Here is an 82,281-nt window from a genome sequence, read left to right as displayed (position 1 = left end):
TGATCAGATCGTAGGTTCTTGATTTAGTTCCATTGAATTACGCAACAAAGCCCTTTGTAATATTTAGTTTTTTTGGGTTAGAGTACTCGCATATTTTTTGCGTATATAACGTTTACGCATATAGCTTCGTCGTATAGTTTCAACAAATTGACAAGGCATTAGGTGATCGAGAGAATTATGAGTGACTACCAACTGACTGTGATTAGCCAAGTTTGGGTTTTATTAGCCTTCTACCCCATGGTTTCTTATCTCTACTACTTAAATTCCAGGTCGATTGCTCAATCTGCTCACGGCCTATTATCCTTAGTTGGATTTTTTTATGCTGTTGTTGCATGCGAATTTACTCAGTTTGACCCCCTGTATTATTGGTATTGGCCTATTGGTCTGTTTTTTGTCCTATCTTTGCTTTCAACAATCTACTCATTTAAAGCCTTTAAAGGGAAGAAATTAGTGCATCTCATTCATGTGGTTACCATCCTCTCGAATGTACTGACCAGTTTTGTTTCGTTAATGGCGGTAGCCCATGATTGGATATAAGCGCCAAACAAATATTTAAGATTTCGAAGGTCTTGCCACGCGACTGCTTGCCAACCCACTAGTGATATGAAAAAGCCATCACGAGGATGGCTATTTACGATTATAGATTGCAGAGGCACACCTTCATAACGCTCGTCTAAACGCTATTTAGTCAAATCGGCTTTGATCTGATCAACTTGATTCGCCAAAGAAGTATCTTGGAAATATTCACTGTGTGTTTTTCCTAAGTACAACTTCTTATTTGCTACTCGTTGATCCAACTTGTCTTTAACAATAGTGCCTTGTGCCAACTTATTGTTTAACTCAAGCGCAATTGCGGAGCTGTCTGAGACTATACTTCCTTTCGTATCGTAGTAACGAACTTGGCTGATATTCGCATCAAATGGGTCACAGTAAGCCGCTCCCAAATCACCATTTTCAATAATGCTGCTGTATTGTGCTTCGCTGATAGGCGTCTCTTTGTTTAGTACGAACTGGCTCCCTCGTACACACCAATTAATTCTTGTTCCAACACCTGGGAAGTATGCCGAGATCAAGTTAACTGCATAGTATGTATCTGGGGCTGACTGGTTTAATTTTGCATATCTATCAATCACCTTACCGCCAACAACTTGGAACTCAACTTTGCCATTGTCATAAGACTCAAAGAAATAGCTATTTCTAAACATCTTGCTGAAATTGACGTTATCAACAAAGCGCCCACTGTCGGATGTGAAGCTTTTCAGTTGCTGCTTGTGTTGAATACTACCTGTTGTAATGTTCGTCACTAAACCAACCACTGTGTTTTTCGCAGCGTCACTTTGCCAAGCCGTATAGTTACTTATATTTTGTTGAGGTGTGCTTGTCTTAGCATCGGCATCTACACTGTACTTGTAACTAAGCTCGGTAATGTCCTGGCCTACTTTATTGACCTTGGCATATGACTTGTAACGACGCGCTTCGCAATCTTGAAAATTTGCATCATAGTAGAAATAACTGATCCAATCTTTAGCTTCGATAGCTTCGGTGGTGTGAGCAGAGTAATCGACAATTCCGTTTGCGCCATAAACACCATAGAAACCTTTGAGATCTTTTTGCTGCTTAGATGATAGCTCTTCATTAAATTCATCGTCCCAACCAATACTGTAAATATTAAACAGGTTTAGAGACTTGATACACTCTTTGATATCAGTACTACCTATAGCATTAGCTGTATACATGACGGGACTACTATAAGAGTTTTTTGCAACGTCATCTTTTGGATCTGCAACACTTCCTGATGCCGGGGTTATGGACATTTGAGGAACTACGGTTTTAGTCTTTTTAGGTGGTGGCGCAGCGCTATCGCTACCACCACCGCATGCAGAAAGTGTTACAGCTAATACTGATATCGTTCGGATAATAAACTTCAAATTTTTTCCTCGGCATTTTGAGCAAGTGATTATATAAATGATCACTCAAATACGATCAAAAAACTAAATGCTTATATAACCAAATTCAAACCATTGACGAAACATACGTGTACGCCCGCTATCAAGACCAAATTTAATCTTTTAATAACAAAAAGTTAAATATAAAAATGGAAAGTAAGCGATTATTGACACGCTTGACAAAAGAAACCAATCACAACAAACGGTTCTTATACTGTTCTGGCGTTTGGTTCGCGTAACGTTTAAACATAGTGATAAATGGGCTTGCTTGGTTATAGCCCAATGTAAGAGCGACCTCTTTGACCGATTGGCCGTTTCTTAACAAGTCCATTGAGTACAGGTAGCGCACTCGTAGTCGCCACTCTGTAAAGCTCATTCCAAGCTCCGTCTGGCAGTGGCGAGAAAGGGTTCTTTCCGTAGTGTGGACACGTTCAGCCCAATCTTTCAGCGTCACTTCATCGGTTGGGTTCTCTTCAACAGAAGCTAATATAGGCGCTAGATACTTATTGTCAGTTGAAGGCAAGAAGTGGTGTTCAACCTCACGCTGCGCAAGTTGGTCAAGCAGTACCTGAACGAGCCTTTGATCTTGCTCTGTTTCCGCAACATTGATTCCACGCTCGCGAAAGTCATCGATAATAGAAGACACAATCGGCGTGATCTTTATAAGGCTGGTTTTATCTGGCAGATGTTGCGTGAGTTCTGGGGCAATATTTAGCGAGCAGTAGTCCAAAGGCTTACGGTTATAACTGCAATGCATCACCCCGGCTGGTACCCAAATCGCTAAATGTGGCGGCGCTAGAAATCGGGTGCTTTCCGCTTCCATCTCTAATATACCGCCACTGATCAATTGAACCTGTCCCCATGAGTGGCTATGAACTCGGGTTTCAGTGTTCGAAAGAAACGCTTCAAAATTCATAAATACGTTGGATGGTGCCTTATCAATTGATAAGGATGGATGAAGGTTTCTGGAGTGTTTTTTCAAACTTGTCTTCCTATCGCGCCTGATGTCTTTCTAAAGATACTTGTAAGTATAACGACCTGTCAAACTAGCCGCATCAACTCATTTGCGACGGAATTCACATGCATTATCTCTTACCATTTTTTACAGTCTGTATCTGGGCCGCCAATGCAATCGTCAACAAGCTTGCTGCAAGCACCATAGAACCTAGCGCGATGAGTTTTTACCGCTGGTTTTTTGCGATGTTAATTCTCACGCCTTTCTGCATTCGCCCAGTGATGAAACAGTGGGCTGTCATTAAGCCAAACTTATCTAAATTAGCGTTCCTCGGCTTTTTAGGCATGGTGTTGAACCAATCTCTAGGTTACTACGCAGGCTTAACCACAACCGCTTCTAACATGGCATTGATCACGTCTTTAGTCCCGTTAATCAGTGTGTTTCTAAGCGTTCCTTTATTGCACAAGTCGATTTCTAGTTTGAGTATTGTGGGTGGTGTATTGTCACTGTCAGGCTTAGCTCTGATGTTAGGTAAAGGCGACCCGTTATTCTTCATGCATCAAGAATTGACTCAAGGCGATGGCTATATGTTAATTGCGGCCTTTGTTTATGCTTCTTACTGTGTGTTATTGAAACGCTGGAAAATGCCAATCAGTAGCTGGGTGGTGATTTACATTCAGGGTCTGTTTGCTGTCGCGATGCTTACGCCACTTTGGCTTACCAGCGAACAGCTTTTACCACCGCAACAAGCGCTCCCATTGATAGCTTACGCCGCGGTGGCCGCTTCGATTTTAGCGCCTTGGATGTGGGTGAAAGCGATTGACACGATTGGCGCGGATTCAAGCGCGATGTTTATGAATCTGATGCCAGTTATCGCGATTGTATTGGCTTCCACCTGGCTGGGTGAAAAGATTAGCCAGTTCCACATCATTGGTGGTGTGATGGTGATTTCAGGCGTCATCCTCACGCAAATCAAAAGAAAGCCAAGGCTTGAGGCTCCCTTACCTCAGCAAAACTAACCCCGCTTAACCTGCGACAATGCCCATTCCATTTTCCACTCAGTACCTGCCTCGTTAGCAGGTACTTTTGCTTATTTTCAATTTCTCGATTCATGCTCTCTGATTTTATTTTTCGTTCATGAAGCTTTTAAGTACGCTTAATAATGGTGTTTGCTATTGCAATATCTCGCCAACTTCCATTTAATGCACTAAGTACGGTTTAAGTGTTCAAAGCGTTAGAATAACTCTCCAGAAAGCAGGTAACTGTTGCTCTAATCGCTCTCCTATGTTCACACGGCTCATGTAACCCAGGTCGCCATGAGCCATTTAGAAAGATTATGGCAACGAAAGAACCGTCTAGTCACTTTGGTTTATACAAAAGTGAATACTTTAAAATCGATATAAATTTAGCTTTAATACCTTAATTTACCGACAAATACAGATTATTATTGCAAAATGTATTAAACGAGTTTTCTAGCAATAATACGAAAGGAAATATCTACGCGAAGGTTCTATACTTTTCAGAACAGAAAGTAAGCTGATAAGAAAACAAACCTAACTATCGTTTTGGGATTAATTAAGATACCATCACTTTAACTAAACCAGATAAGCGACGGTTAGTTGGCTAACTCAAAAAGGTACCGATATGAGTACCACACGGCTTAGAAACACCTAGCATTCCGCTAGGTGTTTTTTTTGCAACCCACCCTTCCGCCAACTTGCTCGATAGAGTACTCCTCTGTTGGAGAGTCACGTCCACCTCCTTTAAACATCAATAGTCATCAACTCGCCATCTGTTTGAAAAAATAGTCTTGTTCGTGAGATTATCCGCTTTAATTTATGTCATCTTAAGTATATTGTTATTAGCAAGTAACGAGCATGTTATTCAGAACAATAATAATGAAGGAAGATAGATGAGCAGTCACAATAGCCGACAAGATGGTAAACGAGACGTTACTCTGCGTTTTTTAGCTGAACCCGGGGATGTGAACTTTGGTGGTAAAGTTCATGGTGGTGCCGTAATGAAATGGGTCGATTTAGCGGCTTACGCTTGTTCTGCTGGATGGAGTGGTAAGTACTGTATTACCGCTTACGCTGGTGGTATTCGATTCGTTGCTCCAATCCATGTGGGTAACCTTGTTGAAGTAAGTGCGAAGGTCATTTATACAGGGTCATCTTCTATGCACATCGCTATCGATGTTCAAGCCAGCGACCCAAAAGAACTCAACAACCGCCTAACGACTCACTGTATCGTTATTATGGTCGCTGTTGATGAAAATGGTAACCCGACTAAAGTGCCAGAATGGGTACCAGAAACATCAGAAGACATCGAATTAAGAGATTCTGCTATTCGTCTAATGAACATGCGAAAACAGATCGGTGAAGAGATGGAAGCACACGTAAAGTATCTTAAATAGGCGCCACTAACAGATCTACCCTACAAAACCTTATTACGATGCCAGGCAGTACTTGCTTGGCATTTTCAATTCCCTCTCTATACCCAAGTAAATCCGTTACACACCTAATGCTGACTATAAAGCGTGATACCCAGTCAAAAGTTAAAATGATCCGATACTTGTTCACGGATTTATTTTGACTGTAATAAAGTCGTCATTTTGCTCTGTTTAAATACCGCCAATCATAATGGATGTATTTAAATTTCTTGGAGCCACTTTTGAGCACAACATTTCCCACCCTTTGCGAATCTACACTGACGAACTTGAAGGCAGTTGAGTATCAATGGGTTAGAAGTTTGTACGTCGAAGGCTACGACACGAATGAAATTAACCACTATATCCAAGCTTGTTTTGGCGGTGATCAGACGTTTGCGGATCTGTTTCGTCGCGTAGCTCTTTATCAAGACAGCATCTATGTTTTACTTCAGCATTTAGGTTGCGCACCTTCTAGCAAAGAGTTCTAGTCTCACATCACCTCTTCCTTTTCCCCTTCCCTTTTTGAAATATTTACCACTAAATCAATAACTACCGAGAATACCCACCACAAAAAATTAACACGAGCCTGCCTTTATAGGCACTTTCTGTGTAATAGACCGATCCGTTGCATGCAAATTATTGAAGTATCACGCATGGAAATATTACACATATATCAATAGAGCTGTGGCCCCCTATACTGAGTGTCTGATTTGTGAGACTCGTTGATGTCTTCAATTAGAGAGATGAAACCGGAAAAATCCAGGAAAGAGGTACTTCAGTATTTAATGACTGAAAGAAACCAAAAAGACTGAGATAGAGATAGAGATAGAGATAAAAGTAGCGGGCATAAAAAAACCCAAGTAAGTACCTGGGTTAGAGTTACAAAAACCACTAATCATTAATAGCGTAAGGAACCTGATTAGTAGCCAGCTATGCGTAACCTGAGGGTTATTTTTATTACTGATCGGCGGCCAAACCAAATGATGTAATAAAAATGCCAATATAGAGCGACCTAACGGTCGCTCTTTTGTCTTTCTTATAAGGACAGCTTATCCTTTTACACCACCCGACGTCAAACCGCCAACTAACCAACGCTGAGCCAGTAAGAACACGATAGTAATCGGAAGTGCGGAAAGTACCGCTGCTGCCGCAAAGTCGCCCCATAAGTAGTTCTGAGGATATAGGTACTGCTGCATACCTACCGCTAGCGTGTAAGAGTTCACGTCCGATAATAGGATGGAAGCAACTGGTACCTCACCAACAACACCAATGAAAGATAAAATGAATACAACCGCTAGGATGGGTACTGACAGTGGTAATAGAACCAATCTGAACGCTTGCCAAGGTGTTGCGCCATCTAATGCTGCAGCTTCTTCCAAAGAGTTATCAATCGTCTCAAAGTAGCCCTTAATCGTCCAAACGTGTAATGCAATACCGCCCAAGTACGAGAAGATCAGACCGCCATGCGTATTCAAGCCTAAGAATGGGATGTATTGCCCTAATTTGTCGAACAGTGCGTAGATAGCCACTAGAGCCAATACCGCAGGGAACATTTGAAAAATCATCATCGCTTTCAGGATAGTTTCTTTACCTTTAAAGCGCATACGAGCAAATGCGTAAGCCGATGTTGTCGACAGTGTAACAATAAGAATTGACGTAATACCCGCTACTTTTATTGAGTTCCACAGCCAAGTCAGTACTGGGAATGGAGGCGGAGTAACTGAGCCATCAGCATTCGTCACTGACATACCCAGAGCCAATTTCCAGTGTTCCAAAGATGGGTTGTCTGGAATCAAGCTACCGGTTGCAAAGTTACCTTCGCGGAATGAGATAGCAATAATCATCAGTAGTGGGAAAATAATTAGCGCTAAGAAGCACCACAGCGCAATATGCGTTGCCCATACTCGGTATTTAAGGCTCTTACCTTGTACCATAGCCATTGTCGTGCTCCTTAATCTTGAGTCAATTTAGTGAAACGAAGGTTTAGTAACGCTAGTGCACCAACCAATAGGAAGATAAGCGTTGCGATTGCACTTGCTAGACCAAAATCTTGACCGCCGCCGCCTTCGAATGCAATTCGGTACGTGTAGCTTACAAGCAAGTCTGTGTAACCCGCTGGCTCAGAAGTACCAATCATGTTCGGGCCACCGTTCGTCAATAGTTGAATCATTACAAAGTTATTGAAGTTAAAGGCAAACGCTGCAATCAATAGCGGTGTCAACGGTTTTATCATCAATGGAAAAGTGATTCGCTTGAAGTTATCAAGGAAGTTAGCACCATCGATTGCTGACGCTTCGTATAAATCTTCAGGAATCGCTTTTAGTAGACCCATACATAGAATCATCATGTAAGGGAAGCCTAGCCAAGTGTTAACAATCAACACCATGGTTTTCGCTAAGATCGGGTCGGAGAACCAGTTTGGGCTTAAACCAAAGATACTCTCAAGCACCATGTTAATCTCACCAAAGCTCTGGTTGAATAGGCCCTTAAAGATAAGAATCGAGATAAATGCTGGTACGGCGTAAGGCAAAATTAGTAAGACACGATACACAGCACGGCCTTTCAGCTCTTCCCACTGCACAACGTTTGCCAGAACCAAACCAATTGCAAGTGTGAAGGCTACCGTACAAATGGAGAACACAACCGTCCAAATAAAGATGCTGATAAACGGTTCTTTGATGCCGTCATCTTTCCAAACACGTTCAAAGTTAGCCGTACCAATGTCTACAACAAACCCTGGAGAAATGGTGTTACCGATAAACTCACCTTTCTCGTCAACCGGTTGGTAGAAACCCACTTCCATGTTTGGTTTCAATATTTCGCCAGATTCATTGTTGTATAACGTTTCCCCGTCATCTTGAAGCGTGTAAAGCGGTGCAACGGCAGCAAATTTACGTAAGCCGCTCATGCGGATGTCATCACCATTTGGCAGATGGAAATCGACACCACTGATCACAGAGCGATTTTGGATGATCGCTTTGATCTTCTCTTTTTCACCTTGTACAGAGTCAATTGCAGATAGGTCCATCTCTGTTGATGTCATGCCTTCCAGAGAAAATACATCAGTTGCTAACAGCTGGTCGCCATCTTTCACAACGATCTGGTGACCGTTATCTGTTTTGTACAAAGTGAATGGGTAGCTTTCACCGCTTTGGAATGAACGGTCTAAAAGAACGGTTTGAGTACGCTCTAGAGAGAGCTGGTTTTTTGCGCTGTAGTTAGTAAACGCAAGCCCTACGGTATATGCCAGTGGGAAAAGAATGAATAAGATCATTCCGGCAATACCGGGGTAAATATAACGGTGGGCGTAAGTTTTCTTACTACCAAAAATGTAAAGAGCCAAAGCCGTTAAAATCACAGTAAGCAGCGCAAATGCGAGCTCACCGCGAGAATACATTAAAATTGTAGCGTAGCCATTAATTAAGCCAACACTACCAAGCAACCCCCATTTGATGAAGACGCTTTTACTGCCTGGAAGGCTTGATGGTGCCGGGATCGCATCTGAACCTTGAACTGACTGCATAGAGGAACCTGCTAACGAGATATAAAAATAGAAAAGTAAGGAGAGGTTGCCCCCTCCTTAAAAGGTAGTGCTTGGTTGTTACTTAGTCATTCGAGCTTCAGCACCTTTTAGTGCTTGCTCTACTGATTGACGGCTATCAACTACGTTGCCAATAGCTTCTTCCATGCTGTACCAGAATGTTGTGAACTGAGGGATGTTAGGCATGATTTCGCCGTTCATCGCGTTATCCATTGTTGCTGCAATACGAGTGTCGCTGTCTAGTTGACGTTGGAAAGAGTTAAGAGCAACAGCGCCTAGTGGCTTGTCGTCGTTCAAGCTCTTCATACCTTCATCAGTTAGTAGGTAGTTTTCCATAAACTCAACGGCTAGATCACGGTTTGGAGAAGCGGTGCTGATACCACCAGCCCATACACCAACGAATGGCTTAGACGCTTTACCGTTGAACTTAGGCAATGTTGCTACGCCGTAATCTACGCCAGCTTTCTCGATGTTTGCCCAGCCCCAAGGACCGTTAATTGTCATTGCAACGTTACCTGCTACGAATTCAGATTCAGCAACTGAGTAATCCATATCCGCAGAAATAACTTTGTCTTTTACCATCTTCTCAATGAAACCTAGAGACTTCTGAACACCGTCAGTCGCTACGCCTGCATCTTTAATGTCGTAACCTTCCGCTGTTTGCTTGAACGCGTAACCGCCGTCAGCTGCAAGTAGAGGCCATGTGAAGTAAGCGCCACCACGTAAAGGCCACATGATTGCTTTCTTGCCATCTTTTTGAAGCTTAGCGTTTAGTGCAGGGATCTCTTCCCAAGACTTAGGTGGGTTAGGGACAAGTGCTTTGTTGTAGATAAGAGAAACTGACTCAACTGCAACTGGGTAAGCGATTGTTTTACCGTCGTAAGAAACAGCATCCCATGCGAAGTCTACGATACCTTCTTTAGTTTCCTTAGAAGGTTTGATATCAACAAGAAGACCTGCTTCTGCAAAACCACCAAAACGGTCGTGTGCGTAGAAAATCATGTCTGGGCCATCGCCAGCTGCTGCAACCTGAGAGAATTTCTCTTCTAGTTTGTCAGGGAAAGCGACGGTTACTTTAACACCAGTATCTTCTTCAAAGCGTTTACCTACTTCAGCCATTCCTTCATAAGCTTTGTCGCCACCAACCCAAATAGTTAGTTGACCTTCTTCGATAGCAGCGTTTGCACCAAAAGAACCCAGAGCAACGATTGTGCCTAGAGCTACAGCGCTTAGAGCGTTTTTCATGTCAATATCCTTTTTATATTTATACGTAGGGCGCATTCAATTAAGACGAGCCAGTTTTCGGAGGCTATGATCTGAGAAAATCAATGACAGCTCATCATCCTAGCCACTACGCCCTAGCTATTATGGCCTAATTTCGTGATCGTCATCCGGTAAGATTGGCGAGCGAAGTCACAAAGTAGATACTCATCGTGATCCACATCACCGTTATGCGGTGGATTTATTTGAACTGGATCGCCAGTTATAGATAACCCCCTTTATCTACTCCTCCCCTCCTACTCCCCCTAGTTAATTTTCTATTGGGAGGATGTACCATTACGCGAATTCACCGAAACTGCATTCATCCAAGAGTGGATAGTAAGAACCCTTTACCAGCGAATGTTATGCGTTGACGCATTCTTCATTTAGTTGGCTTCACTGCCCGCTGTTGTCTTTATTAAGCATCGAGCTAAATCTGTGATTGAATCACGGGGGAGATTTAGCTGGATGTGGGGGAAATAGGCACCAGTTTGGCTATGACGGGTGGGCTTGGTTAAAGAATTCAAGTCCCACCCACTTTTTTCTTACTCACTCAATACTTACCAATTCCTACAGTTACTGCTGACCCAAAAATTCCTTATAATGATCAGCAGTAAAACTTAAAATTTGATCGATCGAGGACAAGCTAGATGGCGAGTGTCACGTTAAAAAACGTTTATAAATCATATGGTGATGTACAGATTTCTAAGGACGTAACCTTAGACATCAACGAAGGTGAGTTCGTAGTATTCGTTGGACCATCAGGTTGTGGTAAATCGACGCTATTACGCTGTATCGCAGGTCTAGAAGATATTACGTCTGGTGATTTGTACATTGGTGAACAACGCATGAACGATGTTGAGCCATCAAAGCGTGGTGTAGGTATGGTATTCCAATCTTACGCGCTCTACCCTCACCTAAATCTCTACGACAACATGTCTTTTGGTCTTAAACTGGCAAACGCCGATAAAGCTGAAATTGACAAGCGTGTAGAACATGCTGCAGAAATCCTTCAGCTTGGTCACCTTCTTGAACGTCAACCTAAAGCATTGTCTGGTGGTCAACGTCAACGTGTTGCGATTGGTCGTACTTTGGTTTCTCAACCAAACGTATTCCTACTTGATGAGCCTCTATCTAACCTGGATGCAGCACTTCGTGTTCAAATGCGTTCACAAATCACCAAGCTACAGCGTCAACTGGGCTGTACCATGATTTATGTAACACACGACCAAGTTGAAGCGATGACAATGGCGGATAAAATCGTTGTGCTTGATGGTGGTTTTGTTTCTCAAGTGGGTAAACCTCTTGATCTTTACCACTATCCTCAAAACCGTTTCGTTGCTGGCTTTATTGGCTCACCAAAAATGAACTTTATGTCGGTTCACATCGAACAAGCTGAAGCTGAACGCGTATTGGTACAACTTTCAAACGGCATGACTTTCTGGATCCCAGTTGATGGCACGACTGTCAACGCTGGTGACCGTATGTCTCTAGGTGTTCGTCCTGAGCACTTATTGTCTGCTGAAACAGGTGATGCGACGATTGAAGCTGATGTGTTGATGGTCGAGAAGCTCGGTAACGAAACACAAGTTTACCTAAACCTCGACAGTGCCGATGCTGACGTTATCTATCGCCAGCCAGACACGTTGACGATTGAGTCTGGTGACAAGCTAGCGATTGGTATTCCTGCACACCGTTGTCACTTGTTCCATAGCGATGGTCGAGCATGTCGTCGCTTGTACAAAGAGTACGGCACCGACTAATCGGTTCGTCTTTTTAGGATATAACTTGCCCATATCGAATCCCTCTTACCTTATAAGGGGGATTTTCCGTTTAAGACAACCAGTTTTACCTTCACTAAATAGATCGCGCTTTGTCTGTTGTCTGTTGTCTGTTGTCTGTTCAGTATAAAAACAAAAAAGGCCTAGCGAATGCTAGACCTTTATCTGTTGGAGCTAAAAGCCACCCTATCTAAACGATAAAGATATAGGCTTGCTCAACTTTAATACCAATCGTAGTAAATAACTTAGTGAATTGGCGTATCACTTGTTTTATTGAACTGGCCAAAATGCTGTTCTAACACTTCAGGTGTCAGTTTGCCTTCCGCTTCTAGTCGCTTAAATTCAGCAACGATCGCTTTTTGCTCTTCAAGTGATGGAAGTTTCACTTCAGGCTCATCGCCCATCTCTTGAGTCATCTGCTCTAGTTCTTTTTCAAAATCGCTCATGATACTTACCTAAATATTAAACCTAGCGAGATTTTACTCATTTACGCTCTATGATGCTAGGGCGATTAGGTGCAAAGCCCGAAACCAGATCAAGTGAACATCAGCTTAAATGCAGAACTGCGGTCTGAATGGCGACGTTCAACGTAAAAAGCGATACCAAACGTAACAAGCTATACCAAACGTAAAAAGCAGTATCAGACGTAAAAGCCACACCAAACATAAAAAGCAGTATCAGACGTAAAAGCCATATCAACGAACAAACATGTTAGACGTAAAAAAGCCGGATTCACATGAAGTGAATCCGGCTCCAATTATAGTTCTGTATGTTTATTGGCTGTTAAAGCTTAAACGAGCCAACCATCTTATCTAGACGAGAAGAAAGCTGTTGAAGTTCTTGGCTCGCTTCAGCAAGCTGCTCTGCGGTTCCAGTCGTCACTTCGTTAATCGCGTTGATTTCTTCAATATTCTGGTTGATGGTATGAACTACGGTTGATTGCTCTTCCGTTGCCGTTGCCACTTGAGTGTTACGATCAGTGATATCAACGATACGGTCTGAAATACCACCCAGTACGTCCACCGCTTCATCCGACGCCGATACGCCTTCAAGTGTAATCACTTTGCCTGCACTCATCGCCGTTACGGCATCTTTAGCATCACTTTGCAGTTGGTTGATCATCTTCTGAATCTCTTCAGTAGAATCTGCGGTACGGCTTGCTAGGTTACGAACCTCATCGGCTACAACGGCAAAGCCGCGACCTTGTTCACCCGCACGCGCAGCTTCAATAGCAGCGTTCAGAGCTAGTAGGTTGGTTTGTTCAGAGATGTCACGAATTACACCCAAAATAGAGCCAATGTCTTGAGTCGTTGAAGCTAACTGCTCTACCACTTGACCTGTACTTTCGATGTCTTGCGCTAAACGGCTGATCGCGTCTTTTGCTTTGTTTACCACAGATCGGCCTACTTCAGTATTGCCTGAAGCCTGTGTTGCCGTTTCCGCAGCCGTTGCCGCATTCGATGCAATCTCGCTGATTGTCATGCCCATCTGGTTAATGGCTGCAACTACCTGAAGAGTTTGATCTCGTTGTTCTTGGCTATTGTCGTGGGTGATGTGTGCTTTATTAGAAACACTCTCAGCGGCGACTTGAAGTGCTTGGCTTGTAGAAAACACCTCTTTCATCGACTCGTGAATCTTTTCGATGAATCCATTAAAGCCCTTTGAAAGCTGTGCAATTTCATCGTTGCCTTTCACTTCGATACGCTGAGCAAGGTCACCGTCACCTTCGCCAAGGTCACCGAATCGCTTAGCCAAAAGTTTAATCGGTTGAGTAATACTGTTTGCTAGCACTACGCCCATCAGAATAAAGATTAACGCTACAACAGCGGTCATGATCAGCATCTGTTTAGCCGTTGCATCAAGCTCAGCAAAAACTTCGCTCGTCGGAACTTCACCAACAACGAACCAATCCATTGACGGCACATACAAACTCGCGACAAACAACTCTTGTCCTTTATGTTCCGTTGTAATCAGGTTAAATCCTGACTTGCTTAACAACTGACTAGATTGAGGACCGTAAAGTTGTTGAAGTGATGAATCACTAAGCGAACGTTCGCGATGAATTTGAACATCACCTTGGCTATTCGTTAAGAAAACAAAACCGGTATCTTCGATCTTAAAACTATTGAGTAGACTTACCATGTCACCCATCGATTTCGATAAGCCAGACATCGCTAAACCAGAAGGTTGTTGGTAGTTAGCGAACATTTTCACTTCACCTGTCGCTTCTTGGAACATACTGACCATTGTCTGCTGGCCAGATTGCGTAAAGCCAAAGAACCAACCATCTTGCTGTTGATTGAGTTGACGCAAGAAGCCATCTTGGTTCCAGTAGTAGGCCGTTTGACGGTTTGCTACCGAGGCATCATTTAGCTGGTATTGGTTACGAACATTGTTCAATTGCTTTACTAGCTTGTTCTCTAAGACGGCATCACGATCGGTCGATTCGATAGCGTCAGAAATGAATTCATTCGAAGCAATTTGTTCTGCAGCTAACAATAGCTGAGAGACTTCACGGTCAATTTCACCATTAATTCGCTCTAACATTCCCGGAAGCTCAATATCGACTAATCGATGACTCAAAACATCTCTTGCTTGCTTTTGTGCCATCGCACCGACAATCACCGTTGATGCAAGAACTGCGAAGGTAATTCCAAGTACAACTTTTTGTTTAATACTCAGAGAGTTAGTTTTCAACATATTTGGACCTTTAAAAAGAATCGCTCATTATTTATATATCCTGAACAGGATTTTTTTGGTGCACTTAAACCAGTAGTGCACTCTCTCCACCATATATCGGCTAAACCCCATCAAACTAGAGAGGTATTTCGCAAAAATTTGTAAGCATGGTGAAACAAAGCAATCATTCTTCTATAGAAAAAACTATCAGCAAGACTAATGCAGTAAAACGTAACCATTCATTTTAATTATCTGGATAATAAGGTTCCACGAAGCTCACTTAACGACAGACCTCTGAAGCTTTGATATATAAAAAACAATTGATATGGTACAAACCATGGCTCAGTGGTTTTTTCTCGTTAACCGCTTGTAAATAATTCCAATTTTGAAAAAATAAATTCCACAAACGTACTGGAACTTTTTCCTAGTAATCAGTGACCAATACTCAAAATAAAAATCAAATGGATACCCAGAGAGTCCAAAATGCACAAAACAAATTTCGAAGTCCTTCAAAACTATTTAGAGTCTCAAATCATTGGTCAAAAAGAGCTTGTTAAGCAGCTGATGATAGCCCTTTTGGCCGATGGTCATATCCTCGTTGAAGGGCCTCCCGGGCTAGCAAAAACTCGCGCAGTAAAATCATTGGCTGACTGTGTCGAGGGAGACTTCCACCGCATTCAATTCACGCCAGATTTGTTACCTGCTGATTTAACGGGTACCGATATATTTCGTCCAGAAACGGGAGAATTCACCTTCCAATCGGGCCCGATTTTCAACTCGCTTATTCTGGCGGATGAGATCAACCGTGCTCCGGCGAAAGTGCAAGCCGCAATGCTAGAAGCGATGGCTGAGAAGCAGGTGACGGCGGGACGAAAAACCTATGCCTTACCCGATTTGTTTTTGGTAATGGCAACGCAAAACCCAATTGAGCAAGAAGGCACTTACCCGCTACCAGAAGCTCAATTAGACCGTTTCTTGCTGCATTTAGAAGTGGCTTATCCAGACATGGAAAGTGAGCTGGAGATTTTGCGCCTAAACAGAGGCGAAGCTCAAGGCAATCAACCAGTTCAACCAGAGCCTATTTCTCAACAAACTATCTTCGAAGCTCGCCAAGAAGTGCTCAACATTCACATGGCAGACACCATTGAGCAGTACATCATCAGATTGGTAATGGCGACGCGCCAACCTAAGCAATACAGCGACCAGCTTGATCAATGGTTAGACATGGGTGTTAGCCCGCGTGCAACCATCGCGTTAGACCGTTGTGCCCGCGCTCACGCTTGGCTTGCAGGACGAGATTACGTCACTCCACAAGATGTTCAAGCGATGGCATTCCCTGTACTGCGTCACCGCCTGCTTCGTAGCTACCACGCACAAGCCGAAGGGGTCACAGCAAACCAAGTGATCGCACACCTTCTCTCGTTGGTTGGTAGCGCATAGGGATACGCGCATGAAGAATCAATTACCCAACCATAGTGACGGCGTCACGTTAAACCTGGACGAACTGCTGCAATACAAAGCGCAGTCTGTTCGCTGGTTGCCTCCAGCCAAGAGCCTGTGGTCGCAACTTAACGGCCAGCACGAAAGCAATCGTAAAGGTCGCGGGATGAATTTCTCTGAGGTTCGTCAATATCAGGCGGGCGACGATATCCGCAGCATTGATTGGCGCGTCACGGCGAGAACAGGCAAGGCGCACACCAAACTGTTTTCTGAAGAAAGAGAACAGCCTGTGATTTTGTTCTTAGATCTGTCGAGCAGTATGATTTTCGGCTCAACCTTGTTGCTTAAATCGGTTCAACTCGCACACTTTGCCAGCCAACTTTGCTGGTTAACCGTCGCTCAAAAAGACCGTATTGGTGCAGTGATCGATACTGGCCAAGAGATCATTGAGATTAAACCCAGTGCTAGCAACCACGCTCCGCTGCGTATTTTACAAAAAGTCATAGAAATCAATAACGCAGCGCTGACTAACCCAAACAATCACAGCAACACAACCTTAGAGCATGGGCTGAAGTCTCTTCATCAGCTTTGCCCGAAAGGCAGCGATATCATTATGCTCAGTGATTTTGTTCGTTATAGCGAAAGTAATTACTCACTTATCAATCAAATACGTCGACATAATCGGGTTCGCTTGGTGCATTTTTACGATCCATTAGAGCAAGGTGTCACTGCTTTCAAAGGTTCAAAACAGATCACCGACGGCAATAAAACGCAATGGTTTAACTTTTCATCAAGCAAGGAAAAGGAAAAGCTCAGTCACGCATTTGATCAGAAGCAACAACAGCTTATGCAAATGAGCCTTTCTTTGGCGATCCCATACAGTTCATTGTCTTGTGCGCAATCGTTAATGAGCCAAGTATCAGGAGTTCAGTCATGAATCAACCTCTCGACTTGAGCCCTATTATTACGCCAAGCGCACCGTCATGGTGGCCTTTGGCATGGGGTTGGTGGTTAATCATTATCACGGCCATTGTTCTGATCGCCTTAGTATTTTTCATTGCAAACAAAAGACAAAAGAACCAATACGCGAAGAACGAAGCACTTGCTTGCTTTCGTGATAGTCAGCCTTCAAATACCTTGTCTCCGAGTGCAGCTCAAGACATCGTTCGTCAGGCAGCACTAAGCTATTTCCCACGCGAAAAAGTGGCAGGCTTATCTGGTGATGATTGGTTGACGTTCTTAGATGCGCAATTGGCAAAACCTTTGTTCGCCGCAAAACAATCGCAATGGCAACAAGCGCTCTACCAAGATGCAACCTTAATGACCGACGAACAGAAAAAGGCTCAACAGCAATTGGTTAACGACTGCGAAATCTGGCTTCGTAAAGCCCTTCCTCCAAAGCGAGGTCGTTATGACTGATCTTTTAAACACGAGCTTACTAAATATCGAGTTTGTTTGGTGGTGGATGTTTTTCCTAGCGCCATTGCCAATCCTTGTTTACTTGCTCTCGCCTAAGGCGGAATCGAACAACGCCCTAAGGCTTCCGTTTTTGCCCGAGGACAGCAATACCAAAACACCGAGCAGTCGCTTACCCAAGGCGTTATCGGTCATCACCTGGCTTTTATTAGTGACTGCGATGGCACGTCCAGTTTGGTACGGCGAACCGGTTGAGTTTCAGCCGAAACACCGTGATTTGATGTTGGTTGTCGACCTCTCCGGCTCGATGAGCCAAGAAGACATGCAGTTCAATGGCGAATACATCGATCGCTTATCTGCGGTGAAACATGTATTGAGTGACTTTATTGAGCGACGAAAAGGCGACCGAGTCGGATTGGTGCTATTTGCTGATCACGCCTACTTACAGACGCCACTGACGTTAGATAGAGACACGCTTTCACAACAGCTGAATCAGGCAGTGCTAAAGCTGATTGGTACTCAAACTGCGATCGGTGATGGTATCGGCCTTGCCACCAAAACCTTTGTCGACAGCGACGCTCCTCAGCGTGTAATGATTCTACTCAGTGACGGCAGTAATACCGCGGGCGTATTAGATCCACTTGAAGCGGCGGATATTGCAAAGAAATACAACGCCACAATTTACACCGTGGGTGTCGGTGCGGGTGAAATGATGGTCAAAGAGTTCTTCATGACTCGTAAGGTCAATACTGCTCAAGACTTGGATGAACGTACTCTAATGGAAATCGCCAAACGTACTGGCGGTCAGTACTTCCGAGCGCGAGACAGCAAAGAGCTGGCAACGATTTACGACACCATCAACCAGTTAGAGCCCGTGACGAATGCCACTAAGATCTGGCGACCACAACAAGAGTGGTTTGTCTGGCCTCTGTCTGCGGCCATGTTCTTTGCATTTATGCTGTTAGCCATTAGGAGAAACAATGTCTAACTTTACTTTTATCGACCCATATTGGTTCTTGGCTCTTGCCGTGCTGCCCGCAATTTGGTGGCTTAGCAAGAGACAATCCAAGCAAGGGTTATTAGCGTCACACATCGCCCGTTATTTGGCTCCTGAATCGAACAAACCCTCGAAAAACCTCAGCACTTATTTCGGTGTTTGGTGGTTGGTCGGTGTCATCGCATTGGCCGGTCCAAGCTTTGAAAAAAATGAACAACCAAGCTTTGAAAAAACACAGGCGCGAGTTGTGATCATGGATATGTCGATGTCTATGTATGCCACTGATATTAAGCCGAACCGTTTAACACAGGCGCGATACAAGGCTTTGGATCTACTATCACTCTGGAAAGAAGGCCTAACGGGAATGGTGGCATACGCCGGAGATGCTTACACCATCAGTCCGCTAACGTCTGACATCAACACCATCAAGAACCTCGTACCCAACCTATCACCAGATATCATGCCCTTCCAAGGCGGCAATGCAGCATCGGCAGTTAAGCTTGCGATTGAGATGATGACTCATGCTCATATCTACCAAGGCGATCTAGTACTGATTGCTGATGATATTGATGGTCAAGAGAAGAAAGATATCGACTCGCTACTCTCTGGTAGTCATTGGACGTTATCAGTCTTGGCTGTAGGTACGGAAAGCGGCGCGCCGATCTCGTTACCTACAGGTTCGATGTTACAGACCGACTCAGGACAAACCGTGGTTGCGAAAACCAACGTAGACAATATGCGCGACCTGACTCGTCGCTCTGGCGGCACATTCACTGAATTGCAATTGGATAACTCAGACGTTGAACACATCGCAAGTTACCTCGACCGAGTTGCGACAACATCAGAAGTGACTAAAACCAATAACTCACTCAACACCAGAGTGAACAACGGTTTCTGGTTATTGCCGTTTCTGTTACTTCCTGCACTTGGGCTATTTCGAAAAGGGGTCATTTGGTGTGGTCTAGCTGTATTTGTCTCGTTCAGCCAACCGAATACTGCGTTTGCAAATCCTTGGAAAACCGATGACCAAGTGGGTTATCAGTTGTATCAAGATGAGGACTTTCAACAAGCCGCAGAACAGTTCGAACAACAAGAATGGAAAGGCATCGCGCAATACAAAGCCGGTGATTTCGAAGCGGCCGAACAGACGCTACAAGGTCTTTCTGGCGAAGATGCTCGCTACAACCTCGCCAATGCACAAGCAAAGCAAGGTAAGTACGACCAAGCGATAAAAGAGTATCAACGTATTCTCGAAAGTAACCCAGAACATGCTTACGCGAAGAAGAATCTAGAGATTGTCGAACAGGCTCGGAAGCAACAGCAACAGCAACAGCAACAGCAACAGCAACAGCAAGACGATTCTGAGTCCAAAGACCAAAACGAACAAGACCAGCAAGGTCAGCAAGGTCAGCAAGGTCAGCAAGGTCAGCAAGGTCAGCAAGGTCAGCAAGACGATTCTTCGCAAAGCTCGCAGGATCAACAACAAAGCTCAGCTGACAATGGGAAGTCGCAAAGTCAAAGTGGTAGCCAAGATCAAAGCAACAAACAAGATCAAAGTGAAAACCAAGATCAGAATACTGACCAAAGCCAAGCTGATGATAGCCGCTCTGATTCCAAGACGGATGAAGAAAGCGACAAGCAAGCTGTGCAACAAAACAAAGCGGATCAAGCAGATAAACACTCACAGGACAAAGGTGACTCAGCATCTCAAACTGCCCAAGCACAAGAGGCTGCTAAGGAAGACAGTGATAACAACACTCAACCAGCTGCAGCACAAGCATCAGGTCAACCTATGTCGAGCGATCCGGATATGCGAAAGCTTGAGCAAGTAGAAAGCGCCCGTGACCCGAGCCAACTGCTTAAAGCGCAAATGATTCTACAAGCACGCCAAAAAAGTGCTCCTAACAACCAAAACAAAAAGTGGTAACCATGCGATCTTTAAACAAGCCATTTTTCTCAATACTCCTGACTTTGTTGCTGGGAGCTTTCTCTTCCTTCTCTGCATTGGCAGCAACGGCCGTAGCGAGCGTTTCACAAAACAGCGTAACTAAAGATGAAGTCTTCCTACTTAGAGTGGCGACCGATGAAAAAGTATCGTCTGGTGCTTTAGACCTAACCTCCCTTCAGAAGAATTTCTACGTCGGCACCCCAAGCTTTGGGTCATCGATGCGAATCGTCAATGGTAGCCGCACTGTTTCTAGCGAGTGGAATATTACTCTTGCCCCACTTCGATTAGGCCGATTAGATATTCCTAGCTTTGATATTGAAGGCACCAAAACCCAACCTATCACCATCAACGTTTCGATTAATAAAGCCGCTCCAAAGCAGAGTGATATGGCCGAGTTTCAACTTAATCTGAGTAAAGACTCGCTATACCCTCAAGAGGTCGCGGAGCTTGATGTAAAGCTCATCATCAAAGCGGATCCAAGAAGATTACAAGATCCCCAAATCTCTCTACCAAACTCATCAAATTTGGACGTGGAACCCATCGGTGAGTCGAAACAGTTCCAAGATGTTATCAACGGACAAGAAGTCACAGTTGTTCAGCAATCTTTCCATATATCCTCACAGCAAGCAGGACAATTTCAGCTTCAAGGGCCAAAGTTAACCGGTGCTGTTGTTTACTCAACCAACAACTCAAGCAAAACTCGCCTTTTCCAGCTCGATACTCCTGTTGAAAGTCTAAATGTCACCGTCAAGCCTGTACCAAAAGGCTATCAAGGTAAGTGGTTACCAACCTCCGACTTTAAGTTGCTACAGAAATGGTCAGACAGCCAAGGTAATGAGCTAACAGATAGCGATGGTTTCGATAGTAATAAGCAAGGTTTTGAATTGGAAGCGGGCGATTCTCTAACTCGAACTATCACTATGACGGCTAGCAACTTAACACAACACCAACTGCCGAAACTGAACGTCACCTACCCTAAATCGATACGTGTTTATGAAGAGAAACCGCAATTTGGCACCACTCAATCCGGTGATGCTGTCGTTGTTTACAAGCAAGTCTTGATTCCGAAAGAGGCTGGAAAGATCTCTCTTCCTGATGTTTCTCAAGCTTGGTTCAACACCGATACGCAATCGGAACAAACCACTAAAGCGCTTGGTCTTGAGTTGTCGGTACAAGCTAGCGAGCAAGCTGCATCAAGTACGCCTCCTCCAACGATTGAAGCGCCGACACAACAAGCCAGCCCGACGATTGTTACCGTTGAAAACCCAGGAATGTGGCCTTATCTAACAGCGCTGTTTGCTGTGTTGTGGTTAACCAGTTCTGCGATTGCTTTCTACTTCTGGTCACGCCGCGGCGCAGCAGTAAAACCAAAGCAAAAAGGTGAACGTCAATCCGATACGGCAGAAGCGCTTATTGCCGCTCTGAAAATGAAAGACGGTGTGAAGACGAGAACTTTGTTCGAACAGTGGAAAACAGAAAACCCAGACTTGAGTGATGAGACGTTAGAAACAATCGAAGCTGAGCTCACCAGGCTAAATCAGAGCCTCTATGCTGAAGCTGGCTCACCAAGTCAGTCATGGGATCCTTCTGAGGTAATCAAAGCGGTTAAGAAACCAAAACGCATCTCGAATAAAGAACACAAGAGCACATTAGAAAGGCTGTAATTAACCAGCGCTCTAAGTAAGCAGAAAGCTAATTAAGCAGAAAATCTAAGTCAAAAAAAGAACGAAGCCGTGATGACCACCTTGTGAGCATCACGGCTTCAGTCGTTTTTAAGAACAGGAAAAACAGATACCACACTAAGTCAGTGTAGCCGCAACCTTTCTTCGCTTTAGAGCAGAGACAATTCTATTTCGCCCTGAATCTTTCGCCTTATACAAAGCCTTATCAGCCTTGCCATACAACAAATCAAAATCGAACTGGCGCTGATCCGAAGTTATCGATGCATAACCCACAGACGCGGTTAAATATTGGCTAGTGCTACTTTTACAATGGAGAATTTTTGCATCTTCAATACTTTGTCGAATCGACTCTGCACGCTGCTTTGTTGTTGTGTGATTGGTGCCGATCATCAACAACATAAACTCCTCACCGCCGATACGACAGAAGGTTTCTTGATCACCGTAAACATGAGAGCTCAGTATCTTGCCAATGGCACGTAAAGCGACATCCCCCTCAGTATGGCCATAGACACTGTTGTACAAACCAAAATGGTCAAGATCGACAAGAATTAACCCAAAGGTGACCTCATTCCGCGTAGCAAATGCACCTTGTTCCTCACAATTGAGATCATCTAAAACTTGTGACAGCATACGGCGGTTACCAAGGCGAGTCAGCGGGTCGAGTTTAGAAATCACATCAAGCTGTTCATTGGCATTTTCAAGCTCTTGAGTTCGCTTGCTAACCTCTTGTTCTAGGGTTTCATTGAGCTTTTTGATCTCCTCTTGCGCCATGGTTCTTTGTAAGACTTCAGCAAGGCTAGAGGCGAAGATACGTATCACTTCACGCAGTTGTGAAGTTAAAGGGCTTCGTGTTAGCAAATTATCCGCAGCGATAAATGCAATCGGAACGCCTGTATTTGTGGTGAGCATTGTCATTGCCGTCCAGCCAACTCCGACAATATTATAATCATGATAAATTGGGACCGATTCTTCAAAAGCAACTTGATTAGGGCAAGCGCGGGCCGCAGATACAATGTCGCGCTCTACCAGCTCTGATCGATAATAAGACTCATCGACAATATCGCCTTTTATATCGGTACCCCAAGTACCTTGCATGTAACTGCAATTTTTATCGGTAAGGAAAACGGCTAATCGATCAATGCCTAAATGCTGAATAGCAAAACTGACGGCAGACTTACATACAGCACTGACGCTATCGCAGCGAGACAACTCAACCATACTCGAATGCAGCATTCGGATGTTCAGTTCTTGGCGTTTACGAATGTATATCTGAGACAGCAGAGAGCCGAACGATTCAAGCATCTGCTTTTGGTAATTGGTAATTGGCGAGCGGTGAATGTAGTTGTCCATGGCAATCCAACCTACGGGTTTATCCCCTTCACGCAAAATAAGCATGCCATTCCACCCTTGCCCTACAACCTTACCTTCAGTGTAGAGTGGAGCCTGTTCAATAACGACCAAGTTAGTGTGGTTGTCAGACAATGCCTCAATATATTCCGATTCAAGCTGATGCAGGTCATATTGAGTGTGATGTTCGCTGTTGGTTTTTCCTAGTTCATCGGTGCCATAGGTGCCACTAAAGCAACGCTTTTTCATATCAAGCAACATAAATATGGCGCGATCAAAACCAAGTCTATCGCGTACCGCCTCTACCGATGCTTTGTAGAGTGCGTCCAATGATTCAGGGTTCGAGAGTTCTAACGCCACCTGATGAACCAATTTCATATTCTCGACAAACAACTCTCGAAGCTTAATTTCATCAAGATATTGCGCTTCACGTGTATCCCTATGCTTAATCTCGATAGCTGCATTTTTTTCTGCGCGAATACACTGCCAGCGAGCTGCCGCTAATTGAAGGCCATCCAGCCCTTGGTCAAAGGTTTGATTAACTTTTTCTGCGATGCAATTTTGAATAATTAAATAAGTTCTACAGGCTGGTGCGTTGTCGAGCATCATGATGAACGACTCTCCACCAAGCGCTTTACTGTGCTCCCACTTGCACGTATTGAGCGACATCGGTAACACACCGTCTGCAGTGTCGAACTGTGAAACCCATGGCCAAAATGTTGAAGGGTAATGATCAAGAGAAGTTAATTCACCGCAGGAAAACAACGGTAACGAGTCGCTTTCTGGTATTGGCTCTGCAAATATTCCGACCCCTTGGGGGCCAAGCATTTTAATCAAGTAGTCAAACAGAGACTCAGCCAATAAACGGTGATCACGCGTAGCAGATATTTGTTTTGCAAAGGCTTTAACATGCACGGCGTTGGTCCATTGGCTAATAAGAATAACGCAAAAATACAGAAGCCTTGATATGCAATCAATGTAACTAAAAATGAGATGTTAAGTGGGTCGCAATTTAACCTTTTGCATTATCACAAGCATGAGAAGGACTACAAAAATGGGATTTCCTGCCCAAAATTTCGTCGACATGTGATGCTTTTTAACAGCATAAAAAAGCCCCACCTAAAGTGGGGCAAAACTTCCATCGCTTATAGTTATAGTGATAATTCTGTAAATCGAATCGATTATCTAACCTGCGTTTCAGTTAGTGGTATTGACCACGTTATCGATTAAGCAATTAACCAAAGTCACCGTTTACATAACCTTTAGTGCGATCATCTTTTGGTTCGCTGAAGATGACGCTGGTTTCGTTGTGCTCTACAAGCTCTCCCATTAGGAAGAAAGCCGTACGGTCGGAGATACGACGAGCTTGCTGCATTGAGTGCGTTACGATAACGATAGTGAAGTCTTTCTTCAGATCTTCCATCAATTCTTCAATCTTGTGTGTCGCAATCGGATCAAGTGCTGAAGTAGGTTCATCCATCAAAATTACGTCTGGTTGCATTGCGATGGTGCGAGCAATACACAGGCGTTGCTGCTGACCACCAGACAAACCGAATGCGTGTGCTTTCAAACGATCTTTCACTTCATCCCAAAGCGCCGCGCCGCGAAGTGAACTTTCAACCACTTCATCAATGTGCTTTTTGTCTTTGATACCTTGAGCACGTAGTCCGTATGCCACGTTTTCATAGATGCTCATTGGAAATGGGTTTGGCTTTTGAAAAACCATGCCGACTTTGATACGTAGATCAGCCACATCGATATTGCCGTAGATGTTGTCGCCATCCATCTCAAGAAGGCCGGTAATTTTTACACCTTCAATAAGATCGTTCATTCGGTTCAAGCAACGTAATAGCGTTGATTTACCACAACCCGACGGGCCAATCAAAGCGGTCACCTGGCGCTCTGGCACGGGTAGGTTGATTGATTTAAGCGCTTGGTTTTCGCCGTAAAAAAGGTCTAGGTTTTTAATATTAAATTTGTTCATATTCGTAATCTCGTAATTCGTCAAAGTCTGTACTGTTTTTGTTTTAGGAGCTCATTTGGCTCTAGAAAACCCTGCTTAGTAAGTTGCAGTATTAAAACGTCTTGCGATCAACTTCGTGAGTGTGTTGATCAGCAGTACAAGAACAATCAGTACTGTTGCTGTGCCGTATGCTTGATTCCATTCTTCAATGGTAAATAGCTCAGTCGTTAACTTATATAAGTGAACGGTTAATGTACGGCCAGAATCCAATAGTGAATCTGGGATACGAGCAACCATACCTGCGGTCAAGAATACTGGCGCTGATTCACCAATAACACGACCAATACTCAGAATAACTGAAGTGATAATACCCGGCATTGCACTTGGTAGAATCAAACGCCAGATTGTGTAGATTTTAGAAGCACCTAAACCATACGATCCTTCGCGATAAGTTTGAGATACCGCCATCAATGCTTCTTCAGTAGTACGAATAATCACTGGAAGAATCAAGATACTCAGTGTCAACGCGCCCGATAGGATAGAGAAACCTAAACCTAAAATAGCCACGAAAAATGTCATACCAAACAAACCGAAGATGATTGACGGAATACCTGCTAATGACTCGGTACAAAATCGAATGATCTTAACTAAGCGACTGCCTACTTTTGCGTATTCAGTCAGGTAGATTGCCGTCATGATACCCAATGGCGCCGCAACCGCAATCGAAGCAATAACCATGTAGATGGTCGAGATGATCATCGGGAAAATACCGTGCTCATCGCCCGTTCGCGTGTAGTCATCCGTGATGAAATTCCAATCAACGTGCTGTAAGCCGTTTGAGAGGATGTACCACATAATCCAGAACAAGAAGCCCACCGTTAACGCGGCAGCAGCCCATATAAAACCACTCAGAACGGCGTCTTTACGTGCGCGGGCTTTCTTTAACGCGATTTTATTCATCGTCTTACCTTGCGGGTTCGTAGGATTAGTTTGAGGTGCTACGTTATTTTCTAAAGACATAATGTTACCTCGCCTTCTCACGGTTCAAGTAAAGGAGAATTGCATTCAGAGACATGATGAAAACAAGGAGAACAACACCCGTCGCATAGAGCGCACTTGCGTGAATACCACTCGCGTAAGACATTTCAATCGCAATGTTCGCGGTTAGTGTACGAGCTGAATCCAAGATACCTTCAGGCATTGCCGGCGCATTACCCATCACCATAATGATTGCCATCGTTTCACCAAGAGCACGGCCTATACCCAAAATTACGCCCGTCATAATGCCTGAGCGAGCAGCCGGAACGAGCAACTTAAAGATGGTAAAGATCTTTGAAGCACCTAACGCTAAAGAGCCTTCTTTGTACGTTCTTGGTACAGCACGGATTGAGGTTTCAGAAACCGTAATTACCGTCGGAAGGATCATCACTCCCAATACAATAATACCCGCCAAAATCGTGTTACCCGCAGGCACTTGAAATACGTTTTGAATCAGGGGAACGATAATAACGAGACCGAAGAAGCCGTAAACTACCGAAGGTATACCCGCTAGCAATTCGACAGCAGGACGAATGATGTCCGCCAGACGCTTTGGCGCGATTTCAGCAATAAAGATTGCCGTTAGCACACCAATCGGCACACCGACCACTACTGCACCTAATGTCGATACGACAGATGCCACAATCATGGTAGCAACACCGTAAAGTGCTGGTGGTAGCCAGTTCTGTCCTAGCACGATGCCCGATAGGCCCGCTTCCTGGAACGCAGGGATACTTTCTCTAACGATGAAAAAAGCAATAACAGCAAGGGATACGATGCCGATGATTGCGCTAGTAAGGAATAAGCCGTGAAAAATACGCTCTTTCCAATCTACACGCTTCTTTTTACGTAAGCCGCGTTTCAGTTGAGTCGCTTCGCTATTCATAAGCTGTTCACTATTCGTTGCGATGGTCATAACAAGTCTCACATATCGAAATCCTTAACACGCTGTATAAGCGTACGGATTAACTCGAAGTGGGATAGAAAAGGCTCAGCCTGAAAAGGTAGGCTGAGCAATATTTAATTAATTGAGATATAGATTAGTTAACTGAGATGTAGCCTTTGTTCTCAACAAGAGATTGAGCTTCGTCAGTTAGCATCCAATCTAGGAACTTTTGAGTTTCAGAAGAAGGCTTACCTTCTTTGTAAAGTACTAGGAAAGGACGAGCTACTTTGTAAGAACCGTTCTTAACGTTGTCTACAGATGCTTCAGTACCGTCAATTGCAAGCGCGTTTACTGAGTTATCTACTGTACCTAAAGAGATATAGCCGATTGCGTAAGGGTTAGATGCAACCATTGTTTTTAGTGCACCGTTACCGTTAGCAACTTGAGCACGTTGAGAGATTGCTGATACTTTCGTGCCAGAAATCTTCATTTTAAGAGACATGATGTCTTCGAATGCACCGCGAGTACCAGATGCTGTATCACGAGTGATTGCTACGATTGGCTTGTCCGCACCACCAACGTCTTTCCAGTTTGTTACTTCACCTTTGTAGATAGCCGTTACTTGCTCAGCCGTTAGACCGTCAAGACCATTCTTAGGGTTAACCACGACTGCGATGCCGTCACGAGCAACCACTTCTTCAACTAGTGTTGTTTCTTTCTCGCTATCTTTAAGGTTACGAGAAGACATACCTAAATCTGCACTGCCGTTCTTCGCCGCTTTAACACCAGCAGACGAACCAGGGCCTTGTACTTCGATAAATACGTTTGAATTCGTTTTCATGTATGTTTCAGAGAAAACTTCCATCAGTGGCGTCACGCTGCTTGAACCAACTGCTGAAATAGTTTCTTTAGCTGAAGCTGGAGTCACTGTTAGTGCACCTAAAAGAGCGATTGCACCGATAACTGTCTTTTTCATCACAAATTTCCTTAAGTGGCGTTATTGCCGTTGTGTTTAACTTGAACGGTGCCCACTTTAGAATCTGAATGTGACAGTTGTGTTTCATTAAATTGAAGCCTATATGACAGCTGACATTTATTTTCGTCTTTTTTCGTGTCAAATAACCTTGAAGCAATAAGTTTAAATAACTCATAAACGTTAAACACTTATTTCAATCTATTTAACCCAAATCGTTCAACATTCCACCAATACCGAATATTACCAATTACCACACACCAAACCATAACGGGAAAACCATAGAGAAATAAAGAAAAACGCTCATTTTGCACAATAAATAACCGTAATTTATCAATTACCTATCGCATATATCTAAATCGAATGCATTACTGATTGAATTGTCATTCTCAGTAGTTAGAATCACAGGATAATTATAATAAAAGCAATTGCATCGGCTCATTTACTTATTTATAGAGGGACAATTCATGCGCCAACTTCTCAGTGGCTTATCAATTAAAATACAAATTCTTATTCCAGTACTCTTTTCCGTCGTATTACTTTTGACGGGTGTCATCATCGGTGGTGACAAGCTGGAAAACGCATTTAAAGATGTATCAACAGCAACAGATCAACTCATTCTACATAAAGAAGAACTCAGCGAAATCGTCGACAATAGTTACGGCATGCGCATCAAAGCAATCTATAGCTTGTTCAACCCTGATGATGTAAACACACTCGTTGAAACGCTTAATCAAAAACGCGATCAAAACTCACGCCTACTGAGCTCATTAGACACAGTGCCAGGTATGCAAGATGAAGTCGCAGCAATGAGCAAAGCGATGGACCATTACGTTAACTTTTCACGTAATACCATGCTTCCCCTGTTAAAAGCAAAACACGGTAATTCAGTGCTAACTTCTGACTTTGATACTCGTTACCAAACGGCAATTGACCAATACCGCCATGCAGGTAACGAAATGGTAAAAGCAATCGACAGTCTTTCTAAAAAGCTAAACTTGCTTGCTACTCAACAAGTCCATACCAATGGTCAGCAACACACTAGCACCCTAAATACTGCGACTATTGGGCTTTTAGTGATTCTTTCTATTGCTCTTGTTATTAGCTGGACACTGGCTGGCATCATTGTTAAACCAATCAACAATATTCAGGCAACCATGCGCGAAGTAGCAAAAGGTAACCTGCTAGTAAAAGCCGAAGAACATGGAGACAATGAGATCTCACGTCTTGCGCAAGACGTAAACAAATCCGTTGAGCAATTGCGTGACACGGTAAGTTCACTGTCTCGAATCAGCATCGAAGTTGCGTCAGCATCGACTGAACTAGCTGCTGTAATGACACAATCAAGTGCGAACTCAGACCAAGAGAAGCAAGAAGTGGAACAAGTTGCTTCTGCCGTGAATCAACTTGAGAGCACAGCAGCAAACGTCAACGAAAATGCAGTACAAGCCGACTCCGCGTCTAAGCAAGCTGACGAAATGGCGACACACAGCATGAGCTTGTTTAATGAAAGTAACCAAGCAAACGAGCAAATGGCGATTCAGCTTAGCGAAGCTGCGAACGTTGTTGGCACGCTAAAAGAGCACTCAGAGAAGATTGGTAATGTCATTGAGGTTATTCAAAGCATCTCAGAGCAGACTAACCTTCTTGCGCTTAACGCTGCCATTGAAGCCGCTCGTGCAGGTGAAAGCGGACGTGGTTTTGCGGTTGTAGCTGATGAAGTGAGAATGCTAGCAGCACGTACACAAGATTCGACCAAGGAAATCCAAACCATCATTGAAGGCTTGCAGGTTCAATCTGGAAACGCGAATGAGAGTATGAGCAGTTCGCTGTCTATGCTGGAGCATAACCAGACGCTTTCGGGTGAGGTAAGCTCTGCACTTTCCGGCATTGCGAACTCAGTAACGGATATCACGGAAATCAACACTCAGGTCGCCGCTGCTGCAGAAGAGCAAAGCCAAGTGACTTCAGACATTAACCGTAATATCTCAAATATCTACAGCTTAGTAAGCCAAAACGTAACCGGCATTACCCAAGCAGCAGCAGCAAGCCACGAGTTATCAAACCTCGCTGAACAACAAAAGCAGCAGTTGGGCTTCTTTAAGGTTTAAGGGGTAAGGGTTAAGGGTTAAGGGCGAATAATCTTTAAGGTTCAGCTGTAACGGCTTATGGCATAGGCTCTAAGATACAAACTTTAAGCCTTAAAATGTAAGCACTTACTTAGCATGTATAGATTGCAGTAACCCACCTTCATTATTAAGCCAACTATTGAGTCATCAGTAGTTGGCTTTTTTAATTGCTGGAGATTACTGATCGCTCTCAGCAGCTCTGATTCTTTCAATCGCTTCGACTCTTCGAAGTTGTTCTGACTGAAAATGCGTAGTCCGAAGCTGTGCGATAGTCTCTTGTTGCTCAATTTTAGAGAGTGCAGGGTCATTCAAAATGTCATTTCGTTCAACAAAGTAAATTTCTAAAGCTCCATCAAAGTCCGCCCTTTGTTGATCAAGCGCTTCGAGCCTCTGTGTCGCTTCTTCGCCAACCAGTTCGTTTCTCTTCAAGTACAGGCCTTGTTCATCTAAGCCCTTAGAGCTGGATAATTGCTGCAATGACACCTGATTTTGATGACTGGCTTGAACGTAATCTGGCTGTTCAGATAGATAAGACTCAAGCCTTTGCTGATATTCTGACTCGTCTAGCCCTTCTTGTTTCAGAAGTAACTTTTCTAAAGCGATTTCCCTCATTCTGTTGTCATGGGTAAACAAAATACTTATCTCGCTCTCACTGAAAAACTGTGCTTGAAGATCGAGGAGAGCTTGATTCAGTGCGCGTAAGTCCTCAGCGGATATAGAGGTGTTGTCGAATTGCACGTCTAATGCTGTCAGTGCCGCCTTGTACTCAAGATACTTGGCAAACAGTGCTTCATCGACAATCGTAGCTTGTGATTGCTCGTGGTGTTTTGCCACATTGTCGCGAATATCTTCGAGGGTTAATTCTGTATTGCCTGACACGAAATATTCCATCATGTCTTTAGCTGACGCACTATCGATTTCGGTATCTTGTTGAGAGCTAACCTTCAATGAAGAAGCGCTTTGTTCGCTGTTATTATATGAACTTGTATCTTCCTTCTTTAGATATAAAAAGACCGCCGCTGTACTCATCAGGGCTATCGTGGTTATCGACAAAATGGCGATCTTTTTCATCATACTTTCCTTATTCTCTTAATAAACGGTTAGTGCTACCTAAAGGCCGGCCAACTTCAATCGATTGGCGTGCTGACGATATAAGGTCACTGGATCTGTCTCAAAAAGATGGTGGATACCCAATAGTCCATTGATCTCGTCTAGGTGATTCATTTTGTAGTCATCACCAATCACTTTGCCCAAATGCGCGCTACATGCTCCCACTAACCCGTCATTAGGTTCATTAAAAGCTAAACCAAGGATTGTCATCGCTCCGTCGGTAGGATCAAGAAGGTTGGTAAAAGTGGAAGATCCTGTCCATGAATAGTAATAAACACCGTTGTTTGCTTGCCATTCACCATCACCACACGCAGACGTTGGCACGCCTTCAGGGTAAAACTGATTGAATGCAAGCGAACCTTCAGTGGTCAACGCTTCAAGAGACGCAAGGCCATCTTGATCAAGATCCGTTCCACCAGATAATAGGTTGATAAGCGCCGTCAATCCACCAGCCAATTTAACCGCGATACCTTCTGAAACTGACCCTTCAGATACCGTCCCGCGAACAAGGTCTGCCACTTTAGATCCTTTATGAACACCACCAATGCTCGTCACCGAAGCAACAAGATCAGGTCGAACCGATGCGACATAGCGCGCAGTAGGACCACCGTGACTATGACCAACTAGATTCACTTTACTTGCGCCTGTCGCGGCTAACAGAGTCTCGACTTGAGCGAGTAACTGTTCACCACGAACTTCAGAACTGTTGGTAGCAGAAACCTGAGCAACGTATACGCTCGCACCATCTTTAGTTAGAGACTCCGGTACGCCATAGAAGTAATCCACGCCTGCTAATGTATCGAAACCAAACAAGCCGTGTACCAACATAATAGGGTATTTCGTTGCAGTGTATCCGCTGGTTTCTAATGCTGATGCGCTTGTTCCGGCATATACGCCAAAACTGGATAGGCAGGCTATCGTCCAAATTAATATCTTTTTCAATGCTCTTTCCTTAAACAGATTAGACCTCTGATGAGTAAAGAAACCGTAGATGATGATTTTATAAAACAAAAAGTAACAACTTGATATTTGTGATATTGAACTTGAATTAAACAATTGTGATGAACATAGAAAATGCAACGTCGCTTGATACTACCAACAGATAAACCACTGATTAAATTAAAATTTACCTCCCACCCTTCTGATAACATTTTCATTTAAGCGTTCAATAGACAAATCATCCCGTACCGGTCAATGACGACGTGTTTGCCTGCGATAGTTCGTTAAAATCAAATGTTAGATATTAGCTATCTCATTTCGAAGCCATTGTTTTTCAATCAAAAAGTGGTTGGAACTTTGACACTGATGCCAGTTATGAGCCGCTAACAAACTGAATGTATTGACGAGAGTTATTGGTTTTAGATATAGGTCATACCAGTTATTAGCAATTCAGTTATTAAATCAGTCACAAGCAACAACGTTTTGTTTGGCTCACTAAATATAAAAGAGAATACAGTGATGAAAAATACGGCTTTTATACTCGCGTTAACCCTGCCTTTTGGTGCTTATGCAGCTGAAGATTCAATACCGACACCTGAATCGATTACATCCGCACAAGTACTTAGTACACAAGGTTCAGAGACCTATTCTTATGTTCGATGTTGGTATCGAACCGATGCCTCACATGACTCCCCAGCCACCGACTGGAAATGGGCGAAAAAGGAAAATGGTGATTACTACACAATCAATGGATACTGGTGGTCTTCTGTTTCTTTCAAAAACATGTTCTACAGTGATGCTCCGCAATCTGAAATCAAGCAACGTTGTGAACAGACGCTCGACATCCAACATGACGCCGCAGACATCACTTACTTTGCAGCAGACAATCGCTTCTCTTATAACCACTCGATTTGGACAAATGACAACGTTGTCCAAGCGAACACCATCAACCGTATCGTCACCTTCGGTGATAGTCTTTCTGACACCGGTAACCTATTTAACGGTTCTCAATGGGTTTTCCCGAACGCTAACTCATGGTTTTTAGGGCACTTTTCAAACGGTTTAGTCTGGACAGAGTATTTAGCCAAGGCGAAAGATGTGCCTCTTTATAACTGGGCGGTAGGTGGGGCTGCTGGCACCAATCAATACGTCGCATTAACCGGAGTATATGACCAAGTCACCTCTTACTTAACCTATATGAAAATCGCCAAAAACTACCGCCCAGAAAACTCGTTGTTTACTTTAGAGTTTGGCCTCAATGACTTTATGAACTACAACCGAGAAGTGGCTGATGTAAAGGCCGATTTCAGCAGCGCTTTGATCCGCTTAACGGAATCTGGTGCAAACAATATCCTGCTGTTCACCTTGCCCGATGCAACCAAAGCCCCTCAATTCAAATACTCAACTGAACAAGAGATCATTAAAGTTCGTGGCAAGATTTTAGAGTTCAATCAATTCATCAAGACGCAGGCCAAGTATTACCAAAGCATGGGTAAAAACGTGGTGTTGTTCGATGCGAGTGCGTTGTTCGCCAGCATTACCGATAATCCAGAGCAACATGGCTTTCGAAACGCGAGTGATGCCTGCCTTAATATAAATAGAAGCTCAGCAGCCGACTACCTAAAAAGCCACAGCTTAACCAATGATTGCGCAGCGTACGGATCAGACAGCTATGTCTTCTGGGGAGTAACACACCCAACGACCGCCACCCACAAATACATTGCCGACCATATTTTGGCGTATTCATTCTCAACCTTTGATTTCTAATGCTTTTCGAATGACTCTGAGTCCTGAGACAACACCTCTCAGGTGCAGAAACCAGATACAAAAAAACCGCCCTTCATCGGCGGTTTTTATTTACGCTAGCTTGTATAAAGATCTGTTTTTATAAACATCATCTTTTAGCTCACACGAGTTGATTACTCGTCGTCAGTTTTTGGCGCAACTTTCTTCTTAGGGATAAATACTGTATCACCCACTGCCACATTCTTGTGGAAGCTCTTATCGCGCTTAACCGGTTTCTTCGGCGTCTTCTTAGCTTGAGTATTGGTTTTCTTCTTCGCAGGCCCGCCTTTAGCAAAAGCAGGTTTACGCGGCTTAATACCTTTGAACTTACCTTTTAGTCCTTCAAGTACAGAGAAGGTAAGATCTTGTTGAAGGTAAAGCTCAACACGCTTGAAGCTATCCCAATCCTTTGGACCAACCAAAGAGATTGCATCACCTTTGTTACCCGCACGACCAGTACGACCAACGCGGTGCACGTACTCTTCTGTATGCTTAGGCATGTCAAAGTTAATAACATGGCTTACGTTTGGAATATCGATACCACGTGAAGCAACGTCTGTTGTTACCAAGATCTTGTAAACCGCACGCTCGAACTGGCTCATGATTGCATTACGTTGCGTTTGGTTTAGGTTACCGCTCAATGCCACCGCTTTAAGCTTCTTCTCGTTTAACTTCTCGGTTAGGCGATCAGTATCAGCACGAGTTGCCGTGAAGATCATCACCTGACGGTATTCAGCTTCTTCAATAACACGATCCAGAATTGCTTCTTTATGATCTAGATGGTCACATAGGTAAAACTTCTGAGTGATATCAAGGTGCTGTTCGTTAGAAACACCCACTGAGATGCGTTTAGGCGAATCTAGCATTTCATTTGCAATGTCGTTCACTTCCGCGTGATCAAGTGTCGCAGAGAACATCAACGTTTGACGGCGACGGTGTTTAGCTGCGTTCGCGATACGACGCAATTCAGGTGCGAAACCTAAATCTAGCATACGGTCAGCTTCATCAAGGATCAGCGTTTCAACACCATCTAAAAACAGTGAGCGGTGCTCAAGGTGATCCGCAAGACGGCCTGGAGTCGCAACAATAAAACGAGGGTACTTACGCAGGGCTTTAACTTGGTCGTTAAAGTTTTCGCCACCCAAGATAAGTGTGGCTTCGTAAGACAGACCACCAAGCATGCTACGCAGCTCGCCGTAAACTTGTTTTGCTAGCTCACGAGTAGGAGCCAAAATTACACCACGAGGATCTTTAGCAGAAAACGCTTTTGTTTTTAATGCTTTATGTATCATCGGCAACACAAACGCCAATGTTTTACCTGATCCCGTTTTTGATGAAGCCAATAGATCCTTACCAGCAATAGCAACAGGGATCGCTTTTGATTGGATCTCTGTCGCCTTCTTGAAGTCGTAATGTTTTAAGTTCTTCAGTAAGCGGTTATCTAAGCCTAAATCTTTAAAGTGCAAAGGACTCTCCAGTCATGATGGTATTGAATAAAATTAATTTAACGTGACATGATACCGCGAAAGTACTTTATAAGGATAGAGATCACAGAAAATTTATCCCTTTATCTCTCGTTTGCTAGCACATTGTATGCATTGTTCGTAAAGAAATAACTCTCCAAAACACATCAAAACCGGCTCTCACCCCTCCATCTCATAAACGAGACATAACGTGACGCTCAGCTAATTACCTCAAAAATTTAGTAATTTCTCTAGTTATTGTTTTTGCAGTTAAAAAATTAGTCGCTACAATCATTAATGAAGCGACTATATGATAAAGAATGTATAGCGCATCTTTTGATGATAAATAAGCAAGGAGTTCTTATGAATAAGACGTTAATCGCAGCTGCAGCCTCAGTTTTCATTTTAGCTGGTTGTTCTTCTGAGCCAGAAGAAGCTGCAATGTCACAAATGGATCAATTGACTAACCAAGTTGCTGAGCTAACCAGTGAAGTTGAAGCACTTAAAGGCGATAAAGCGGCAGCTGAAATGAAAGCTCAAGAAGCAGCTGCAGCCGCTATGGCAGCAAAAGAAGAAGCGGATCGTGCTAACGACCGTATCGACAACATCGCAGAGTCTTACACTAAATAGTTTGAGAGCTCAGTGCGATTAAGCTGTAGATTAAATCAGTCGCAAAATGCAGTAAATAGACAGCACCACCTCTTAACGGATGTGGTGCTTTTTTTCGGCGTTACTAATTCGAGTAGAAGGTACTAATTCGAGTAAACAAAGATAAACGCCCCTTATTACAGAAGAGGCAATCAAATTAGAACTCAATCACAGGTGGTGCTATCTCAACAGGCACGCCATTTTGAGCAAATATCACCGCTTTCGCTTTTGAATTTGGTAGATCTGCATCTTCAAGCCACCATTTTAATTCAACGGGGATTTGCAATAATTTCTTAGAGCCGTCGCTTCGCGTCAATGGTTCGTGAGCTTCAACAAACACGCTTCTATCTGGCTCTAAAGACACTTTGATAGGCTCATCGATTATTGTGACTTGCTCACCACGACTAACCTGTTCAAAAAGCCACTCAATATCTTTAGGTTCCATACGGATACAGCCGGAGCTGACTCGCAAGCCTATCCCAAAGTCTTTATTGGTGCCGTGTATCAGATAATCACCTGCACCATAAGCAAGTCGTAATGCATACTCGCCCAGAGGGTTTTCCGGCCCAGCAGGAACCACTTTTGGTAGCTCAATCCCTTTCTCTAGATACTCTTTACGAATTGAGTTTGGAGGCGTCCAAGTCGGATTGGGTCTTTTTTGGCTTATCTTAGTGATCATCTCTGGGGTATCTCGCCCCACTCGACCGATGCCAACAGGAAATACGTGCACCTGATTTTTCTCAGGTTCAAAGAAGTACAACCTTAACTCGGCAAGGTTAATCACAATGCCTTTTCTCGGCGTATCCGGCAGAATCAGACGACTAGGAATACTTAACACATAACCTTCAGCAGGAAGAAAAGGATCAACGCCTTTGTTTGCCGCCATTAAAGAGAGAAAACCAATATCGTATTGCTTAGCAATGATGGCCAACGTTTCGCCCGCTGCCACTTCATGCTGCTGTATTCTTCCGACAATACGACTTTCAGTTGGCGGCAACTCAAAAGTTGCAGCAGACACACACGACGAAGCCATCGCTGCCACAAACAAGGTGACCCTCACTAGAGGTAAAGCTACCTTACGTATCTGTGTTCTCATTGAGTGCAAAGGCGTCGAGTTAGCGCAATACGACATACAATTCCTTGGTTTGTCTTTTTATCAAAGTTTAGATTATCGCTGATCAAACGTCGCGACAACGTATTGTTGCTCCAAGCTGATATGCAACAGGCCTTTATTTGTCGTTTTTCGTCTGGACATAGCGTAATTTAACCACACAAAATCGATTGCCTCTAAACTTTCAACATATTTGGTTATCTATATGAATAATACTTTAAAGGTAGAGCAAATTTGTGACAAACATCTCACGGAGCCTCGTTTTAACTCGCTAATATTGCCTCAACAAAACGAATTCAATTCAACAGAATCGGTAATTAATAAAACCCTGTTCCTATAATTACCGTTAAAACTTTGGAGAACGACCATGGCTACACCTCATATTAATGCTCAAGCTGGTGATTTCTCAGAAACTGTACTTATGCCAGGCGACCCGCTTCGCGCAAAATACATTGCAGAAACATTCCTTGATGACGTGAAGCAAGTTTGTGACGTTCGCAACATGTTTGGTTACACAGGCACTTACAAAGGTAAGAAAGTTTCTGTAATGGGCCACGGTATGGGTATTCCATCGTGCTGCATCTATGTACATGAGCTAATTGCTGAGTACGGCGTAAAGAACGTTATTCGCGTAGGTAGCTGTGGTGCGGTACGTGATGACGTTAAACTAATGGACGTTGTTATCGGTATGGGTGCATCGACTGACTCAAAAGTAAACCGCATTCGTTTCAACAACCATGACTTCGCGGCAATCGCTGATTTCGGTCTTCTAGAAGAAGCCGTAAACCAAGCACGTGCACAAGAAGTTCCAGTTAAAGTTGGTAACGTATTCTCTGCAGACCTTTTCTACACTCCAGAAGCTGACCTTTTCGAAAAAATGGAAAAGCTAGGCATCCTTGGTGTTGATATGGAAGCAGCTGGTATCTACGGTGTTGCTGCGGATCTTGGTGCTAAAGCTCTAACTATCCTAACAGTATCTGACCACATCATCCGTGGTGAGAAACTAAGCTCTGAAGATCGTCAAAAATCTTTCAACGACATGATGAAAGTTGCTCTAGAGACTGCAATCAACATCTAACGAATTGATAAGATACATTGAAAAGCGTTACCCCGCAGCCAAGCTCACTTGGCTGCTCAAATAATCCCGAGGGGGAGATCGTGTCTAACGACAAGCTGCCAAAAGATGCGGATGGTTTGCAACTCAACTTTTGTAAAACATTGGCGTGTGACAACTTTGGCTTGAGCGATGCAAAACGGTATGTTTTGCAACACGCAAACCCTAAGCGTCCAGCGATGGTTTGTCGTGAATGTGGAGCTTTCCCCCCCTTACTTAACAATCGTGAAGTGTTAAGCGAACTTCATCGCCTAAGACAACTTCACAGCGACGGGCTCCCTGCTTGTCGTAATGATGATTGCGATAACTTTGGCTTATCGGTTCATACCCACAAACATCTTTATCATGCCTTCGGCTACAGTGGCGATAGGCAGCGTTACAGATGCAAAGACTGCCAATCAACCTTCGTTGATAAGTGGTCAGGATCCAACAAAAAACTTCAGTTTCAAGAGAACCTCATGGGCTTATTGTTCATGGGATATTCAGTACGTGAAATTTGTAGAAAGTTAGAGATCAATCCAAAGACTTTCTATGATCATGTTGACCATATCGCCAGTCGCTGTCGTCGCAAGTTAGCGATGATCGATGCTCGTTGGGTCAACCATGCTAAAGATTACGAATTCGCTTCTCACTACCAACGCCTGCAACCGAAAAGCAACAATGGTGTGGTATGGATAGCGACTGGCGAGGCACACTCTGGCTACATCCTTTGCCAACACGTCAATTACTCTCAAAATGAAGAACCATCTGGAAGTGCTGATCACAACCCTTATGATGACGTTGCACGCTTTGTGTCTAAAGAGCACTCTTCAGAAGCGAATCTCGAACTTCCTCAGCCGTCTGACAAACTGAAAGAGCGCATTGAGCAGCAATACCAAGTGATTCTTGCGAGAGGTAATGTCGAGGATCCAATGGGGAACCTCACGACATTCAGTTACCCTTCGAAGGGCGCGCTAATTCGACCGCCTTATACTTCCTATGCTCACTTCCTACACGTGCTTGATATGTGTGATGAGAATAAGCATGTCACGATCTATATGCCACAAGACCCATTACTAAGATCTGCCGCTCTAAGCGTTTGCTTGCCGCGTATTCAGAGTCAAAATGTTGACCTTATGTATGTAGAGGAAGACTCAGGTTGGCAAGATGACCAAAATTTTGAAAAGATCGACATCGTTCATATGAGTTGGTGGCGCGATCGTTGGGCTATCGCGAGTCAAGGTGACAGTCAAAAAGGTATCTGCTACCTAACCGGTAACAATCCAGAACCAAAACAGTGGTTTAATACAGCTTCAATTCAGCAAACAAAGTTCTATCAACAACGTTTTCAGTTGTTATTTGATAGCTTCATCAATGAGCCAAGACGTAAACTTCGTCCTGGGGGCATTCTTCCATTACTCGACATATTTAGATCTTGGCACAATCTGTGCTACCAAGATAAGCAAGGGTTGACGGCAGCACAACGCTTAGGTGTGACAGAGCAGCCATTAACTCTTAAGCAATTGCTTTCATAGAGATTTACCATCTAGACAAGCGCTCTAGAACTCATTGATTTCAAAGCAAAAGCATGAGATAACACCCAGAATTGGAAAAGATACGTGTCCCCTTTATGCTCAGCGAGAGATAATTGATGCTTATCATCAATCACACTCCTATAATGATTGTGTTATCAATATGTTCGATAATTATGGATCTAAGCCTTGGACAAAAATCAGTACCTTCTTGAAACCGAACTAGAACAACTCAAAACTCGCGTTGATTCTGAGCCATTGGTGATCCTAGAGATTGCACAACAATGCCTAGTCAGATCAGAGCAAGTTCTGTTTGAAGAGGGCGCTATCCAGTCATTCATGTTAATGGCGAGATGTTGTTGGAACCTTATGGATTACCAGAAAGGTTTAAAATACATCAAGGAAGCCTACAAACGCCAAAGCCGATTAGATACCGATCATTTTCTCCCTGAAATTCTCCACTTACACGCTCTCCAATTCTGGGGACAAGCCAAGTATTACTCCGCCCAACAGTTCTGGATCAATGCATTAGAACAATCTGCACTGGTTGATGAAGTGGAGATTCAAATTGAATGCCTCATTGGCCTTGGCAACATTTGGCGAATGACTCACGAATATAAACTTGCACGCTCTACCCACCAGCTCGCTGTAAAAGTAGCGAATAACAGTCGCATTGGTTGGTTAGAAGGCAAAGCAAGAATACTTCTCGCATGGGATTACTACCTGCTCAACAACTATGTTGAAATGCTGTCGGTGCTCGACGGTGCAGAAGAAGCATTAAAAGAATATAAAGATAATACTTGGCACGCTGAAGTATGGGATTTTCGAGGCCTTGCCCTACTTGGCCTTGAACGTTTGGATGATGCAGAACGAGCCACAGCCAAAGCGCACAAGCTAGCAGTAGAGCACAACCTTGTATGGATGAAAGCGCATTCCTACATCAGTCGAGCTAGACTGGAGCTCTTAAGAAAGAGGCCAGAACAAGCCGCCGAGTTGCTAAGGCTGGCAGAAGAGTCAGCAAACGAATTCGATAATGGCGAACTGCTTAGCCAAATTTGTTATCAACAGTCTTTAGTCGCAGAAGAAAATCAAGATTTTGAAGCCGCATTGACCGCTTTTAAGAAGTATCGTCAATATTCTACCGGCATGCTTAAAGAACAAACAAATCGTGTCGGTTTAGACAAAGCGCGCAGTTCAAAACGCCAGCTTGAACAGAGAGCTCGTAAGCTAATTAACCGCATTCGAGGTCAACACGAACACGACCCGGAAAAGCACCTCTCTTATGTCGTTTCCGAAACCTTCTGGTGGGAAAAACTGGTACTATTTAAGACGGAGCTTAAACGCTCTAATCACTGCATCATCATGTTCCATCACATCGATACCGATTACTTAGATGTCTGTACCGAGATAGCACATACCTTGTGTAATCAGAACGACTTCATTGCAAGGCTAAGTTCGGAACGTGTGGCTCTTATGCTTTCCGAAAAAGACGAAGCTGCTGACCAGATCTTCAAAACTCTGACCACCATGCTAGATATCTATCCATGGCACAGAAAAGGATTAAAAGGTTCGAGACCGACCGTCAGCCTCAACGATATTTTGACGTTCCCGTTCACTCTTGAACAACTAGAAGAAGACGATGCTGAGGTAACAGAATGATGGAAACCCTATTAAGCAAGATTACAGATGCAGGTCTAGATCCTTCATCGGTATCGGGTGAAGAGGCGATCATATTCTGGAATCATATTCGCCAACACGTTTCGACGACACAAACAGAACAAGCACACTGTTACATCATCAGCTCTGAGTACCGCGCCGAGTTACAACAAAATCAAACCAGTATTGATGAATTAAAACTGGCACTCGACCTACTCCACCTTCCTACAGATATAGAAGATATTCTTACTGTAAAGACCAGCTTAAGTAATCGCTTGGTTGAAATTGGTGATTACACGTCGGCACTGAATGAATTCGTCAGCTCATCGACAATCGCCGTTGAGCACGGACATATCGATGAATATGTAATGGCTATCTTAGGTATGGGGAACCTGTGTGACGCTTACGGAGACCACAGCAGAGCTCTTCGCTACTACCAAAAAATCAATAGCATAGATCACGCGATAAGCAGTCGATCACTTCGTCTGAAATTCAAGCTTTATATGGTAGCAAGTCTGCTACTGCTCAACCGAATAACGGCGGCCAGCGACTTACTGAACGAATGCGAAGAACTGAGCATTTTAGTGAGTGATAAGCTACTCACAGCTCAGATACTGTTGTATCAAGCAAAAGTGCTCCGTGCTAAGAAAAAGCACCATGAAGCGCTTCGTTGTCTGTCAAAAATTCAATATCCAGCCAACAGTACTCAAGCAAGTTGGCTCGCGACCATGACTCGTCTAGAGTTAGCACATTGCTTGAGTGCGACCGGAAAGCAAGACTATGCAAGTATGATCTTGTCGAGCACCCACAAACGTGTGAAGCCCGGCTCGTCACCTGTGCTTGCGAAGCGCTTCTATGATTCTCTAAGTGATGTGTGTTTGAATCAAGGTCGTTTTGAAGAAGCGCTGAGCTACGAGAAGAAAGGCTACCGAATTGAAACGGATCTGATGAAGCAGATCCCGATCAGCGAACTCGGTGCAAGCCAACTGCGCCGTCTATCTCGGTTTGAATTACAACTTAAACTCATTCTCTCCGAACAAGAGAACAAAGAGCTTAAAGAGACAACAGAGCAACATAAAAATACAGTTGCTCAGCTACAACAAGATGTTTTCACCGATCCACTGACCGGGTTAAACAACCGTCGCTGGTTAGATGTGAAACTGAAAGATCTACTGCTACACGAAACGCCTTTCGCATTAATGGTTATCGATATCGACCACTTTAAGTCAATCAATGATGAACTGAGCCACTTAGTGGGTGATAAAGCGATCGTCAGCGTTTCTCAAGAACTGCGTTCATACTTTAAGTTTAGAGGCGCGTCATGTGTCAGGTTTGGCGGAGAAGAGTTCCTCGTCATCCTTGAGAATACTGACCTTGCGAAAGCAGAAATGCACTCTGAAAATTATCGAGAGCGTATCTTCCAATTTGGGTGGCATGAAATACTCGGCGAGCGCGGTTTAACCGTTAGTATCGGTATCACTTTGCATCGCGATAGAGAAAATACTCAGCGTACCTTCTATCGTGCAGACAAAGCCCTATACCGAGCTAAAGCCAACGGCCGTAATCAAGTGTGTACAGAGTAGTAACACGTCTGTCTGTGGGTCTTTAGTTCTGTAGGTCTGTAGCTCTGTAGCTCTGTAGCTCTGTAGCTAAGCCCGCCTCTTATTGATAAAAGAACAAAGAAATTCCACCTAATGCGGCAAGTGTCCCGATGATACTTTGCTTTGACACCTTCTCTCCTCTAATCGCATAAATCACCAAAATAAAGACCGGGCTGGTCGCTATTAATGTTTGAGCAATCGCAGGGTTAGCATTTTTCAACGCCACTTGCTGAAGCCATAGAGCGAGAAACGTCCCGACAAAGATTGCCCCTAATAACCAAAGTTTATCGAGCTTGGTCATTGCCCATAAATCTCTTTTTATCGACGAGTACGGCTTCTTTTCAACGAAAGGGATAATCAGCATTACGGCAAACACGCCAATCGTCAGGCGAATCAAAGCACCTAACAATGGTGGAATGTCACCCGCCACCAATGCGTAGTGGGAAATCACCACACCCGACGCCTGACAAACACTTGCCATAAGCCCATATCCAATGCCACCCCACTGTGCTTTGTCATTAGAAATATCATTACCGTTCGCTGATTTCGACGGCTGAAAGACCACAAAGGTCACCGCTAAGGTTGTTATCACAACACCGAGCCAACTTTGCAAAGTGAGTGCCGCGCCAAGAAACATTAATGCCAAAACACCAGAAAGAGGTGGAGCCAGAGATTCCAGCAACAAGGTCTTATTGGCACCAATTCTTTTTAATGCCGCAAAATAAGCACTGTCACCAACTGCGATACCAATGACTCCCGAGATCGCCAAGATCCCAAAATGGTTAGCACTCAGTTCGAATTCAGGCATTGGTATTAACGGCATGACCAACAGCATCATGCCAGAGGCTACAACCCCCTTAACAATGTTCAACTGCATCGCAGAGAAGCGATGCCCAAACTGCCCATAAATCCATGTCGCACACGCCCACACCATCGCAGCGCCAATGGCCGCTAATTCACCTATATACATCCGCATTTATCCTTTATTTTTTGTTGTTATGATTATGGCTATGCGCATCGTTTGAATCAGAACTGTCATCTTGTCAGCAAGAAATACGAAACAACCTATTCAAGTTCAATTGGATTTTATAAGATCCATCAGTGATTTTATTCTCATTATTAGCAGCAACATATTATTTTCAGATTGGTAAATCATTTTTATAACAATTACTTGGATGATAGCGTAGTATATTTGTAACTAACATCTAACATTACAAGGATCTGTTATGTTTTTAGACTACTTTGCACTCGGTCTACTGATTTTCGTAGCATTAGTTATCTTTTACGGCATCATCGTTATTCACGATATTCCCTATGAAATTGCGAAAGAACGCAATCACCCTCATCAAGATGCTATTCATGTCTCAGGCTGGGTTAGCCTATTCACTTTACACACTATTTGGCCATTCCTTTGGATTTGGGCTACGTTGTGGCGCAAAGATCGTGGCTGGGGCTTCGCTAAGCTTGAAGAAGAACAACATGATATTCATCACCGAGTCGACACTCTCATCGACCAAGTGAGTGCACTTCAGAGCGAAATCGCACAGCTAAAGCAAGCGGGCACTGAGCAAAACAGCACAGAGAAACAGACAAACAACGTTCAAGATCAGGAGGCTAAGTAATGGATTTACTGCTGATAATGACCTACGCGGCGCTTTGTATTACGATTTTCAAAGTATTCAAAATCCCACTAAACAAATGGACCGTCCCAACAGCCGTACTGGGTGGTGTTGTCCTCATCGGTACTTTGATTCTATTAATGAACTACAACCACCCTTTCACACAAATCGGTAATCAAGTTTACTCAACGACACCGATTGTTTCAGGGGTTCGAGGCAAAGTCATCGAGGTTCCGGTTGAAGCAAATAAGCCTCTCAAGCAAGGGGATATCCTTTTCAAAATAGACCCGATTCCTTTTGAAGCTGAAGTTGCTAAGCTGCAAGCCAAAGTAAAAGAAGCGAGTCAAGGTGCCTTAGGTCTAGAGTCGCAAGTTGGAGAAGCCGAAGCAGCCAAAATAAAAGCCATTGCAGAAAGAGATAAAGCACAACGTGAATTCTCTCGATACAAGCGAGGCTTCGAAAGTGGCGCATTTACAGAGCAACAGCTCGATACTCGTCGACAGGCATACAAAGCCACAGAAGCAGCAGTGAAAGTAGCCGAAGCAAACCAACAACAAGCTCAGATCGCACTTAACTCTGAGATTGGCGGTGAGAATACAGCGGTTGCAGGCTTACTTGCTGATTTACGTAAAGCTGAATTCAATCTTGACCAAACGGTAGTAAGAGCACCAACCGATGGCTACGTAACTCAACTCGCTCTTCGTCCTGGTGTAATGGCTGTACCACTACCATTAGCGCCGGTGATGACCTTTGTTCACACTGAGGCGCAATTCTATACCGCAGCCTTTAGACAAAACTCACTACAACGACTGCAACCTGGCTACGAAGCTGAGTTTCTATTTAGAGCACTACCAGGAAAAGTGTTTAAAGGACGCATTGATGAAGTGATCCCAGCCATTGGTGAAAGTCAATTTCAAGCTCGAGGCACACTTCTAGGTACTGACGCACTGCGCACTAGCGGCCGTGTATTTGTTAAGCTGACCATCACTGATGATCTGTCTGAGTACCATTTGCCTATGGGTACTGCCGTCGAAGTGGCCGTTTATTCTGACAGCTTCACTCACGTATCTATCATGCGTAAAGTGCTTATTCGCATGAAGAGTTGGCAAAATTATTTGTATCTAGACCACTAACCGTATCTAGACCACTAACTAGAGCTAGACCACTAAACGGTCGTAGATATACGACGACCCCGCTTAACACATTGTTAATATGAATCAAAAAGCCAGACTCGTTCTGGCTTTTTTGTTGCTTGATTAACCGTAAAATTGCGCTTTTTACATGATATTAATGCGTCTAGATGGAATTTTAGACATCTAGACACTTACCTTCCCTTATGGAAGGGTTCTACTGTATAATGCGCGCCTTATTTTTTATATTTGCCCAAAAAACGTTCTCATTGAGACGCATATTAATAATGGCGAATATTATGCTTTATTTTCAGTATTCGAGGTTATCTATGAACTTTTCAGCTAAAACAGTCGTCGTTATTGCTATTGGCGCGGCACTGTACGGCATTGGTGGTTTACCTATGTTTGGTGTCCCAGTGTTTGCTAACACGACATTGAAACCAGCAATGGCAGTCCTAGCACTGTTTTCTGTTTTGTTTGGCCCTATTGTTGGCTTCTTGGTTGGCTTTATCGGTCACTGGGTAACGGATTTGTTCGCAGGTTGGGGGGTATGGTTAACTTGGGTATTAGGCTCAGGTATTGTCGGTATGGTTATCGGCTTATTCCCAATGATGACTAAGAATCGCCTTCAACAAGGTGAACTGCCAATGAAAGATTTTGCACTGTTCGTGGTACTTGCCCTTGCGGGTAACGTTGTGGGTTATGGTAGCTCCGCGTTCCTAGACACCATCCTATACGCAGAACCGTTTACTAAAGTCTTCACTCAACTGTCTATCATCGCTGCGGGCAACACTATTCTTATCGCAGTGGTTGGCTTCCTGATCCTAAAATCAGTCGCTAAACGTAACAAACAAAGCCGTAACCTGACCGAGGCATAAACGCTAATGACTATAGCATTTTCGAACTTCTCTTTTAGATATGAGTCGCTGGATAAACCGACGCTAAAAAATATCAATCTAAGGATAGAGAAAGGAGAGAAAATCGTCATTATTGGACCAAGTGGTAGTGGTAAATCTACGCTAGGTCAGTGTCTCAATGGTCTGATACCTCATGCAATTAAAGGTGAGGTATCTGGTTCTTTAGAGATCAACGGCAAGAATGTGTCTGAGTTTTCAATGCACGACTATACCGAGCAAGTCGGCACAGTATTGCAAGATACTGACAGCCAATTTGTGGGGTTAAGTATCGGTGAAGATATCGCGTTCGCATTAGAAAACCAGTTGATGTCGAACATTGATATGTACCCGTTAGTTAAATCGACAGCAAAAATGGTCGACCTAGCGGATATGCTTGAGCGCTCTCCTCATGACCTTTCAGGTGGTCAAAAACAGCGAGTATCGTTAGCGGGTATTTTAGTCGATGATGTCGATATCTTGCTGTTTGATGAGCCTTTAGCAAGCCTTGATCCTAAAACGGGCAAAGCAACGATTGAGATCATCGACCAACTTCATAAAGAAACCAACAAGACTATCGTGATTATCGAGCATCGCCTTGAGGATGTTCTACATCGAGATATCGATCGTGTAATCTTAATGGAGCGCGGTGAAATAGTCGCGGATATGACTCCGGATGACATCTTAGCGTCCAAGTTACTTGAGACGCACGGTATTCGTGAACCTCTCTACTTATCTGCACTTAAAGCAGCGAAAGCCCCTCTGACTAACGAAGATAAACTTTCAAACCTCAAAGCTTTGGATTACAAAAGATTCCGCCCAGCAGTTCAAGCTTGGTTTGCTGAGCGCCCGGCACCGGTAGCAGAGAAACAGTACCAGCCTTTACTCGAAGTTCATGGCTTAACTTATTCTTACGACGGCGAAAAAAATGCACTCGAAGATGTGAGTTTCAAAATTGGTAAGGGTGAGTTTGTCTCGATTTTGGGCAAGAACGGTTCGGGTAAATCCACTATCACCAAACTCATCATGGGTGTGATAGATGCTGATTCAGGTTCTTCCTATCTAAATGGTCAAGACTTATCTGAACTTTCCATCTTTGAAAGAAGCCAGAAAGTCGGTGTGGTGATGCAGAACCCGAATCATATGATCTCACATCATATGATTTTTGATGAGATTGCTTTTGGTCTTCGTAACCGAGGTATTGCAGAACAACTGATCACAGAAAAAGTAGAGAACGTTCTTGAGCTTTGCGGGTTAAGTAAGTTCCGCCACTGGCCCATTGAAGCTCTGAGCTATGGTCAGAAAAAGCGTGTAACGATCGCGTCTATCTTAGTGTTGGAGCCTGAACTCCTCATCTTAGATGAGCCAACAGCAGGCCAAGACTACCGTAACTACACATCGATGCTGGCATTCATCCAAAAGCTTAACCGAGATTTGGGCATTACTGTTGTGATCATCTCACACGACATGCACTTGGTTCTAGAATACACCACACGTTCGATCGTAATCGCAGACAGTAAGTTAATTGCTAATGCAGCCATGACGGAAGTGTTTAGTCAGCCATCGCTTTTAGAACGTGCGAACCTTTGTACTACCAGCATTTATGAACTTGCGACTATAATGAAAATCGACGACACCAACGCTTTTATGCAGTACTTCATCGACGACGAGAGAAGCTCGCTATGAATGCATCAAAAGTAAAATTTGGCATCAATTACATTGATACCAAATCACCGTTACACGCACTGAACGGCATCACTAAATTTGTACTTTTTCTCGCTTGGGTCACTGTGGTTTTAACTACGTTCGACCTGAGATTGATCGCGTTGCTTATTGTGACTGGTTTATTCCTGCTAAAGCTCACCAATGTGCCTGTGCGCGTTTATAAGCCTTTGTTATTGGGAACGGTGAGTGTATTAAGCCTAAATGCTTTGTTCATGTATCTGCTTGCTCCACAGCAAGGTACAGAGCTCATCGGCAGCGAGACTCTATTGCTGACACTGCCGAGTAACTACTCGTTGAGCCAAGAGACTCTGTTTTATTTAATCACTGTCACGCTCAAATACATGAGCATGTTCCCGATAGCGTTAATATTCGTCTTTACCACGCACCCGACCGAGTTTGCCGCAAGCCTCAACCGTATTGGCGTTCCATACAAAATCGCCTACGCGGTCAGCTTAACACTGCGTTATTTACCTGAAGTTAAAAAAGACTTCATCAATATCATGCACGCGCAACAGGCTCGTGGCGTTGAACTATCGAAGAAAGCACCTTTACTCACTCGCATCAAAAACGTTGCTAAGGTTCTAGGTCCGCTCATTTTTTCTAGCTTAGACCGTGCAGACGAGATTTCAAACGCAATGACGTTACGAGGTTTTGGCAGACATAAGTCACGGACTTGGTATAGCTATGCGCCTTTGAAACGTATCGATTATGTTTGGCTAATGGTTATCGCCTTTATCGTTGTGTTAGCGATCGTAAAGCGTGTTTTAGAACCACAATTATTCTGGTATCCATTTTAGGTTTTTCATTGAAAGCATCGCTTAAATAACGTGCTGTATAATGTTCTACTTAACGAAATTCAAGCCGTTTTAGAGTGAAAATCGAAACAAAAAAAGGGAGCCTCAGGGCTAATGCCGATCAGTTAAAGCCAAAGTGATCGGTTGAAGGATCCTTCCGAGCTGTCAAAATCCAAGTGTATTTAATGCACTTGGATTTTTTATGGATGTTTCTCAAGCTCTAAACATAATTAATGATTGGAAACCTAGCAGCGTTGAGACTTTGTCTGACTTGCTTCCAATTGAACTCATCGACGAAGCCTATTCTCTTACTGATACTGTCACGATGAGAAAGAGGAAATTAACTTTAGAATCCATGGTGTGGCTGCTTGTTGGAATGGCTATCTACAACAGTAAATCCATGAAAGATTTAGTGAACCAACTTGATATTGTCGACCGTACAGGTAAAGCTTTTGTCGCACCGAGTGCGTTAACTCAACGTCGAAAGACGTTGGGTGAAGACGCAATTAAAGCGGTCTTTGAGCGAATGACTACGTCATGGTTAAAAAGTGCAAAGTTACCCCAGTGGAATGGATTAACGCTTCTTGGCGTCGATGGCGTTGTTTGGCGAACGCCCGATAACCCGCAAAATGAAAAGGCATTTTCTCGACAAAAAGGGACGCAATATCCGCAAGTGAGAATGGTCTGCCAAATGGAACTAAGCAGTCACATTATTACGGCCAGTGCATTTGATAATTACAATACAAACGAAATGATATTAGCTGAAAAACTGATAGAAACAACACCAAACCATAGCGTGACAATGTTCGATAAGGGGTTCTATTCTTTAGGCTTATTACATAAATGGCAAGACTCTGGCTCGGAGCGTCATTGGCTTATCCCCCTCAAGAAAAATACACAATATGACATTGTTCAATCTTTAGGGCGAAATGACAAACTGGTTCAATTACACAGTAACCCAAGGGCTAGAAAGCTATGGCCTGATTTACCAAAGTCGATAACCGCTCGACTTGTCACTCGTAAAATTAAAGGAAAAGACTACCAAGTATTAACCTCAATGACGGACTCCCTGCGTTACCCATCAAAAGATATTGCAGGCCTTTATGAACATCGTTGGGAAATTGAGCTAGGCTACCGAGAGCAAAAACAATACATGCTTGGAAATCGTCTCACGCTGCGAAGTCGTTTACCAGAACTGGTAAAGCAGGAGTTATGGGGCATCTTGCTTACTTACAATTTAATCCGATACCAGATGGTCGAGCTCTGCTTCAATTTAAAGGGAAATTACCTTCCTTATCAACTGAGTTTTAACGGCACATTAGCTCATGTATCTGCGTTACTTGTAGGCTTACCTTACTCAACACCAGGCGCAATACCTCGTCAGCTAAAAGGGTTCCACAACATGGCTGAAAGCTTAATACTTGAAGGGCGAAGGGAAAGGACATTCCCTAGAACAGTTAAACCCAGACCACAACGGTATGCTAAGAACAAAAATGCCGTTCACTCTTAAGTGAACGGCATTAGAGCCTCAGGGCTCCCTTTGTCGTCTTTGTGATCACTTACTTACTGTGATTGTTATTAGTTTAATTTGTAAAACACCGTTGATAGTGGTGGCAAACGCAGCTCAATCGACGTATCCAAACCTTCGCTTGCTATTGATTCAACCTGAGCAACCTGCTTCACTTCAAAACCGCTGCCTGCGTAATCAGCCGAGTCAGTATTCAGCAATAGCGAGTACTGGCCTTGGGCTGGAACACCTAAGCGGAAACGCTCATGAGGAACGGGCGTAAAGTTAGAAACAACCAATACTCGTTCACCCAACTCACTAATACGTTCATGAGCTAAGATACTTGCTTCAGCAGAATCTTGTAGACGCCATTCAAAACCTTTCGGGTCGAAATCAAGATCGTGCATTGCCGCCTCAGAGCGGTATAGATTGTTCAAATCTTTCGTTAAGCGTTGAACACCTTGATGGCGTTCATATTCCAACAAGAACCACTGCAGTTGATCATCATGATTCCATTCAGCCGTTTGACCGAATTCAGCGCCCATGAAGTTCAGCTTTTTACCCGGTTGTGCATACATGTAACCCATGTAAGCGCGTAGGTTAGCCGTTTGCTGCCACTCATCACCCGGCATCTTGTTGTGGATAGAGCCTTTACCGTAAACCACCTCATCGTGAGACAGAGACAATACGTAGTTTTCGCTGTGAGCATAAACCAACGGGAAGGTAATCGTATCGTGGTGATATTTACGGTTGATTGGATCTTCTTGAATGTAAGACAAGCTATCGTGCATCCAACCCATGTTCCACTTAAAACCGAAGCCTAAACCGCCCATAAAGGTTGGTGCTGAAACACCCGGGAAAGCCGTCGATTCTTCAGCAATTGTCATCGCATTCGGGAAGTGTTTGTACACTTCTTCGTTCATCCACTTAAGGGTCGCGATGGCGTCGTAATTTTCATTGCCGCCGTCTACATTCGGAATCCATTGATCATGGCTACGCGAGTAATCGAGGTACAACATCGAAGCAACAGCATCAACACGAATGCCATCGATATGGAATTGTTCGAACCAGTACAATGCATTTGCTACTAAGAAGCGACGAACATGCTCTTTACCTAAGTCGTAAATGTACGAGTTCCAATCTTGGTGCCAACCACGGCGTGGATCTGGATCATGGAACAAAGGCGTTCCATCAAAGTTAGCTAAGCCGTGATCATCACTTGGAAAGTGTGCAGGAACCCAGTCCAGAACAACACCTAAACCGGCTTGGTGACATTGGTCGACGAAGAATTTGAAATCATCTGGAGAACCAAAACGACTTGTTGGCGCAAACAAGCCTATTGGCTGATAACCCCAAGAGCCGTAAAACGGGTGCTCTGAAACCGGCATCAACTCTACGTGTGTGTAACCGAGATCCGTTAGATATGGGATTAGCTCTGCCGCTAGCTCACGGTAGTTTAGGAATTCACCTTCAGCATTGCGCTTCCAAGAGCCGGCATGCAATTCATAGAATGAAAGGGCTTCTTTGCGCTTTTGCGTCACTGGGCGATTCTGCCATTGAGAATCTTGCCACTGGTAGCGAGCGTGATCGTAAGTCACAGATGAAAATGATGGGTACTGCTCAGAGTAGAAACCCCATGGGTCAGCTTTATGTGGCAAGCCTTCGCCATCAGGCCCTTTTAATTCAAACTTGTATTGTGCGCCTTCTTCCAGATCAGGAATAAATAAGCCCCACATACCATAATCTAGACGCTGCATTGGGTGGCGACGACCATCCCAAGCGTTGAAGTTACCCACCAAGCTAGCCGCTGTTGCATGCGGTGCGTACACCAAGAAACGCGTGCCTGAAATCGTCTGTCCATCACGCTCTAGCGTAATAAACTGAGCTCCCATGTGATGATACATATCTTTAGGTGTATGAAGATCCTCATAACTCGCGTACAGATCATGGTATTGGTATGGATCATCGATGATCTGCTCTACTCCATTCCAATCAACCGCAAGCTTGTAGTGAGTAAAACGTAAGTCTCTTTCTTGCTTAAGAATGAAACCACTTTCACCCTCTCGCGCTAACTTAATACGAGGTTCCTTTCCAACAATCAACTCGACTTTATCTGCCCCAGGAATCCACACTCGTAATGAACCTTGTTCAGAAGGTAAGTATGGCCCTAAAAACGCAAATGGATCTGTGAAGCAAGCCTGTGATAGTTGGGTATATATTTGTTTTTGCTTTGAAATCGAACTTAGTTCCAAAACGCTTCTCCCTAACCAAACATCCAAAAAACATAATACAAAAATGCCCGCTATTAGTGCGGGCAATATAACGACGGTTTATTCTACCAGATGAGCATTCAATATTGAGTGACCGAGGTTGTAGTTTCGTACGGCGTAAGCAAAAAACCACCTCTTTTCAAGCCACTCGACTCCATTACTTAGCTGCTTTTTCTCGTACATCAGTTAGCTTAGATGCGATACGATTCACGCCTTCATGAGCGAAGATTTCGTCCAAGTTCATTGATAGTTTACGACGCCAGTTAGGGTACTCATCGACCGTACCAGGGATGTTAACGGGCTTATCCATCTCTAGCCAATCTTCCAACTGAACACTCAGGAGTGTTGAGCCACCAGCCGCAACGTGCAACTGAAGCGCTTCAGCAAGATAAGAATCCATCGGCACTTGACTTGCATCACGCCCAACACCTTCAGGTAGGAAGCCGTGCCATGCCACTGAGTCTAAGATACCTTGCTTGCACTCCAAGCGGTTATCGAACAAAGTTTCTAGCTGTTGTGCGTCTGGGTATAAACCAATCTCTTGACCCATTTTCAAGTCATCACAGTGCCAGAAGCCGCGAAGCGTTGGCATATCGTGAGTACACAGTGCTGCCATCGATTGTGACGCGTAGTGCTTCGGAGAAATAAAACCACCGTCATTTTCTGATGTTTCGAAGAAGAAGACTTTGTAAGAATGCACGCCAGCATCAGCAAGGATGTCTACGATTTCATCCGGTACCGTGCCTAAGTCTTCACCGATAACGCTGCATTGGTAACGGTGAGATTCAAGCGCCAGAATAGACAGCATGTCTTGCACTGGGTAGTAGATGTACGCACCTTTCGTTGCGTTCTCACCCTTTGGAATCCACCACAAACGCAGCAGACCTAAAACATGGTCAATACGCAATGCACCACAGTGCTTCATGTTGGCACGAAGTAGTTTGATGTAAGCGTCGTAGCCGGTTTCTTGAAGTACTTCTGGGTTTAGTGGCGGTAAGCCCCAGTTTTGGCCTAGAGGACCAAGAATATCCGGTGGAGCACCAATGCTCGCATCCATCACTAGGTTGCCTTCATCAGCCCATGTCTCGCTGCCTGAATCTGCAACGCCTACCGCTAAGTCACGGTACAGTCCAACCGCCATGCCTTTCTCTTCAGCAAGAGACTGTGCATCGTTGATTTGGCAATCGGCTAACCATTGTAGGTACATATAGAGATGCACTTGATCTAGGTTATCTTTGATGTATTTCTGGGTCGCAGGGCTTTCAAATGTACGGAATTTCTCTGGGAATACAGGCCAGCCCCACATACCTGAATCTTCAGCATGCAGTTCACCGTGCAGAGCATCAAACGCGGCTTGATGCATCAGGCTTTCACCGCCCTCTTCAACGAACGCTAAGAACGCTTGTGCGCGGTCGCTGTTTTTGTCTAGATGACGAGTCTTAAATTCTGCGAATAGCAGAGGTAAGATGCTCATCTTCAGCTCAGACACTTCAGTGTAATTCACCCAGTGCGCTTCACGAGCTTTCTGTAGGCGCTGCTGGAACTCGGCGCTGCCTACCGTTTGTTGCGCTTCCGCGCTTAATGCGAACTCAGGAACTGAACTCACATCAATGTATAAGACGTTCAACCAACGACGTGAAGACGGGCTGTATGGGCTAGCACCTTCCGGGTTCGCAGGGAACAGTGAGTGAATTGGGTTTAGACCAACAAAGTCACCACCGCGAGACGCGATATCCGAAACAAGCTGTTTTAGGTCACCGAAATCACCAATACCCCAGTTGTGCTGAGTTCTTAGCGTGTACAGTTGAACACTTGGTCCCCAAAGCTTTTTGCCTTGCTCAATGGGTGACTGCTTGAAGCACGCTTTTGGCGTAATAATCAACGTCATCTCGTAAGGTTTCTTACGGCGCTTACGACTCACAATGAGCTTGTGATAACCCCATGCCAAATCACTTGGCAATGCAAACACTAAAGGGCCACCCTCGGCACGCTCGTCACGAACGACTTGAGATTGAAGATAGCCTTCAAGTACCTCTCCTTGCTCGGTTTCTAAGCGCCAGCTGAACTCACTTTCACGAGCACTCACACCCAGATTGAGTGTCACTTCTACTGGCTCACCGTCACGCAAGACAAGAACCGGGTCTAGTACATCTTTTCTGTGCTTTCTTTCTGCAGATTTAAGCAGTGCATCATCGCTGCTTGTATCGTAGCCCAATGAAGCCAATAGAGACGTAATCGTCTCTTCTGATACTTGTGCTTCATCGCCCCACGCACTAACGTAACTATCGGCAATATTTGCCATTTCTGCGACTTGTTTTAATACGGTCTGTTCTTTCATCGCTCTCTCCGAAAACGTTCTGACGCTTTCAATTTTTGTAGGGTTGTCTATTTAATTTTTACTAATCAATTAGCTTGTGACAATCAGTTTGTAAGCATTGCTATCTGAATAAGCCGTCTATTTGCTCACAAGCTAATTGAGCCAAGGCAGAAACTGCCTTGGCTACTTTGCAACTATTAACGGTTAACCGCTTCAAGTTTCCAGATGTTGTTCACGTAGTCGCGAATTGAGCGGTCTGATGTGAACTTACCAACCAATGCCGTGTTAAGAATCGCTTTCTTAGCCCAGCCTGCTTGGTCTTTGTATTGCGTACCCATGTCTTCGTGCGCTTTCACATAAGATGCGAAGTCAGCAAGACATAGGTAAGGGTCACCACCGTCTAGTAGGCTATCAAACGTTGCACGTAGAAGACCTGGTTGACCTGGAGTGAACTCATCGCCAGTCAGTAGATCTAGAGATGCTTTCAATAGTGGGTCTGCATTGTAGTAATCGTATGGGTTGTAACCCTGAGCTTTCAGTGCAACAACACCGTCAACTTCTAGGCCGAAGATGTAGATGTTTTCATCACCAACTTCTTCACGAATCTCAACGTTTGCACCATCCATCGTACCGATAGTTAGAGCGCCGTTTAGAGCCATCTTCATGTTGCCCGTACCTGAAGCTTCTTTACCAGCTAATGAGATTTGCTGAGAAACGTCTGCTGCAGGGATGATGATTTCAGCCATGCTTACACGGTAGTCAGGGATGAATACCACTTTAAGCTTGTTACCGATGCGAGGATCGTTGTTGATCTTCTCTGCAATCTTGTTAACCGCGAAGATGATTTCTTTTGCTAGGTGGTAACCCGGTGCTGCTTTCGCTGCGAAGAAACATACGCGTGGCTCACACTCGAAACCAGGTTCGTTAAGAATACGGTGGTACAGAGACAGAATGTGTAGCAAATCTAGGTGCTGACGCTTGTATTCGTGCAGACGCTTAATTTGAACGTCGAAGATAGCGTTAGTATCTAGCTCGATACCCATATTCTCTTGAACCCAATCCGCAAGACGCTGTTTGTTTTCTTTCTTAACAGCCATAAATTCTTTTTGGAATTTCGCGTCTGTTGCAAACTTAGCGATGCCTTCTAGCTGCTCAAGTTTTGCTGGCCACTCAGAGCCAATCTTACCTGTGATTAGATTAGATAGACCTGGGTTACAGAACTTCAACCAACGACGTGGCGTGATGCCGTTCGTTACGTTAGTCAGTTTACCTGGGAAGATTTCGTTGAACTCTGGGAACAAGTCTTTCTTAACAAGTTGAGAGTGAAGTGCCGCTACACCATTTACTTTGTAAGAACCAATCACACATAGGTTTGCCATGCGAACCATGCGGTGGAAACCTTCTTGGATGATAGAAAGCTTCGCTTGTTTCTCACCGTCACCAGGCCACATCTTGCGAACTTCTTGCATGAAGCGGTGGTTGATTTCAAAAATGATTTCCATGTGACGTGGAAGAAGACGGTTGATCAGCGATTCAGACCAAGTCTCTAGCGCTTCTGGAAGTAGTGTGTGGTTCGTGTAAGCGAACGTATGTGCACTGATTTCCCATGCTTGATCCCAAGATAGACCTTTCTCGTCGATTAGGATGCGCATTAGCTCAGGAATCGCAATCGTTGGGTGCGTATCGTTCAGCTGAATCGTTTCTTGCTTAGGCAGATCTTCTAGAGAGAAACCTGCGGCTTCGTGGCGGCGTAGAATATCGCGAACTGACGCTGCTGAGTGGAAGTACTGCTGCATTAGACGCAGTGTCTTACCTTTCTCGTGGTTGTCGTTCGGGTAAAGTACTTTAGTGATGTTACCTGCATCGATTAGCGAGTGTTGCGCTTCGAAGTAATCACCGTTGTTAAAGCTTGCTAGTGAGAATGGTGCAATTGCCTGACATTCCCAAAGACGCAATGGATAAACCGTGTTTGACTCGTAACCTACGATAGGTAGATCCCAAGGCATTGCTTTTACTTCCATACCTGGAACCCAAGTACGAACTTCTTTACCGTCGATGAATTCAACTTCTACATGACCGTAAAAACCAATGTGTTGTGCTAGCTCTGGACGAGCGACTTCCCATGGGTAACCTTCAACACCACGCCATGCGTCTGGTGCTTCTTGTTGACGACCATCTTGGAAAGACTGTTTGAATAGGCCGTATTCGTAGTGAAGACCGTAGCCTACTGTTGGGTACTCTTGTGCAGCACAAGAATCCATAAAACAAGCAGCAAGACGACCAAGACCACCATTACCTAGCGATGGGTCGCGTTCTTCTTCTAGAAGGTCAGTTAGGTTTTGGCCTAGCTCTTCCATTGCATGAGTAATCTGTTCGTACAGCCCCATGCTGATCAGGTTGTTACCTGTTAGACGACCAATCAAAAACTCTAATGAAAGGTAGTTAACGCTCTTCGCGTTTTTGATTTTTTCATCATTTTCAGTTTCTAGCAGGTCAAATGTTGTCAATTCTGCTAGCGCACGCCCCATCGCTAGGTACCATGCGCGGCTATCTGCGTTTTCAATCGTTGTTGCGTAAGTTGCAGATAAATGCTTTTTAACGCTTTCTTGGAACGACACTTTATCGAAAGTTTTTTGCTGAGTTGGTTTCATTTCAGAAATCTCGCTTTTAATAGTTCTAATTCATCTGTGACATATCGTGCATGGTCACCATTAACTAAACATCCTCCCGTTAATACGACTAACTAGGAGTAGATGAGAGGGCGTAGGGGGCGTACCGATGTAAGGTTAGTGATCTGACTCTCATGTTCTAACTTCGAACAAAAAGTTGGAGTGACTAAGATCACAAGCTCCCGTTCGATAACTTAACGTTAATTGATGTGAGTTTTATTTAACCGGAATAAACTGATTAGCAAATCTGAGTTTGAGATCACGAAATTATTTTCCATATCTCATCTTTTGCATAAATCTCAGTGTAAGACCGAACAAAGTCACATTCACAAACCACCACGCAACGTGAGCAAAGTCTCAAATTAAGGGCGTAGAAAGCCAAAAACATGCAAGACCGCAAGGTTTCTGAGGAGAATCATAGTCGGTGCCATTTTTCTTCACGTAACATAAGCACAGACTTAAGTAATTAGGCAGATGTGATTGGGCAACTCTTTTACGGTTTTAGAATCCCCAAAACATACGCCACGGAATAGGTGAAAAACTTCGACATGTGGATCCCTTCGAAACTGACTCGTCCCGGCCGCTTACATAATGCAATCCTACGACCTAGGGTTCTCGATCTGCTCCAGAACGCAGATTGCTATAAGCTTGTATTGTTCCGTTCTCCTGCGGGCTATGGCAAGACCACCATGGCTGCACAGTGGCTGTTAGATAAGCCGAATGTGGGTTGGTACAGCATCGATGATAGTGACAACGATGCCTTCCGTTTTATCAACTACCTACTCCAATCACTCAATAAAGCGACTCAAAATTCCTGTCCCAATGCCCAAAAACTGGCAGAGAAACGACAGTTTTCATCGCTGCATTCTTTATTGAGCGAAGTATTCGCCGAGATGTCGGACTATCATCATGAATGTTTTCTTGTTTTAGACGACTACCATTTAGTCAACAATGATGACATTCAAGAAGCAATGCGCTTTTTCCTCAAACACATGCCCGACAATCTTACGCTGGTTGTAACCAGTCGTGGTACCCCCCCCCTAGGTACGGCAAACCTTCGCGTTCGAGACTTAATGATCGAATTAGGTAATGACTCGCTGGCTTTTGATACCGAAGAGACGACGCGCTTTTTTAATCAGCGTGTTGCCGATGGTATTGATGACACAACGGCAGACAGTATTTGTACCTATGTAGAGGGTTGGCCTTCTGCACTTCAACTTATTGCGCTGCAAGCCCAACATCAAAAACGCACGCTGGCGCAGTCTGCTGAGTCCTTCTCCCACTTTAATCAAGCCCATCTTTGGGACTACTTGGTTGAAGAGGTTTTCGACCTGTTAGACAAAGAAACTCGACAGTTCTTGATGCAGTGTTCAGTGCTTGACCACTTCAACGACGAACTGGTTTGTGCGCTAACACAGCGTGAAGACGCACTGGGTATGATCGAATCATTAAATCGATTCGGTTTATTCATCTACCCGCTTGAAGGCGAAAAGAACTGGTATCGTTTCCATAACCTGTTTGGTGAATTTTTGGCACATGAGCGTCAAGCTCGAATCCCTCAACAAGAAGCAGAGTTGCACCGAAGTGCCGCGAAGGCGTGGATTAAACAAGACACACCACACCAAGCACTACGCCATGCACAGCGCGCTGAAGACCCAGAACTGATCATTCAAATACTGACAGACCACGGTTGGCCGATGTTCAACCAAGGCGAGCTTTCCTCGTTAGAGATGGCGATCAAGCAACTGACTACGGATCAACTTTACAGCGACCCTAAACTGTCCATGTTACGAGCTTGGCTAGCACAAAGTCAGCACCGCTACGAACAAGTAGGGACATTATTGGAAGAGGCTGAAACACAATATCAAGCTCGAAATATTGAACTCGATACTCAACAACAAGGGCAATACAACGCCCTGCGCGCGCAAGTTGCTATTAACAGCAATGAACCTGAAAAAGCCTTGGAATTGGCAGAGCTTTCGCTAAGTCAGCTGAACACCACCGTTTATCGTAGCCGAATTGTCGCCACGTCTGTTGTTGGTGAAGTCAATCACGTAATGGGCAACTTGAGCCGTGCACTGCCGATGATGCAGCAAACAGAAAAACTTGCACGCCAGTATCAAGTTTACCACCAAGCGCTTTGGGCAATTCTACAACAGAGCGAGATCTTAATTGCACAGGGTTACGTTCAAGCGGCATTCGAGCTGCAAGACAGTGCGTTCAAATTGATCGAAGAACACCAGCTAAAATACGTGCCTCTGCATGAATTCTTACTGCGTGTTAGAGCTCAAATATTCTGGTGTTGGAACCGATTAGATGAAGCGGAAGAGTGCTGTTACAAAGGCTTGGATATCCTTGGTCACCATTCACCAAGTAAGCACCTTCACAGCTATTCAATGCTGGCTCGTATTTCACTGAGTCGCGGTGAAATTGATAAAGCATCTAAGTTTATCGACCAAATTCAGCACCTATTGCGTCAATCGACTTACCACGTGGACTGGACGGCGAACGCTTCTCTTTCTTTGATTCTTTTTTGGCAAGTAAAAGGCAATAAAGAGGCGATACGTGATTGGTTGAATGTGGCTGTTCGACCTGAATCGGCAAGCAACCACTTCTGCCAACTGCAATGGAGAAACATCGTTCGCGCTCACATCATTCTTGAGCAGTATGAAGAAGCGGAAGAAGCGCTGACTTTCCTTAAGAGTGAAGCTCAGCGTTCACATCTGATTACAGACACCAACCGAAACTTGATCGTTGAAGCCGTGTTACGTACACAAATTAACGATGAAGACAGCGCACGCGTGCTACTTGAAGAAGCGCTTCATATGACTAACCAAACCGGTATGGTCGGCAACTTCTTAGTAGACGGCGGGACTATCGGACATATCTTGGATAAGTTGAGTAACAAGCCTGGCTTAGGTGACTTAGAACGCCATCGCGCTCAACAGATCATGAAAGATATCTCGACCACCCAACGCAGCCGCTCGGTTCACTTTGATGAAGACTTTGTCGAAAACTTAGTCAATCACCCAAACATTCCTGAACTTGTGCGCACAAGCCCACTCACCCAGCGTGAATGGCAAGTACTTGGTTTGATCTATTCAGGGTTCAGTAACGAGCAGATCGCTCAAGAACTCGATGTCGCAGGTACCACCATCAAGACTCACATCCGTAACCTTTACCAAAAACTAAACATTGCTAACCGTAAAGAAGCGATCAGCACAGCGGAGAATTTACTGCAGTTGATGGGGTACTAAACGATTCGAGATTGATTCGAGATTGATTCGAGATTGATTCGAGAAAAGCTTAAGCTAGTTGCCTATGGTGACTGGCTTTTTTTTCGTTTGGAGCATGGGGTTAATAGCAGATAGCTGATCATAAAGAGCCAAACGACAGACAAAAAAATAGCCAACCGCAATAATCGCGATTGGCTCTATATATTTGTGAACAAATCATAAGTTCACTAACAACGTCAGTTGGCTAGGTGACCCTCGGCTTAAGAAGGGTCAATGTATATAATGCAGTTAGCGTGCCAACTTTAATTCAGCCATTTTATAAGCCCTGCATCGCATAAAAACCTCTAATTCATGATGCGAATTGCAAAGTGCATTTGCATAATGCAACCAAGATGCAATATCGATAGAAAACAGGTTTCACTGCCGCCGATAATAATAAGACACCAAGCAGTTGTATTTTAAATGTAAGGCAGATGTTCACATCAACGTATTGCCTTACAATTAAAGAGGTAATAAAGCACCTCGCCAAAGGCATATTCATACTTTTTTTACACTAAAGTTTGTATACTGCACAAAATCATCCTCAACTCTATGAAGCAATGAACTACTTAAGTACTTTTTTCAAAGGCATGGCAATGGGCTCAGCAGACGTTGTTCCTGGCGTGTCGGGCGGAACCATCGCATTCATCACTGGTATCTACGATACGCTGCTAGAAAGCATTCGCAGAATTAACCCTAGCGTACTTGGCTTATGGAAACGCGAAGGCTTCAAAGCCGCGTTTAATCACATCAATGGTTTCTTCCTAATTTCACTGTTCGCGGGCGTATTCACGAGCATTACGACATTCGCAAAATTGATTTCTTGGTTATTAGTCACCCACCCTGTTCCACTGTGGTCTTTCTTCTTCGGCCTGATCTTGGTGTCGGTTTTCCATATTCTTAAGCAAGTAGAGAAACGCGATATGATTCGCTTCGTGTTTTTGCTGCTTGGCGTTGCTTTCGCTTATAGCATTACCGTGCTTAAACCGCTGCAAATGGAGCCAACCAGCATCAACGTATTGATTGCGGGTGCGATTGCTATCTGCGCGATGATTTTACCCGGTATCTCAGGAAGCTTCATTCTGCTATTAATTGGTATGTACGGCCCGGTACTTGGTGCCGTTAAAGAGTTTCAGGTCGATGTACTTGCGCTATTCCTTGCGGGCTGTGTGATCGGACTGCTGACTTTCTCACATGTACTGTCTTGGCTATTGCGCTCATTCCGCGACTTCACATTAGTATTCTTGACTGGTTTGATGATCGGTACACTGCCGAAGATTTGGCCGTGGAAAGAAACGATCAGCTGGCGTACAAACTCTAAAGGTGAGCAAGTTCCTCTGATTCAAGAAAACTTGTCACCGTTTGATTTTGAAGCCGTCACTTCTCAACCTTCACAGCTAGTAATGGCTATTGTGATGATGCTTGTAGCGATTGCTCTGGTCCTTGGGTTAGAGAAATTTGCAGAGCGCAACGCTGACTGATCATTCTATCCATTCTCAAGCGTATTCAGAACGGATAGAACTTAGAAAGACTAAGCTCATGAACCTATGACACAGACAAAAGCGAAGCCAATGGCTTCGCTTTTTTAGTTCTACCATACGCACAAAATTACTTTTTGATACAAGCACATATTGAGGGATATGATAACATCGCCGCTCTTATAAAATTAGATGAGAACACGACATGCACTCTGCATTAAAGGTTGCTGCTCTTGGGATCGCTCTCGTGGCAGGCTTTTATGGGCCGCAAGCAATTCAGCAATTTGAATCAGCGATGGAGCGAGCCTCTGCTGAGGTTAACTTAGATGATTACTGCATGCTTTCCACCACATCGTGTGAGCAAAATACAGTTACGATGACACTTGATCGCGAGACGGCTCAACCTCTGGCTCCCACCAAAATCAAAGTAGTGTGGGAAGGCGCAGCCTCTGACACATTAATGCTGTCGCTTACAGGTTTAGAGATGGAAATGGGCTCGGCACGTTTTCAATTAAAAAACATTGGCAATAATACCTATGAAGGTGATGTGATTTTACCTGTATGTACTTTAGACAAGATGACATGGATCGGTGAGCTCACTGATGGTGTCGATACTGTAAATCCGGCAATAAGGATGGCAAGATGAGTAGAAATTGGTCGTTAGCATTGGTTGTCGCTTTTGTCCTTGGCTTTGGCGTTAAAAGTTATCTTGATGGGCAAAACGAAGCTCAAAAACAACACGCGGCAAAACAACAATTCTCCGCAACAACCCTTTTCGGCAAAGATAACCAGCCAACTGAAATCTTTGACCAAACCGATGACAGAATTCGTATCGTTTATTTTGGTTTCACACGTTGCCCAGATGTGTGCCCTACTTCTCTAGCAATGTTAGCCGGAGCACTTAACCAGATTTCTGATGAAGCAAAAGCCAAGATTCGCCCGATGTTTGTTTCTCTCGATCCGGAACGTGATGCCGCTGAAGCCTCATACGAATACGCACAATACTTCCACCCAATGATGGAAGGATTAAGTGGCCCGTTAGATGTGACAACAACGCTTGCACACAACTACGGTGTTATTTTTAGAAAGACCAAGCTTGAAGGTTCAGAGTTGGAATACACCCTAGACCACAGCTCATATTTCTATTTTTTAAAACCCGATGGCACGCTGATTACCAAAGTGCCGCATACGTTAACGCCAGCGCCAATTGTTGAAGCTATTAACACATTAACGCGCTAACGTACCAAGTCATCAGCGACGAGAAACAACGTGTACAAAAATAAAGAACTTAACGAATAAAGTTCGAACAAAAAGTCAGGTCCCAGACCCAAACAAAAAATTAAGGACAACAACATGAAGTTAAAAGCACTTGCTCTAGCAGGCTTATTGCTCACTCCTCTTGCTCAAGCGAATAACGACATTATGGTTCATGACGCGTACGCGCGCGCAACCCCGCCTTCAGCAGTGAACAGCGCGGTATTCACGACTCTGATGAACCATAGCGATAAAGATCGCGCTATTGTTTCTGCAACAACACCAGCAGCAGGAAAGGTTGAACTTCATGATGTTATCGTTGATGGCGACGTAATGAAGATGCGTCAAGTTAAAGCGATCACCATCCCTGCAAATGGTAAAGCTGTACTTAAACCAGGTAGCTTACACATCATGTTGTTTGACTTAAAAAGTAGCCTAAAAGAAGGTGAACAAATCAAAATGACACTGACCTTCGCAAACGGTGAAACACTGACCTTTGATGCGCCAGTGAAGAAAGTGATGAGCGGCATGAAAAAGATGAATCACGATCATCATTAATCAAATTCACAATCGATGAAATAATTTTAGCCACGATGACTTCTCGCCATCGTGGCTTTTTGCTAAACTGAGCTCGCTTTTTATTCAAAGCCCGACCACATTAATAACCAAGGAGAATAGAAGATGATTGTAATGAAGACACTAAAGCTGGCAGTAAAAGTAACGCGTTAACTTGTTTGGTTAATCCAACTTAAATACCGATCGACCAACTTATCGTCCCCCTTTGACGACCGCACACTTTTACCCGGTTTACTATTGATCGTAAGTGATCAATTCCTGCATGCCTGTAAAGCATGACTCAATCCGGGGTCCTATCTATTTGAATTCGACCCAAACTCAAAACATTTTTGACGCTCGACGCTTTTAATCTCAGCAACGCTTTTTGGTCTCATTAACTCTTTTGGTCTCATCGACAAATTGAGATCTCACAAGACGTGATGCTCTCATAAGACTTTAATGCTCTCACAAGAAAAGAAAGCTCGCACGTCTGGGTAAATAGACATGAATTCACAAAACACATTTTCTCATCCAATGTCACTTTAACAACTTGGATGGCAACCTGTATTCCAACAACAACTGACACTCGAAGACTATGACCAATCCGTCATTGCTCGTATTACCGCGCACCATCGCAGCGGCTATACACTAGCGTCAGAACAAGGCGAAATCGTTCTCCCTATCCATCAAAACCAACCCGCAATGACGGTTGGCGACTGGGTAATCTTGAACTCTGAACTGCAATTCGGCCGTTTATTAGGCCGTCAATCACTCTTCAGCCGTAAAGCTGCAGGTAGCCGTGTCGCCGAACAATATATCTCAGCTAACATCGACACGGTTTTTATCGTGGTTTCGTTAAATAACGACTTTAATCTAAGCCGTATTGAACGCTATCTAGCGCTCGCCAACGAAGCGCAGGTTGAAGCGGTTATCGTCCTCACCAAGAAAGACTTGTGTGACGACTACGAAGATAAAGTACAACAAGTGCAAAGCTTAGATTCTATGCAGATGATCGAAGCTGTGAATAGCCTAGACCAAGACTCAACTCAAGTTTTGTCGCCTTGGTGTAAAACGGGCAAGACTGTGGCTTTAATGGGTTCATCCGGTGTGGGTAAATCTACCTTAGTCAATTCATTACTTGGTGAGGCTGAACAAGCCACAGGTGGCATTCGTGAAGACGATAGCAAAGGCCGACACACAACCACATCACGATCGCTCCACCTGCTAACATCGGGCGGCTTACTACTCGATACTCCAGGAATGCGAGAGCTACAACTTGCTGACTGCGCTGAAGGCGTGAGTGAAACCTTTTCTGATGTCGAAGAGTTAGCCATGCATTGCCGATTCTCTGATTGTCATCATGAATCAGAACCGGGGTGCAAGATACGCAAGGCGATTGAAAGTGGAGAATTGTCTGAGCGACGATTTGCTAACTATCGAAAGTTATTGCGAGAACAAGCCCGAAATGGCGCCTCGTTAGCGGAACAACGCGCCAGCAATAAGCAGCTTTCCAAGATGTACAAAACCGTACAATCAGAAGGCCGCAATCTTAAAAAAGCGTCTGACTAAGGTTTAAGGTTTAAGGTTTAAGGTTTAAGGTTAACAGCTATAAGCTGTATTGAAGATAACCTAACTTAAGATAACTTTAATTTAAGACAATGAGCCCCATCGTGTTAATCACGTGGGGCTTTTTGTTTCAATTTGATAATGGTGTGGTTATTTATGCACACAATGTTCTTTTATATAACCGTTTACATTTCTACATTTGCAGTGTTTTGAATCTATCAAATGAGAATCAGCAGATTTATAGCTCAATCAAAATACATTTATTTAACATTTAGCTCTAAAAACACCACATGGCGCAAACAATAACCCTAAAAGTAAACTATCCCTAGACACCCTCTAAGATCCCGCTAATATGACCGCCAATTCCGCTAGTGTATAGTTGGATTTGGTACAACTTCATAAAAAGATACATCACTATAATAAATTAACAATTGCAGGTATTTTATGCAAAATCACAACATGCTCGCCCGCATCGCTCGTGGAAATCTCGTTCTACAGATCCTTGCTGGTATTGTTTTCGGTGTCGTTCTCGCCATGGTTTCTCCTTCAGCAGCTCAAGATGCAGGCCTATTAGGTAGTCTGTTTGTTGGTGCTCTGAAAGCTGTTGCCCCAATTTTAGTATTCATTCTTGTTGCAGCTTCTATCGCAAACCAAAAGAAAGGTCAGCATACCCATATGCGTCCAATCATTGTGCTTTACCTGATTGGTACGTTCTCTGCTGCACTGACTGCTGTAGTACTGAGCTTCATGTTCCCAACCACTTTGACACTGGTTGCTGGCGCTGAAGGTGCTAACCCTCCTCAAGGTATTGCAGAAGTTCTTCATACGCTTCTATTCAAGCTTGTAGACAACCCAGTTAGCGCACTAATGAACGCGAACTACATCGGTATTCTAGCTTGGGCCATCGGTCTTGGTCTTGCACTGCACCACGCATCTGCAACAACCAAAGCGGTTTTCGAAGACCTAAGCCACAGTGTTTCACACATTGTTCGCTTCATTATTCGTCTTGCGCCATTCGGTATCTTCGGTCTTGTTTCTGCTACATTCGCAACAACAGGCTTCGATGCACTGGCAAGCTACGGTCAACTACTAGCAGTACTACTAAGCTCAATGCTGATCATCGCACTTGTGGTTAACCCACTGCTTGTATTTATTAAAACAAAACAAAACCCATACCCACTTGTACTGCAATGTATTCGTGAATCTGGTGTAACGGCATTCTTCACTCGTTCAAGCGCTGCAAACATCCCAGTGAACATGAACCTTTGTAAGAAGTTAAAGCTAGACGAAGATACTTACTCTGTATCGATTCCTCTGGGCGCAACGATCAACATGGCAGGCGCTGCAATCACCATCACTGTGTTAACGCTTGCTGCTGTACACACTATGGGTATTGAGATTGATATCTTCACTGCGATTCTACTAAGCCTTGTTGCTGCAGTTTCAGCATGTGGCGCATCGGGTGTTGCTGGCGGTTCACTACTGCTTATCCCGCTAGCGTGTGGCCTATTCGGTATTTCAAACGATGTAGCGATGCAGGTTGTAGCGGTTGGTTTCATTATCGGTGTGATTCAAGATTCAGCTGAAACGGCGCTTAACAGCTCAACAGACGTAGTGTTCACTGCGGCTGTATGTAAAGCCGAGCAAAACAAAGAGCAATAAGCCTTTAGCTGCTCTGAACCTAAACAGTTCTAAGCTCTAAGCTCTAAAAAGCAAATCGTACATAAACAAAAAGGGAAGCAGATGCTTCCCTTTTTTTGTTTGAGTGCTTTCCCCGCCGCAGTCAATAATACCTACCGTATGACTTAGCGGCTTAATGCAGTCAGTTATAACATCTACACTCATAGAACATCGTTGGATTCTTTTAATTGTAGAACTACTCGTTTCAGTCATGTTCAGAATACAGGTAATAACTCATAAACACGGTTTATTAATTGCTCTTCCAGTTAGACTCGACTACCGGTTGGCTAAAGTCCAAAGAACCGCTATTAGAGTTAGCTTGCTTATCTTGTGATGCTCGATTCGCGCTTGCCTTGGCACCATCATGGTTTTCAGCCGCCTGTTGGTGATTGTTGCCATTTAAACCTTGAGCACTTGAAGCTTCGGTATCCAAATCCGCCTTATCGACACCTAACTCATCACCCTCTTCGTCAGAGGCTTCTTTCACTTTCTTATGTACTGGGATATCGCGTTTGTAGAGCTTGTTGAGCGCTTTAACGATAGAGTGCTTGGTGATTGCTTCTTGCGTCAACTTGGTCATTATTGGCTTAGTCAGAGCCTGTAACCCCACAACGGCATCAACACCAAGATCCCCACCAACTTTATCTCTCAAATACCTAGCATCCGCATAGCCAAAATGAGCCGATAAGAATAACCAGATATACGCGATAGCATTGCCGTGCTCACCATGGTCAATCCACGCCTCACCGGCTTTAAACATCGCTTCTGCACAGTTTTTTTCAGCTGCCGTTTCAAACCAGTAAACCGCTTCACGATGATTAGCGACAACACCAACACCGTTCAAATAGCTCATACCCAATTTGATTTTTCCGTCTAGGCTATTCTTTTCAGCCGCTTTTCTGTACCACATGAAAGAGCTTTCTGGAGAATAATCCGGGTTCTCTCTATCTAAGCACCAATCCCCCATGAAAAGCATCGCTTCGGTGTTACCACTAACCGCAGACTCTTCAATATAGGCGCTGCCTTTCGGAAGGTTTTTCTCAACTCCGCGACCAAACACGAGTGCTTTACCCACCTCGAATTTTGCAAGCGGATCGTTATCCAGTGCTGATATCGCTAACTGCCAAAAATTGGCCTTTTCTCTTAAAATTAGGTCTTCTTTGCACTTCATACTCAGACGCACAATGCCGTACATGCCGTTGACATTGTCTAAATGGGCAGCTTTATCGTACCAATACAGAGCTTCCTTAAGATTGACTCGTTCGGCCTCTTTCGCCAAATACAAAATCGACGGCACATGCCCTGTTTCAGCCTTAAATTGACGATCTTTTTGCTCTTGGATACGTGCTTTTTCAATCGCTTTTCGGTAAGCGACAGCGCGAGCTTTACGTTCTTGTTCCAAGCGCTTTTTTCTTAGCGACAAAGAGACCAACCAAACAGCAATCAGTATTAACGAAAGAGCGGTCGCACCAATTGCGATTCCCATTGTACTCATAAAATATTTTATCCTAACTCGGCTAATAGCACCCTACACAGGAAAGCAATCAACCTATAGCGAGCAGTATGTTTGAATGACAGGGAAAAGCGCAGTTATTAAAACGATCCGCCCTAAAATGAATTTTGTTCAGTATCTCAGGAATACATAATGATAAAAAGCCTACGAGTATCTATCCGTCAGCACTCCATTAATGCTGTGATCCCGCTCGCTTTTTATCTATAAGTCTTGGGGCGTTACTTATTCTATCTTATCTATCTTATCTATCTTATCTAGCAGCTTATGGCCTAGACTTTCCAACTAACCTTGCTGCATCTTCTCCCAAATGGTCGGAGAGCCAATATAGTCTTGAACCGTAGTAATGAACTCTTTCACCAATTTGGTCTGCTTACGATGCGGATACACAGCATAAATAGCCGTATCAACCGTCGATATTGCATAATCAGGAAGTAACGTAACCAAGCCCAACTCTTTCATTGAGGCATACAAGTTTGATTGGTCAAGGAAGCCATAACCTAAGCCATCTTTTACGCAAGACACCATGGTGCGAACATCACTGACCTTATAGTTGCCACGAATCGTCAGGCTTTGGAAAATGTTGCCATGTGGCTCTTCACTGATCCGCAGGTGATCGACTGTCATATCACCATTGGTATAGATAACCGCAGGTAAGGAGAGCAAATCTTGTGGCGTCTTTGGCTCACCGTGCTCTTTCACAAAGTCGTTCGATGCAACGAGCATGAAGTTACTGTCGGCAATTTTTTTAGCAATCAAGTTGGATTCAACAAGCTTACTGAAGCGAAATGCAATATCAAACTGCCCGGCAATGATGTTGGCGATCTTGTCGTCTAGTGACAGCACAATCTGAACATCCGGATACTTTCTCATGAACTGAGTAATAATAGGTTGCAAGTATTGCTGACCAAAATAGATCGGCGACGTAATTCGTAACACACCTTTGGGCTCAGATTGGTACGAGTCGGCAATGCCTTGGATCTGATTAATAGTATCTTTCAGTACATAGGTTTGCGCGAGAATATCTTCCCCTGCCGACGTCAACGAGAACGAACGCGTAGAACGGTTGAGCAACTGAACACCTAAATCTTGTTCAAGCTTTTTTATCTGTTTAGAGAGTGATGAGTTGTCCATATCGTGTAAAGTTGCCGCTTTGGTAAACGACCCTTGTTGAACCACATCTAAGAACAACAACAACTGGTTAGTATTTGGCACTGCGCCTCTCCTGAAATAAAACTCGACTAACGTTCATCTTTGGGGGTGTCCATCACAACCATAGTCGTAATCGATTGCACCTGAGCACATTCCCCAAGCACATCGGCATGAAACTTCTTATAGCCCGGTAGATCTTTGGTTTCTACCCTTAGCAAGTACTCGTTGGCACCAGTAATGTTGTGGCACTCCACCACCTCTTTTTCCATACTGACGTGCTGTTCAAACTCTAGCTGAGCCGCTTTGCTGTGGCTCGACAAGCCAATCGAAACATAAGCTATAAAGCCAACGCCCATCAGGCCATTATCCAGAACCGCACGGTAACCTTGAATGATCCCTTTACGCTCGAGATCCTGTACTCGCCTTAAGGTCGCTGAAGCCGACAATCCTATACGTTCTGAAAGCTCAATGTTGGAGATTCTGCCGTCCAATTTAAGCTCTTGCAATATCCTTTCGTCAAATCTATCCATAAGTACTTATTATTGTGCATTAAGTGATAATTGAGGAAATAAAAGCACATAATTGCCTCACTTTCCACCTACTATGTTTCTCAACACGTGAAAGTCATGACCGGTCAGTCACTTCGTTCATTTTACTGCTGGAGAATCACAATGCCTTTAGAACAACTTAGCGCACTTGCCTTGTTTGCGTTTGTCTCGACCTTCACACCAGGTCCAAATAACATCATGCTCATGACATCAGGAGCCAATGTTGGCTTTGCCCGTACTATTCCGCACATGCTGGGCATTGCTCTGGGGTTTGCAGCCATGTTGCTATTGGTTGGCTTCGGCTTAATGGGGATTTTTAACGCCTATCCGGTCTCTCACCAAATCTTGAAATACCTGAGTCTTGCTTACCTCGTGTACCTTGCGATTAAGATAGCATTGAGCGGTAAAGCGAAAAGTACTGAGGCTTTTAAACCAATGACCTTCATTGGCGCAGCCAGTTTTCAGTGGGTGAACCCGAAAGGTTGGTCAATGGCGCTGACGGCAATTTCAGTGTACAGCAGTGGTAGTTCATGGTGGGAGCTCGCGATCATCGCCAGTATATTCACACTAGCCAACTTGCCATCAGTGACATTCTGGACGGCAGCAGGCAAACAACTGCAACACTGGTTAACAACACCAGTACGCATCAAGAGCTTCAACTACGGTATGGCAGGCTTACTTCTAGCCTCAACGATTCCGATGATCTAATCGACTTACTTTATCTATTGATGGTTAGTACACCGGTGCTAACCATCCGTTTCTTTAAAAGAGCTTAATAATCTCGCTTAACCATTGACCAAATGTCGCCTGCCCACTCGGCGTTAACGTCCAGACAAAAGCCACAACATTAAGTGACGCCGTCACGAAAAATATAAGTCTAAATGGTTGCTTCTGCGTTTTATGACGCAGTTTATCTTGAGCAATTAACGCCCCTAACCAACCACCAGCAACAGAAAAAATATGCAGAGTTTTCTCTGGTACACGCCAATTACCATTGATTGCCGCTCTCTTGTCCTTCGCGTACACAAAAAACGTCACTATTCCGATAACTAAATACCACACCAAGAGCGCTTTTGAACTTTCTGAAAACAACGCAGATACCGCTACCAATACCAGATAAGTAATAGCGATTTGAATAGATGAAGACAACATCAACTCCTTTGGATAATGAACAACATAGCGTCACCATTCCACATTAAAGACTCACTAAGGCATTTGAGGCGAATGAGTACAAACTTTTTTTGATAGGAAAAACAACCTACGAGTGAAGTGCCACTAAGCTCACATAAATAAGGCGTAGTTATCACCCCTAGCGACTACTCCTATCTTCTACGCCTATGGCTAACCAACTGTATTTTATGAGCTATTGAACCAATAAAAAAGCGCGTTAACCACCACAATCCGTGATATCGACACTAGGTTTCCTATTTTTACGGATTAAAAATAACTTAATACATAAGCGTCACAAATAGTGGAGCATCGTTAAGCCTAGGATATTCATCTTCGTAAAAAATATGGATATCAAAACGTGAACGAAATAAATACCAATAAACACGAGATTCTACAAAGTACCTTGAAGATTGCAAAAACAAAGAGCTTCAATATTGCGCAAACAAACACCTTCAAACGTTCTGCTTTAGCTAAGGCGATATTGCCTCTCGTCACCGCGACCTTGATAGCAGGCTGTGGAAGCGACACTAGCAAAACAAACTCTGACAGCAATAGTCTATATAAAGCCGCTGAAAACGAAGTTGTTATTTATTACAAACGTGATGTTGCAGCGGCTCGCGCTTCTGGCTCGACCTACGACGGCTGGGGGCTTCACCTTTGGAATGGTGAAGGTTGTACGAGCACTGACTTAGTCGGCATGGGATTAGGTAACAATGGGACTGACTGGGATGTACCTTATGAATTCAAGGGCATCAATGATACCTATGGCGCCTACTACGTGTTGAAAGTCGACCCAGATGCATCCGACCCTCATAAGTGCATCAACTTCATCTTGCATAATGGCGGCGATAAGGCGTTTGGCAGCGCTAACTCGAAAATTGATCTCACCAAACTGAGTCAATCTCAATCTGTATTCGGTTTCCATGGCAGCAGCGCGCTGTACTACGAACCGATTTCAGAACGCCCAGTTAAGATTGATGGCCAGAAGGCACATTGGTTGGACTCAAACACAATCGCTTGGGAAGCTGCAGACGGTGCCGATTCTCTCAAGTTGTTCTACGCACTCGATAACAGCATCACGATAAACGATGATAAGGCGATCGTCGGTGGGCAGGCCGTTGAACTCAAAAAAGATGGCAAGCTATCCTCTGCATTAAAAGAACGCTTCCGTCATCTAGCAAGCTTACCCGCTTTATCAATTGATGTTGACACCAGCACGCTGCGCACCATCTTGAAATCTCAGATCATTGTTGTTGCGTATAATGCGAATGGCGACGTTATCTCTTCAACTGAAGTTCAAAAGCCCGGCGTACTTGATGCTGTATTTGCCAACGAACAGGCCGGTAACGCAATCGGAGAAGCACTGGGGGCGATTGTGGAAGGCAGCACGACGACCTTCAAACTTTGGGCCCCTACCGCGCAAGATGTTGAACTCGTCCTCTACAGCGAAGACCGACAAAGTTCTAAAGTGCTCCCAATGACAGAAAGCTTGGAAACAGGCATTTGGGCAACGGATTCAATTTCTAACGCCGTGAATAGTTATTACCGTTACCAAGTGAAGGTTTATCACCCAACCACTGGTAATATCGAAACTCGCCTTGTGACCGACCCATACTCACTCGGCTTGTCGAAGAATTCAGCATACTCACAAGTGATTGACCTTGATGAAGCAGCACTGATGCCACAAGGTTGGACTGGATATAAGCGCCCAACGGTGAAGAAAGACGAAGACCACGTACTGTACGAATCACACCTTCGTGACTTTAGCTTCAGTGATAAGTTAGGTACAGCAAGCTTAAACGGCAAGTATCTAGCGCTAACAGAAGCCGATCGTGAGTCAGTAAAACATTTGAAAGCTCTGAAAGATGCCGGTTTAACTACGCTTCATATCTTACCTGCATTCGATATCGCTACCATCAATGAAGATGATGCGAGCCGCGTGGATATCACCGACACCGTTAGCAAACTCTGTAACGTAAAACCAACAGCGACTTTATGCGGCACCGAAGATGAAAACAAAACCATCGAAGCCGTACTCAACAGCTATAACTCTTCAACAGGCGATGCCCAAGCTCTAATGAACGATCTGCGTATGTTAGATAGTTTCAACTGGGGCTACGACCCATTTCATTACACCGTTCCAGAGGGAAGTTACGCGACAGATCCTAACGGTTCAAAACGTATTCTAGAATTCCGTCAAATGGTTAAAGCTGCGCACGACATGGATCTGAAACTGATCATGGACGTGGTTTATAACCATACCAATGCGTCTGGCGTGAACGATAAGTCCGTACTGGATAAGATCGTCCCTGGGTATTATCACCGCCTGAATGTGAACACTGGTGGCGTGGAAAGCTCAACGTGTTGTGATAACACCGCAACTGAAAACCTAATGATGGGTAAGTTGATGGTCGACTCACTCAAGGTATGGGCTGACGACTATAAGGTTGATGGTTTTCGTTTTGACTTAATGGGCCACCAGCCAAAAAGCGTAATGGTTGAAGCATTGAAAGAAGTGCGCAAGATCGACCCAAATACCCTGTTCTATGGCGAAGGTTGGGACTTTGGCGAAGTAGCAAACAACGCTCGCTTCGAACAAGCCAACCAGATCAATATGGCAGGTACCGAAATTGGCACCTTCTCTGACCGTTTGCGTGATGCAGTGCGAGGCGGTAGCCCATTTGATGGCGGTGTCGATTCTGAAGGTAAGCACCCACTTCGTTTTAACCAAGGCTTCGGTAACGCCGCGTTTGCCAACGAAGAAACCAAGGTTGATCAAGACTCAGTCAACGGTCGTTTACACAACCAAGATCTTGTGCGCTTAGGCATGGCGGGGAACTTAGCCGAATACGTATTACTGGATTACAAAGGTGATACCAAACTGGGCAAAAACGTCGACTACAATGGCGCACCTGCCGGCTACACCAAAATGCCATCAGAGAACATCTCTTACGTTTCCAAGCACGATAACCAAACTCTTTGGGATAACAACGCTTACAAAATCGCCGAAGGTACAAGCTCTGCAGAACGTGCTCGTATGCAGTCGGTATCGCTCTCGACCGTCATGTTGGGTCAAGGCATCCCGTTCATACACATGGGTTCTGAACTGTTGCGTTCTAAATCGATGCAGCGTGATTCTTACGACTCTGGCGATTGGTACAACCGTGTGATGTTTGATGGTACTGGCAATAACTGGAATGTTGGCTTACCTCGTGAAGACAAAGATGGTGCCAATTGGGAACTCATCAAAACCATCATTGCCGACAGCACAGCCAAGCCTGCAAAAGAGGATATTGACCTCACCAAGCAGCAATTCCTAGAGTTGTTAAAAATCCGCAGCTCAAGTGAACTGTTCCGCTTAGACACAGCAGAAGAAGTCATGAAGCGTGTCGACTTCCGCAATGTGGGCAAAGATCAAATCGAAGGCCTGATCGTGATGTCTATTGATGACGGAATCTCCACAGGCAAAGACCTAGATACTACCGCTGATGCGATTGTGGTTGTTGTAAACTCAACGAGTAAATCTCAATCGTTCAAGATCACGGGAGCGACGGGCTTTACACTCCATACCATTCAGAAGAACTCTGCCGATGACATCGTCAAAGGCGCCACCTTTTCCGCTGAGACTTTCACCGTACCGCCATTAACCACCGCAGTGTTTGTGCAAACTCAAGGTGCATCACAAGGTGCTGGGTTATCGGTTGATAACTCACAAAAGGACGTATCTAAGATTCCGCCATATGGCAAAACGACCGTCTATGTACGTGGTGCAATGAACGGATGGAACCCGACGGACGCTTGGGCGATGAACTTCGTTGGTAACGGCGTTTACTCTGTCACTGGCGCTTTGGCTGTGGGTGAATATGGCTTCAAGTTTAGCGGTTCTACTTGGGGTATCTTGGATATTGGCTGTCACTCCGTCGACTTAGCTAAAGGCTCGATCAACATTGGCAGCGAAGGCGACTGTAAGTTGAATGTAACCGAAGCCGGCAACTACACATTCACACTGAATGCGATTCATCAACTCAATGACAGCGCAGAAAAAGCCGTGGTATCTGTGACGAAACAATAAGCTTCACATTCACATAATCATCACAGACGAGCCTGTTTTTTTGGGGAAGAGCGAGGGGAGGTATTAACCTCCCTTTTTTTGAGCAGCCGCTCACATACCACAGCCACTACGCCCCGATTTTCTTACCCAAGGAGGATAAAGCCGCATTCTGATTAAGCTAGCCTCCTAACGATAACTTCTATATCAAATATAACGTCTATATCAAACATAACGTCTAGCACAGCTTCAACGACAAAGCCCTACACCTCCACTTCTCGAGATGGAATATAAGTATGTACAACAAGAAACATTCAATCTATCAAGTTTTTACCCGTTTGTTCGGCAATCAGAATACACAGAACACACCTTGGGGAACCATTGAACAAAATGGCGTAGGCAAGTTCAGTGACTGCACCAATAAAGCGCTGACAGAAATTAGAGAACTCGGCATCACTCATATTTGGTACACCGGAGTACCACATCATGCTGTGATCAACGACTACAAGCACATCGGCATCTCAGACGACCATCCGAGCGTTGTAAAAGGACGGGCTGGCTCACCTTATGCCGTCAAAGATTACTACTCCGTAAACCCAGATCTTGCTGACAACCCAGCGCAGCGTTTACAGGAATTCGAAGCCTTGATCAAAAGAAGCCATGACAATGGTTTGAAAGTCATCATTGATATCGTCCCTAACCACATTGCCCGTAATTACCAAGGCTTGAATAACCCAGAAGGCGTACATGACTTTGGCGATCAAGACGACACGACGGTTGAGTATCATCGCAACAATAACTTCTATTACATTCCTGACAGCGCATTTGAACTGCCCGAGATCGAACCTGCGTTCATTCCTCTTGGTGGCGAACAACATCCGAATTTAGCCTCACCGTTTCTTGAATCCCCAGCCAAATGGACAGGCAACGGATCGCGTTTGAGCAAACCAAACTTCGATGATTGGTATGAAACCGTAAAAATTAACTATGGCGTGCGACCAGACGGTTCAAAAGACTTCCCTGAACTACCGAATGATTATGCGATGCATGATCACCTCGCCCACTACCATTTCTGGCAGCACGTTGATGTGCCGGATTCATGGATTAAGTTTCGAGACATCGCCTTATATTGGTTAGAAAAAGGCGTCGATGGGTTTCGCTACGATATGGCAGAAATGGTACCGGTCGAATTCTGGAGCTATCTCAATTCATCAATAAAAGTAAAGAATCAAGACGCCTTTTTAATGGCGGAAGTGTATCAACCGGACCTTTATCGTGATTACATTCGCTTGGGTAAAATGGACTACCTGTATGACAAAGTTGATCTTTACGACGGCCTAAAAGCAGTCATGCAAGGTAAGGCTTCAACGGCAATCATCCCTGAGATCCAGCATCAAATGATGGACATCGAACATCACATGATGCACTTCTTAGACAACCACGATGAGCAGCGTGTCGCGTCTCCTGAGTTTGTTGGTAACCCACACATTGCCAAACCAGCCATGTTAGTCAGTGCGCTATTAAGTAGCTCTCCCACCATGATTTACTTCGGGCAAGAAGTCGGCGAACCGGGTGCGGAGAACGCAGGTTTTGGACAACCTTCTCGCACGTCTATATTTGACTACATCGGTGTTCCTCAACATCAAAAATGGATGAACGGAGGAAAATTCGATGGGGGGCAGCTCAACGATGACGAAAAGCAGCTCAGACTCTTCTATCAACAAGTGATGACGTTTTCATTGAACCATTCATCGATGACCGGAGCGTACCAAGATTTACACCAATCCAATCAGCTAAGTGATTCAGTTTATGCTTTCTTGCGTTTTGATAGCCAAGAACTGGTTATCGCCGCGGCTAACTTCAGCCAAAGCAAAACAGACCTCATTCAGCTGAAGGTGACTGCAGAGGTTATTCAAAAACTAGGCATCGCTGACGGAAGCTATACGCTCCAAGAACATATTGAAGGCGTCCAACAACAGACGCTGTATGTGGAAAATGGTGTCGGTTACTTGAGTGCAGAATTAACCCCCCTAGCCACTTTCGCTTGGGTGTTAACCCTTTAATCAACCGTTCTAAAAGTAATAAAGGGATGACTCATAGTAAGGTTAGGATACCATTTATAAGAAGGTCATTTTTCAATCTCATTAGAATAATGTAAATAAAACAACAAATTATGGTCTTGTTTTTATTTTTCACGCCGCATGTCTTCCTTTGGATATGCCGTATTTCTTTCTGTCATCATAAGGTTGCGTTATACTACCCACACGTATGAAAGCTAGGAGGTTCAAATGACAGCAGTTGAACGCGTTTATCAAAAGATAAAGCGCTCAAGACGTTATGTTTTTGAGCGCAAAGACTTTGATGGTTTTGCTAGCTACGACCAAATCGGTCGAGCGTTAAGGCAGTTAGTTAAGCAAGGTGAGTTAATCAAACTTGGCTATGGTCTATACACAAAGGCAAGAATGAATAGCCTAACCGGCAGACCCATGCCCACAAACCCTGGTGGAAGCGATGCTTTGATGCGTGAAATTTTAAAGATGAAAGGTGTGGATTTTGAGATGGACAAACTGTCTTTACAAAGCCTAGCTGGTAAAAGCACCCAAATCCCATCCTCCATTCAATACTCGTGGAATCCTAAACAGTTTAATCGCAAGTTGGCTGTCGGTAACCGAGTATTAAACTCACCGAGTTAATATGGAAAAACTAAAACAACAATTCCTTGAGGTTTCCGATGCGCTTGAGCTCGGAAACCCAGCCATTATTGAAAAAGATTACTGGGTCGTCGCCTTGCTTGCCGAATTAGCGAAAGTGACTCCGGTGCATCATCAAATGGTTTTTTCTGGGGGCACTGCTCTAGCCAAGTCAAACGTTAAAATCCTGAGAATGTCAGAAGATGTGGATATAAAACTCATTCCCCACCAAGAATTTGGTGAGCTGAGTCGCGGCCAAAAGAAAACCGCCCGCAAGACATGCATTCACGAGATTGAAATGGCGATCACTCAAACAGAGCGATTTACAGTTGAGTCGCGTCTCGTTCGTGATGAATATCGCTATGTTGAACTTGAACTCAGATACCCGCAGCAGTTTAGCCAAGCGCCATGTCTTCGCCCCATCATTAAACTTGAGTTAATGGAAACGATCCCCTTACTGGATGTAGAACCTCGGCCGATCCAATCATTGGTAGCGGAACTGTATCAACAGCCACAAGAAGTAAAAGCGTTTGATTGCGTCTCTATTCAAGCGACCTTGGTTGAAAAAGTGATTTCGATGTTGCGCCGTACCATGTCAGTAAAGCGTGATGCGCAACGTAAGGACGATACCACGCTTGTACGCCATATCTATGATGTTTACTGCATTTTAAAGACCGAGGCACAGTTGGAAAACTTCGACCTTACAGCGATTGCAACGTTGTTTAACAACGTATTGAAAGAAGATATCGATCGCTTTGGTAATCAACACGCTGAGTTTGTTGCTAACCCTAAACAAGAGCTACAGCTCGGGCTAAAAGAGCTTGAAGATAACCCAGTTTTTCGCCAACGCTTTCAGGACTTTGTTACCCCTATGGTGTTTAACACCGCCCCCCATGATTTTGATACCTGCTTTGCCTCATTTAAACGCATTGCGCAGTCGTTAATTAAAACAATCTAACCGATTTGAGAACCCCTCATGCCACACACTAAAATCAATCAAGATCCGCTACACCAAGAACAAGTCAACAAACCGTAAAGTTAGCCCAACCCACTACTCTAGGGCGTTTACGAAGTCTCATTTTTCTACTTTGACTCACTTACTTCATGAGTCAACGAGCAGCGCAACATGCCTATGAGGCAAACCATTGCACTGTCGTGATGTAGTCTGACAGAATCGCTTGGTGATCACATGATAGAAAGGCGGTTAGCTAAATCACTTTTTCCCCAAAGTGTGTAACGACCGATGATTGACTCATTAATGGTGAGTTGATTTTGTAATACATATGCTAACGAACAATCCTAGAGTGCAGGTGTTTTTTTCGTAACCCATCACTCATGTGCGTACAAAAATCACATGACCATCATATATGGCTTGAGTTGCTTAAAAAGGTTGAGCAAGATAGACAGAAGCAAATGACTATATCCCGACTGAAAAGCGTTATGCACAGGGGCAATTAATGACGAAAGCGAAACAAGCATTAAGCATAAAAGGTGATACGTTTAACCCATTTCCAGAGCCATTTAAATCTCGCCTTGGTCAATCTGAATGCAGAAGTTTAGGTGATTCTTTTGGGCTCACTCAGTTCGGTGTGAATCTGGAAGTATTAGAACCGAATGCGCAGTCGGCTCTTCGCCATTGGCACACAAGGTCAGATGAATTTCTTTATGTACTCGATGGTGAGCTATGTTTAGTCAGTGATGACGGTGAGCAGACATTATTTGCAGGAATGTGTATTGGCTTCCCTGCTAGGGTCGAAAATGGTCATCATTTAATAAACCGCAGTAGCGAACAAGCTAAATTTATAGTTATAGGGAGCCGAGTTGCAAAAGACGAAGCCCATTATCCAGATGATGATTTCAAATGGATTGTTGAAAGTTCTGGTGAATGGACTCCCTCTAGAAAGGACGGCACACCATACTAGTTACTGTTAAATAGTAGGAGGGAGACTATGATTCCAACAGCGATTCTTATTCATGTTCAAAATGTCGCATTGGGCATCGAGTGGTATCAAAAAGCCTTTCCTACAGCTGTCTCTGTTTATCATCCTAGTTTCGACTTTACCGTGCTCAATTTAAACGGTTTTTCTCTTGAGATAGTACAAGCAGACGAAAAAGTAGGCTCGGGTAAATGCGGGACAGTTTTATATTGGTCGGTAAACAACTTAGATAAAGCACTGGATCATTTTGAAGAACTTGGTGCAAAACTGTATAGAGGCCCAATGGCAATTGAAAATGGGCTTTTTATGTGTCAAATCGAAGACCCGTTTGGCAACTTAATTGGCTTGCGTGGGGCGACCACGTTGCAAGTGGTTTAAATGGATTATAAAAGGCCTTATATGTCATATCAGTTTAGGAGGTAAAATGGACATTTTGATCGAACAAGAAATAGAACTCCATCAATACCAAACTCGTCAGAACAAAGCTGATCTTGATCGTTTAATACACCCTAGTTTTACTGAAGTTGGTAAGTCAGGAGATAGCTACGACTTTACATCCATTATTCAAATGATGGATTTGGAAGAACCTTCAGATATCCGCGTTCATTCTCAAAAGTATGAATGTATTCAACTTGAGCCTTCTATACAGCTTTTAAAGTATGAGTCTGCTCTTGTAAGCGAATCTGGAGAAGTTAGTGACTATGCCAAACGCTGTTCAATTTGGACATTTACGGGCACTTGTTGGAAGCTCAGGTATCATCAAGGTACGCAATGTAAACCTTTCAAACTCAGTTAGTAGTGATTATCCGAAATCTAACTATCTACTGAAGTTTGTCATTACGGGGGAGCTTAAAGTTTGTAACACGCCTCTGCCCCAAACCTTTTTAGAACCAACGAACTGACCACCTAGCCAATACTGTAGTAGACCAAATTAATCTAATCCGTACTTTGGGCACTTATGCGGAAACTTTTCGTAGTTCTCCCCCCGAAACTCTCTGTCGATTCACACAACAGGTTGATACCTATTGAGTTTTATAATGAACGACAGCAACATAGATGGAATGATTCCGTCTGTGTTGCTGGGTTTTTGGTAAGCGTGTCATGAACACCGCATTCTAATCTTTCAGCACGAAGAATAAGATCA

At 44.1% G+C, this 82,281-nt stretch carries 63 protein-coding genes; 39 read left to right on the top strand and 24 right to left on the bottom strand.

The genetic code is table 11. The annotated features are described in order from the left end of the window. Positions 1 to 177: 177 nt before the first annotated feature. Entirely contained in the window at positions 178 to 537 is a 360-nt protein-coding gene (locus tag AB6D07_RS10630; RefSeq protein ID WP_017096226.1) for a hypothetical protein, read from the top strand. Between the two features lie 143 nt (positions 538 to 680). On the opposite strand, the gene AB6D07_RS10625 is transcribed toward AB6D07_RS10630, so the two are convergent. Both AB6D07_RS10625 and AB6D07_RS10620 read right to left on the bottom strand, forming a co-directional pair. Then, a complete protein-coding gene (locus AB6D07_RS10625) occupies positions 681 to 1,928 on the bottom strand; it encodes a hypothetical protein (RefSeq protein WP_017104283.1) in 1,248 nt (415 codons plus the stop codon). A 211-nt stretch (positions 1,929 to 2,139) separates the two neighbouring features. Next, a complete protein-coding gene (locus AB6D07_RS10620) occupies positions 2,140 to 2,928 on the bottom strand; it encodes a helix-turn-helix domain-containing protein (protein ID WP_017101015.1) in 789 nt (262 codons plus the stop codon). Between the two features lie 98 nt (positions 2,929 to 3,026). On the opposite strand from AB6D07_RS10620, the gene AB6D07_RS10615 reads away from it, so the two are divergent. From AB6D07_RS10615 to AB6D07_RS10605, 3 genes are all read left to right on the top strand, one after another. After that, complete coding sequence (locus AB6D07_RS10615; protein ID WP_017101014.1) at positions 3,027 to 3,920, top strand: DMT family transporter; 894 nt, start codon at positions 3,027 to 3,029, stop codon at positions 3,918 to 3,920. Between the two features lie 893 nt (positions 3,921 to 4,813). After that, the gene (locus AB6D07_RS10610; RefSeq protein ID WP_012600206.1) at positions 4,814 to 5,317 is read left to right on the top strand and encodes an acyl-CoA thioesterase; all 504 of its coding nucleotides are present in this window, start codon (positions 4,814 to 4,816) and stop codon (positions 5,315 to 5,317) included. Between the two features lie 230 nt (positions 5,318 to 5,547). Further along, positions 5,548 to 5,820 carry a hypothetical protein gene (locus AB6D07_RS10605; RefSeq protein ID WP_012600205.1) on the top strand — a complete coding sequence of 91 codons (273 nt, stop codon included), beginning with the start codon at positions 5,548 to 5,550 and terminating at the stop codon, positions 5,818 to 5,820. 561 nt (positions 5,821 to 6,381) lie between these two features. On the opposite strand, the gene malG is transcribed toward AB6D07_RS10605, so the two are convergent. The 3 genes from malG to malE all read right to left on the bottom strand — a co-directional run bounded on the left by malG (position 6,382) and on the right by malE (position 10,118). Beyond that, positions 6,382 to 7,272 (bottom strand): maltose ABC transporter permease MalG, encoded by an 891-nt coding sequence (malG, locus tag AB6D07_RS10600; RefSeq protein WP_009845806.1) that lies wholly within the window; start codon positions 7,270 to 7,272, stop codon positions 6,382 to 6,384. 11 nt (positions 7,273 to 7,283) lie between these two features. Next, a complete protein-coding gene (gene malF / locus AB6D07_RS10595; RefSeq protein ID WP_009845807.1) occupies positions 7,284 to 8,855 on the bottom strand; it encodes a maltose ABC transporter permease MalF in 1,572 nt (523 codons plus the stop codon). Positions 8,856 to 8,933: 78 nt separating this feature from the next. Next, complete coding sequence (malE, locus tag AB6D07_RS10590; protein WP_009845808.1) at positions 8,934 to 10,118, bottom strand: maltose/maltodextrin ABC transporter substrate-binding protein MalE; 1,185 nt, start codon at positions 10,116 to 10,118, stop codon at positions 8,934 to 8,936. Positions 10,119 to 10,783: 665 nt separating this feature from the next. On the opposite strand from malE, the gene malK reads away from it, so the two are divergent. Next, positions 10,784 to 11,896 carry a maltose/maltodextrin ABC transporter ATP-binding protein MalK gene (malK, locus tag AB6D07_RS10585; protein WP_017104284.1) on the top strand — a complete coding sequence of 371 codons (1,113 nt, stop codon included), beginning with the start codon at positions 10,784 to 10,786 and terminating at the stop codon, positions 11,894 to 11,896. A gap of 263 nt (positions 11,897 to 12,159) precedes the next feature. On the opposite strand, the gene AB6D07_RS10580 is transcribed toward malK, so the two are convergent. Both AB6D07_RS10580 and AB6D07_RS10575 read right to left on the bottom strand, forming a co-directional pair. Further along, entirely contained in the window at positions 12,160 to 12,360 is a 201-nt protein-coding gene (locus AB6D07_RS10580) for a chromosome segregation ATPase (RefSeq protein WP_009845810.1), read from the bottom strand. A gap of 337 nt (positions 12,361 to 12,697) precedes the next feature. Further along, entirely contained in the window at positions 12,698 to 14,614 is a 1,917-nt protein-coding gene (locus AB6D07_RS10575; RefSeq protein WP_009845811.1) for a methyl-accepting chemotaxis protein, read from the bottom strand. Positions 14,615 to 15,076: 462 nt separating this feature from the next. On the opposite strand from AB6D07_RS10575, the gene AB6D07_RS10570 reads away from it, so the two are divergent. Genes AB6D07_RS10570 through AB6D07_RS10545 form a run of 6 tightly spaced genes read left to right on the top strand, consistent with a single transcriptional unit; the run spans position 15,077 to position 22,058 of the window. Further along, positions 15,077 to 16,033, top strand: coding sequence for a MoxR family ATPase (locus tag AB6D07_RS10570; RefSeq protein ID WP_012600202.1), 957 nt, complete (start codon positions 15,077 to 15,079; stop codon positions 16,031 to 16,033). 10 nt (positions 16,034 to 16,043) lie between these two features. Further along, positions 16,044 to 16,970: a DUF58 domain-containing protein gene (locus tag AB6D07_RS10565; RefSeq protein WP_029223170.1), complete on the top strand. Its 927-nt coding sequence runs from the start codon at positions 16,044 to 16,046 to the stop codon at positions 16,968 to 16,970. Continuing rightward, positions 16,967 to 17,452: a DUF4381 domain-containing protein gene (locus tag AB6D07_RS10560; protein WP_017104285.1), complete on the top strand. Its 486-nt coding sequence runs from the start codon at positions 16,967 to 16,969 to the stop codon at positions 17,450 to 17,452. The genes AB6D07_RS10565 and AB6D07_RS10560 overlap by 4 nt, the downstream gene beginning before the upstream one ends. Further along, positions 17,445 to 18,437 (top strand): VWA domain-containing protein, encoded by a 993-nt coding sequence (locus AB6D07_RS10555; RefSeq protein WP_017104286.1) that lies wholly within the window; start codon positions 17,445 to 17,447, stop codon positions 18,435 to 18,437. The genes AB6D07_RS10560 and AB6D07_RS10555 overlap by 8 nt, the downstream gene beginning before the upstream one ends. Beyond that, positions 18,430 to 20,373 carry a VWA domain-containing protein gene (locus AB6D07_RS10550; RefSeq protein WP_372140716.1) on the top strand — a complete coding sequence of 648 codons (1,944 nt, stop codon included), beginning with the start codon at positions 18,430 to 18,432 and terminating at the stop codon, positions 20,371 to 20,373. Before AB6D07_RS10555 ends, AB6D07_RS10550 begins: the two co-directional genes overlap by 8 nt. Before the next feature lie 2 nt (positions 20,374 to 20,375). Then, entirely contained in the window at positions 20,376 to 22,058 is a 1,683-nt protein-coding gene (locus tag AB6D07_RS10545; protein WP_029223171.1) for a BatD family protein, read from the top strand. Between the two features lie 135 nt (positions 22,059 to 22,193). Here AB6D07_RS10545 and AB6D07_RS10540 read toward each other — a convergent pair whose 3' ends face one another. The 5 genes from AB6D07_RS10540 to AB6D07_RS10520 form a co-directional block, all read right to left on the bottom strand. Next, entirely contained in the window at positions 22,194 to 24,338 is a 2,145-nt protein-coding gene (locus AB6D07_RS10540) for a GGDEF domain-containing protein (RefSeq protein ID WP_017104288.1), read from the bottom strand. A 319-nt stretch (positions 24,339 to 24,657) separates the two neighbouring features. Further along, complete coding sequence (pstB, locus tag AB6D07_RS10535; RefSeq protein WP_017104289.1) at positions 24,658 to 25,407, bottom strand: phosphate ABC transporter ATP-binding protein PstB; 750 nt, start codon at positions 25,405 to 25,407, stop codon at positions 24,658 to 24,660. A 75-nt stretch (positions 25,408 to 25,482) separates the two neighbouring features. After that, entirely contained in the window at positions 25,483 to 26,346 is an 864-nt protein-coding gene (gene pstA, locus AB6D07_RS10530; protein WP_012600195.1) for a phosphate ABC transporter permease PstA, read from the bottom strand. A gap of 64 nt (positions 26,347 to 26,410) precedes the next feature. Next, entirely contained in the window at positions 26,411 to 27,340 is a 930-nt protein-coding gene (gene pstC / locus AB6D07_RS10525; RefSeq protein ID WP_009845821.1) for a phosphate ABC transporter permease subunit PstC, read from the bottom strand. Between the two features lie 124 nt (positions 27,341 to 27,464). Further along, positions 27,465 to 28,286 (bottom strand): phosphate ABC transporter substrate-binding protein, encoded by an 822-nt coding sequence (locus AB6D07_RS10520; RefSeq protein ID WP_009845822.1) that lies wholly within the window; start codon positions 28,284 to 28,286, stop codon positions 27,465 to 27,467. Positions 28,287 to 28,750: 464 nt separating this feature from the next. On the opposite strand from AB6D07_RS10520, the gene AB6D07_RS10515 reads away from it, so the two are divergent. Continuing rightward, positions 28,751 to 30,394: a methyl-accepting chemotaxis protein gene (locus tag AB6D07_RS10515; protein WP_009845824.1), complete on the top strand. Its 1,644-nt coding sequence runs from the start codon at positions 28,751 to 28,753 to the stop codon at positions 30,392 to 30,394. A 195-nt stretch (positions 30,395 to 30,589) separates the two neighbouring features. Here the strand turns inward: AB6D07_RS10515 and AB6D07_RS10510 are convergent, their stop codons facing one another. Together AB6D07_RS10510 and AB6D07_RS10505 are read right to left on the bottom strand one after the other, a co-directional pair. After that, positions 30,590 to 31,483: a lipase secretion chaperone gene (locus AB6D07_RS10510; RefSeq protein ID WP_017104291.1), complete on the bottom strand. Its 894-nt coding sequence runs from the start codon at positions 31,481 to 31,483 to the stop codon at positions 30,590 to 30,592. Between the two features lie 39 nt (positions 31,484 to 31,522). Beyond that, on the bottom strand, positions 31,523 to 32,464 hold the full coding sequence (locus AB6D07_RS10505; RefSeq protein WP_017104292.1) for a triacylglycerol lipase: 942 nt from the start codon (positions 32,462 to 32,464) through the stop codon (positions 31,523 to 31,525). Between the two features lie 516 nt (positions 32,465 to 32,980). Here AB6D07_RS10505 and AB6D07_RS10500 point away from each other — a divergent pair. Continuing rightward, complete coding sequence (locus AB6D07_RS10500; protein ID WP_029223172.1) at positions 32,981 to 34,228, top strand: SGNH/GDSL hydrolase family protein; 1,248 nt, start codon at positions 32,981 to 32,983, stop codon at positions 34,226 to 34,228. Between the two features lie 152 nt (positions 34,229 to 34,380). Here the strand turns inward: AB6D07_RS10500 and AB6D07_RS10495 are convergent, their stop codons facing one another. After that, on the bottom strand, positions 34,381 to 35,712 hold the full coding sequence (locus AB6D07_RS10495) for a DEAD/DEAH box helicase (protein WP_009845828.1): 1,332 nt from the start codon (positions 35,710 to 35,712) through the stop codon (positions 34,381 to 34,383). A gap of 360 nt (positions 35,713 to 36,072) precedes the next feature. On the opposite strand from AB6D07_RS10495, the gene AB6D07_RS10490 reads away from it, so the two are divergent. Next, positions 36,073 to 36,339 carry an Lpp/OprI family alanine-zipper lipoprotein gene (locus tag AB6D07_RS10490; RefSeq protein ID WP_009845829.1) on the top strand — a complete coding sequence of 89 codons (267 nt, stop codon included), beginning with the start codon at positions 36,073 to 36,075 and terminating at the stop codon, positions 36,337 to 36,339. A 175-nt stretch (positions 36,340 to 36,514) separates the two neighbouring features. Here the strand turns inward: AB6D07_RS10490 and AB6D07_RS10485 are convergent, their stop codons facing one another. Then, positions 36,515 to 37,489, bottom strand: coding sequence for a L,D-transpeptidase family protein (locus AB6D07_RS10485; RefSeq protein ID WP_017100924.1), 975 nt, complete (start codon positions 37,487 to 37,489; stop codon positions 36,515 to 36,517). A 346-nt stretch (positions 37,490 to 37,835) separates the two neighbouring features. Here AB6D07_RS10485 and deoD point away from each other — a divergent pair, with 346 nt between their 5' ends. The 4 genes from deoD (at position 37,836) to AB6D07_RS10465 (ending at position 43,332) form a co-directional block, all read left to right on the top strand. Continuing rightward, a complete protein-coding gene (gene deoD, locus AB6D07_RS10480; protein WP_017100923.1) occupies positions 37,836 to 38,546 on the top strand; it encodes a purine-nucleoside phosphorylase in 711 nt (236 codons plus the stop codon). A gap of 80 nt (positions 38,547 to 38,626) precedes the next feature. Next, on the top strand, positions 38,627 to 40,096 hold the full coding sequence (locus AB6D07_RS10475; protein ID WP_029223173.1) for a lactate dehydrogenase: 1,470 nt from the start codon (positions 38,627 to 38,629) through the stop codon (positions 40,094 to 40,096). Between the two features lie 186 nt (positions 40,097 to 40,282). Beyond that, complete coding sequence (locus tag AB6D07_RS10470) at positions 40,283 to 41,752, top strand: hypothetical protein (protein WP_017104294.1); 1,470 nt, start codon at positions 40,283 to 40,285, stop codon at positions 41,750 to 41,752. Next, on the top strand, positions 41,752 to 43,332 hold the full coding sequence (locus AB6D07_RS10465; protein ID WP_029223174.1) for a GGDEF domain-containing protein: 1,581 nt from the start codon (positions 41,752 to 41,754) through the stop codon (positions 43,330 to 43,332). Before AB6D07_RS10470 ends, AB6D07_RS10465 begins: the two co-directional genes overlap by 1 nt. Before the next feature lie 79 nt (positions 43,333 to 43,411). On the opposite strand, the gene AB6D07_RS10460 is transcribed toward AB6D07_RS10465, so the two are convergent. Next, positions 43,412 to 44,320, bottom strand: a complete 909-nt coding sequence (locus AB6D07_RS10460) for a DMT family transporter (RefSeq protein WP_029223175.1) — start codon at positions 44,318 to 44,320, stop codon at positions 43,412 to 43,414. 256 nt (positions 44,321 to 44,576) lie between these two features. Between AB6D07_RS10460 and AB6D07_RS10455 the strand changes: the two genes are divergently transcribed. From AB6D07_RS10455 to AB6D07_RS10430, 6 genes are all read left to right on the top strand, one after another. Then, a complete protein-coding gene (locus AB6D07_RS10455) occupies positions 44,577 to 44,972 on the top strand; it encodes a DUF3302 domain-containing protein (RefSeq protein WP_017104296.1) in 396 nt (131 codons plus the stop codon). Then, positions 44,972 to 46,102 carry an HlyD family secretion protein gene (locus tag AB6D07_RS10450; protein WP_009845836.1) on the top strand — a complete coding sequence of 377 codons (1,131 nt, stop codon included), beginning with the start codon at positions 44,972 to 44,974 and terminating at the stop codon, positions 46,100 to 46,102. The genes AB6D07_RS10455 and AB6D07_RS10450 overlap by 1 nt, the downstream gene beginning before the upstream one ends. 326 nt (positions 46,103 to 46,428) lie before the next feature. Next, positions 46,429 to 46,977 (top strand): ECF-type riboflavin transporter substrate-binding protein, encoded by a 549-nt coding sequence (locus AB6D07_RS10445; protein WP_009845837.1) that lies wholly within the window; start codon positions 46,429 to 46,431, stop codon positions 46,975 to 46,977. Positions 46,978 to 46,983: 6 nt separating this feature from the next. Continuing rightward, positions 46,984 to 48,678, top strand: a complete 1,695-nt coding sequence (locus AB6D07_RS10440) for an ABC transporter ATP-binding protein (protein ID WP_017100919.1) — start codon at positions 46,984 to 46,986, stop codon at positions 48,676 to 48,678. After that, the gene (locus AB6D07_RS10435; protein ID WP_017100918.1) at positions 48,675 to 49,514 is read left to right on the top strand and encodes an energy-coupling factor transporter transmembrane protein EcfT; all 840 of its coding nucleotides are present in this window, start codon (positions 48,675 to 48,677) and stop codon (positions 49,512 to 49,514) included. The genes AB6D07_RS10440 and AB6D07_RS10435 overlap by 4 nt, the downstream gene beginning before the upstream one ends. Before the next feature lie 199 nt (positions 49,515 to 49,713). Then, the gene (locus AB6D07_RS10430) at positions 49,714 to 51,021 is read left to right on the top strand and encodes an IS4 family transposase (protein ID WP_102250515.1); all 1,308 of its coding nucleotides are present in this window, start codon (positions 49,714 to 49,716) and stop codon (positions 51,019 to 51,021) included. A 68-nt stretch (positions 51,022 to 51,089) separates the two neighbouring features. On the opposite strand, the gene glgB is transcribed toward AB6D07_RS10430, so the two are convergent. The 3 genes from glgB to AB6D07_RS10415 all read right to left on the bottom strand — a co-directional run bounded on the left by glgB (position 51,090) and on the right by AB6D07_RS10415 (position 58,256). Further along, positions 51,090 to 53,270 carry a 1,4-alpha-glucan branching protein GlgB gene (gene glgB / locus AB6D07_RS10425; protein WP_017100917.1) on the bottom strand — a complete coding sequence of 727 codons (2,181 nt, stop codon included), beginning with the start codon at positions 53,268 to 53,270 and terminating at the stop codon, positions 51,090 to 51,092. Positions 53,271 to 53,445: 175 nt separating this feature from the next. Next, positions 53,446 to 55,626 carry a 4-alpha-glucanotransferase gene (malQ, locus tag AB6D07_RS10420; RefSeq protein ID WP_017096249.1) on the bottom strand — a complete coding sequence of 727 codons (2,181 nt, stop codon included), beginning with the start codon at positions 55,624 to 55,626 and terminating at the stop codon, positions 53,446 to 53,448. A gap of 176 nt (positions 55,627 to 55,802) precedes the next feature. Beyond that, positions 55,803 to 58,256, bottom strand: a complete 2,454-nt coding sequence (locus AB6D07_RS10415; protein ID WP_009845842.1) for a glycogen/starch/alpha-glucan phosphorylase — start codon at positions 58,254 to 58,256, stop codon at positions 55,803 to 55,805. Positions 58,257 to 58,822: 566 nt separating this feature from the next. On the opposite strand from AB6D07_RS10415, the gene malT reads away from it, so the two are divergent. The 7 genes from malT to sstT all read left to right on the top strand — a co-directional run bounded on the left by malT (position 58,823) and on the right by sstT (position 68,064). Continuing rightward, positions 58,823 to 61,531 (top strand): HTH-type transcriptional regulator MalT, encoded by a 2,709-nt coding sequence (malT, locus tag AB6D07_RS10410; RefSeq protein ID WP_029223176.1) that lies wholly within the window; start codon positions 58,823 to 58,825, stop codon positions 61,529 to 61,531. A 578-nt stretch (positions 61,532 to 62,109) separates the two neighbouring features. Continuing rightward, positions 62,110 to 63,030, top strand: coding sequence for a DUF368 domain-containing protein (locus AB6D07_RS10405; RefSeq protein ID WP_032499237.1), 921 nt, complete (start codon positions 62,110 to 62,112; stop codon positions 63,028 to 63,030). Between the two features lie 202 nt (positions 63,031 to 63,232). Then, the gene (locus AB6D07_RS10400) at positions 63,233 to 63,673 is read left to right on the top strand and encodes a hypothetical protein (RefSeq protein WP_009845845.1); all 441 of its coding nucleotides are present in this window, start codon (positions 63,233 to 63,235) and stop codon (positions 63,671 to 63,673) included. Then, positions 63,670 to 64,266: an SCO family protein gene (locus AB6D07_RS10395; RefSeq protein WP_012600175.1), complete on the top strand. Its 597-nt coding sequence runs from the start codon at positions 63,670 to 63,672 to the stop codon at positions 64,264 to 64,266. The genes AB6D07_RS10400 and AB6D07_RS10395 overlap by 4 nt, the downstream gene beginning before the upstream one ends. A 114-nt stretch (positions 64,267 to 64,380) precedes the next feature. After that, on the top strand, positions 64,381 to 64,839 hold the full coding sequence (locus tag AB6D07_RS10390) for a copper chaperone PCu(A)C (protein WP_017104297.1): 459 nt from the start codon (positions 64,381 to 64,383) through the stop codon (positions 64,837 to 64,839). 576 nt (positions 64,840 to 65,415) lie between these two features. Further along, positions 65,416 to 66,405, top strand: coding sequence for a ribosome small subunit-dependent GTPase A (gene rsgA / locus AB6D07_RS10385; RefSeq protein WP_241810812.1), 990 nt, complete (start codon positions 65,416 to 65,418; stop codon positions 66,403 to 66,405). Between the two features lie 441 nt (positions 66,406 to 66,846). Next, the gene (gene sstT / locus AB6D07_RS10380; protein WP_009845849.1) at positions 66,847 to 68,064 is read left to right on the top strand and encodes a serine/threonine transporter SstT; all 1,218 of its coding nucleotides are present in this window, start codon (positions 66,847 to 66,849) and stop codon (positions 68,062 to 68,064) included. 268 nt (positions 68,065 to 68,332) lie between these two features. On the opposite strand, the gene AB6D07_RS10375 is transcribed toward sstT, so the two are convergent. The 3 genes from AB6D07_RS10375 to AB6D07_RS10365 all read right to left on the bottom strand — a co-directional run bounded on the left by AB6D07_RS10375 (position 68,333) and on the right by AB6D07_RS10365 (position 71,274). Further along, the gene (locus tag AB6D07_RS10375; protein WP_029223177.1) at positions 68,333 to 69,568 is read right to left on the bottom strand and encodes a tetratricopeptide repeat protein; all 1,236 of its coding nucleotides are present in this window, start codon (positions 69,566 to 69,568) and stop codon (positions 68,333 to 68,335) included. Positions 69,569 to 69,877: 309 nt separating this feature from the next. Further along, on the bottom strand, positions 69,878 to 70,807 hold the full coding sequence (locus AB6D07_RS10370; protein WP_012600171.1) for a LysR family transcriptional regulator: 930 nt from the start codon (positions 70,805 to 70,807) through the stop codon (positions 69,878 to 69,880). Between the two features lie 26 nt (positions 70,808 to 70,833). After that, positions 70,834 to 71,274: an Lrp/AsnC family transcriptional regulator gene (locus AB6D07_RS10365; RefSeq protein WP_009845852.1), complete on the bottom strand. Its 441-nt coding sequence runs from the start codon at positions 71,272 to 71,274 to the stop codon at positions 70,834 to 70,836. A 141-nt stretch (positions 71,275 to 71,415) separates the two neighbouring features. Here AB6D07_RS10365 and AB6D07_RS10360 point away from each other — a divergent pair, with 141 nt between their 5' ends. Further along, a complete protein-coding gene (locus AB6D07_RS10360; protein ID WP_029223178.1) occupies positions 71,416 to 72,000 on the top strand; it encodes a LysE family translocator in 585 nt (194 codons plus the stop codon). A 54-nt stretch (positions 72,001 to 72,054) separates the two neighbouring features. Here AB6D07_RS10360 and AB6D07_RS10355 read toward each other — a convergent pair whose 3' ends face one another. Further along, positions 72,055 to 72,444: a DUF1294 domain-containing protein gene (locus tag AB6D07_RS10355; protein ID WP_017104300.1), complete on the bottom strand. Its 390-nt coding sequence runs from the start codon at positions 72,442 to 72,444 to the stop codon at positions 72,055 to 72,057. Positions 72,445 to 72,820: 376 nt separating this feature from the next. Between AB6D07_RS10355 and pulA the strand changes: the two genes are divergently transcribed. The 7 genes from pulA to AB6D07_RS10320 all read left to right on the top strand — a co-directional run bounded on the left by pulA (position 72,821) and on the right by AB6D07_RS10320 (position 81,933). Continuing rightward, positions 72,821 to 76,534, top strand: coding sequence for a pullulanase-type alpha-1,6-glucosidase (pulA, locus tag AB6D07_RS10350; RefSeq protein ID WP_017104301.1), 3,714 nt, complete (start codon positions 72,821 to 72,823; stop codon positions 76,532 to 76,534). Between the two features lie 272 nt (positions 76,535 to 76,806). Continuing rightward, positions 76,807 to 78,573 carry an alpha-amylase family protein gene (locus AB6D07_RS10345; protein ID WP_017104302.1) on the top strand — a complete coding sequence of 589 codons (1,767 nt, stop codon included), beginning with the start codon at positions 76,807 to 76,809 and terminating at the stop codon, positions 78,571 to 78,573. Between the two features lie 225 nt (positions 78,574 to 78,798). Next, positions 78,799 to 79,203, top strand: a complete 405-nt coding sequence (locus AB6D07_RS10340; RefSeq protein WP_017104303.1) for a DUF6088 family protein — start codon at positions 78,799 to 78,801, stop codon at positions 79,201 to 79,203. A gap of 1 nt (position 79,204) precedes the next feature. Beyond that, the gene (locus AB6D07_RS10335; RefSeq protein WP_017104304.1) at positions 79,205 to 80,158 is read left to right on the top strand and encodes a nucleotidyl transferase AbiEii/AbiGii toxin family protein; all 954 of its coding nucleotides are present in this window, start codon (positions 79,205 to 79,207) and stop codon (positions 80,156 to 80,158) included. A gap of 499 nt (positions 80,159 to 80,657) precedes the next feature. Then, entirely contained in the window at positions 80,658 to 81,122 is a 465-nt protein-coding gene (locus AB6D07_RS10330) for a cupin domain-containing protein (protein ID WP_017104305.1), read from the top strand. 27 nt (positions 81,123 to 81,149) lie between these two features. After that, positions 81,150 to 81,515: a VOC family protein gene (locus AB6D07_RS10325; protein ID WP_017104306.1), complete on the top strand. Its 366-nt coding sequence runs from the start codon at positions 81,150 to 81,152 to the stop codon at positions 81,513 to 81,515. A gap of 46 nt (positions 81,516 to 81,561) precedes the next feature. Further along, on the top strand, positions 81,562 to 81,933 hold the full coding sequence (locus AB6D07_RS10320) for a DUF4440 domain-containing protein (RefSeq protein ID WP_017097735.1): 372 nt from the start codon (positions 81,562 to 81,564) through the stop codon (positions 81,931 to 81,933). The last annotated feature ends 348 nt before the right edge of the window (positions 81,934 to 82,281 follow it).

It is taken from the genome of Vibrio sp. 10N.239.312.C11 (assembly GCF_041466065.1).
GTDB classification, from domain to species: domain Bacteria; phylum Pseudomonadota; class Gammaproteobacteria; order Enterobacterales; family Vibrionaceae; genus Vibrio; species Vibrio tasmaniensis_A.
The sequence above is the reverse complement of the archived record's forward strand: the minus strand, read 5'-3'. Positions and strand labels throughout refer to the sequence as shown.

Coding starts and splice junctions, on each gene's coding strand:
- malK (WP_017104284.1), top strand. CDS start 10,784: ATGGCGAGTGTCACGTTAAAAAACGTTTATAAATCATATGGTGATGTA.
- AB6D07_RS10630 (WP_017096226.1), top strand. CDS start 178: ATGAGTGACTACCAACTGACTGTGATTAGCCAAGTTTGGGTTTTATTA.
- AB6D07_RS10510 (WP_017104291.1), bottom strand. CDS start 31,483: ATGAAAAAGATCGCCATTTTGTCGATAACCACGATAGCCCTGATGAGT.
- AB6D07_RS10430 (WP_102250515.1), top strand. CDS start 49,714: ATGGATGTTTCTCAAGCTCTAAACATAATTAATGATTGGAAACCTAGC.
- AB6D07_RS10550 (WP_372140716.1), top strand. CDS start 18,430: ATGTCTAACTTTACTTTTATCGACCCATATTGGTTCTTGGCTCTTGCC.
- AB6D07_RS10325 (WP_017104306.1), top strand. CDS start 81,150: ATGATTCCAACAGCGATTCTTATTCATGTTCAAAATGTCGCATTGGGC.
- AB6D07_RS10435 (WP_017100918.1), top strand. CDS start 48,675: ATGAATGCATCAAAAGTAAAATTTGGCATCAATTACATTGATACCAAA.
- AB6D07_RS10570 (WP_012600202.1), top strand. CDS start 15,077: ATGCACAAAACAAATTTCGAAGTCCTTCAAAACTATTTAGAGTCTCAA.
- AB6D07_RS10375 (WP_029223177.1), bottom strand. CDS start 69,568: ATGGGAATCGCAATTGGTGCGACCGCTCTTTCGTTAATACTGATTGCT.
- AB6D07_RS10520 (WP_009845822.1), bottom strand. CDS start 28,286: ATGAAAAAGACAGTTATCGGTGCAATCGCTCTTTTAGGTGCACTAACA.
- AB6D07_RS10365 (WP_009845852.1), bottom strand. CDS start 71,274: ATGGATAGATTTGACGAAAGGATATTGCAAGAGCTTAAATTGGACGGC.
- AB6D07_RS10400 (WP_009845845.1), top strand. CDS start 63,233: ATGCACTCTGCATTAAAGGTTGCTGCTCTTGGGATCGCTCTCGTGGCA.
- AB6D07_RS10545 (WP_029223171.1), top strand. CDS start 20,376: ATGCGATCTTTAAACAAGCCATTTTTCTCAATACTCCTGACTTTGTTG.
- AB6D07_RS10415 (WP_009845842.1), bottom strand. CDS start 58,256: ATGAAACCAACTCAGCAAAAAACTTTCGATAAAGTGTCGTTCCAAGAA.
- AB6D07_RS10575 (WP_009845811.1), bottom strand. CDS start 14,614: ATGTTGAAAACTAACTCTCTGAGTATTAAACAAAAAGTTGTACTTGGA.
- AB6D07_RS10445 (WP_009845837.1), top strand. CDS start 46,429: ATGAACTTTTCAGCTAAAACAGTCGTCGTTATTGCTATTGGCGCGGCA.
- AB6D07_RS10605 (WP_012600205.1), top strand. CDS start 5,548: ATGTATTTAAATTTCTTGGAGCCACTTTTGAGCACAACATTTCCCACC.
- AB6D07_RS10455 (WP_017104296.1), top strand. CDS start 44,577: ATGTTTTTAGACTACTTTGCACTCGGTCTACTGATTTTCGTAGCATTA.
- AB6D07_RS10490 (WP_009845829.1), top strand. CDS start 36,073: ATGAATAAGACGTTAATCGCAGCTGCAGCCTCAGTTTTCATTTTAGCT.
- AB6D07_RS10340 (WP_017104303.1), top strand. CDS start 78,799: ATGACAGCAGTTGAACGCGTTTATCAAAAGATAAAGCGCTCAAGACGT.
- malT (WP_029223176.1), top strand. CDS start 58,823: ATGTGGATCCCTTCGAAACTGACTCGTCCCGGCCGCTTACATAATGCA.
- malQ (WP_017096249.1), bottom strand. CDS start 55,626: ATGAAAGAACAGACCGTATTAAAACAAGTCGCAGAAATGGCAAATATT.
- malF (WP_009845807.1), bottom strand. CDS start 8,855: ATGCAGTCAGTTCAAGGTTCAGATGCGATCCCGGCACCATCAAGCCTT.
- AB6D07_RS10565 (WP_029223170.1), top strand. CDS start 16,044: ATGAAGAATCAATTACCCAACCATAGTGACGGCGTCACGTTAAACCTG.
- AB6D07_RS10335 (WP_017104304.1), top strand. CDS start 79,205: ATGGAAAAACTAAAACAACAATTCCTTGAGGTTTCCGATGCGCTTGAG.
- AB6D07_RS10320 (WP_017097735.1), top strand. CDS start 81,562: ATGGACATTTTGATCGAACAAGAAATAGAACTCCATCAATACCAAACT.
- pstA (WP_012600195.1), bottom strand. CDS start 26,346: ATGAATAAAATCGCGTTAAAGAAAGCCCGCGCACGTAAAGACGCCGTT.
- malG (WP_009845806.1), bottom strand. CDS start 7,272: ATGGCTATGGTACAAGGTAAGAGCCTTAAATACCGAGTATGGGCAACG.
- AB6D07_RS10610 (WP_012600206.1), top strand. CDS start 4,814: ATGAGCAGTCACAATAGCCGACAAGATGGTAAACGAGACGTTACTCTG.
- AB6D07_RS10355 (WP_017104300.1), bottom strand. CDS start 72,444: ATGTTGTCTTCATCTATTCAAATCGCTATTACTTATCTGGTATTGGTA.
- AB6D07_RS10405 (WP_032499237.1), top strand. CDS start 62,110: ATGAACTACTTAAGTACTTTTTTCAAAGGCATGGCAATGGGCTCAGCA.
- AB6D07_RS10580 (WP_009845810.1), bottom strand. CDS start 12,360: ATGAGCGATTTTGAAAAAGAACTAGAGCAGATGACTCAAGAGATGGGC.
- AB6D07_RS10395 (WP_012600175.1), top strand. CDS start 63,670: ATGAGTAGAAATTGGTCGTTAGCATTGGTTGTCGCTTTTGTCCTTGGC.
- AB6D07_RS10485 (WP_017100924.1), bottom strand. CDS start 37,489: ATGTCGTATTGCGCTAACTCGACGCCTTTGCACTCAATGAGAACACAG.
- pstC (WP_009845821.1), bottom strand. CDS start 27,340: ATGACCATCGCAACGAATAGTGAACAGCTTATGAATAGCGAAGCGACT.
- AB6D07_RS10555 (WP_017104286.1), top strand. CDS start 17,445: ATGACTGATCTTTTAAACACGAGCTTACTAAATATCGAGTTTGTTTGG.
- malE (WP_009845808.1), bottom strand. CDS start 10,118: ATGAAAAACGCTCTAAGCGCTGTAGCTCTAGGCACAATCGTTGCTCTG.
- AB6D07_RS10345 (WP_017104302.1), top strand. CDS start 76,807: ATGTACAACAAGAAACATTCAATCTATCAAGTTTTTACCCGTTTGTTC.
- deoD (WP_017100923.1), top strand. CDS start 37,836: ATGGCTACACCTCATATTAATGCTCAAGCTGGTGATTTCTCAGAAACT.
- AB6D07_RS10360 (WP_029223178.1), top strand. CDS start 71,416: ATGCCTTTAGAACAACTTAGCGCACTTGCCTTGTTTGCGTTTGTCTCG.
- pstB (WP_017104289.1), bottom strand. CDS start 25,407: ATGAACAAATTTAATATTAAAAACCTAGACCTTTTTTACGGCGAAAAC.
- AB6D07_RS10515 (WP_009845824.1), top strand. CDS start 28,751: ATGCGCCAACTTCTCAGTGGCTTATCAATTAAAATACAAATTCTTATT.
- AB6D07_RS10440 (WP_017100919.1), top strand. CDS start 46,984: ATGACTATAGCATTTTCGAACTTCTCTTTTAGATATGAGTCGCTGGAT.
- AB6D07_RS10560 (WP_017104285.1), top strand. CDS start 16,967: ATGAATCAACCTCTCGACTTGAGCCCTATTATTACGCCAAGCGCACCG.
- AB6D07_RS10615 (WP_017101014.1), top strand. CDS start 3,027: ATGCATTATCTCTTACCATTTTTTACAGTCTGTATCTGGGCCGCCAAT.
- sstT (WP_009845849.1), top strand. CDS start 66,847: ATGCAAAATCACAACATGCTCGCCCGCATCGCTCGTGGAAATCTCGTT.
- AB6D07_RS10460 (WP_029223175.1), bottom strand. CDS start 44,320: ATGTATATAGGTGAATTAGCGGCCATTGGCGCTGCGATGGTGTGGGCG.
- AB6D07_RS10450 (WP_009845836.1), top strand. CDS start 44,972: ATGGATTTACTGCTGATAATGACCTACGCGGCGCTTTGTATTACGATT.
- AB6D07_RS10465 (WP_029223174.1), top strand. CDS start 41,752: ATGGAAACCCTATTAAGCAAGATTACAGATGCAGGTCTAGATCCTTCA.
- AB6D07_RS10500 (WP_029223172.1), top strand. CDS start 32,981: ATGAAAAATACGGCTTTTATACTCGCGTTAACCCTGCCTTTTGGTGCT.
- AB6D07_RS10390 (WP_017104297.1), top strand. CDS start 64,381: ATGAAGTTAAAAGCACTTGCTCTAGCAGGCTTATTGCTCACTCCTCTT.
- AB6D07_RS10330 (WP_017104305.1), top strand. CDS start 80,658: ATGACGAAAGCGAAACAAGCATTAAGCATAAAAGGTGATACGTTTAAC.